This window comes from Ferroplasma acidiphilum, assembly GCF_002078355.1.
In the GTDB taxonomy this organism is placed as follows: domain Archaea; phylum Thermoplasmatota; class Thermoplasmata; order Thermoplasmatales; family Thermoplasmataceae; genus Ferroplasma; species Ferroplasma acidiphilum.
On record NZ_CP015363.1, the window covers coordinates 806365 to 921707 of the forward strand.

A 115343-nucleotide genomic window follows, 5' to 3' on the forward strand; every position below is an offset into this window, starting at 1 on the left:
ACATCTTATTCGCATCTATTGTTATTTCATCAATATCTTTCTCCCTTACATTTGATTTTAATCCTCTTGCATAGTGTATTGTACACAATTGAAACTCTGATCGGGGATATATTTCCATTACTTCCTCATCCAGATTCTTTATTCCATCTGCTACAATTAACAATGGCTCTTTTAATCCTCTATTATACAGGTCTTCCAGTACATCCTTATATGTATTATGTGATTCTTTAACTGTTAAATAGAATCCCAGTAACTCATATTCTCCTGTTTCTTTAATTCCTAATGCAAATATAACAGGCTCTTTATCCACATTTCCCCTTCTTAAATAGAAGAATAATCCATCTAAAAATACTGCTATATACCTTTTATCCAGTGGCCTGTTAATAAACTTATAAACCTCTTCTATGGTTAAATCTGTTATTCTTGATACTGTGGATTTAGAATATTTATTTCCTAATATATCCTCCATTATACCTGCTATTCTCCTTGTAGATATGCCATTGGAATACATTGATACTATTAGGTCCTCCATTCCTATTGATCTGTTATAGGGTTCTATTACCTGTGTATGGAAATTGCTTTCCCTGTCTCTTGGTATGTTTAACTGTTTTATTTCACCATACTTTGTCTTTAGATCTCTCTTATATTTTCCATTCTTTATTCCTGGATTATTTTCTAAATATGCATTTAACTCTATTTCCATTAATTTCTCTATTCTTTCCTTTATTGCATTTCTCAATAATTTATCTATGTCTATGTTCTCAATATCCGATATGTTTATATCTGTATTTTCCATATTTTATTACCTCCCTGAACAAAAGAGGTATCCTTCTCTGTTATTTAATGATTGAATTCATTGATAACAGAGGGGTTTATATTTACACATAATTACATACACAACCATCAACTATTGCTTTCTCCGGATCTGAAATAGAAATATATGTATTTTTATCTATATGGTAACCGTAGATTTTTGTATTCTTTAATGTTATAAATTTTATTTTATACCCTTCAATTTCTATATCCTTGTGCCTTTTTGATGAAATAACATATATTGTATCGTATATCTGAGTTACAAGGTTATAATAAGAAAAAGCAGACGATATCCCTATATAGGATGGTTCCAGAATATTAGAGGCTATTGCAAATATATCTGTTCCTGGCAGATAGAACTTATTCCTGCCTGCTCTTTTTGCATAGCCGTGTTCTACTAAACGGTTCGCCACCAGTGATGAATACTTTATATTGCTATTTTCTATTATTTCTATATCATATGTTCTGAACACGCCTTTATAGTCATTTTTAATTGTATCAAGTAAGTTTATTGTATTCATATTTCAATATTTTAATTAAGTATATAGCACTATTGTTTATCATAATTGATAAACTATATGTTATAATATTTTTTTAAAATATGTTGTCTATTGAATATAGAAACACTGCAATTCAGGGTAAAAACATCCGGAAGTAATGTATATCCATGGTTTTCAAATTATGATTTGTTACAATAATAAAAATAAATTTAACTTTTAACAGTGATATCACTGCTTCTCCTTTCCTCTTTCCCCCGCGAGAATGATAGAAAAGCACCTAACAGTAGTATTGCCATAGAAACATATAACGAATAATGTATTCCTGACATAAATGATGTAGATACACCACCCACAAGTTTGCCAACGCCTGCAAAAACTTCAAACGCAACGCTTCTGGGTACGCCCAGGCTGGCAATGGAGACCGAGATAACAAAACTTCCCAGCATGCCTATATTTGCCAGCGTGCGAAGGAAACCGGAAGACATCCCGTAAAGTTCTTTTGGGGAATTTGCCATAACCGCACTGTTGTTAGCAGGGAAGAACATTGATGATCCAGTACCTGAAATCCCTGAGGCAATTAAAACTATGTAAAGCGTGGAATTCACAGTAATTAATGAATAAACGATAATAGCACCAGCCATCATTAAAAGCCCCACAGTTGCCGGTATACGGGAACCTATCCTGTCTGCAAGCCTCCCAAAATATGGGCCAAGCATGCTGCCTATTACATATCCTGGCAATAACAGCAATGCACTGTCGAATGGGGATAATCCCCTCACACCCTGCAAATACATTATAATAATAAACACAACTGCTAAAAATCCCAGGCTCTGAAAAAAGGATGCAAATAATGAATAAGACAATATCTTAATCCTGAACACTTTTAATGGCAATAACGGCTTTGCAACTTTTGTTTCTATGTATATGAACAGTAAAATCAAAAGCGCTCCAAAACCCATTAATGCGAGGTTAAATGTTGTAATGCCGGAAGTTGAAATATTTACACCCGCATATGATATGGATATTAGAGCAGCTCCAAGTGTTGACATACCTGGCAAATCAAGTTTGTTCCTTACCGGTGTGCTCCTGTTAATGAATTTAATCGCGTAATAGATAGCAAATATGCCTATGGGAACATTTATGTAAAATATATATCTCCACCCAATAAATGTGGTAATTACTCCGCCTAGAACTATTCCCAGCATCGCACCTGCATTGTAACCTACCGCTGTATACCCGTACACTCTTCCCCTTTTATTGGGAAGAAAATTATCAGCTATTATTGCGCCACTGTTTGACTGGACCATAGCTGTTCCGATACCCTGTATAACCCTGAAAGATATGAGTTCTATTATATCTGCTGATGCACCGCATAGTGCAGATCCAATCGTAAATATGGCAATGCCGGAAATAAAGATATTTTTTCTTGCCAGTATGTCACCAAGCCTCCCCAGCTGTGTTGTACCCACAGCTATAACCAGAAGATAAATCAGGATAATCCATATTGATAGGGAAAGCTGGGTTTTTAAACTATCTGTTATGGTGGGCAGTGCAAGCAGGACTATGGTGGAATCCACAGCACCCATTAAAACGGCAAGCAAAAGTGATATAATCAACTTGAAAGAAGCATCCATTGAGATAAAATTATAATAAGGTATTAAAATATTTAGCAATAAACCGGATGAGGATGGATCGATAAGGTCTCAAGAACCGGGTTATAAACCCCTCATGAAATTTTTATCATCCTTTTTTCGTATTCTAGAAGTTTTACTTTATCAATCTTTTTTCTGATCGACTCCAGTGTTTCTTCGCTCAGTTTTATATGATAATAGTTAAAATCAATCAGTGTCTTTTCTACATCTGAAACAGGAACAAAAACTCCTCCGTAATTAACATACTCGAAACCAAAAAAACGGGCTCTATCTATTCTGTGCAGGATTACCCTTGTACCCATGATTTCCCTGACTCCGCGATGGCTCTTCCTATTACCATAATGACAGGGACATATTCCCGCCCCAAGATTTTCCTCACAGTCAGTATGTATTGAACTTTGTACCATCTATAAAATCAGACACACTTATATCGAGATTTATATAATTATTTTAAAATTTTGTTATTTTATCCGTTAGCTGAAACACTATATACTGTTTAACATATTTTTATCTATGGCAATATGCCCTGTATGCAACTTAAAATTCGGCAATAATGATTTTCTGGCACTATCGGAACATTTCACAGGGAAAGCTAAAGACAGCGACGCTCTTCATGTTATGTGGCTGAACCGGAATATTACAAAAACAAAGGCAGATAAAAACAGTTTAGAACTATTATTTAGAAACCTTTACGATCTCAATGGCGAAGGAATAAAATCATGGATAGTTAATAGGTTCGTTTCAGAATACAGGGGAAATAATCCGCATCCATTTATAATAAAAATGCAGGATTATAATAAATATATCATGGAGGGCTATGCTGTAGAACATTATTTTTTCCTGAAGCAATGGGTAAGGTCATGTTCCGCTGTAATATCCAAAACTGACTATAAGGATGTCCAGACATATGAAATGGAGAATATGACAACAGAATACTTTGGAAACGGCAAAAAGTCACACATTGAACTTTTGCTCGACATGGCTGAAGGCTTCGGAATCAGCAGAAAGAAGATAATGGAAACAAAACCACTAAAAAACACCGAAAAAGCAATTAGCAGATGGCGTGAAATAGCACAGAAGAATGAGTGGATAGAAATTATGGCTGCAATGCATTCCCTTGAACTTATAGCTAATAGTGCATTAAGGCCATACGGAGCTAGATATAATTACTTCAATCTTGATGCCTTTGACAACAATAATGTGCCGGAAACTGTAAAGGCATTCCTTATGGAAGGTTACCATAGTGATAATGCACATTCCATGGGGGCATTAAATATTATAGAAAAATACAGCAGGGATTACAATATTGAAAATATACAGGACGCCTATCTGGCTTCCACCTATGTGTTTTATAACTATCTGGAGGCAAGGATTGAAAGGGGTGAGATGATTGAAAACAAACAATACTGAGGGATGCGCATTATGCAATGCAACCTGGGGAGAATACTACAGGGAAATAGAAGGAGAAAACATGTTTTTCTGCTGCAATATATGTGCAGATATACTGGAAGGCATGGTAAACAAGGTTAAGGATGAAACAGGGTGGAACAAAATAGATTACCTGGAATTACATGGAAATTATAGCAGTGGAAGGACATGTACAGCGAAATCCGGAAATGAAGAATTCAAATATTATTACAGGACATATGGTGATGGAAGAGTAATGGAATATAAAAAATTATGAATCTATAAGGTTTAAGGATGAATTAAAATATCTACATTTAACAATATATCTTTATTTCTTTGCTTACAAAGGTATTGCTGATTTATGTTAGAAATGAATAGCACCAAATTAAAAGAATATGTATTGTGTGATAAGGTACATTATTTTTGTAAATTATGAATATCTTTGTTGCCTGTTCATAGAATTTAAATTATTATATACGTGATTCAATCAATGGCGCTATACCATTGATTTAATAAAAAAATATTTAAATATAATCATTATATGAAAATTATGGATGCAGAAAAAGCCTACAGTATTAGACTTGCCGGAGAGATTGTAACAGAGGGTGATAAAACATTTTTCACTGAAAAATACATAAAGGGCACTAAATATTCATCGAATATTTATTCCATTGTTTCTAAAAATATAATGCAGGTTACAAATGGTGGCGCTGAAAAAATGCCATTTTATAAAGACGGCGTTCTATATTATATCAAATACAGTGAGGAAACTGAAACTTTAATGAAATTAAAATCCCTGTCAGAGCCTGAAATAATATGCACTTTTTACAAAATTAAAAAATATTTAATCTCAGAACATGGAATTTTTGTTATAGCATTGGAAAAAACGGATGATAGTAAACCTTTTGCAACTACAAGAATTAAGTACAGGTTTAACGGGAGAGGGTTGCTCAGATCAAAGTACAGCCTTTATGCTGTAGATAAAGCTCCCCATAAAATATATTCTGGAGATTTTGATGTTGAAGATATACAGTGCAATAATTCAAGATTTATTATTCAAACGACTGAAGAAAGTGATGATGATGGGATGTCTAACCTGTATGAAATAAATAAAGATGGCAATAAAATCAAAAAAATTACCGGAAAGCCCGGTGTAATACATGGGTATTCAATTTCAGATAAGGGGCGTATAGCCGTTTCTATGCACGAAAATTTGAATCCGTGGGAAGTAAACAGGATAGCATACCCTGAAGAGGGAAAATATCTACTGGTAGGAAAAGATAGCAATGATTCAATTTTGACTGACCTATTTTTTACGCCTTCTTATAAAATGAAATATAACGGTGATGTATTATATGCCATAGCTCAGGAAGGTTCTTCATCCAGCATATACGCTATAGAAGGAGAGAAGGTAACAAAGAGAACTGAGGTAAGGGGCAAACTGATAGATTTTGATGTTGCTGGCGTTTCAGGGAAGGAAAAGATATCATATATCTATTCAACCCCGGAGCATCCTTCAATGGTGGTTAATGGCGATAGCTACAACATAAATGAAGAAGTTGCAGGGATTGCACCGTATGTAGAGGGAATGGATAATGGAGAATACTTCTTTATGCTGAAAGACCCTGCTGCACCAACGCTGGTTTTCATTCACGGCGGTCCTCAAACTGCATATGGTTACCTGTATTATATAGAATTCCAATACTTTTACCAGAATGGGTATAATATACTTTATACAAATCCTCCTGGAAGTACCGGATACGGCCAGCCATATGAAGAAGAATGTGTGGGTGACTGGGGAAACAAAGATTTTGAATATATTAAAAAAGCCATGAAAAGCGTTATGGAAAAATATAAAGTTGTAGACAATTTCGCCGTTACAGGTGGTTCATATGGTGGATTCATGACTAACTGGATAGTGACACACAGCAATATATTCAAGTGCGGGATTTCTGAAAGGAGCATTTCCAATATGTTAAGCATGGTAGGAACCAGTGACATAGGTTACTGGTTCAATACTTTGCAGTTAAAGATAACAGATCCTTACAGCGCTGAGGGAATTAAAAAGCTAATGGAATATTCTCCGATCAGCTATATTAAAAATGTAAAAACGCCAGTTATGCTAATAACCGGAGAAGAGGATTACAGGTGCCCGATTGAACAGGCAGAGCAGTTTTATGTTGCCCTGAAGCTTAACAATGTAGATGCAGAACTGGTAAGGTATCCTGGAGACAACCATGAACATGCCAGATCAGGAGTTCCAGAAAATATGAAGGACAGGCTTACAAGAAAACTTGCCTGGTTTGATAAATATTTAAAAAATTAATTTTAAAGTTATAAAATTTATAAACCCTCTTTAATCTGTTCCTTTGCAACCTCTTTCGTTGATTTCGGGAATTTCATGAACAGGGTTATTATAAGTGCTATTGCTGCCGGTATGATCATAAAATAAAGCATTCCAGATCTGAATGTGGTTACAGTAATGTATGAAGCAAGCAGCAGTGGGCCTATTATTCCGCCTATGTTGAAAAACATAAGGATTGCTCCACTTGCGCTCCCAACTGCCTCATCTTTTACCATATCCTGTCCGGAGGCTGGAGTTAGCACTGAAAATATTGACCATCCGGTTCCAAACATAATAGTAAGGAAAATAAATGCTATATAATTCTTAGGGGCATAAGTTATGGTCACAATCGCAATAAATACAAGCAGAATTCCAATTACCAGTATTGGTTTTCTTCCTATCTTATCGCTTGCAAATCCAGCCGGAAGCCCGAAAATTATTCCACCAACACCCAGCATTGATATTAAAACTGCTCCCTCGGCACTGGAAAATTTGATAATAGTCAACAGGAATTCTGAATAATAGCCGAGCATATTTAGAAGAGTAAAGCCGAAGAAAAACATAGCCAGTATGGGAAATATAGTATATTTATTAAGGGCAAGTTTCAATGGATTCTTCGCTTTTGTTTCTTTTTTGAAAACAGATGGTATAATCATGAAGAATATGATTGCTACTATAAAGCCAAGAACTCCAGATATCAGGAATGGTAGATGATAATCAGGCAGGAATGGCAGGAAAATATAGGGAGCCGCTGTAGTTCCTACTCCGGCAAGTACGCCCCATAGCATCGTTCCGCTTCCCCTAAATTCCGGATTTGCATCGCCCAGGACACCAATTGAAGATGCTTGAAACATCCCGACACCAAAACCTACTATTAATCTGGATAGCAAGACTTCAATAGCCGTAGTAGAGTAACCGGTAGCTATAGTAAAGATAGAGAATATTAATATGGAAACTGTAACCGTGATTTTTGGTGAAAAACGATCGAACAGAAATCCCCCTATTAAACTAAATATGGCTATTCCAGCAGCGTATCCACTTATTAATATTCCTAAAAAATACAGAGGCAGGTGTACATTACTAATTATATATGGTGCAGCATATGTGTAGGCTGACCCATCAAAATCCACAATCAAAGCAGGCAACGCTCCTGCTACAAAAATAACAAACAGGCCTAATCTACTTTTAATTCCTATTTCTCTGGCTGTTAATGACACTTTCTAGCATGGTTCTATACTATTTAAGTGTTTTTAAGGTTTTTATATTCCTATCTTTCCATAACTATTTCCTATATGCACTATTAAAAAATATATAATAGAGCGATTTCAAGATATTATATATTTATCTCAATATTAAGGTTATTTCGCTGCCTGAGGGTTAACTGTATAATGTAGTTATAACCTATCTTCTCTGATTTTTTAGGGTTTCATTAATTCCCTTAAGATATGGTTTAAACATCCTTGTCTAAAGATTTTCACCACAGTTCTATTATGGCATTATTCATGATCCCCTCGCAAGGAAGCCTATGACTTCAGTCATAGGAGGGATTGCGACAATTTCATATATTGAATTTATATTTGAATAATGTGCTTAAAACCCTTCAAATTAAATTGCTTCCAGACGATAATCAGAAAAACATACTCCTTAGCACATTCAAAAAATCCAATGAAGCATGTAATTTTGTCTCTAAAATAGCTGGGATAATAAAATATATAATAAAATACCCCTCCAGAAATTAGTATATTATGATATTAGAAACAAATTCGGATTATCAGCACAGTTAACCATAAGAGTTATTGCAAAGGTTGTGGACACTTATTTAACTGATAGATCAGTATTCCATGAGTTCCGTGAATACGGTTCAATAGTATATGACCAGAGAGTTATGAGCTTTAAAGGCATGGATGAAGTAAGCCTTAACACTATCAATGGAAGAATAAAAATACTCATAACCATTGGAAAATACGGTGAAATACCATTCAATAGAATGAGGGGCCAATGTGACCTTGTAAGGAGGCATAAGCTCTTCTATCTAATGGTAAGTGTTGATGTACCCGAACAACCATCTATAAAACCTAAGAATATCATAGGGGTAGATATGGGTATAGTAAACATCTCCGTTGATTCCACCGGAAAATACTATTCCGGAGAAAAAGTAAAGGAAGTAAGGGGACACAATTTAGATCTACGCTCCAGATTGCAATCAGTAAATACCAGATCAGCGAAAAGGCATCTTAAGAAGCTTTCAGGAAAGGAGCATAGGTTTGCTACAAATACCAACCATATAATATCTAAAAATATTGTAAAGAAAGCTAAGGGCACCTCTTCCGCTATTGCCATTGAAGATCTCAGTGGTATAAGAATGAGGGAAACTGTTAAGAAAGGAAATAGATATATCCATAATTCATGGGCTTTCTACCAGCTCAGGCTGTTTATTGAGTACAAAGCTATGGAAGCAGGCATTCCCGTTATTGTTAGAGATCCACACAACACAAGCAGGGAATGCCCCAACTGCCATACTATTTCTAAAAAGAACCGGCCTGAGAGGTCTATATTTAAATGCATTTCCTGTGGAGTAAAGGGAGAAGCAGATTATATTGCTTCTCTTAATATCAGGAACAGGGCTGTTGCCAACCAGCCTATTGTAGCGGGTGATTTTTTTGTCCATTGTGACAGCCCAGTTGCAAGCTCACTGCTTTAGCTGTGGGTAGTTGACCGAACACAAGTTTTTTTCTGGCGTCATTTCTTTCCTGGTGTGTGGAGTCGCTTGTTAATGCGATGGATTGTATTCCAGATTCCTGGAAATAGTGGGCCATAAACTTTGCATGGGCTTTTGTAACGCAAAATCCTAGGGCTTTCATGCTGTCAATATCTGTGCTATATTCCCGTACAGCGTCTATGATTAATTTAGCTCTTTCTCTGGCTCCACTATTCTTAACGTATAAGTTCTCCAGTTCAGATACATCATATGAGCCCTTTTTCCATGCTATGTTTTCAAGGTCAACAGAGTCTGTTATTCCGAAATACTGGAATGGGCAGAGAAGATGCTGATCTATAGCCTCGGGAAGCCTTATTTCTGATGTAATATGATTATTGAAATATTTCAGGATATCCCTTCCATCCATCCTTTCTGGAGTGGCAGTAAGTCCAAGCATAATTTCTGGATTGAAATGATTCAGGAGATTTGCATAGGATTTAGCTGCGGCATGGTGGAATTCATCAATAATAATAAAATCATAATAATGCTTATCCAGTTGTAGATCTGGTCTTATAGATTCAAATGTCTGAATTGACATGAAGAGATGTTCATCTGATAATGGTTTGTAGTTCCCAACATATAAATTTCCAAATTCAGGATCTTTCAGCACATTTCTGAAGCAGGCAATGCTTTGCTTGAGGATTTCCTCCCGATGGGCTATGAAGAGAAGGCGATTGGAGCTATCAGGATGTTCTCTAACAAATTGTTTATAATCAAATGCTGAAATGATGGTTTTTCCAGTACCTGTAGCTGAAACAACAAGATTGTGGTAATTTCCCCGTAATTGCCTGTCTGCCCTCAATTCTTCCAGGATTTTTGATTGATATGGGTAGGGATGAAAATCAAAAGAATATTCATTGCCGCTATTGTTAATTGAAGATTCATTTTTCAGGGCTTTGTTTAATCGAGCCAGTTGATCCGGCGAGAAACTTTCAAACGCTTCAGAACTCCAGTATGAATCAAAAGTTGCATCTATTTTATCAAAAACATCCTGCATGTCAATCTTTGTTATCTTCAAGTTCCATTCAAGTCCACTGGATATCGCTGCACCTGAGAGATTCGAAGAGCCAACATAAGCTGTTGAATATCCTGTGTTTCTTAGGAATATATATGTTTTCGCATGCATCCTTGTATTTTTTGTATCGTATGATATCTTTATCTCTGTATTGGTCAATTTGGCTAATTCTTCAATAGCTTTAATATCCGTTACTCCCATGTAAGTGGTTGTTATGACCCTTAATTTCCCACCATTATCTGTAAATTCCTTCAACTTTTTTATTATTAACCTTAATCCAGTCCACTTTATGAATGATACCAGCATATCTACCTGATCAGATGTTTGTATCTCTTTCTGCAACTCATAATAAAATTGTGGCTCATTTGATGAACCGGTGAAAAGGGAACTGTATGCAACAGATGTGTCCGGCCTGATTGTTAAATCGATTTTTTTATTTTCATTATTTTTAGGATATGCGGAAAGCAAAATCTTTGGGGGTGATTCTATATTATCACAATTTTGTTCTGTCTTGCTGCTTATTTTGTCCAGAGGATTATTGATATGAATTTTCTCTTTGGATGTACTTTCTCTCCCATCGCTGTTTATTTTATCTAAAAGATTATTGACGAAATCCAGACGGTCTGAAACAGGTAGACGTTTATCTTCCATAATGTCCAGCCTATGTTTCGTTCTTTCACCAACATATGCAGCTAATATCCGTGATAGTTGATCATTAACAAGTGCCTTTTCCAGTGATTCAATTTCTGTGTTATTGTTTAGCTCATTTCTCAGGCAAAAATTTATCAGTTTTTCATACAATCCCTTTTCAAGCATAACTTTATTGCATTTTTCCAATTGATAATAATATTTCTATTTCCGAAGTTTTAATTTACCTTATAAGCAGTCTGAACAGACAAAATTGAATATTACCATGGAAATCGCATTATAATTCAACTTAACCGGTATATTTTAAATTGCCTGATATGCGGAAAAGTGTAAATTAATAAGTTTATTGAATGCTCAAGATACTTTGCCTGGATTTGCTATATAATTCCATAGCTTTGATAATGGCTATATTATATTGATAGGGAAAATACCATTTGATTTGCATGAAATTTATAATATCCAATAATTATTATATATAGATTCTGAATATATGCATATATGCAGCAATCCGGTAAAAAACCAAAAGTAACAAAAAGGGGAAACATTAAAAATGACGTAATTAACATTCTAAATGAAAATAAAGCCTTTAAATGGATGCTCAATACAGGTGTTGTTAATTATAATTCATTATCACGTATAATCCAGAATCAAATAAAAGAGAAATATAATTATACCCCCAAAATTAATACAATTTCAACAATTTTAAGGAAAGATTATGATGCTACCAGGCAAAAAACTACAAACAACCCTTTTTCTGACATGAAAATTAATATTATTACAGGACTTTCACTTTTATACTGTGATTATGACGATGAGGCTATGAGAGCATATTATCCTTATTCACGTGCAATACGTATAACGCCAGAGAGCCATACTATGTGGGTTATGATTTCAGGGGAAACACCGGAAAATATAAAAAAAACATATCCTGAAAAGTTATATGGTGATTTTATAGAAATTAACATAACAATAGACAGGGAGAAAATAAATGAGGAATCAATACAGACCTTTATGGAAACTTTGTCATTCAATTACATAAATGTTTCACAGCTTATGATATCAAATGACGGCTTTGAATTATTTATCAGCGCAAGGTATCTTCCCATGGTGCTGAGATTAATAGAAGCAATAAAATCAAACAGATACCTTTAACCTTATCCTGAAATTTTTATATTAGGGCGTTGCATCGGGGTTAATCTCATTTAAGATTATTATAAATAGTAAATCACAATTAAGAATTATTAAATAGTAAATTAAAATATATATTTATGTTCTATCTCTTCTATTTAGAATTCATCATACTGGGAATAATTGTGGGGGCATTAACCGGTGTACTTGGTTCCAGTGGAGTTGTTGCTGTTGTTCCTGCTTTGATAATTATAAATTCTGAATTACCCCAGGAGGCCATTGGCACAAGCCTGTTAATCGATGTAATTACATCAGTTATGGTTGCGTATGTATATTTTAAACGTGGCAGGGTAAATATCAAAAAGGGAATACCTATGATCCTGGGAGCTATCATAGGTTCACAGATTGGTGTAAGAATAGCATTTCTTATTCCAGCTGAATCTGTAAAAATTGGTTTTGCCGTTTTTATAATTGCTATGGGTATTTATTCACTCATAAGAAGAAAAGAAATGCAAAATACCAAAGATACTCAAAGATTATTAAATATCAAGCCCTGGGAAATTGTATTGATTACAATACCGGTAGGGCTTGCAACCGGGATACTTGGAGCAAGTGGTGGAATAATGTTTTTGATAATATCAATTTTAATATTAAAACTTGATATAAAAACAGCTGTGGGAACATCTACCTTCTCTATGATTATATCTGCTTCTTCCGGAACTGTCGGGTATCTAATTGCCGGCCATATCATGATAATAGCGGCTCTCATTATAGGCAGTATATCAATATTATCTGGACTTATCTTTTCCAGAATTGGAAATAACATAAATCCCTTATCAACATATAAAATCCTGGGAACTGTGTTTATAATTATAGGAATTGTGCAGATAGTTTTATAGTGGTGGTTGTATGGAGGCTAAAAAATATAAATGGTTTGTTCTCATAATAATGAGCGTTTCTGAATTGATGGTGATGAGTTTATGGTTTAGTGCATCCACCATAGCACCCGAACTGGAACCTGTATGGGGTATTTCCGGATTAGGTACCCTTATTGTAACTTTAATGGTACAGATAGGCTTTGTTCTGGGTGCATTGATAAGTGCTACTCTGGGGCTGGCTGATAAAGTTAACCCAAGAAAATTATTCACCTTTTCTTCAATTATGAGTGCGATATTTACGCTGTTATTTGTTCTATTATATCGCCATTTTTTAATTGAAATGGTTTTAATGCTATCAACCGGAATTATGATGGCAGGGGTTTACCCTGTGGCAGTTTTAATTGTATCAAGCTGGTTTCCCACGAGAAGAGGTTTAGCACTTGGTATAGTAATAGCCGGGCTAACGCTTGGAACTGCATTGCCACATATAATACTGGATTTGCCATTTATTACGGAATGGAGGGCATTGATGGAATTTTCATCGTTGTTATCCATTCTGGGTGGGGCTATGGTTTTATTTGCTTTGCACGATGATAAAAATCAGATAAAAGCACCTAAATTTAAATGGGATACAATAAAACAGATAATAAAAAATAAACCGGTGATGCTTGCAAATTTCGGTTATTTTGGACACATGTGGGAACTGTATGCTATGTGGACGTGGATTCCAATATTTCTCCTATCAAGTTTTGCCTTTTATTATACGGGAAGCAGGTTATTGTTTATAACGGGAATTGCTTCATTTTCAATTATAGGATTATCCGGTGTAACAGGGTCTGTCCTTGGTGGGGTTATATCTGACCGGATAGGGAGAACCTTATCTACGTCCATATACCTCAGTATAAGCGGAACAGCCGCCATATTAATAGGATTAACATATAGAGCTGTCCCGTATATTACAATAATTGTAGGTATTGTCTGGGGAATAACCGCCATAGCAGATTCAGCACAATTTTCTACCGCTGTCACAGAATTAAGTAACGATGCAATAAGGGGGAGTGCATTAACGTTTCAAATGGCTGTAGGTTTTTTAATAACCGTTGGATCAATTTATGCTATAGATATATTGAGAAATATTGTAGGCTGGCACTGGGCATTTTCATTTCTTTCAATCGGCGCATTCGCCGGTATGATTTCAATGATAAGACTAAGATATAAAAAAGAATCTTTATTAATGTGCCATGGAAAAAGGTAGTGCATTACGGAAACAATGCAAGGACAGGAAGAATTTAAACATAAATAGTCATATAAACAATAGAAGATAATTTAACATTGTTAACCGGAAATCCCCGGTCATTTTATCCAGAACAGCATTTAAAGAGCCTATCTATGTCTGGATTCATAGAGAGTCAGCTAACTATATTAATGAGCCTATTCAATTTCTATATTGTCTTATCCCCTGATATTAGTAAATAACTTTTTATATTAACCTGTAATCAAATTATGATAATTATGATACAGCAATTTATAAACAGGAAATATGAATTAAATTTTCTTAATAAAAAATATGATGAGGATAAACCACAATTAATAATAATATATGGCCGGAGAAGAATAGGAAAAACTGAACTTATCAAAGAGTTTATTTCCGGAAAAAAGACGGTATATCATTTATGCACAGCAGACAGTATAGAGGAGAATATAACATATTTAAAATCAGAATTTTCCAGTATTACAGGCAAGTCGTATTTTTTGAATCTTGAAGTGGACCTGTTTACCCTGTTTAAATACCTAATAGATGAAATTAAAGATGAAAAAATCATAATAGCATTAGATGAAATTACCTATCTAGTTTCATTAAATAAAGGTATTCTATCCATATTCCAGAAAATATATGATGAATTAATGGTAAATTCCAGACTGTTTATTATCTTTTCAGGTTCAAGCATAAGCATGATGGAGGATGAGATTTTAAATTTCAAGTCGCCGGTATATGGCAGGAGAACCGGTAGTTTAGAAATATCTGGCTTCGATCCGAATTTAATAGAATATTTTTATCCTGGAGATTTCGAAGATATTGTGAAAATACATTCAATTTTTGGAAATGTCCCATTCTACCTTTCCCTGATAGATAAAAATCAGAATATTGAATGGAATATCAAAAATATAATACTCTCAAAGGGGGAGATATTATATGAAGAACCAAAAATACTGTTGAAAGAAGAATTCCGGGAACCCAGGATATATGAAATGATTTTAAAAAGAATATCGGAGGGTAAAAATACATATGGAGAGCTGCAGAATGCACTCCATCTAGATTCCGGAAATATCTCCAGGTATCTGGAAACCCTTATTTCCAGTAGATTCATCAAATATATTATCCCTCTTAATCAAAAAAGGCGTGGAATCTATGAAATTAATGATTATTTTTTAAATTTTTATTATAAGTTTGTAGATCCAAATAGGTCTGACCTGGAGCTGGGGAATATTGAGAGCGTTTTTAAAAAAATCAATAATAATTTAAATACATTCTACGGGCATACCTTTGAAAGAATTGCACTTGAAATGGTTTCCAGGGGAATAATACCTATCCCGATTCACAATTTCCAGGTTAACAAATTCTGGCATAAAGATGTTGAAATAGATGGAGTTGCTACTAACGACAAAAATGATGTTGTCTTTATAGAAATTAAATTTGTACCAGATGTTGACGGAATAAAAATATACAACGAATTAAAATATAAATCATTAAGTGTTAATATTAAAAGGAATAAAGAGTATTATATGATTATTGCAAAATCTTTTAAAACAAAGAGTAACGAAGCAATCAATGTGGATTTTGCCGATATAAATAAGATAATAAAAAAATTGAATAAATAGAGATAATCCGGTCAAGCGTGCAGAACGAATATCATATTTAATTTTAAAATAAGAAATTATATATTCAATCAAATTATATATTTACATGTGTAGGATGTTTGCCTATAAAGGCAATTCACAGGAAGAATTAAATAATTTATATAATGCCTTGAAAGAATCTGCAAGAAATGATACAATAGGAAGCAAATTCGGGTATGCAAATCATCCCGACGGTTTCGGGTACGTAATATACAACGGGCAAAATATTTACTATTATAGATCTGAAAACCCCATATATGAAGAAAATGTGAAATTGCCCGAGGTCACTGGAGATATGTATGCCATTTTCCTTGCAAGAAAGGCTTCGGGGAAAAAACACATGGGAGTTATGTATTCACACCCTTTTATGGATGACTATAGCAATAATCTGATCTATCTTGCACATAATGGTTCTGTATCTGAAGATGAATTAAAAAAGGAATTAAATTACAGGTATGACGCTTCTGATTCAGAACTGGCATTAAAGTATATTTCGAAATATGGAATTAATTCAGATACAATAAATAATCTTATGAAAAATTACACAACATCATCCTTAAACCTTCTGATGTTATCTATTTCGAAAACTGATAAAAAAAGGTCATTATATTATTTAAATTACTATATAAATAAAGATAAACATGAATATAGTGATATGTATAAAGTGCACCTAACTCATGGTGATGCCGTAATTTCCTCAACATTGAGGTTGCATGGTATAAACACAGATGAAAAAGTTCCCTTTGGGAAACTTATGGAATTATAATTTGTTCTTCTAATAATTTATATGATTGTTAAATGTTGCAAACCTGAGTTTTCTCTTATTTTTTTATAAAATACCATTTTTGCGGGCAATATTATGATATGGATTTCACTTAGTCTGAGTAAGATGAATACAGACTTCCTAAATTGGGCCTCTTTGACGGTAACTCATAATTATTATATTATGAAACCTTATATATTCTATATGTGCAGAATGTTTGGTTATGTGGGGTATTCCAATGAGGAGCTGGATGAGCTTTACTCTGCCTTGATAGAAGCCTCACGTAAGGATAAAATAGGGGAGAAATATGGTTACTCGAGCCATGATGATGGATTTGGAATTGCCGTTTATACGGAAGATAACCTATTTCATTTCAGGTCTACAAAGCCGATATATAAAGAAAAATTAAATTTGCCTGAATTTAATGGAAAGATATATGCTATATTCCATGCATTGAATGCACATGACAAGGATTTAATCTCTCCAATTTTTGAACATCCATTCATAGCTTCCAATGGAAATCAGGTTATGTATATGGCGCATAATGGAGTTGTAGATAAGCAACAATTAATGGAGAATCTGGGGATTAAGGGCGTATATAATGATACTGAGGCTGCACTTGAATACCTTAATAAGAATGGCCTGAATAGCATATCTGATCTTGAGGATTATACTAAAAGCTCTCTAAATGTGATAATTCTTAATCTGGATAAGAAGAGTAGAAGCGGTACAATATATTTTAAAAATTTTTACCATTATAAAAGCAAAAGTGATTACCTCGACATGTATACTGCAGTATTGCCCCATGGTAAGGCAGTCGTTTCATCAACATTAACCCTGTACGGGATAGATAGATATGCCAGGGTTAACACACAATCTATGACGAATCTTGAAGAAATACATTAACTGTTACAATAATATCTACTTTTTTTTAAATAGATTTAACACTTGTATTAGTAGATCATTTATTTAATTGCGGGACATTATTGAAAGGTGGCAACGCATCTTATATCCAATGTAAAATACTGTTGCTGATACTGTATAAATAACGCATATAGAAGCAAAACCGTTCCGTGTGTGAGAATGTTACATAAATTATTAAAATGCTTGGACCTTTATATTCCACAAAAAGTTCAATTATCCGGATTAAGAATCAATTTATTCGTTAAATGTTTAGAAATATATTTATAGTATAAGAAGTTATATTTTTATGGTCAAAAAAAATATTAAAATAATAATTGCAGTGGTAATAGCTGTAATTATGGTAGGTGCAGCCTTTGCAGTTTTATACCATGCCCCTAAGGCACCGTTTACTGATGTCTCACAAACAGCAGCTACAGGTTCTTTAGATCCGGCAACCGCATTCTTCACAACGGATGGCCCATTGTTCACAGCATTATTTCAGGGATTAACAGAATTCAATGGCAGCAGTACTACCCAGGTCGTTCCTGTTCTTGCCAGTTCCTATACGATCCACAATGACCAGAATTATACATTTAGTTTAAGGACTGATGCCAAATTTAGCAATAATCAATCAATAAACGCGACGTCTGTGTGGTTCTCGTTCTACCGTGGCCTTGTTATGGGCGGAGGCCCATACGTTTCGGATTATTCAGGTATATTATACAATGGAACAGCATACGCAAATACACAGATAGTACTTCCCTGGGGGATCATTGGTGCACTTAAATCTGCTGGCTACGGAGGAATGAACACAAATAATATGTCACAGAATTATAAAACGGCAGCCACAGACCTTGACAGTATTTTGTCGAACTTTAATTACAATTCTACGGAGATGAAAGTAATGTCTTTCGCTGACCAGGCAATTGTTGTTAATTCGAATTATAATGTATCTATTAATACACTGAATCCCTATTCATATCTGCTTCAGGACGTAGCAGGATGGTGGGGTGACATAGTAGAACCTTCATATGTAGATGCGCACGGAGGAGTTACAAACAACACACAGAATTCATACATAAATTTAAACGGGGTTATAGGGTCAGGGCCATATGTGTTATCAAGTGTTGGAAAAGGCTTCTCTACAATAGTCCTTAAGGCAAATCCGAACTACTGGGTAACAAATGCAATGATTGCCAACGGCAGTGTGCCTTCAATTGCACAACCGGCACACATAAAAACTATTGTTATCAAGTATGGCCTGGATCATACAAGCCGTGTAGAAACATTCGATAAAAATCAATCTGCAATATCAACAGTATCACCGGGGTCCTTTAAAAGCATAATAAATGGGTTTTATGACAAATCAGAAGCCACCGGTTCACTCGTAAAAACATTTCCTGTTATTGGAACGTTCTATATCTCAATGAACGTTAAGAGATCATATACAAACAATACTTATTTCAGTAGTGTGTTGTATAATTAATAGGCATGTGTCATCCCTCTCATAATATTGTAATTGACTACCTTAAGAGCCAGTTCCTGTATAATATACTCTATTTTCTTAGCTTTTATTACCTCTGTCATTACTCTTTTTAATCCTGAAAAATATATTTCTACAATCCACCTTTTGCTATAGCTATTATTCTCTTTCCACTGTTCCATGGAGTTCTTTTTTATAAATCTCACAATCTTAGCCCTTGCATATGAACCTCTGGATTTGGTAGAAGCATTTTTCCTGGGTGGTATTACTGCATTATATCCAAACATATTGTAGATATATTTTGAATCATATCCCCTATCTCCAAATATTCTTAGAATATTATTTTTCATCTTACTCAATAGTTTTCTGGCAGCCTTAGAATCATGTGTATGCTCATCTGTAATTGTGAATGATAATACAGTAACATCTTTTAATGATATTATTACATGCAGTTTTATCCATCCCTTCCTTTTCCTATGCCATTTATGGCCTAAGTAATCTCCCCTTATTGTTATCTTATATCCAGTAGAATCTATAATGCAATCCAGCTTACTGTTAATATTATTCAATTCAGGCTTGATTCTCCTTATCCTCCTGAATATTTCACTGTATGATATTGATTTTATATTAGCTATAATTGCTAAGGATCTTAACATGCCTTCAAGAGTTCTAAATGGTATATTGAATATAGATCGCAATCTGGCTAAATACATTATTAATGCATCAGGAACTTTGTATGGATGGCCTATTTTTCCACTATTCTTTTCCTCTAATAGAGTATCATAATCCTTTATAAATGATAAATCTGTAAGGTATTCTATTCTATCTACAAGTGATTCATTATACTTTTCCCATCTCCTGTTTGAGCCAATCCAGTACCTTTTTATACTTCTATTTATTTTATTATCCTTAACTCGGCACATTTTTAGGGAACAGCTCCGGTTTAAGTTCCAGGATTTCAGCAAGTTCCCTGACTTTCTTTGGTATCTCTGCCATTATTATTCTATCTCCAACATCAGTAAGGTATATCTTTGACAGCTGCAGAAGAGCATCCTTTACACTAATTTTATTATTGATTTTCTTTGCCTTTAACAACTTCAAGAGCCTGTAATATGCAATGAGGGATATGAAAGAAACAAATACATACCCTTTTAATGTATCATCATCCCTCAGGTATGGTGTATCCACCTGCAAAAGATTCTTGAATACATCGAATGATTCCTCTATGTCATTCCTGAACTTGTATAATTCAAATATTGATTGCGGCTTTTCCCTTACATTGGTGATAAGTGCAATCTTTCCTGCCTTTTCAGGTGAATATACAGGTTTCTTCCCGGAGTCAACAAGCGAATAGTACTCATTCTCCTCCATGGCTCTGAGCAATATATCCTCGAATACATGAATATCATAGTTTTTTATAGTAGTGGAAGAGTATCTTATAGCCCTTTTTCTGAACATGAAGAAATTATCTCCATTTATGGAATAGTCAGGGAGCTTTGAATCCCTTTTCAATGGTGTTATAAAGTACAATCCATTCGTATCCATTTTGCTAAAATTATTGTCATCTATGAATCCACGGTCCATAACAAATAGAGTTCCCGGTGAGAGCTCTTCCTCCGTCTTTCTTAATGTATCAATATCTGCAATACTTCCAGGTACCAGGCGGATATAGCATGGCTCATTCCTCAACCTTGAAAATCCCATAATGATCCTTATCATTGGAAGATTGATGTCATTGTTGTTATGCCCGAACTCTGCCATCCTTATTCCAGGTGAATAGGAGAATAAGGCTGATGTATCATAGGCTATGACCTCATTCTTTTTCATCAGTTTCATATAGATACTCTTCTGCTTATCCTGATCCTGCCCTATGCGCTTTAACATAGATGACAATGATTTTGGTGATAGTTCATGTATTGTCCTGGAAAGCCATGTTTTCTCTATCCATGATTTTATGGACTTCAACGGCAAAGGGAATATTAGCCTGTTGAGGGAGAAAGCAACAATTTTCGTATAATCATCAGGATATTCTTCCCTTAATAATGACAATACATCCTTCATAAGGGAGAATATGAGCTCAAGGTGGCCAATCTCATATATTCCATGGATTGATACAACCTCCCTTACTTTTTTAGGATTCTCTATGTCACCATTAATTACCTTTCCAACATATTTGGAAACCTTGTGCCTTTTACTGTGTTCTGAATCCCATACCATGCTGCTCTCATAAACGTAATTATATTTTCCAACCTTTTTTATCTCCCTTGTCATGTTCTGTATATAGGGAACACATATAAGCAAATAAATCTTTCGCCAAATACTGGATAATAATTCAAATGTTCCCTAAATAAGCTCAGAGTTTAGGATGGAAGGATGCTTATAATACATTTGGATTGGATGGAATTAAACCACATAAAACAAGGATTGATTATGATATAAGGAAGTTAAAATCAGAGAATGAAAGATTAAAGAAACTGCTTGCAGAGAAAGAATTAGAAAATGCAATGTTAAGCGAATCTTTAAAAAAAAAGATGGGGAGATAATGGAAATGGCTTATGAATATATAAATAAAGGATTAAGAATAAGCAAAGTAGCTAATATGCTTAATATACCCAGATGCAGGTTCTACAGGAATAAAGTAACAGATAAAAACAATAATAAATCCATTAAAAAAGGAAGGAAAAACTCTGAATTCACATTAAGAAAGGATGGAGATAGCACGGTAGTAATGGATAATTCTACTGTTGTAAATAACATTAAGGAGCTATTATCAGGTGAATTCGTATGCTATGGCTATAAAAAAACAGCAAAATACCTTAACAGGCATGGTTATATAATAAATAAAAAGAAAGTAAGAAGATTAATGTCTGAGAATAATCTATTGAATTATCCTTACAATAATAGAAAGCCAGCAACAAGGGTAATAAATACAATAGTTAAAGTAAATAATACAAACCAGGTATGGGAATTTGATATAAAGTATGTATATATAAATGGAGAATCAAGAAATACCTACCTGCTTGCTATGATTGACTGCTATACCAGAGAAGTTGTAGGCCATTATTTGGGTTGCCACTGTACAGGAAATGATGTAAAAAATACCATGATAGAAGCATTTGATAAAAGAGGCATTAACAATATTTCCGGTATACGCATGAGAAGCGACAATGGAACACAGTTTATATCTAATATTGTAGAGGATTTTCTTTCAATGATGAACATATACCATGAGAGGATCCATCCTGCAACTCCAAAGGAGGATGGATACATTGAATCATTCAATTCAATTCTTGAAAGGGAAGTAATCAGGAGATTTGAATTCGATAATATTGAGGAAGCAAGATCTACAATAAAAAGGTATATAGATTTCTATAACAATGAGAGATTGCATTCTGCAATAGGTTATATAACTCCAAAGGAGATGAATATAAAATGTATGGAAATGAAACAAAAAGATTAAAATCTAATAAGAGGATATTGTTTATATTTAAGGGGTCTAACCAGTTAAAATCATTATACAAGATTAAATGAAGAAATAAGAAGGAGGATAAAAACTATATCATCATTCCCAGATGAGTATTCAGCAATGAAGGTATTCTATTATAAATCAATAGAATTTAATTCAAAGCATACATTCAGGAAGATAAACGGATACTATAAATGCAAGGACGAAATAAGGGAAATGTTTCAGAAGAGGTATCCTTTATAAATACACAAAATTCGGGACACAATCCATGCGGAGAGTCTGAGATAAACGGATACTATAAATGCAAAGACGAAATAAAGGAAATGTTCAATAAGAGATACCCTTTATAAATACACAAAATTCGGGACACAATCTGGGGTTATAAAATATGAAAGATAATAAAATGAAGCTCAATATTTATGATGTGGTTTTTGTTTTGCCAACAGTTAGTATTACTTATCCACCAGGTGGCTATGATATTGTTTACAGGCTTGCTCAAGCACTCAATAAAGAGAGTATAAGACCCTCTATCATTTTTTTAAAGAAGCCAAAAATTTATATAGAGAATTATATTGTTAGTGAAAATGTAAAGAATAAGAATAGATTGACTAGATTGATGTTATCTTTATTTAACTTATTACCTAACATTTACCCTTATTTTATACACCATGTTATAAACAGTTATTATCATTCTATTATTCCGTAAAGCTTATATTATACTGATGTATATATTATACATCATGGTATTTGTAAGGAAGATTAAAAAGAAATCCGGTACATATTTGGCAGAGGTTGAATCTGTATGGGAGAATGGGAAAACAAGGCAGAAGGTAATAAAATACTTAGGAAAAGAGGTAGATGGAAAGCCTGTAAAAAGGGTAAAAACATCATCTATTAAAGTAACAGCAGCAAAGAAGCATTTGGATATAGAGATAATAAATCATATTGCATCTGAACTGGGAATAACAGATATTAGCAAGGAAATACTTATAATGGTGTATTCACAGCTCATTGAAAGGCCATCAATAAATAAAATGGAGGAGTGGCTAAGCTATACAGACATGCTTGATATATTAAAGATTAAGAATATATCAACATCAAAGCTATATGATGCACTGGATGGATTGAACAATATGGATTTTTCTAAAATAGAGAATAAACTATCCAGCATATTCTCGAGTATATCAGATATAGATGGAAACAATGCAGTGATAATAGATATAACAGATACATACTTTGAGGGCAATAGCATTGATGGAGTACCGAGAAGGGGAAAGGAAGAGAAAGTAAAGAAGCTAATGCAGATAGCTCTGGCTGTAACATCGGGCAATGGATTCCCATTGTTCCATAGGATATACAAAGGCAATATATCAGGGAAAAGGATATTTTTAGAAATGGTTTCATTGTTGAAGGAGAATGGATACAGTTCAACAATAATGGATCGGGGTGCATATTCTGCTAAAAATATTGAAAGTATCAATAAATTGAATATAAAAGCAATATGTGGTGTTGTAAAGGATAAATATTTCAGGAATATGCTTTTAAAAATAGATAAAAATAGAATATACAGGAAAGAGAACAGGGTAGAATTGAAGAATACGCATGTATATTGCAGTTCAATGGAATTTATGGATGGGAAAATAATAATAGTATACAATCCATTTCTTGAATCATTAAGGCGTGAGTACTATTATGAACATTCTGAAGATGAAGATATTGCATCTTTGTTAGGCTATTCCCTGATATACCATAACACCAGTATTCCTGATGATGAGGTTGTAAGGAAGTATTACAATAAGGATACAGTAGAAAGGGCATTCAGGAAGATGAAGGGTGTAATATCATTAAGGCCTGTAAGGGTATGGCTAATGTCACATGTATATGCACATATAAAAATATGCTATTTATCATATGCAATACTGTCAATGCTGGAATATAAAATAAAGAGTACAGGAATATCAGGAACAGATGCATTGAACATATTAAGCACCGGGTATAATGTTTATTTAAAGGATACAGAATCCAATATTGAATGGAGTGAGAATATAGAATTGTCAAAGAAGCAGGAGGTTATCAGAAACCTGGTGTATAAAAACAGGTGAAAAGTTAGGTTATTATTTAATGGTAAGAGAATTAATTTGTTCTATAAATTACGTCTATATAAACTCCTAGGAGTTGATTATAATTATTCTATTTTAGATAATATTGATTTATATTATTATGAAACTATTGAGGATGTTAAAATTAAAACAAATATCGTTATAGCCACTTCATGGGAAACTGCATATTTCGTTAGGGAATATGTTAAAAAGCATAAAATCGAAACGTTATACCTTGTCCAGGGTAGCCCAGATGATGTCTCTGTTAGCGGAAAGAATTCCGACAATGCAAAACTTACATATACTTTTCCATTTAAAAAAATTGCCATAAACCAAAAAGTGTATAACAGATTTAAGGCAGAAAAACCACTATTTTTCCATGTCGGTATTGCTACTCAATTCTTTAAAAAGTTAACAAAAACTAATGATAGAGAATGCATTATGTTTCCATTAAGAAAAAATGAATCAAAAGGTTCAAAATATGCTATTGAATGCATCAGAAAATTATTGCAGAATAATAAAAATACAAAAATTATGGCATTTGGAGATTATAAATTGGATGAAATACCAGTAGATATAAGGAACTCAATAATTTATCATTACTGGCCACCTAGAAAAGTTTTGCTTGGCCTGTATAACAAAAGTATGATTTTTGTCTTGCCTTCTATAGTCGAGGGAATGTCATTACCACCTTTGGAAGCAATGGCATGTGGTTGTGCTGTAGTTGTAACTGATAACGGAGGAGTAAATGAATATATTAAAGATGGTTTAAATGGCATTATGTGTCCTATAAGAGATTCTAATTGTTTGTATCAAAAGGTTATATTATTAATCAATAACAAAGCTTTAAGGGAGCAAATAATTCAAAACGGATTGAAAACAGCTAAAGAATTTAGCTATGATAACATGAATAAAAATTTTATTAGGTTAATTAAAGAAATTCGATAGTGTAGGTAATTGTCTGTAAATTATAAATGGCCTTGCACAATTTGGAATAAAGTGATAAAAATGCAAGACCACTTGAAAGTAATAAAAGAATTGATAAAAACTTATGGATTGAACAGGGAGAATATGCGGGATTTAAAGAAGTGGATACTTAACGATGTTATGAATGAGGAAGCAGAAGGGCATCAATGCATCCAAGTATGAGAGGAATAGCAATAGAAAGGATTACAGGAATGAATATAAACTGAGGTCACTGTTAACAACAGATGGAAAGGTCCTATTAAATAAGCCACAGTTCAGGAATAAACCATTCCATACAGCTGTATTTGACAATTATTCCAGGGTAGAGAATGCTGTGGAATCTGTAATACTGGAATCATATTTAACTGGAGTTTCCACAAGGAGTGTGAATAGGGTAGTACAATCCTTAGTGATCTGTTCCCCCAAAATTTGGACAGTTTTTTAGTGTAATATTGAGACACTTTCATTCCTCCTGCTTATATTAATTTTCCTGTTTTTCAATCCCCTTTCTTTCTTTTTCTTTCTCTCTTCCAGAAACTTATTCCTGAATTCCTCACTGCTGTTCCATTGCTTTTCAAATTCTACAGGTGTTAAATAGCCTATAGAAGAATGTGGCCTGTAATTATTGTAATCATTGAATGCGTATTCTATTAATTCCTTAGCATCTTCATAGCTTTCAAGGTCATTCAGCCATATATAATCAGTTTTCAATGAATTGTGGAATGATTCTATATCCCCATTGTCCTCAGGTGTCTGTTTCTCTATATACTCATGTGGTATATTCAATAGCCTTGCAGTATCTTTAAAGCTTTTAGCTATATACTGGATCATTGTCTGTCCTAAGTACCAGATTGTTTAAGTTTGAATTAGTGTACCTTATGGCATATGCATCTTCTATAGGCTTTACACAGTCTTTAGCTGTGCATGCCCTTGAGAAATTATATGATAGCCACCTTTTAGAGAAACAATTCTTTACAGCCATTAAGTAATATATTCCATTATATGTCCTGACATAATGGATATCGGTTTCCCATAGCTGGTTTATGTCTGAGGGCTTTGTCAGGTTTCTCTTATTTGTCCTGTTCTTATGCTTAGCATATGGGAGCTGTAAATTCCTTGATTTTATTATTCTCCGTACTGTTTTTATGTTTATTTTAACCCCCTCATTCCTTAATACAGCCCATATTCTCCTGTGCCCGTATGTTACCCTTTTTCCTGATATTTCCAGTACCTTATTTATTATATTTTCAGGTATCCTTGATTTCCTATGCCTTGCTGTACTTTTCCTGTTATAGTAGATGTATGATCTCTGTATTCCTGTTATTTTAGAGAACCTTGATACAGGCAGTTTATCCCTGAGGTTATTCACTGTTTCCATTATCTCCTCCCTCTGTAATTTTTTTTTAATTCATCTATAACCAAAGCCTGGTCCCCTACTAATCTCTTCAGTTTTTCAATCTCCTTCTCATACCCATTGTTTACTCCAGAACCATAGAATCCCTGTTTTCCTGATTCTATAAACTTATCCCTCCATTTATAGAAGTTTGATACAGATACTCCACGCCTTCTGCATAGCTCTGCTATATTGTTTGCTGTAAATGATTCCATTACTATTGCTGCCTTTTCATCTGCTGTAAATTTCTCCATCATATCACCCCATTATATTCTAATTTATATTTATCCATTTCTATATATTCCACTTTATAACTGTCTAAATAATAAATGGTACGCACCAATGGCCATAGTTCTAATAACAAAATTTATGTATATACAATTTATAACTAATTTAATGGAAAATGATAAATTACCATATATTAGCGTTATCATTACTGCATATAATAGGAAGGAATTTTTATTGAATGCTATAAAAAGCGTATTAAATCAAACATTAAGCAAAAAATATTACGAAATAATAGTTATCAAAAATTTTCAGGATGATATGATAGATAATTATATATTAGAAAATAATATTAAGGGCATAATTAGCAAAGATCCGTCACTAGCTGGAAAACTGGTTGAGGCATTAAATGTTGCAACCGGAGACGTAATATCATTTTTAGAAGATGATGATTTATTTTTTGAAAATAAATTGGAGGTTGTTTATAAAGAATTTAGAAAAGACATAAATATTGTTTATTATCATAATTTATGCATACCTATAAACAAGCAAGGAAAAATTATAAATATTAAGAGGATGAAAACTCCATTAGACTTTAATATGTCATCTATCTCAATTAAAAAATCTATAATAAAAATCAGTAAAGTAGATACAATTAATATATCAACCGTATTGGATATAATAATGTATTTATATGCATTAGAATCCAATAAAAAAATAGTTAAAGGAAAAGAAAAATTAAGTTATTATATGGTTCATGACAGCGCCTCAAATATTCTATCCATGAATTTTGAAGAATATAAAAATTTTGTCATTGCTCAAGTAGATTTAAATTTAAAAAACTACATACTTTTCAAGAACTTAGTACATTCGAGACAAGGCATTAAATATCTAAATTGGCGAATAACACATAGTCAGATAGATAAATATATATTTGGTTCAGATGAATTCCCCAGCAAATTGTTAAATTATGTTATAAATAGTTTTGATAGTTTAACACGTCGAGTTGTATTATTTTTGTCATGTATTTTAATTAAAGTATATTCAAATTCTCGTAAATATGTCAGTTATAAAATGTGGAATATCCATAATAAATGGACTAATGAGATAATTTAAAATCTTCATATTTCTTTCATCTGCATAAGCGGAAAAAGTTTCACCCCAAGTTTGGGTCTTATATAAATTTAGACAACATTTTTCCTATTATCAGATCGGTTCAAGATACTAACACAAAAGCACGGGTACTCTTTTACGGTTGTGTATGTAATTATGTGTAAATATAAATTGTCACTTTATATATAAATGTAAGAGTTCGTAGTTTGAAGTTTATATAAAGCAATATTCCCAATTATATTTTCCCTTATGTCTATCTTCCTTTCCTGTTACCCATTCTCTATACCCCATCTCTTCCTGTACAGCTCTGCAAGTTCAATTACATTGTTTTCATTTACATCTATACTGGTATAGAATGAGAAATCATGCTTTTTAAGCGAATAGTATATATCTAGAGTTTTGCGTTAATTATATAGCAATAACTTGATTTAATTTATCTCTGAATTCCAGGACATTCCTCGTTGATTTGTACGGTTTCAGCATGGACTGCTTCACAGCCACAACGAACTGATCACCGTACTTATTGTATCCATCAAACAGTGTTTCAAGGAATTCAAAGCCCGTCCATCTCTTCCGTTTCTCTATCCTGTCAGGAATGCCGGGATATTTCTGCAGGGGCATTATGCTTGCAATTTCGAGGATCACCCTTCCTGTTACCATGAGACGGAGGTACAACTCTGTCTTGCACAGCTTCCTCAGGAAGATGTGGCCTAGCCCGCCCTGCTTAACATCCCTGTGCATAACCTCGATATCCCAGCGCCTGAGATATGCCTCCATGATTCGCTTCATGTTCCATTCTGTTCTGTTTGTTGCGTAGTAGCTTACCATTGACGCCTTCTGATATGACTACTTTCACTTCTCCCATGCCTTTTATCTTTCCCTGAACCCCCCAGACAGAATAGGTATTGCCTGATAATCTTATGGCCTGAGATTCCCTGTATGGCAGGGGCAGGGAATCAAGGGCGGTCCATCTCCCCCTGATCCTAATGTTCCTGTTTCCCTTGCTCTGGAATACCCAGTTCAGTCTCTTTTCATTGAGGAACGGCATGAGGCCTTTTGTGAAGTACCATGCGTCACCGGTTACTGTTGAGAAATGAAGCTTTGCCATGAGACATTTCCCAATGACTCCTTTCTGCATCCCAATCTTTGAACGGTATTTATCTCTCCTTTCATTATGGAGTCTCTCCTTTCTCCTGTATATTTCAGCAGATATGGGATATATGCCATATCTGCCTGACAGGACAGATGTTGCGAACTGTATGCCCCAGGCAGTCTTTCCAATGGAATGGTCAAATATCCATCCTGCAGCCTCAATGTTCTTTCCCGATTTCTCGGCAATGGTGTCGTCTATTGCAAGTATTCCATCATCTTCAACAGAATTGATGGTTTCAACAGTTTTCATGAATATCAGACCAGTGTCAATATTTGAAGAGAGGAATCTGTTCATGCTTGACTGGTTCACATGGCCTATGATGGTGGAGTTAAGGTGTGCCACACTTCTCCTTTGAGATGCCTGGAAGGATGAGATAAGATCCCCAAAGTGCCTGAACTGTCTTATCTCACCGAAACATGATCGGAAGGGGTCAGCCAGTTCACTGAGAATGTCAGGATTGGAATATACAGGTATTTCCATATGACTGACAAATGTTTGACACATTCATAACCATTATGGTTGAAATAATTATTTGTTAGTGTTAGAATAAAATTAATGCAAAACTCTAGTTCTATAATATGTACAAAATTGGCATTAGCTTTCTTTATAGAACCTATACTATCCCTTATAACTATAAATGAGAATTCATTTCCATATTTATCTTTACAGTATTTCAAATCCATTTTCTTGAACTTTTTAACCTTTTCATTGTCCTTTGCAGGTATAATATATTTCAACTTCATTGAATCCACTGCATTCATTACATCGGAATCTAAATATCCCCTGTCCATCAATACTGTATTTATCTTTATACCTGATGGCAATGCATGCCCTATAAGCATTCTAACTTCCTTAGCATTGCCAATCCCATCCAGCTGGTGTTTAACCATAGCTGCTAATGTAAATCTATTATTGCCAGCACAATCTAATGTAGCAAACCTGTATGCCATGTCTGTGCCCCTGAACTTATGGAATGGTGCATCTATTAAATATGGATTGCCCTTCCCTGTATATGGCTCATCATGCTCATCTATTGGAACATTTACTGGATTGTTGAATGCACCCAATCCTATCCCCATTTTAACAGTATTATCAATAAGCATTGTTAACATGGATATTCCATTGTTAATAGCAGCCTCATACAACCTTTTAAACATTATATCTGATCTGTTCCACTTAATTTAGGACAGTTATGTTTGAGAATATATAAAAATATTACTATATGTCAAGAGAGCGCTATATTCGTGATTATGACTATATATAAGAACATGCAGGTTAACTATCCAGGAAACTTAACATATCTGGCAATCCAGTAAAAATCATGAGGGCATACTGCAAAAGTATGATAATAAGGTTTGTCCGTCGAGATATAGAAAAATAAAGGATTTTATTAATCTAACCATATCATCAAAAGTGTCCAAATTTAGAGGGGACACACCAGTATCCATTGATGGCGTATGTATTGTAATTCCTTACATCCTTAACTCAGCACATTTTTAGGAAACAGTTCTGGTTTAAGTTCCAGGATTTCAGCAAGTTCCCTGACTTTCTTAGGTATTTCTGCCATTATTATTCTATCTCCAACATCAGTAAGGTATATCTTTGACAGCTGCAGCAGTGCATCCTTTACACTAATTTTATTATTGATTTTCTTTTCCTTTAATAGCTTCAAGAGCCTGTAATATGCAATGAGCGATATGAAAGAAACAAATACATATCCTTTTAAAGTATCATCATCCCTTATGTATGGTGTATCCACCTGTAAAAGATTCTTGAATACATCGAACGATTCCTCTATGTCATTCCTGAATTTATATAATTCAAATATTGATTGCGGCTTTTCCCTTACATTGGTGATAAGTGCAATCTTTCCTGCCTTTTCAGGCGAATATAATGGTTTCTTTCCTGAGTCAATAAGGGAATAGTACTCATTCTCCTCCATGGCCCTCAGCAATATATCCTCGAATACGTGTATGTCATAGTTTTTAACCGTCATGGATGTATATTTTATGGCTCTCTTACGGAACATGAAGAAATTATTGCTATTTATGGAATAATCAGGAAGCTTTGAATCCCTCTTCAATGGCGTTATAAAGTATAATCCATTAAGATCCATTTTTCCGAAATTATTGTCATCTATGAATCCACGGTCCATGACGAATAATGTTCCAGGGGAGAGTTCTTCCTCTGTCTTTCTTAATGTATCAATGTCTGCAACACTTCCCAGCACCAGGCGGATATAGCATGGCTCATTCCTTAACCTTGAAAATCCCATAATGGTCCTTATCATCGGGAGATTAAGATCGTTGTTGTTATGCCCGAACCCAGCCATCCTTATTCCAGGTGAATAGGAGAATAAGGCTGATGTATCATAGGCTATGATTTCATTCCTTTTCATCAGTTTCATATAGATACTCTTCTGCTTATCCTGGTTCTGGCCTATACGCTTTAACATAGATGACAATGATTCTGGTGATAGTTCATGTATTGTCCTGGAAAGCCATGTTTTCTCTATCCATGATTTTATGTACTTCAACGGCAAAGGGAATATTAGCCTGTTAAGGGAGAAAGCAACAATTTTCATATAATCATCAGGATATTCTTCCCTTAATAATGACAATACATCCTTCATAAGGGAGAATATGAGCTCAAGGTGGCCAATCTCATATATTCCATGGATTGATACAACCTCCCTTACTTTTTTAGGATTCTCTATGTCACCATTAATTACCTTTCCAACATATTTGGAAACCTTGTGCCTTTTACTGTGTTCTGAATCCCATACCATGCTGCTCTCATAAACGTAATTATATTTTCCAACCTTTTTTATCTCCCTTGTCATGTTCTGTATATAGGGGCACATATAAGCACATAAATATTTCGCTAAATACTGTATAATCATTCAAATGTTCCCTAAATAAGCTCAGAGTTTAGGCTACATATGTTCCAATATACATCTTAAGTGCTGTAGGATTCCATAAAGTATTTACAATATCCCCCGAACTGTATTTTGACTTTGTATGTATATTATTTGAAAAGATATCACAGATCTGGCATGAGAAAAACTTTTTAACCATATTGCCATTTAAATCCGGAGGGACTGTTTGTATTATCATAATTCAAAATTGTCCCCTCCAATTTTAATTTTGTCATCCATTTAATTTGCCTTTTAACACATAAAACTACGTAGATTTACAAAGAAATTAAATTGTATGGCAAGACATGCGGAGAGTCTGAAGGATCTTCTTTTGCACAAAATTTTACGTATAACCTTAAGACCATTCAAATATATTTCTCTATTATACTCTTATACTCCATCGCTACATTATTCCAATTATGTTCATTAATAAAATCATTCAGATTATTATCAAACAATCTATTTATATCCTTCATTTTTAATATTCTTACAGCTTCGTTTGCCATAGCCTTATAATCAAATTCATTAACAAGTCTAACGGCTTTTAAATTTTCATAAATTTTTACACCAGCTATATTATATGCTATAACCGGCGTATGTAATGCAAGCGCTTGTGAAATAGCCAATGAAAACGAATCACTATGGCTAGGATAAATCATAAGTTTCGATTTTGATATTTCATCGTACAATTGTTCATTAGTTAAATATCCTTTTAATATAATATTATCTTCAAGTTTATACTTTTTTACTATTTGTATGAATTGATATTTTTCGGTTTCTCTTGTAAAGTTACCTACAATTACCAATTTTGTATTACAACATTTTAGAATATTTTTTAATACTATAGGTATTTCGAATATTCCTTTAGTGTAATTCAACCTTGCAAAGTATATTATATAATTTTTTTTAACATTTTGTGTATACTTAATCAAATGTATATTTGAATTCCATATACCATTTCCAATTTTTAAAACATTAACATTATCAAATTGTATTGTAAAATTTTCCTGATAATTTCTATTAATAATAACAACAGCAACTAGATTTTTTTGTTTGGCTATATTTCTTTTTAATGCTTGTCTATTAAAATACTGATAAATCCTAAACAATAATATACGGTAATTCTTACTCAATTTAATCGTGTCATACACATACTTGCCAATATTACCAAAACTCAAATCGCCAAGTCCCTGCAAAACGTTTATGTATTTTACCCCACTCCTTTCACTTAATATCTTGGTATAGTTTTTTGAAAATATAGCATTATACATGTAATCAAAATCAATTAAAATATCAAGCTTTTCTTTGGAATAAGCATCAATAATTTCATCATAATTGTATCTATTACCATTCACTTCATGAAAATACTTTGTAATTTTAATCCCTTGATTCTCCAATTCATGAGCCTTTCGAATCAAAACTTCTTTTTTTGATTTATTATATATCTCGGGACTAGGCAAGTATACAATATTAAAATAATTATTTAATATTTTTATAATATTTATTGTATGAGTTTGTGCCCCTCCGTAACTTGAAAAAATGTCAGGACCGGTTACACCAATATTCACGATACTTGTATCAATTTCGTATTAATAATATTTCTCAAAATAATGTTTGAGATGATGTTTATAATCTAGACAATTTAAATGAACAGTAATTCAAAAATTTATTTGATAATCAAGAAAATAATAACGGTATAAAATACTTTTATCTGAGATTGCTAGAATCCATAATATAACACCATAATCAAATTATACAGATTAAGTCATTCAGGTAATGGAAAACTATGTTTTACTGAGAAGCTTTATATTATAATATTATATGCTATTAAAATGGAAATTCAGGATATCGATTTAACTATTGTTTTAGCAACTCTTAACGAAATAGATAATCTTCCACGGCTCTGTTCTGATATCGATTCAATATTAAAAAATACGAAAATAAAGTATCAGTTATTATTTGTCGATGATAACAGTAGCGATGGAACCAGAGAGTTTATTATAGAGTATTGCAATAAAAATAAATTATCAAAATATATTTTTAATGAATACAAGAAATCAACCCTTATAGCCAGATACCAGGGAATAAACAATGCAGATGGGAAATATATTATACTTATGGATTCAGATTTGCAACATCCCCCAAAATATCTCTTAAATATATATAACAGTTTATTGAAACATAATGATATCGTAATTGCCAGCAGATACGTTAAAGGTGGCAGTACCGGAAATCGCAAACCTATACGTGGCATTATATCACGTGGGGCATCTTTGATGGCACAACTACTATTGAAAAGCAGCAGGCAGATAAAGGACCCCATATCGTGTTATATTGGCTTTAGAAAAGGGCTGAAATTGGATATAGACGAAGGCTGGAGAGGCTATGAGATAGGTATTTTCTTAAGGGCTAGCAATAATAATGTTAAGGTAAAGGAAATACCTTATCGATTTGCGGAAAGGGAAAATGGAAAATCAAAAGTAACGTCCAGTGTAAAATTTTTAAGAGTTTATATAATAGAATTATTATTGGCAAAAAGAGTTGAGATAAGAAATTATAAACCAATTTTGTGATGTATATAATATAAAATTAAATTGTAGTAATGGCATTGTATTCATTTGAGATTATTGTTTGTTCTTATTGAACCTTAATATAAATAAAAAGAACGATATAGCAATGGCTATCCCTATTATTTTAAAGTATATTAAATCTATACTGATTAATCTATAATAATATAATGTAAATACTGAGTAGAACACAATAATAGATATTATTAAAGAGATCTCAATCAATTTTAGATTTAACCCATTTGTATTTCTATTCACCAGGGAACTCACAGGATAAACAAAAACAGATACGATAAAAATAAATGCGAGAATTATGTAAGGGTGCTGTAAAAGGGGATTTACTACTTCTCTACCGTTACTGGCAGAAACTGTGTATGAAATTCCCAGTGTCCCGTTCAATACGGTGGAATTAACGTATATATCTTTTCCATCAGTAGAGAAATGGTACACAGAATTACCTGTTACATTTAATTCAGTTGTCTTGCCGCCAATAGACACATATATGTTTGAAGCTTTATGAATCTTATCTGAGTTAAAAACAAAGGTTAATCTGGGTGCTAATTTTTTTTCTGTAGAGCTGTATATTTTACTGATAGAATATCCGTAGGAATCTGTGCCGGTTCCATTATATATTTTTGCTACATAGGAATGTGAATTTGTTGTATTTTCAACGGGAAATGTCAATCCTCCCGGGTCCCCTGAAGACCATAACCATAGATAGTAGGTTTTATTAGAATTTAGCTGTACATTTTTATAATTAAAATTCTCGTCAATCATATTATACTGGTTCTGGCCGTAACTATCTGTTGAAATTATTGATGATTTGTTTAATTGCGTTCCATGAAATGATGTGGTAATCATGGACTGCAGGATATAGTAACCATACGTCATATGTGAATCTAGGACAATATTGCTCAGCTGTTCAGAATTGTTCAATTTAAATGGATATACCATTGCATAGCTGTCATTTAAGAACAATGATTTATTAGCATTTGAATTTATGGTATGGACATCATTGCCGGAATACCTCAGGTGTAAAGATATATTGTTATTTCCGGGCGGTACGTAGCTGTTTAATAAATTTATATTTAATCGCTCTTCTGGGTAATACGTCGCCTCTGCCTTAGTGTAATTCAAATTATTTAATTCCGGCTTTCCTGTGTAACCTTTTTCATAAAGTGCATATGACCCTGAAGCTGCCAAAAATCCATAGTTATTCAGGTTCGGTGGATTTGTGATATTGAAAAGAACATAATTATTTTCAGGGCCATAAAACCATGTATTATATGCATGAGAACTAACTATAGGCAATTCATTTACTCCTGTGGTAACTTTCGCATTTGCCGGTATCAAGGAGGCAAGCTGGTCAACTCCATACTCGTTTGAGTTTACAGGTGAAACAGGATTGGTTACCATAGGTGCTATTACGTTTGATACCAATAATATCAAGGTCACTACAAGAGCAAGATAGGCGATCCTGTTTACTACTTTCTTCCTCTCGCCTTCTCCAAGCATACTGTGTATTTTATAAAGGCCTAATATGGCAGAAATAGCGGCGAATGGTATGATATATGAATCATAATAAACACCTATATTCCAGTATGGTGAAAATGTTGATATGGAGTATGTTAAAAACCAGGGCAATTCAAGGAATGCAAGTGGGCTGAGGAAGGACAGGAAGAGGAATGGGGCATTTAAATACATTAAATTATCTATTTTTGATGAAATATCTGTTTTAAAATCATTAAGTATAGCCGAAAAAGAAGAAATATTGGAACCAGCTATATTGCTTGTTATGGCATGTGAACCGTGTGAAAAGTATAGTATTAAATATTTATCTCCGTAAAAGAATGCTACAGAGATTATCAGCAATATTATTCCAATAGAAAAATAGGATTGTAAATTTTTAAGTTCTGACAAATGAGATTTTATTGTTTTAAACTGCTCTACAGGTTCTTTAATTAAATTTTTGATGCTGGAAATTTTGATTTTATCATATAAAAATAATAATATGAGATAAAGACCAAAAAATCCGCCTATTACGGGATTAAACTCCATTGTAGATAGGGCAATTACAAATGTTATTGCAAATGCTATGTATCTCTTTGCATCGAAGAAATAATATGAATAGATTATAAACCCCATGAATAAAGTCAATGTTTCAAACGGATTGTCATGTATGTATGGATTTAACAAGAGAACCATTGCCATTAAAAAAGAAGCTTTATCATTGTGCAATTTCTTCTGCGCCAACAAAAATAGGGGTATGCTGGAAGAATAAATCAATACACTCTGGATAATATATAAATTTATGAAACTATGCCAGACAGCAAAGAATGGTAACAACAATATTAATATTTCGGAAGCATGGACACTGAAATATGATCCACCAGGAACAGTATTGACAAAAGGCTGATGATAAAACGCAGATAATAGTGATTGCAATGACGTTGTTGTATCCACTATTCCTCCATTGTTTAAATTATATACATTGAAGATTATATACCATAAATTTATCAATATCCATAAAACCGTGAACGAAATTAATAAATAAAAATAATTTATTCTGTATCTCACTATCTGCATTAATAATGATTACTATTTAACTATTTTGAACTTCTTCTACAAAATTATCCATATTATAATAAAAATTTTTAAATGAAAACCTATACATCAAATCCATTATAGTTTTTACAATGTCAAAATCGATATTTTTTATCTGGTCCACCGCTTCATCAATGCTATTAAATCCATATCCATACTTTCCGTGTTCTATTATATCCTCCCATGGCCCGCCACTTTCAGGAACAACAGGAATTATTCCATATGACATCGCTTCCAATATTGATATGCCGTAATGCTCTTTCCTGTTCAAATGTATATATATTGAGGCTTTTTTTAATAATTCAAGTTTATCATGTTCATTTATATTTACCTTGATTTCCACATTATCTGGTTTATTTTGTATCAGATTTTTGTAATATTCTTCGTCTCCCCTGTTAAGTGCACCTGCTATTATAAATCTATAATTTTTTAACTTAACAGCGATTTTAAACAATTCTCCATAATTTTTGCGTATATCTATCCTGCCGATACTTATAACTAAATTTTTGACTTTAAAAGCTAAATCAGGTTTTTCTTTATAGCCAACGGGAATGTATATGACTTTCATAATGCCGGGTTTTATATTCAACAGAGGAAACAGTTTATTAGATATCTTCAGAGTGTAATTGCTATTAACGTAAAAATTAGCATTGTTATATAAATTATACATTCCACTTTTTTTAATAAAATTAAAAATTATTTTATTCTTGATATTTCCATATTCATCAATTATCTGGTCAAGAAAAGAAAATCCATGCAAAGCATTAATATCTGCTTTATACAGGAACATATTAGGGTGGTTATTGAATACTAAATCGAACTGGTTATCTATATAGTGTTTTAAGAATTTTTTTGTTTTCGCTACATAATAATATAAAGAGGGTAATTTCATGTTTTCCCTGAAATAATAAGGAGTTTGTATTATATTTTCATATTCTATATGCGTATGCTCCCTGTCAACAGCCAGATATGTCTGTCCATAATTTTTATTAAAATAGTCCAGCAGGAGTTTGGATAAAATCTGGCCACCGCCAATTCTAGAAAATTCGTCTATCAATAAGACTTTCATTAAAAGTTAATGCCGTTTAGATATAAATCAATTTAGCTCTGTTTATTGATTAACAGGATAAGGCGAATGAATTGATTTGATTCCTATAATATATATAATGTTGGAAGGATGTAAACATTTTCACAGCGAAGTTATAGTTGCATAATTTTCTGTGATACTCTTTTCTTCAGGATCAAATTAATAATGTTTTCATGTCGATTCATGTATTGTTATTTATATTTACATTAAACAGAAAAAAAGTTTTCTCTAAGCATCAATTATTTCTGTAAATAAATTGAATTGTGTATTTATTGGATGCTGTTGTAATATGAAACTAATTGTTTCTTTACAGCTGAAGAACTGTAATATTTTGCCCTTTCATAGCCTTTTTTTGTATAATATTCATGATTATCCATTATACTGTATACACCTTCTACATTTTCCTTTAATTCCTCGGGATTTATAAGCAATGCAGCCCCGTTTGTCACCTCCTTAAGCACATCTATGTTTGATGAAAGTACAGGCAAACCGGTACTAAAAGCCTCAACTACTGGATATCCAAACCCTTCCTCTTTTGTTGGGAGGAATAGCATGTCTGAGGCGTTATATATTTTATTGAGTTTTACAATATCTACATTATTAAAAGTAATGCTATCCCCTATCGGAGTGCCTACACGTACAAGTTTGAACGAGTCATCAAGATTAGCCATTACACGTTTAACCATTTGAAGATTCTTTCTCGGCTGGTCGGATGATATAGATAAGATAAGTCTTTTATCAAGTGGAAGTCCTAGCTCTTTCCGTAATTGCTCTTTGCCGGATAATGGAAAAAATGAGTCTGGAATGTAAGGTGGGATAACAGTAATATTTTTTTCGTTTACATTAAATTCCGATATTATTTGATTTTTGATGTGCGATGTCAGTGTGACAATATTATCATATTTCATATATTCTCTAATATATTTTTTTATAAAATGTTGCTTTATATTTTCCATCATGTTGTCATTTTCTACATTCCTGTGAAATGGAATGATATCATGGATTGTAATTACCATATTTTTATTTTTAAAAATAGGCTTTATAGTCTGGGATGTGATATGTATTATATCACTGGAATAATCTATAAGGTTAATTCCTGATTTGAATGCCAGCCCCTATATGGCATAATTCAATAAGGGCGATTTAAACCCGGTATACGGTTGCTTATAAAAACTATCTAAAAATTTGTGGTTAAAAAGAAACTGGTATATTTTGCTTTCCGGGGCTAGCAAAAGATAAAGGTCCTGTGCATATTTGCCTACCCCGGTTAATGTTGAATCAGTTGTGACATATGTAACCACTCTTCCTTATGAAAGAAATATATAAAAAACATTCCGATGATTATATGCGGTTGTTCCATTATATATGACATAATTTAGAATGATATAACCACACACATGTTAGCTTTTCTATTCGCAATTAAGGCTTTAAAGTATTGTCCTACATTTATTTTTTAATTTAAGCTGGCATATTATGTGTGTTCTCAAGAATCATTATATTTGCGGGACTATACCTGTTTATTATTGTATAATTGCCATTCATTAAACCGTTGTTAACAATAATTTGCAAAGAGTGGTTTTCTCCCTGGGTAGCCCAGAAAGAATTGTTCTGTATAACAACGTATCTAAATTCTGGGAGAATATTATAATATCCCGGAGACCAGGGAGTGGAATAGGCGTTTATGTCATTGCTAAAATATGGCATCAGTGAGTTTTGCGTTAGTATGTATGAATTGGGAGGAAGATTACTGGAAACATTGATAAGAAAAGAAGCAGCCCCACCAGAATTTTGCTCAAATATATCATTCATTGTACTGTGATCTGTGTGTTGCATGCCAGGGGGTGATAATAACCCGAATGGTATAGATATAACCAGCACCACGATTATCAATATACTTATAACAGGTATCCATATATTGTTATTATGTATTTTTGCAGATACTTTCTTAGCACGTAACCTTATAGATTTATTGTGCCTATAAATATACTTTCCAAATGATATTACATTATATGTACCTATGATTGCAGATATATATATCGCCCCTGATACCATAGCAGAATACTGGTAACCGAGCTGGTAATATGCTGCGTATGAGGAGGGCACAGCATACATAATATATGGTAATAAAAGAATTAATGATAATGGTGAAAACAGTGGAAGGTAAATATTTGATTTGAATAAAAGATTAAGATAAAATATTTTTACACCAGCATTTGTTCCTATAATTGAAGAAAATTCTCCAGGATTATGGAATAGCAATAATAACAATGCAAATGGTGAACTCACAGGTGTTCCCACTTCACCGGTTGTTGGCAATGCTGAGAATGCTGATACTCCAGATATATCCGCTTTCATAAAATCTGCAAATATCAGATATACATACAAAATTGCAATGAAAATAATAAAGTAGCTAAAATTCTTTATCCCGGTTGGTTTGGATTTTGCTGATAGCCAGGTACCAATTTTCTTTCCCCTTGATGTGTGGAGGAATAGAAATTCGTACAATAATAATATGGCAACAATATAAATGAAATTGGCATGCAGGCTTATGATGAACGCCAGGGAAATTATTTGAAGTACTCTCCTTTCTGTTAAAAAAGCGTAAAATGCAAGTAAAAAGAAGAACGGGAGAAATGCCATATTGTGGAATGAAAATGATATGAGGCTTTCTGTAAATGGAGAAAATTCATAAGCTAATAAAAAGCCGATTGATACCAGATAAAGCAACTTCATGGACTTTATATGGTCTTTTAATAGTTCCATTGAAAGTAGATATACTATGTATCCCCCCATTACAATAAAGAAGTCTTCATATATCATTAGAGAAAGTGGAGATGGGAATATGTAATATATAGGCACCTGGGTAAATTTAAAAATTGTGAAATGCTGTGCCAGTGTATTTTCACCTAGCAATGGTGAGTAAAACATCCCTTCGTGAATAAAAGTATAGAGGCTCTGTGCATTAATTCCTAAATCAAGGGCTGATGTTCCCAGCGAATAATACTGAAGGATAGAAAATATGGAAAATACTATGAAGAACGCAAGGGCTATTGAAAAGGCCAGAAAATCTTTTTTATGATCACGAATGTATTGAGGTATTCTTTCTCGCAGGTTCGAAAACATCTAAATCTATAAGTAAATATTATTAATTAATATATTCTTTTACTGCCGGCAACTGCATCAGAATTCTTATAACTGAGTTTTATGTCATACTGAATGGAGAAATACATTGGGGAGAAGCACTGAATAATGCTTCAATAAATTTATTAAATACAGATTAATAACAACTAATGCCATTTGAAATTACATCCGATCCTCTAATTAAAGATGTAAAAATAGTAAATAGTAAAAAGTTCGAAGATAACAGGGGATTCTTTGAAGAAGTATACAGGGAGAAAATTTTAAAAGATTTAAATATACAGAATAAGTTTGCACAGGTAAACCTATCGTTCTCCAAAAAGAATGTTTTTCGTGGATTCCACTTCCAGTTAAATCCTGCACCGCAGGGAAAGTTAATTACGGTAGTATCAGGCAAAATAATTGATTACGGAATAAATTTAAGGAAAAGCTCAAAATCGTTTAAAAGCCATGTAGAATATGAAATAACCACTGGTAAAATGATATATATCCCTGAAGGCTTTGCACATGGCTTTCTGGCCCTGGAAGATTCGTATGTGCTGTATTTAACCACAAACGAGTTTAACCAGTCCCTTGATTCTGGAATAAGGTATGATGATAAAGAATTAAACATAAGCCTGCCTGATAACATAATAATATCAGAAAAGGATAAAAAATTAAAATATTTAAATGAGCTAGCCCTGGATTTTTAATCCCATTTTAATTTCCATGGCTCCTCAGACAATGTATTGTTGCCAATCAATGGTTTCCACCATTTTTCATTGTTGATGTACCATTCGACAGTTAATTTTAAGGCATCCATAAAACTATATTCCGGTTTCCATCCAAGATTTTTTAATTTATCTGATCTTATGGAATATCTCACATCATGCCCTGGCCTGTCGGAAACATACTTTATATTTCCTTTCTTCCCCATTAGATCAAATATTTTCTCCACTATATCGATATTTTCCAGCTCATTATTTGAAGAAATATTATAAATTTCACCATATTTTCCCTTGAATAGCACAGTCAGTATAGCCCTGACATTATCTTCTGTATAAATCCAGTCCCTTATATTCCTGCCATTGCCATATAAAGGTATATCGAGGTTTAATAGATTTCTTATAATTGTTTTTGGAATTAATTTTTCAGGGAACTGGTATTTCCCGAAGTTATTAGATGTCCTTGTTACCATAGTTTTTATTCCATATGTCCTGAAATATGATAATGCAAGGAGCGAGGAAGCAGCCTTGGATGCAGAATAGGGCGATGAAGGCTTAAGCATATCCTGTTCCGTGAAAGATCCATTTATTGTATCGCCATATTCCTCGTCTGTGCCTATATTAATCAATACAGGGTCATTCTTTGATTTTCTTATGCATTCCAGCAAATTAAGAACGCCATTTATATTTTCTGAAACGAAGCTCTCCGGACTGGCTATGCTTCTATCCACATGTGATTCTGCTGCGAAATTTATTATGTAATCTGTATTATCAATTATTTCAGTTATATCATCACCTATGGATTTTTTAATAAATTTATAGCGTGAATCAATTTTTATATTGTTTAAATTTGAACCATATGATAGTTTATCCAGATTTATTATATAATCTTCATAATTATTATGCAGATAGTTAATAAAATTAGATCCAATAAATCCAGCACCACCGGTTACCAGGAATGTTTTCATAAGGGTTAATCAATAGGTTTTAAATTAAATTATCCATATTTTTTTTAAACTCATTTAAATTATAATCAAGGTCATCAAAGTTGAATTTCAGTATACCCTTTGCCTTTTCATTATTTAATGATGAATCATATGGCCTCTTTGCAATAGATTTTACAGAATTATAATCTGTTTTATTTATTAGAGCTTCATTTAACCCGAATTTATCGGCTATTTTTAATGCAAATTCATACCTTGAGAATCTATCACCGGAAATATTCAGAATTCCGGTTAACTTTAAATTTATTATTTTTAAGATTGAATATGCAAGCACGTTCGCATTTACCGGTGAATAATAATTGTCAAAGGCATTTACTTTTTGATTATTTCTTAACCTGTCTATTACATACAATGGAAAATTATTTTTTGAACCATATACGCCTGAAGTCCTTATTATCAACGAATCCTTATAAGAATTAACATAAGTATCGCCTATTAATTTTGACAAGCCGTAATAATTAACGGGATAGGGTATGTCATCCTCAGTATAATTTCCCTTATTACCGGTAAAAACATAATCCGTTGAAACGTGAATGAAGTATTTATTGTTCTCCCTGCAATAATTTGCAATATATTTCATAGACAAACCGTTTATGTAATATGCACTTTCAATATCAGTTTCACATTTATCCACACTGGTCATTGCTGCACAGTTAATTATTGTATCAAAGTCATATTTATCAAGAATATTTTCTATATTGTTTACATTCCTTAAATCTATGTCATCATGTGAAAGCGGTATGCTATTTTCCAAAATAGATGATAATGCCTTTCCCAGCTGGCCACCTGAACCAATTATTAAAGTTTTCATTAATAACATTATAATATTATTTTATTTATGTTTATATTCCTGGTAACTTTAAGAACTTTATTGTAACAAATAGTTAAATATATCAGACATATAGCCAATTTATGAAAGGGATTATATTGCATGGCGGTGCTGGCACGAGATTGAGGCCATTAACACATACAGGACCAAAACAGTTGATACCCATAGCAAACAAGCCGATGTCTCAGTATGTACTGGAGTATTTAACAGATGCTGGAATAAATGATATCTGTATGATACTCGGTGATATATCACCTGAAAAGGTAAAGGATTACTATGGGGATGGATCTGAATTTAACTGCAATATTCAATACATAGATCAGGGTGCGCCCCTCGGTATCGCCAACGCAATATCTTTAACCAGTAATTTTGTGGGGAATGATAAATTTGTAGTTATTTTAGGGGATAATTTAATAGAGGGCAAAATTAAAACGTTTATGGATAAATTTGAAAAATATAATTATGATGCTTTTATTGTCCTGACAAAGTCAATGCACCCGAAGGATTTTGGCGTTGCCGAGTTCCGTAATAATAAGCTTGTAAATCTTGTAGAGAAGCCAGAAAACCCACCATCCAATTACGTGCTTACAGGCATATACTTTTTCACCCCACTTATATTTGATTATATAAAAAAGTTGAAACCATCATGGAGGAATGAATACGAAATTACGGAAGCGATCCAGCTGCTCTTAAAGGATAATAAGAATATCGGATACGATATAATAGATGGATGGTGGAAAGATACAGGCACCGTTGATGATATACTTGCTGCTAATATGCTCATACTGGATAGAGGAAGAAACATTGAGGAAAGAGCCAATGTAAAAGGAAAAGTTGCAATTGGGAAAAACGTTGTACTGTCAGATGATTCACTTATCAGGGGTCCAGCTATCATTGGAGATAATACTGTTATACAGGATAAAACATTTATAGGCCCGTATACCAGCATAGGTGATAACTGCACAATAAAAAAAGCGTCTATTGAGAACTCCATAATAATGGACAATTCAAATATAGATACGGAAAATACAATAGTGGATTCCATAATTGGAGAGAATTCTGTTATCATGAATGCAAATTTATTAAAACCCGCTGGAAAACGCTTATTGCTTGGTGAGAATTCAAGGATATATATTTAAAACAAATTTTTCATATTTATAATACAATACTTTCATTCAAGAGAGGAGTGTAAAATGTTGCAGTATGAATAAAAGGATAGGAGCTCTTTGCATTAATATCAAAGTCATAGACTGATATTCCAAGTGAACAATATTACAGGATAGAAAAATATGTGAAATGCTATTATTAAGTTTCCTGTTTAACTGGCGCACACCATAAACAAACTTTGACACTTTCTGTTCATATATAGATAGAGTTTAGAACTATAAATCCCAATATAAAAGAAAACTTTTATATATAGTTAATATTACAATATAAAAATAGGAGGATAATAATATGGAGAGAGAAGAAAAGAAATTTGAAATTATAGTGAATGGGAAACCTAAACCCTGGCAAGAAATCACTATTAACTACGCACAGATAGTTAGTTTGGCATTTCCACAGACAACTAATCCTACTGATGTATTTACAGTACAATACAGTCATGGTACAAAGGAGCAATCTCGGGGAACTATGGTTGAAGGTCAGTCAGTAACAATTAAAAGTGGTATGATTTTTGATGTCACCAGAACTTTTAAGTCATAGCGCTGACCTGAAGCAACTTAGAGACGAGGGCTATGAAATAAGTATTGTAAATGCTTATCTTTTAGTCAAGCACGTACCGTATGTAGACAGTACGAAGAACATTGCATATGGAACACTTATTTCGACTCTTGATATAGCTGGCGATAAAACTGTAAAACCAAAAAGTCATGTTGCCCTCTGGGCAGGGTCTTATCCTTGCAATTCAGAGGGGATACAACTTTCAATGCTAGTAAACGACCCCAACAAGAATGAGAAGATATGTGACGGTCTTTATGCAACTCTTTCATTCTCACAGAAACTGCGCCCTGAGGGCTATAATGACTACTATGAAAAAGTTACAACCTATATTAAAATACTTGAGGGTTATGCTCACGTTATTGATCCAAAAGCGACAGCCAGGACTTTTCCAGTAATTCCATCTGATAAAGATACCTCAGTTTTCTGCTATATAGATACTGCAACTAGCCGTGCTGGTATTTCTGCAGCAAATGAAAAGTTGAAAACTGGTAAAATAGCTATCGTAGGATTAGGTGGTACCGGTTCTTACGTTCTGGATTTTATAGCCAAAACCCCTGTAGAGGAGATTCACCTCTTCGATGGAGATGAGTTCCTTCAACATAACGCCTTCCGATCTCCGGGTGCGCCCGCTATTGATGACCTCAAACAAAGGCAACATAAAGTTGACCGGTTTGCTGAAGTATATTCTAAGATGCGTCGTAATATATTTCCACATCCACAATACCTCGATGAAAATAATGTAAGTGAGCTAAAAGATATGAATTTTGTATTTCTTTGTATGGATGGACAAAATAAGAAAGCTATAATTGATTTTTTACTTGAAAATAAAATACCTTTCATAGACACGGGTATTGATATATATAATACCGATGGCGTTCTGGGTGGTAATGCACGGGTTACAACGTGTACCCCTGATTTTAATGGGCACATAACAAAGCGAATCGACTTCAAGGGAGATGGAAACAATGAATATGAAAGCAACATACAAATAGCGGAGATTAATGCTCTGAACGCAGCCTTTGCAGTTATTAAATGGAAGAAATTGTCAGGATTTTATTTTGATAGGGAAAATGAGTACAACACAACATATGGTATTATTACGAATAGTATAGATAACGATGAGCATAATGAAAAAAATTAGGATAATCAGGCCTGAATTTGTTGAATTTATTCCAGATGATATAAAAGAGGGTGTATTGTATATATCCATTCGCTATAACACCGCTACACATAGGTGCCCTTCTGGCTGCGGTGAAATTGTAGTAACTCCTATTACACCAACAGACTGGACTCTTATTTGGAATGGTGAATCTGTCTCGCTTTACCCATCGATAGGCAATTGGAGCCTACCGTGCGAATCACATTACTGGATACGTGAGAACAGAATAGTATGGGCCAGGAAATGGAATATACAAGAAATCGAATTTGCAAAAGATATTGATGATAGCAACAAGGCGTATTATTTTAAACATAAGAAGAAAAATTTAGATAAGGTTGATAAAAATAGATTAAAGTAATGCTGAACCGTAGAAACATCCAGTAGAACTAAATTTCCAGTTTGTCACGCCAAGCTTACGGACTTGCTTTATGCCATAATCCTATAAAATATTGTTATACAGACTATAATCGTTGTGTAAATAATGGATTGACTTTTAGAACATCTCAGGGTTTTGTAAATAATCATTTAATGCGCAAATTTGGTAATTTATTTATTTTTTAATCGGCAGCTCCAAAGACTATACAAACAATAAGGCCAATAGTAATATACCGCAAGATATTATGCAATTCAAGTTGACAGACTGAAGCATATCATTTTACAGAGATATACAGTGTACTGAAGTATTACAGGAGGAAAGGGGAACTTAAAGGTATATTAAATACTGGTTAACTCAAATGGCTAAACTTTTAAAGAAATACATATAATTATTAACTCGAGTTTTGCGTTTTGGTAAATTTTATCTATATTTTCACTATTTAATATTATGATCGATATACCTGTTGTAGATTCACCTGATGTATTGAATAGACTCCTTTTAGAATTCAGGCCATTATTTGGCAGGAGGCAGTTCAGGCAATTCTGCAGGTACATAGTCTCTGGAATAGCATCTTCAACAAGGTCATCAGCACATTTAAATGGAATATTTGTAGAACATACAAACCAGTCAAACCTTAACAGGTTTTTAAGGAATATACCTGCTGATGGCATATTCAATATATCATGTTCCTTAATCAACAGGAATTGTTCTGGTCCTGTTCTCTCCCTGGATGACACAATACTCCAGAGGAATGGAAAGCATATAGATGGAGCACAGTGGATCTACGACCATTCACAGGGAAAAACTGTATATGGTATGCAATACACTACCTCTGTAATATCAGGCAATGAAGGGATATTCCCATTATCCATGGAACTTAAAACAGATGATTCGAAGATAGACCTGCAGATAAATACAATAAAAAAAGCTATGGGTGCAGGATTGAGGTTTAGTACAGTTGTATTTGATTCCTGGTACTTTTCATCAAAACTGGTAAAATTCCTTGAAAGTATGGGAAAAGATTACGTAAGTGAAGCAAAGTCAAACAGGACAGTATGCATTGATGGGAAATGGATCAGGCTGAGGGATTATGCAAATACACTTGATCTGAAATCTATGAAATCATACACAGTAAATGGAAAAACATATTTCATGAAGGCAATAACCACCAGAATGAAAAATGCAGGTATTGTAAAAGTAATAGTATCAAGGAGAATAAACTCTTTAAAGTTCTTTGTTACGAACAGGACAGACTGGAAAGTTAAAACAATAATAGGGAAATACCTGAGAAGATGGGACATAGAAGTATTCCATGAGGAATTAAAGCAGGACGGGCTAAAGCATCTCTATCAGAGGAAACATGCCACTTTGCTTGGTACGGCGAAGATGAGCCTTCTGGGTGAGCTGCTTCTCGAAATCTCTGCAATCAATTCCATGGGGAACCATTTAAAAATCAGGAAAGGAACACCTGAACCCAGGCATAAGCAAGTGGCTATAAGCATTTTAACAGATCTGTTCAAAGCAATAGAGAATAAAGGGAGATCATTCCTGGATGCTATACTGAAGTCAATTGAAGAGCCATACAGGTCAACAAGAAATATTTATGGAGGTGCAATTAATAGTTAAATCGCAAAACTCGAGTTATTAAGCTAAAATTCATGCTATACAGATTGTAGTGGCGCTTTTACCGTATGCATTTTTTTCTTCACTTGGATATATAGGCATATTCGTTTTAAGCCTGTTATCCAGCCTTATAATTTTTATACCGGTACCTTATCTTTTTGTTATACTATTTGCTGCTTTAAGCGGAAGATTTGATCCAGGACTATTGATATTATCAAGCACCGGTGGTGCAACAATTGGAAAAATGGCCCTTTTCCAGTCATTTTACAGTGGAGCTGCGATTACAAAGACTAAAACCAGGGAAAACCTTACTGCCTTTCAAACGCTTGTTTCCAGATACGCCTGGATTGCAGTGTTTATAGTGGCAAGTACTCCATCTCCAGACGATATTGTTTACGTTCCACTTGGAATTGCAAGATACAGTAGAATACATTTTTTCACTGCACTGCTTGCTGGAAAAACTGTAATTACTGCCCTAACAGTTCTTGGTGCAGGCATATTATCTCATTCTGTGTTTGGCTCCCTGATCCTTGGAGAAGATAAATATAGCACAATAGAAATTATTATAATAGGAATAATATTTGCAATCCTGGCTGTGCTTATAACCTATATTATAAATCGCATAGATTGGAAAAAATATATTGACAAACATGCTTCCGTGAAATCCAGAAAACAGAAATTGCAGTAAGGAAAATGTAAATTATAATTATTTGCCACTTTACATTATAATATCACGAATCGAGTTCCTGTATAAACACCACAATATAGAAAAAGAGTTATATTGGTATAGAAATACCAATTTTTCTTACAAAGGTTTAGATAAAAAAGAGAACATACGGAAAAATATCTAAAAGTATATCAATTTCCAATATCTATATACATAGTTTATATGCCATATTTTATATATAACTATGCGATGTTTTGTTGCAGATGCATTATAAAGTATTGGAGTACGCATACTGTATAATTTTAAAAGGGGGGAAAATGGGAATACTGAAGAATATAAAGGAACATACCAAAAAAGAAGCTGTTAATAATTATTCTGTTTCCGATGTAAATAAGATTGTAACTTTATTGCTTAATGCTAATAGTGTTAAAATAAGAAATAAGCCTAAAATGGGTGAGCAGTGTGTGCCATCTGTAGATTTAATAACAGGCAAATTGGTATACCAGTGTACTGTAGATAAGAAATAAGTCTTTATAGTGATAATATTTGCTTTTTTATTCTCCGGGAAATTTACAAATACTAACTAGGAGGTTTTATTATGACCATCCTGCCCGAGAAGACAGAAAATATATAACAGAAGAACTAACTTTTCAAAACACAGACAATAAAGAAATTAAGGAAATCATCCTGGAAATTGATGAGTTTAGAGATAATCTAAGAATCTCGGATAAACACAATATAAACATCGGATATCTGCCGAAATATGAGGTAATAAAAAGATGAGAATCCAAAGGCGAGATTAGTCAAGATCTAATTAATAAGGTAAAAGATAATAAAATTTACCTATTGTGGATTATTTTAAATGAACCCTTGTCGCCAGGCGACCAACAGATACTATCTATGAAATATGTTAAACAACAGGGAAGACAGGGTAAAGGAAGAAAATTGGGCATCTTTTTGAATGAAAACATAAAGGATAAAATCATTTTTTACGATATGGAAACTATAACTATTGGTGCAAACTGGGCGGAGGGATTATCTGTTGAAAATTTTCCTATATTTGCTATAACCAAAAATAAAAAGATTTTGTTTTTTCTTCCACCACCTAAATCAAGTACCTATAAAAAGTCAGATAACATTATATTATTGCCAGATTATACAATCCATTTCCGTATAAATAAGGAATCCCATTTTTTTCAATATTCTATATCTCAAAATTTAAAAATAAATTACGATATCGATTATATTTATCATACTTATTTTATAGCGCCAGAGAAGGATGAGAAATATCTAATAATGTCATTACTGATGTTTATGTTATTATTCCCATTTACAGAACTATTATTTCTAATATTACATTTAAATAGTTTCTCATATTTATTTGATATACTGGAAGTAGAGGTAGTTCTTATTTTAACAACTAGCTTTGCGCAGCTAAGAACAAAATTCATCAACTATAGAATATGGACTGCAATATCAATAATATTGATGGGTATCTTATTTGTAACTGGCTTAGTATATTTATTATAATGTATCCATAATCCTTAACTCTGTAAATTTATAGGGATTATGGTTTAAGTTCCATGATTTAAGCAAATTCAACATCCTTTCCAGGTATTTTATCAAGTAGATGGTAAGAAAATAAGGATTTAACACTTATCTATTTGCGTTTCAAATTCAGTTCCCCAGAGGTTTATATTTCATCCATATCTTTTTTATATCATTTCAGTGTACACTATCCTCATTTTTTAGGGTCTTGTCCAATGAAGGTTATTGTGCATGTGACAATGTCGTAATTGGTATACTTCAGGAAATTATTTTATAGAATTTTAAATAATTATTCTGTAATGTTGTTATTATCTCAAAAGCCCGTAACAGGCTACTTTGATTATCTTTCTCTGTTGTAAATTGTCTAGGCAAATCTTCCGGTAATTCGTGTTTCGTTCCATATATTTTTATAATATCATTAAAATGTTCCTTATTAATCTTAAAATAATGAGCTGAAAAATTTCCTTCGTCTCTAATCTTAAAGAGTTCATCGGTTTCATTATTGGTTAAGAATCCTTTATCAATTATTTCTTTAATTCTTCTGTCCACTTTATTATATTTTTTATAACTAGTAATACCATCAATAGGATTTATTGAAATTAATCTGTTTAAATTATGATCATATACCGGTTCCATAGTTATAGAAGCATAAGTTGCTGCATCTATAGCACTTCTAACCATTACCATAGAAGAATCAAATTGGCCATATCTATATGATTCTATGGCCTGAATTAACGTTGTGGTTGTATCCTCGAATACAGTTAAAATAATGTCCGATTCAATGCTGGCAAAGTCGCAATTGTTAAAATATTTTATTAGCAATTCATCAGCTTCGAAATCTCTTTCCTTTCTGCCTATTTCTCCGCGAGTATTATTCAGGTATATTCCACTTTTTATTTGTTCTAAACAATTATAATATTTTGGCTTATCTTTCATATATGTGTATCGAGCGTAGATATTTATTAATATTTTAAATAGCGTAGGTTGCAATACAGAGGACTAATATAGAACGCACCAATAATATAGCATATTTATCAAGTATGTCTTTTTTCAATTTCTCTCATTTAATTGTTGCTGTTTGGTATATGTTCATTTCTCTGAATGTATTATAAAAGGTTATATCCTAACTCTTTTATCAATATCTCTGATTTCTATATTGTGTATGTTTGTATCCTCACATTACATATATTGTTATCCCGGTACTCAGAAGAAGCACACGTTCTTGTTATTTAATGATTGGATTCATTGATAACGCTAGAGTGTATATTTAGACAAAACGCTGTGGTGATTGTTAAAATAGAATATTATCGAATCAACAAGGGAAAGATTAAAAAAGGAAAAACATTTAATGTTTATAATAAGACAAGGGTGAATATGAAATGACAGAAAATAAAATTGAATCCGATTATCTATTGTCCAGGATTAATGAAATGTTTAAGATAGTAGATATCTCCAATAAAATAGTTAGCGCCAAGAATGAGGAAAAAGCAAAGCAGGTTCATGTGCTATGGGATTTTGATAGAGTTCCAATTGAAGATAAAGATGGCAATATTAAAGAGTATTATGACTCAAATGAGGATAAAATAGTACAAATTATACCGGCTGACCTGGTCTCAGAGTCTACTGGAATATTGAAAACTTTGAGCAGTCTTTATCCGAATAAGTTCTATTTTGTTTTAACAGGCAATAAAATAACACACATTGTTCATTATTCTGACCTTAATAACCCAATAGTTTTACCAGGAATTTATACTCTAATAGCTTACTGCGAAATAAAAATACGTGAGTATGCCAGAGAAAAGAATACATATGGCAATGCCGATAGCGATATTGAGAAACTCTTAACAGACATTAATACCAGAAGCTCTATTAAAATAAATATCAGCCGGGCGAAAAGCTATCTTATAAAGAAAATGCGCGCAAAAATTGAGACAAATTTACTCGATGAACTAGATTTTGATGATGAACTCATATTGTTTAGAGAACTTAGTTTAATGCTTAATGATGAACGGTTCAAAGAATTCAAAAAATGTGTGGTTCTTAGTGATAATACAATAAAGTCATATTATGCCCTCAGGAATGATATAATGCATTCCAACTATCAGATGATAGAAAAGCAAAGTCATGACATTGAAGAATTGGGTGCATTCATAAACGCTTGCCAGAAGCTCATATCTTACATAGAAAGTATATCTGACTGAAACAATATATACTCACAAAAATTATGATATGCCAAATAATTTATGGCTGGACATGACAAGGGCAAATAATTTAAAAGTTCCTTGCTGTTATTTTTAAACCGACATAGTAGTAATTATTCTGCAAGTGCAGGGAAAAATGGTAGAATAAGTGGTATAATTACTTATTCAGTAGAAGCAGAATATTAAAATTTGTTTAAATCAAGATTTTGGCATAAGGTAATAAATAGACAAATCACGTGTACTCTTTCCCTTCTAAATTGTATATATATGAATAGATGAGTTTTGCTCAACAAAATAAAAATTACAGTACAGATTACATAATTTGTGAATACTATATACAATTTTTTTTCTCGCAGTAGATTGGGGTATCCATCTCCAATTTTAAATAAAGGAGTCTATTAAATGGCCGACAACAAAGCCAGCAATCATGCCAGGTAGTACACCCTCTTCTTTGCCTATAGCATGACCAATGAGGCCACCAACGAATATTCCAACTATCTTTAAATTACTGTTACTCATAAAGTTGTATTTCATAGTAATATTTAAATATTTCTAATTATATAATTATTTTTTGAACAGATACAGATATAATTTATCCTTTACCCTTCTTTTTTCTATTGGATTTCTTTACTCCAATCCAAATCCTAAAGCTTATTAATTTGAGGATTGCTACTGGTGATGATAATTTATCTTGCTATTTTTTATGGTTTCTCTATCGTATGTTCTGAATGCGACTTTATAGCCATTTTTAATTGTTTAAAGTAGGTTTATAGTATCCATGTTTTATTGTTTTCATTAAGTATTTGTGATAGCTATTTATCATAATTGATAAACTATATGTTATAATATTTTTGGGCGTTTAACATATGTTATTAATTGCTTTCTAGAAACTTAAACTGCCAAACTCTAATGAAACTTAAAAAAATATTAAATAGCTTACTGGTATGATTTTATGATTATGATAAAGCGTGTGACGATAAAAAACTTTTAAGGGATAAGTTCTCTGAAATTTACACCTAAAAAATTTAATGTTCTCGTCGGTAGAAATAACACTGGAAAAACTTCTATTCTTGAAGCTATTTCTATCTGCATGAACCCATATTTAATATATAATTTATCCCGGAATAAATATCAAAATTCAATTATTAATTATTTAAGTGACAACTCTTCGATTAAGATTGATATTGAAAATAATAAGGTAAAGAAACTTAGTTTTCGAAAAGCAACTCCTGATCAAATTCTTAATCTGCTTAAAAACGATTTGAGCGAGTTATTCAATAAAAAAGATGAAGTATACATGGGTATTAATAAATATATTGCTATTGAAAAAATTATTAGAAATATTGATAAAAATAAAATTTATCAGGCCTCTCTTGATTCGATAATAGTTTTAGTTAACTATTCAGATCATCAAATAATTTTAGCCGGGGAATCATATGGGGATTTGCTTACATATTCCCTATCTAACTTATATGATAACTATATTTCTCAAAATGCAAAAGACCCAACAACGCATACCTCAAATGGAGATATACCAGAAAACGAATATATGATGAAACATGAATATATGATAACTATGCTAAGTTATCATCATGAATTATCCAGGAAGAATTCACTTATAAAATACAAAAAAGATAATGTAACATTTATTAAAAACGCATTAAACTCCACGGAACATATTAACTCAAATCAAAAACTTGCACCACAACTTGAGAATACAATTAAACATGATAATATTATATCAAATCTGAAAAGATTTAATTTTGACTCGCTCGTATTAGATACTGAAGATGGTGATAAGGAAATACCTATGGAATCTATGGGTGACGGATTTAAATCTCTTATCTATATTCTTGCAAAGTTATATGAAAATGAAAGTAACATAATTTTAATTGAAGAACCTGAAAACTACATGCATCCCGGGTATATAAGAGAACTAATTCATTATATTATTTCTCTGGCAAATAACAGTGAAATTCAACTATTTATTATCACACACAGCCAGGACTTTCTTTATATGTTAACATCCGATAGCGATTTATCTGAAAATGATATAGAATTTTTAAAAAAGGAGCTTTTAATTTTACAACTTTCCAGGTTTAAAGATAACATAATATTATCCAATTTAGATTACAATGATGCTATTTCTGATATGGAAGACCTGTTACTGGATTTACGGGGAATATAATTGAAGAAGCTTATAATGCTAGAAGGTGGCCATGATTATCAATTTATAAAATTTATAGTGAAAAATAAATACGGTGAAGGAGATATATCAACTTATAACCGTAAAGATGAAGATAAAAATCCAAATAAAACAGAGACTAATTTTTAAGAAACTTCATCCAAGATAATCAATATAATATTAGGAATCTTGCAATAAAAATTGAAGGTGGAAAGCAAAATCTGAAAAACTAATGGCAAAATCCCTACCGCTAATTGTTCCGGGAATAGAGCAATTACAGTTAATTTATTTAACTGACTTAGATCATAAAGAAGCATTTGATACGATTAATAAAATTAATGATGATTTTAAGCGCTTACTTTTAGGTATTATACAATATTTTTCCGAGACTTCAGTTTATGTTTTCATCAAATAAGAGACAATAACTTTTTGATTGATGCTCTGCCTTCCTTATGAGAAATACGATCAAAGGTTGAATTGTCTGCTATAATTCCTTGCTCCAGAAAGACAAGTAAGAAAGCTAATCTAGATATAATTGAAGACAACCAGTCAAATCTGGCAAACCGGCATGCGTCACTCTTAAGTAGAGCAATGACATCTCCGCAATCCTTGCTGAATTACTCCATTAAGTGTTCTCTATTCGGAGTAGTGTCATATGATAGGTCATAGAGTCTGTCCCATGCCACTTTTAATTTTAACAGAAGGAGCATTGAAATCTCCGGGACTATAACTTGAAACTCTGATTCAAAGGTATAGGAAATATTTTTTGTAATAGTCTCGTATTTTATTTCAGACAAATTTAGTAATTTATCAGTTCCATGGAATTGATCTTTATTTGGTAAAAAGTCAAGATAAATATCTCCAGAATCTAAACTCTTTAGATATAAAGTATTGCCGGCAGAATCTTTTCCTTTACTGTAATTCCGCTTTGAGTAAAGATGTTCTTTTAAATGATACTTGAAACAACCAGTAGCAATAAAATCTATATCGAGTGAATATTTCCATGGATTAAATGAGTGAACCGCCCATCCACCTATAAGAATGATACCGCCCGGCCTAAAAGTTTCGTAAGCAGTGCTCCAGCTGAATATATGCCTGAGTTCTTCGAATGAATCCCGGGCAAGAGTCGTATCTACACCTTCTTTATTTTCCATTTTTATTCACCAAATCTTTTGCAGCAATCCGACCATCCGTACCCAATCCTGCAAGATTCAGTGTGTTCTGACATACGTCAACACTTCTAATGCTTTTAAACGTAGTGGAAGATTTCATGATATGCCTATCTGGTACATACACATTCAAGTGACATCCATTAGCTTCCCTTTCTGAAAATGGTCTAATACCTTCTCTGTCCGATGGATTTCGCAGGTACATATATGCTGTATCCTTCCTCATTATGGATGAACCGTATGAAAATGCAGATGAATGTGCAGTGAAAGCATAATTAATTCCAAGCCTGTTTAAATTGAGAGCAAGCTCATTTATACACCGCGATGCTGTACTGAAATTAGTGGTTACAGTCTCCAGCAGCAGGCCTTCCATGGCCCTTTCCCACGAGACCAGATTGAAAAGCTTGTCCATGTCTTTAATTCTTAGACCGTGATCTGCAGTCACGATTCCAGAGTCTATAAGTTTATGAATTATATTATTTGTCCATCCATAGGAAACACCAGTTTTCTTAGAAACAGAAAGGATATTATCTAGCTTGTCCAACAATACTGAACAGACAATTTTCCATGTATTTTTTGAAGTGAGTGTTGACGGGTTTGGTTTTGAGTGTATATAATGAGCATTTATGACGTATTCGATTTTCACCGGAGAGAGGAATTCATACAGTTTTCGAGGAATAAGCAAAGTCTCTACACCAAGTCTGATGGCAAGTTCCTGGATGCTATACTTCAATGATTTCCCAGCGCAAACCAATCTTATTGTTTTCTTACCCACTAGTTGTTTATCTATTAAATGTGAAATGGCGTATATTTGGTAAATCGTGTTTTCATCTATTCTAGGCTTGAATTCAATAAGGGTCATAGTATCTCTGGACTCAATTGCTAAATCTATCCGGAATTCCCTTTCTCCAACACGTATTTGGTATTCCAATTCTATTTTTGCATCAGGCTGGATTCTAAGTTTCACAAGTATAAATTTATTGATCAGTTCGATATTTTTTCCGTCCTATTATCTGGATTTAGTGATAATTTATTAATGTCTCACTGATAACTATCAGTAAATAGTGATATCTTAAATAATTATCAGTGATAAAAATCCGGTGGCCCGCCTCATTAATTTAAGAAATTGTGAGTAAGAATATGTAAAGCTATTAAAATATTTCAAAAGTACACTATACTAGAGATTATTGTCAATTGAATTGACCTACAGATTAACCGTTTCGGGAATTTAATTCGCCGGGTTATAGATGAAAAATGTAAGGCCACTTATAATTTATATTTATTAAATGTTGTATATATCATTATTATGTAAAATTATAAATATGCATTATTATTAAGATATTATGAATAATTATATGTTACTGGATTCAACTACATACATCTCAAATGAAATCATGTCAAACAATTACTACGATATTAAAATAAATAACAAAGGTAATTTACTTACATTTGATTTTAAAAAGGAGAGCAGTAAATGGTTATATGGCGAATCGGATGTAGAAATGGGTATAACTGATAATAATTCATTAGCATATATATCAATTGAAATAAAGAACGGATTAACAACACAAGAATTAAAATTATTAAAAAAGGTAATAAAAAATGAAGATAATAAATATAATGTTCAGGATAGCGGCAGTATAAATACGATAAATTCTTTTTTAACTGTAGCATATGATTACCCTAATTTTAATGATAAACGTGATTACTATGCTATTAAAATAAATAACAAAGGTAATTTACTTACATTTGATTTTAAAAAGGAGAGCAGTAAATGGTTATATGGCGAATCGGATGTAGAAATGGGTATAACTGATAATAATTCATTAGCATATATATCAATTGAAATAAAGAACGGATTAACAACACAAGAATTAAAATTATTAAAAAAGGTAATAAAAAATGAAGAGATTAAATTTATCTATTAAAAAATATGAATCTTCTCTGTTAACTATTCCTGAAATAGATTTAGATGTGGAATATAAGATAGCTTCTGCGGATGTTGTATTGATCGGTGAAGGGTTAAATCTATCAAAACTATTTCTAAGCATTATAAACACAAAATCAAAACGGGACAAGCCTTATAACGGTATTATTTCAAATTCTATTAAAAATGAAGATTACAAATCCTCAAAATTTACTTTTAATAAACCGGCGTTTGCATTATTTAAAGATGATACTAATCTGGAAATAGAAGTATACGCAGAACCTGTGTATGTAAGATTTTCGGATAAACATTTAAATAGCTTTGGAGTCCCATTATTCAATATAACCGGTATTGGCGGTGTTAAATTTACTGAAATTAAGTGAACATGCAAAAAACCATAAAAATGATATAAATAATTATATTAAGAGTAAAAAATTTGATAAAAGGATAGAAACGAAAATATTAGATATGGTAAATAATGAAAATTTCAACTTCCTTTTGCAATATTTTAATGAAGACGAATTTATAAATCAATGTATAACAGAGAACCCGGACAATTATTATAATGAGATAAGCAGATACCATGCAATTTTAAAAATTAATGTAAACAATAAGACATTATACTTTAGCGTCGTTTTTGCCTTAATATCTGCAAAATCCGGATACTTTGAGATTATTACCATGTTTCCGGATAGAACTGGAGATAATAAGAAATATATAGAAATAAATGGTAATGATATATGCAAGTTTTTATAACGCTTTAAGGGCTTATAACAGAGAGTCTATGGACTATAGTCCTTGTTACGTTCAGGGATTTTTTAACATTTCCTTTAATTTATGTATAATGTTTATATATACTTATAATTAGTTTTCAATGAAATCCTTTAAGGTAAAAGTTAATCCAGAGGTCTTAAAATGGTCAATACAAACAATGAATATACCTGAAGATAAAATTATAGAAAGCGTACACATAAACAAAAATACACTTAATGAATGGCTTTATAAGTATGGTAGACCAATATATGTCCAATTACAGAAATTTTCTAAACTTTATATGTGTTCATAGTAGTGGTATTTACAGGCCAATATATCAGGATAGAATTTACAAATTTGCGTAGAAATTTATCGAAGAGAGTTCTAGATAAATTGATATAAAAGATCCAATGATATGGGGTGCATTTACGATGTTGTCTGTGAATTTTGACATATTCTGTTCTTTCCAGAGACAAATCAAAATCTAAAAAATGTTGATTATATGAAAATATAGATCTCTAAACTGGAACGTACGCAAATTACACAATACTAGTTTATAAATATATAAATCACTGTAACAGAAATACCCATAAGGGCATTACATTAATATCATCATGTTCTTCCTTATCGTATGTTACCATCAACGGTTCAACATTCTCGTATTTTTTTGTAAATAATTTTAATTGTTTCATTTCTCTATCTGTTTTTTTAATCTCAATAGCTTTTATTTTTTCCTCATGAACTTCAATAAAATCAACTTCATAATTATTCCTGTAGAAATAATCTGTTTTTATTTTCATCAACACCAGATTTTCCATAATATATGGGTAAAGATCGTTGAATTTATCTGATAATGCAAACACAATATTGGGTGTTATAGGATAGCATTTTTTTAATTTCCTCATAGTTATTGATATATTTTCCCTGTAATTGTAAATTATTCTTATTAAGAAACTGTACTCCAGATATTCAAAATAATTTGAAATTGTCCTCTGGTCCTTCCCAAGATTTTCTGAAATACTCCTGAAATTTAACATCATTCCCGGCTTATTTGCTATAACATTTATTAATGACCTTAACAGAGTTAAATCATTTACTTTGAACTCCTCTACAATATCCTTGTAAATTATCCTCTCTACCACAGTTTCTTTAATATATTTCCTTGCGTAGTCATCATCCCTGTTTAAAGCAAGCTCTGGAAAGGAACCGTATTTTGAATATATATCGAGCATTGGCATGATTTCATTTTTATACAGAATATAATTATGTTTTATTTCTTCTATATTGAAATTATTCATTTCCAGAAATTCTGGGAAACTTAACGGTTCTATATAGAAACTCATGATTCTCCCTGCCAGGCTTTCATTCGATCTTTTCCTGATTGAGATAGAAGCCGATCCTGATAATATAAATTTTATATCCGGGTATAGATCATAATATACTTTTATTTTATTCTCAAAATCTTTTAACTTCTGTACCTCATCCAGGAAGATGTATATTTTCTCACCAGTATTATTAAACAATTTATTAATAATATTATTCTGGTACACTTCCATTATATCATCCAGGTCATAATTCGTATCATCAAATGAGAAATACAATATATTTTTAGAATCAGTTTTATTTAACAATTCATCAATTAACTGGTACATTATTGTTGTTTTCCCCATACGCCTTAATCCGTACAGTAAAATCATTAATCTGTTTTCCATATATTTATTAATTTCATTATATATTTCTCTTTTAAAGTTTTTTAACAGTGCGGGCCTTACCCTGCCCGTTATCCACCAGTCATTGAATTTTTCAATATCTGATACATCCATATTTACATATTTTAATATGTTATATAAATTTATTACATCATAATGTCATTAAATCATCAAAATAATAACATTATTAAGTAATAAATAATGTACTAAAATGCCTTAATATTTTCGATCTATTGCAATATATAGAGACTGGAGTTGCCAAATATAACAGCTTGTGTGCAATAGCGAAAAACGCGATAATTTATTTATATGCATTCAGAGTCTACAAAAAATGGTTAATAAGACCTGAAGACATACAATAACTATTGAGATGGGGCGCTCGAATAATTTTATACGGACTATTCAATATACTTCACCGCGGAGGGTATAGAGGTGACAAAAAAATATATTTACATTGGCGAAAGCAGTGACTTAGGGTTATCAGAGGGGAGTCCCAGAGTTGTAATAATATCATTACTTATTACTGATAAATTCAATAATAGTGATACACATTATATAGAATTAATCGACAATAATAAATTCCCACAATACTGTATAGATTTATGAAAGAAAAAAGAATGGACCAGTGCAGGCTGGTACTTTCTCTGTGCACCTCAAGGTACACTTGACCAGTCTGTCTTACCTGTTAATAAACATTAATGAACCTGATATAAACTTAGCTGCAATTTTTAAGGTAATTTTTCAATTCATTATCTAACATATATCTATCACTATTGTCTAAACAATAAACCTCAATTTATATTTTAGAGTGCCTAAGTTCATAAACATTTTAGTATACTTTCAAGTAATATACTTTCAAGTATATGATATTCATTGATAGAATAAATGAATTAAAAGCGTTAAATGACAGGTATGACAGCGGCAAAGCAGAATTTATAGTAATTTATGGTAGGCGACGTGTTGGCAAAACTGAACTATTGAAACAATTTATGAACAATCATGATTGGATAATATTAACCATGTGGAATAATCGACAAAGATATAATTTAATAGGTTCTTTAAACTATTAAGTAATTTTGACGACTACGTTTTAAGCAAAAATTCACTGAATAATTTGTTCCTCTATTTAAATATTTATGTAATAAATCACTAAAAGAATAATTAGTATTTGTAATTGATGAATTTCAATATCTGGTAAAAACTGATAGTTCATTATTATCAAAATTGCAGGGTTACTGAAAAAATGCAAAAGTATTACCATTATTTTCTGGCACTGATTGTTTCAATAAAAATTAATACAATCAATCGATAACAATAGGAAAGCCATGGCAAAACACATTATGAAGGGATTTGACAGTTTATTACCCTATAAGTCCGCGCTTTCCATATTCAAGGGAGAAAAGTGGACCTACCCTGATTCTATCCAGCTCACTCTTGATAGTGCAGGTGGAAAAATTTCATCCGGGGAAATAATATCCACTGTAAATATCCCTGATAAAAATAAATCCGCAATGGATGGATATGCATTAAAATCAATAGATACTTTAAATGCTACACCGGCAAATCCTGTTAAACTGGCACTGAAAGGAACTATTGCAGCGGGGGATACTCCAGAAGAAATCGTAAAAGATGGGACATGCATGGAAATCTATACCGGTTCAATAATGCCTGAAGGCAGTGATGCTGTAGCAAGGGCAGAAAATTGTGAAGTAATTGGAAATTGTATCTATGTTTATTCTTCAGTAAATAAAGGAGAAAATGTTGCACCTGCTGGTGAGGATTTAAAAACAGGTGATACAATACTGGGTAAAAATAGTTTGATATATCCGCAGAACCTTGCGGCCCTGAAATCTATCGGAATTTCTAAGGTAAATGTCTATGGCAATATCTCAATTGGCGTTATAAATACAGGAAAGGAACTTATAAATAAACAGATAGAAAACTCAACCGGCATGCTTCTAAGGACATTTTATACCAGCAGCTTTACAGAAACAATAGATGGGGGCATAGTGGATGATGATGAAAAATCCATAGCTTTAGCTGTGCGTTCCATGATAGAAAAATGCAATATACTCATAGTCACAGGAGGGAGTAGCCTGGGAAGGAGGGATATGACCACCGATGCACTCTCTGGCGAAGGAAAAATGCTATTCTCGGGCGTATCCATAAAACCAGGAAGGACAATAGGATTATTTAACATAAAAAATAGGCCTGTATTATCAGTTTCCGGGCTTCCAGTTGCTGCCCTTCTATCCTCCATGATATTTGTAGATAGCTATATAAAAAATATATACAGGGTAGACTATATACATAGAGCCAGTTCGATACTGGATGAAAGCATACATAACAGGGCAGGGTTTACCACATTTCAGATTGCAAGAACATACGCAATAGATGGAGAATTGCATTCAATACCATTGAACACTAAAGTTTCAGGTAACCTTTCCGCCATTATTAAAGGCAATTCAATAATAAAAATAGATGAGAATCTGGAAGGTATTCCACAGGGTTCAAGGGTTAATATTTACATAATAGGTGATATAAAATGGGATTGATATTTCATGATCTGACAAAATTCCAGGATGCACTGGAGATAATAAAAAAGAATATGGTAGAATTAAAGGACGCAGAGGAAGTATCGCTTTACAATGCTACAGGAAGAATTTCGGCCGAAACCATATTCAGCAATAATAACCTTCCATTGTTTTCCAGATCGCAGGTTGATGGCTATGCTATTATAGCAAGTGACATAAAAGGAGCATCATACGACTCTCCTGTAAGCTTAAAACTTGCCGGTGAAACAAATATAGGTGAAAAGGCAGTGAAATTTCCAGGGAGTGGAAAATGCATCAAGGTTCCAACCGGTGGCGTAATACCGGTAGGTGCCGATGCCATGGTGCCCTTTGAAGATACAAAGCAGGAAGGGAATTCTATACAATTTTTCCATGAAGTGAACCGGTTCAACGAGCTTTCCAATGCTGGCATAGATGTGATTAAGGGAGAGAAGCTATTAGACAGCAATGTCATAATTGACCCCAGAAACATTGCAGTTCTTGCTTCCACTGGAATTGGCAAAATAAAAGTAAAAAGGAAACTAACTATTGGAATTGTGTCCACAGGAAATGAGCTGCTTTATCCAGGAACTCCATATAAAGAAGGAAAAATATTCGAGTCGAACAGCCTCTCCATTAAAGCTGAACTTTCTAAATACCCTGCTTTCAATGTAAATGATTATGGAATTATTGAAGATAATTATGATAAAATCAAAAATGCAATAGACGGGTCCATAGAGGAAAACGACGTTACACTTACCATTGGTAGCACTTCGGCAGGGGACCACGATATGGTATACAAGATACTGGGTGAGAAAACGCCTGGAATTATATTCCATGGAATAAGGGTAAAGCCTGGAAAACCTGCTATTTTTGCTATGTCCGGTGAAAAAATAATTTTTGGCCTTCCAGGATTTCCCGTTTCGTCTATGATGATACTTTATTCGCTGGTTATGCCGAACCTGTTCAGGAAAACAGGCTATGAATTTTCAGAGGTTGCAGTTGATGCAATAACAGGGCAGCGCTTTGAATTGCATCAGGGAAATACCGACCTATTACTCATAAAACTTGTAAAGCATGGTGAAACGTATAAAGCCTACCAGGTACCGGGAAACTCCGGCTCAATATCAAGAATAAGCAAGGCTACCGGCTATTCCATTATAGATTCAAGGACCTCTTTTATGGATATTAATTCAAAAATCAATGTTAAGCTATTTACAGGAAATATTCCATCCATATTGATATACGGGCAGTATCTCCCTGCAATGGAAAAACTTCCATCTTCGGTCTCTGGGCTCTCAACCTTTGTGGAGTCTGGATTCAATGAAATAAAGCGTTCCATGGAAAATGCAGATGCTGATGTTTACCTCTGGAACTATGAAGAGTTGCCAGATGATAAGAACTACGACTCATCAATAACCATAGAAATACCATATGGTATTGCATACACTGAAGAGAATTATAGTACAATGGCTATACCATACCGTGGATCGGGGCTTTATGAGAAATCTCTTGCCATTGCTGAAGGCGTGGACCTTACATATCTTGACAAGCCTGAAATAATATGTGATTACGTGAAGAACAGGCGCTGTGGTGCAGGAATTACCTATAGAGAATATGCGGAGCTCTACTCATTAAAATTCATTGAAAAGGGAAAAATAACGTTCCATGTCTATATCAATAAAAACAGCACTAAGTTTAATGAATTGAAAGAGGCCTTTAATTCAATTGCCGGTAAAACTAGATGATTGCCATAATATTTGCTAAAAACAGCCAGAGGCTTCAAAACAAGCACAATATGGAAATATGCGGCGAGAAAATGATAGATCGTATTTCCCGGATACTCTCTGAAACAGGGCGTTTTAGCAGTATAATACTATTCACAAAAAATTTTTCACTTAAATCAAAATTTGCAGTAACAGAAGAAGACAATACTGATGGCATACTATTTGATTCAATTCTCTATTGCATTGAAAGGTATCATGAATTCCTTGCAATAGGCGGGGATATGCCATATATAGATAAGGGAAGCATAGAGAACATCCTTGATAATTATAAAGGAAATAGTGTGGCGTATATGTCAGATAATTTTTATCAGCCCCTTTTTGCAATATACTCCACGGATGTGGAGCAGCCCATGTTAAAATATCGGAAGAACGGTAAGGGAAGCATAAGAAAATTCATGGATGAATACAGTGTGTCATATATAGAAGGTGATCAAGAAAAACTAAAGAGCATAAATACAGAGAAAGACCTTATAGAAGCGAGAAAAAATCTAAGGTGCCTTTAAGATAGAAATAATTTTATGAAACTCTTCCGGATATTTTATGGCTCTCCCTTCATAGGTTCTGTTTGTAGCTGTTATCGTATAATCATGCTTTATTGCAAGGTAATCTTCACTGCCCAGGACAAGAAATTTAATGGATTTGTCGAATGCCCTGAAACCCTCTATAATGAAAATATCAACATCATTTTCTTTTTCTATAATTTCATCAGGGCTGGTTTCTTTCTCAACCATGCTGTATGTTCTTGACGGTGCTAACCCGTAAATTCTGTAGGCTCCAGCATTCTCCATTTTCCATGTATCTTTATATTCAGTATCCAGTGAAATATTATCATGTGGAATGTTTTTGATATACCCTATTTTCATGCTTCCCGATAGTTCAGATATTATGTTAGAGATAATGGTAGTCTTTCCAGAAGATGATGATCCAAAAAAAGAGAAAATTTTCATATTTCCTTATTAATTAAAAATATAAAATTTTATCACAGGAATAAGTGGTATCCCAGTGCAAAATTAAGTGCCGCGGCAAATGTAAGGTACATTAACCAGGTTCCTGTTATAAGCTGGAACAATGCCTTTCCCCTTCCCCATGCTGGAGAATGGAAGAGGCTTGCGGGTATATCGTTCAGATATATTATTGCCAGCAATATAAACAGTATCATCACAGGGATATCATGGCCAAGGCCGAAAACCACTGCTCCAATTATGGAAATCCAGAGGAACCCAACTGCCATAAACCCATCCACTGTTGTATCTGCACCCTTATATTTATTATATCCCAGCGCAAACCAGTGTACACCATAAGATGTAAACGCAAGTCCAGCCATATACAGAATCGGTGTAGATCTGAACGCCGGAAATATTGTCAATCCCAGGAATATATATGTTCCCGCAATAAACTGCATAAATCCGGGCATAAATATTCCCCAGAGTCCCATTGCATGGTTTATATTGTCATTGTTCTCCTTTGGGAATCTGAAAAATCCAGCACCGCCAAACACGTAATAGCCTATTCCTAGGCCAAAGAATCCTATTGCCAGAGGTGGCAAAGCAGCATCCACTACCATACATCAAAACGCTTTCATTTAATATAAATATATTGATAACCACCTGACTACATTACGAACAAATACCAATTTATAATGTTTTATACATGTCTTCAGGAAAAATTTTTATTGATGGCATTCCTTTGAATATTAAGGGTGACGAAACAATATTGCGGGCAATGATGGATAACAATATAGATATACCACATGTCTGCTACAATCCTGCCCTGGGAGCCATAGAATCCTGCGATACTTGCATAGTCAATGCCGATGGCAAATATGTCCGTGCATGTACCACTCAAGCTAAAAACAATATGAATGTTCTTTTCAACTCTCCGGATGTAAAGGCCAGGGAAACAGAGGCTGTGAATAGAATATTACACAACCATGACCTTTACTGCACCGTGTGTGAAAATAACAATGGCGACTGTGCATTGCATAGCGCTGTTGATACCTTACAGGTAACAAGGCAGAAGTATCCCTTTACCAGCAAGGGATACGAAGCAGATTATTCCAATCCTTTTTACAGGTATGACCCGGACCAGTGCATTCTCTGCGGAAGGTGCGTGGAGGCATGCCAGGATGTGGAAGTCAATGAAACACTGCATATCGACTGGTCTCTGGAACGGCCAAGGGTTGTCTGGGATGACAACAAAGCCATAAACGATTCTTCGTGTGTATCATGCGGTCACTGTGTTACAGTATGCCCTGTAAATGCACTTATGGAAAAATCCATGCTTGAGGAAGCAGGGTATTTCACTTCCCTCACCAGGAAAGCAAAGTATAACCTCATAGAGTTTGGAAAAGACCTTGAAAAGCCTGTTGGAAATGGCATGATAATGAAAATTAGCAACATAGAGGCGAAAATGAGGGAGGAACAGATAAAGAAGACAAAAACAGTATGTACCTACTGTGGTGTTGGCTGTTCTTTCACCATGTGGACCAAGGGGAGAAAAATATTAAAAGTACAGCCAGAGGTTGAATCACCTGCAAACGGAATATCCACCTGTATTAAAGGCAAATTCGGATGGGGCTTTGTAAACAGCGAAGAAAGGCTTAAATATCCCTTAATCAGGAAGAATGGAAAATTTGTCCAGGCATCATGGGATGAAGCCATTGACTTTGCCGCTAAAGGCCTGAAAAAGGTAGGTGAAAAGTATGGCAATGAGTCATTGATGTTCATAGCGTCATCCAAAGGAACCAACGAAGAATCATACCTTCTCCAGAAAATGGCGAGGCAGATATTCCACAATAACAATGTGGACAACTCATCAAGATTCTGCCAGGCTCCAGCAACAACCGGTCTGTGGAGAACTGTTGGTTATGGTGGCGATGCAGGTTCGATACAGGATATATACAAATCAGAACTGGTTATGATAGTGGGTGCAAACACAGCAGAATCACATCCGGTACTTGCAACAAGGGTAAAGAGGGCACATAAATTAAACCACCAGAAACTCATAGTATCCGATTTAAGGAAAAATGAAATGGCTGAACGTGCGGATATATACCTTCACCCTTCACCGGGAACAGATATAGTACTCCTATCTGCACTCTCAAAATATATAATAGACCAGGGATGGCATGACAGAGAATTTATTGAGAAGAGGGTAAATGGCTTTGATGAGTATTATAAGAGTTTAGAGCCATTCACACTGGAAAATGCATCCAGCATAACAGGAATTCCTGAGAAGCAGATTATCCAAACTGCCGAAATGATACACAGTGTAAAGAGCATGTGCATACTGTGGGCAATGGGAATAACCCAGCATTCTGCAGGATCAGATGAATCAACAGCAATATCAAACCTTCTTGTTCTAACAGGAAATTACGGAAGGCCTGGCACCGGTGCGTATCCATTAAGAGGACACAACAACGTCCAGGGAGCAAGTGATTTTGGAGCAATGCCCACATACCTTCCGGGATACCAGCCAATAAAGGACAAAGAAGTAATAAAGAAGTTTGAAAAGGCATGGCATACTGAGTTGCCAACTAAACCCGGAATAGACAACGTATCATGCATTGAGAATATAGACAACGATAAAATCAAGGGAATGTATGTAGTAGGGCAGGAAATTGCATCAACAGGGCCCGATTCCAACAAGACCAGGGATTCCCTTGAAAGGCTTGATTTCCTGATAGTAGAGGATGTATTCTTCTCAGAAACCGCAAAATATGCTGATGTAGTATTGCCTGCATCTGTAAGTCTGGAAAAGGAAGGAACCTTCACCAACACAGAAAGGCGTATACAGAGAATATACCAGGTTATGGAACCCTATGAAGAAACAAGGCCTGACTGGGAAATCATCCAGGGAATTGCAAAATCCCTGGGTTATGACTGGAACTATAAACACCCATCCGAAATAATGGATGAGGCAGCATCATTGTCTCCTATGTTCCATGGAGTATCATACGAGAGGCTTGAGGGATTCAAGAGCCTGCAGTGGCCAATGAAAGAAAACGGCGAAGGGTCAGAGTACCTCTATGAAGACAGATTCAATTTCCCTGATGGAAAAGCCAGGCTTTATCCATTATCATACAGGCCGCCACTTAAAGTTTCAGAGGAATACCCGCTGCATCTTAACAATGGCAGGATGCTGGAGCATTTCCATGAGGGTAATGAAACATTCAAAACAGAAGGGATAAAGGAGAAGGTTCCTGACACATTCCTGGAAATATCTGAAAAACTTGCCGCTGAGTATAAAATACAAACCGGAGATTTCGTAAGGGTCACATCAAAGTGGGGCAGCATAAAGGTCAGAGCATTGATTACAGAAAGAGTGAGTGGCAATGAGCTTTACATGCCAATGAATGCTGCATCTGATGACGCAACTGTAAACCTGCTCACATCATACACAAGGGATCCAGATTCAGATACACCTGCCTATAAGGAACTGCCTGTGAAAATTGAAAAATTGAAGAAAAATGGCGGGAGCCCGCTTCCTGCAAACAATTCCAGGTACGGAAAGCCGGAACCACAGATTGGAATACTTGTCAGTGAGAAATGGAAGAGGAAAGATTACTCAAAGTTAACGGATGATTAAAATGTCGAAGCCTATAGAATATGTTGAAACGGAAGAAGATAAATTGCCTGCGATGATACCGGATGAGTACAAGGAAAGCTTCAATAATTTACTGAAAACTATTAAAAGTCTCAATGATTCTGGATTTTTAACCCTGGTAAATGCTATGTCTGTAAACTATAAGTACATAATAGACACATTTTCAGAACAGTTCAATTCTGACACGACCAAGAAATCACTAACCAATGTAATGAGTGTCTTTGACCTTCTTTCTAAGCTCGATCCGGATATGATGGTAAGCCTTATGAACAGGCTTGGAGATTCCATAAACAATGCAGGAAAGCCCGAATCCGGCGGTCTAATGTCTATTGTCAGAATGATGAATAGCAGTGATGTTGCAGGTCCAATATCTGTATTATTAAAAATCCTGGCAGGCATGTCTGAAAAGAAATGAGCGGATATATAAAGCGCAAGATTATTCATTCCGTGTCCGGTAGCCGGGAGCAAACATACGATAACGTTACCGTTGAGGAGCCACTGGAGATCAGAATATACCATGAAAATGAAACATACAATGTATCTGTAATTATGAGGACGCCAGTGGATGATTTTGCACTTGCTGCCGGGTTCCTATTCACAGAGGGAATAATAAAGCCAGAGAATATAATAGATATTAAATATTCCACGGATGCTGGCATATCTGAGAAGGATAATATAGTAATAGTCTCTGTTAATTCATTTCAAAAGCAGTTAATCGGAAACAGGAATTTTTATGTTAACTCCAGTTGCGGCGTCTGCGGAAAAACCAACATAAATGATATTTTCCTGAAAACCGGTCATCTGATTAGCCAGAGGAATAAATTACATTATAATCAGCTGTTGGAACTTCCTCAAATTATGAAAAATAATCAGGAAATATTTAAAAATACAGGTGGTGTGCATGCCGCTGCTATAATTGATTACTCCGGGAATATTTTATCAATGGGTGAGGATGTAGGCAGGCATAATGCAGTGGACAAAGCAATAGGGAAAATGGTCTTAAAAGGGATACACAGAAGCCCGGAAGCAGTATTGCAGGTAAGTGGCAGGGCGGGCTTTGAAATTGTCCAGAAGGCTGCTATGTATGGAATTCCTGTGGTCAGTTCAGTATCTGCACCATCTTCGCTCGCAGTAGAACTTGCAGATGAATTCAATATGACTCTAGTATCATTTGTAAGGGGAAGGAGTTTCAATATTTACACCCATCCTGAAAGGATAAGCATGAAATAAAAAATACAAGGTTGCGCGGTAAATGCATAGAATTATTATTATATAAAAATATTTTAGTTACTTTTGGATAATCTATTTGCATATTTGCCATTAATAGTTTTAAGTTACACAATTCGTATGAGGTTAAAACAGCTCTGACTTATTGCATGGAGCACATGAAATTAAAAAATGCATAACGCAGCCAGTGTGTAATAAACTTGTTATGCAGAACCGTTTTCTATACTTTTTTTATATGCATCCCAAAGTTGCCCTAAAATGATATTCCTAGATTTACTGTATAACCTAACAAGGATATACGCTGTAAATAGTCTAAATAGCTGTGAAAATGATTCAGGAGTATTTTTGAAAATTCTGAATATGTGCCCTGCCTTTTGTTTTACTCCGAAAATGTACATATCCATTTCAAGATACGTAATTGTTGAGTCAATTAAAGATAAAGTTTCTTCTGATGTAAACATATTCCTGAAGGATTTGAATTGATTTAATTTTGTATCTAAAAATTCCAGTTTGAGTTGTATAAATTTTTTAATATCGTCTGTTATAATTACACTTGTGCTATGGTGAAATCTATATTGTGTCAATCTTTCCTTTCCTTTTAAAGCAATTTTATGTGATTCTAATGCAGACAAGTACATAAAATCATCAGTATTAGAGGTAATTCTAATTAAGTTTTCAGTATTTATCACATTTTTCATTACAGATATTGAAGAAAGATTGAAAATTATATTATCGATTTTATTATCCCTAATAGGTTCACCATTTTCATTAATAGTAATGTGGTCATTGTGATAATACGCAATATTTTGTCCCTTAAATTTTTTATATATAAATTCTAATTTATTGTCAAAGAACATGTCATCATCATCTAAAAATGATATCACTTGACCCAATGAATTGGTAACTCCAGAGTACAGAAATTCGCCTATTGTGCCATTCATAAATATGCTTTTGATATGGTTTTTATTAATGAAATCATCTACTAAATCATCATTAAAATTTTTAACAACAATTATCTCATAATATTCCTTATCCAGAGTTTGGTTTACTGCACTTTTTATTGCGTTTAATAAATATTTCCTCCGACTATGTGCAGTAATTATTACACTAATATATGGTAATCCAGCCATTAAACTCGAATAACTTTTGGATATAAAAATATATTTCGATTGTGCCCAGAATTTTGTGTAAATATAAACATCCATATTCTTAATAATTAGTATACATATTATCTATACTCATTATCGTTATGTAATAAATACTTGCAAATTTCCTTGGTAATTCTCCATATTCTATCTGTTTAACAATATATTTCACTTTTTATTGTCTAACCAAGCCTTTTCTTTAATTCGGTTTTCCATATCATAGTATTTACATAGATACTCAATTTAACATACGATATAAAACTTTACAACTTTTATATTTCATAACATTTTTTATAATAATCAAGCATTTTTTCTTTAAAAAGTTGAAAAGAAAATTGAGGTACAATTTTATCGGCTTTTGAGATCATTTTATCTTTGTTTTCTAAAGCATTATTAATTCCACTGATTAAAGATTGCATTTCAAGAGGATTTATATATTCTACTGCATCTTTACCAATTTCATGAAAAACCTCTATGTCTGAGGCCACAATTGGGATTCCCGTCGCAAATCCCTCAACAATAGGAAGCCCTAATCCTTCTTCTATAGACGGCATCAATAAGACGTCACAGGCATTATAAATTTTGTTGAGGTTCTCATTTGAGACATTTTGAAATGTTATGCTATTACCAATAGGTGTACCAACCCTAACAAGTGAAAATCTGTCAGGAAGAATTTTCATTGCTTTTTCTATTAAAGCAAGATTTTTTCTCGTGGCATTGTTAGACACCGATAACAATAATATCCTATTATCAGGTAATCCCAGTTCCTTTCTAATTTCATGTTTATGTTGCAGTTTTTCGAAATAGGGTGATACAGGAAGATATATAGTTTTAATATTCCCTGTAAAGCCATACTCTCGCAAGGATTTTCCGACATAATTTGAGTTTGTGAGGACATTTTCAAATTCCTTATATCTATCCATATTCCTTTTCAGAAATCTATTTTTAATTAAAACTATATTATACTTTATCAACTTTTTAAAATTTTTTTCAGTTGATGTGTAACTGGAGTAAATACCCGATTGCAAAAACGTATACGGGTTATCATGTACTGTCACAATCTGAACTTTTTTAGTTTTAACAGGTGATATTGTTTGATTTGCATAGTGTAAAATATCATAATCTTTATCATCAAGTTCCTGTCTGAGGAATAATCCTCCTAAACAACTATCTACTCCTATCTGAAATTCGCGTTTCATTAAATTAATTCCATTAAATTCATTATATGCATCAAGTACTGAAACATTTTTATTATCAACTTTGCAAAGATTTCTAGAATAGAGCCAGATGGAGCTGAATTTTTGTGATGAATTTATGACCTTAACTTTCATTATCAGCTCACAATTAACGTAATAAAAATTAATTTAATAAGTTTTTTCTAAAACCTATGTAAAATATAAATCGATAGTCGTACCGACACGTTCGATAGTCGCAGGATGCTACTATGACACAATATTTATTTTTGCAAAGTTTTGCTATATGTAATTTTGAATGAAGTCACATTTCCCTCATTTTTTCTCAATATGATTTATTAAATGACGAATGTGCAATATTTAAATAGTTCAACTAGATAATAACTCTTTGAATGTACTTTCAATTTCTAGCAAAATTTTTGAGCAGTAAAAGTCTTCCGCTCTTCTACTTACATTTTTCTTCATTATCTCCATTTTATCGGTATTTTGGACTAAATATTTTATTTTGTCCTCGAATTTTGAGGCATCATGTAATAGAAAACCATCAACAGAATCGGTAATTAATTCTTCGGTAGCCGGAATTTTAAAAGATAACGGTATAGCTCCATAGGACATCGCTTCCAGTAATGCAATGCTAAATCCTTCATACATGGATGGAAAAATGAATATATCGCTTATCTGGTAAAGATATAAAAGCAGATCTTTGTCAACATATCCCAGGTTAATTACATTTTTTGCCCTGTTCTCATCCTTATAACCTGCAGTAAATAGGATTACATCATCAAAATTAGAAACGGCATTCTTTGCTATTCCCAGTCCTTTTCTCTCGGGATCTATACCTGTCCATAAACAGACAGTTTTATACTCACTCTTCATTTCTGCAATTCTTAGTTTATCAGTTTCTGATATATTTATTGTATCCATTTTATTAATGCACGTAGGGATATAATTAATGCTATTTCTACCTGTGTATTCGGAAAAGTATGTCTTAATATGCTTTGAAACTGCTATAATCTTATTTGCCCTTTTACATGCAAATATTTCCATATAGCCCAGGAACACTCCTGTAATATAAGAAATAATTGATCTAAATTTAAAATTTTTTATATTCACCATAGTATTTTCTAACATGCTTCCGTGGAGGGTCATTACCGTTTTCATATTATTTATCAAAGGAATCAAAAATCCATTGTCGCCATTAATGTGTATCAAGTCAAATTCATTTCTATGCTTTTTAACATAGAAGTACAATCTAATATTATAAATAGATTTCCTCAGAAATTTACCGGTGTATAATTCAATAATATTATCATGTTTCATAGTTTTATTAGTTGAACTGCATATAATAGTAATCTTGTTGTTTTCCCTTAAAAAATTTGTAATTTTGACAATATAAGATTCAACACCTCCCGAATTTGATTGATATGGATTTAAAAAACTAACTTCCAGAATCCTCATTAACGTTCACATCCACATATACAGGACTAATAATAATATTACTATTTATGTATCAGTTATTTCATGATATTTCCAATCCCTGTTTATTGTTATATAGATATCGCGGACGTCATTTTAGCTATAATCACTGTAATATCCCAAAAATTTAGATGAATGCTAAAATGTGTTTCTTCCAGATTATGCTCAGGTTAAACCTATAAGAATACAGATAAATAATGTAATTGGCAATATTTATAATTATACTACAGATACCCTTGTCATGGTAGATGCCTCTGTTGTAATATTTGATTATGATAGAAAGGAGTTCATTAAAGATACTATTAAGTCCATAGTCTCTAATATAGGCAATCATAATATTGAAATTTTAGTAATTAAAAGTTACGAAGATGGAGAAATAGATGAATTTTTAAAAAATAATAACGTTAAATTTGTTACACTTTTAGATAACAAAAGCCAGAGCGATTACATTAAGTGTGCTGTTAAAGAATCGCTAGGAGAAATATTGATGTTTCACGATGATGACGACCAATTTGCCAACGACAAAATAGGTTATGTATGTAATTTATTCAATCAACATGAAGACCTCGGGTATTACCATAATAATTTTAATACCATAGACCAGGAAGGAAATGCTGTTTATAATAGAAATTATAAAACACCTGAGTTTGCATCTTTATACATTAAAAATTCTGAAAAAACACTGTATTTTAATAAAAAAATTAAATTAATAAACTACATTAGACCAGATTTTAATGCTACCTCTATCTGCATTAGAAAGTCTATCATAACAGATTTTCACAAAAACTTTGAATTTAATGTAAGGCCAGACACATTTCTATTGATCATGGCACTGCTCTCTGATTTATCACTTTTTTTCGATAATAAAGTGCTTACACATTACAGGTTATATGGAGATAATGTGAGTACTTCATACAATGCACCTGTAACTAAAATGCGTAAAACGTTCATGAAGGCGTTTTTGGAAGGAACTAAAATTTTTTCCTATTACTTGAATTTTTTAGAAGATACGCCATATTCCTATTACCTGCAATTGCGCATAATTAATCTGAAACTGGCTTACAATTTCTGGGCGCTGAAGAGAAAATATAAAATTACCCATTCGGAATTAAAAATTATTTTCCAGGCAGATTTGCTACATGAATCTGAATACTATATAATATCAATATTGCCCGCTAGATTGAAATTATTAGTGATGAGGTTAGCTTATAATGCTATTAAGGATTGAATTTTGAAACAAACTGTTTTTATTATTTTCGTTCTATTACAATATTAATACCTGTAAATCTATAATAAAAGTAAAATTTTTATTACTTATTATTTTTATAGAAGTATGTAATAATATCTTATGACAAAAACAATCGAACTGAGGGTATACGGTATGACATGCGACGATTGTGTGGAGCATGTTTCCAGCGGTTTAAAGAATGCAAACGGTGTAAATGACGCCTCCGTTTCACTTAAGGATGGTATGGCAGTTGTCAGAACTATAGATAAAACGAATCCCTATGATCTCATAAAACTGGATGTCTTTAAGGGCCAGTACAGGGCACAGGTAAGGAGTGTTAAAAATGACTGAATATGATCTGGCAATCATAGGCTGGGGAGCGGCGGGTTTTGCAGCGGCTATAAAGGCAAGTGAGCTAACATCTAACCAGATGAAAATAGCTTTGATCGGTACTGGTGAGTTGGGTGGTACCTGTGTAAACGTTGGTTGTGTTCCCTCAAAGTTTTTAATAGAGGCGTCCAAGAATTATAAGGAGGCGAAAAGTCCAGCATATGCCGGTATTACATCTTCTGCAACGATTGATTTTTCAGAATTTATGGAATCTTTAAATAAATTTGTCTCCGGAGAAAGGGAAACAAAATATACAAATGTAATGAAAAATTTCGAGAATATTGAGCTGATAGATGGTCTTGCAAAGTTCGTGGATAATAATACCATCTCGGTAAACAACACGGAGATCAAGGCAACCAATTTTATTATAGCTACAGGCTCCAGGACATTTATACCTGAGATCAGGGGGTTAACAGATTATTATACCAGTGATACAGTGTGGGAGATGAGAAAACTTCCGGGAAAGTTAGCTGTCATAGGTTCCGGAGAAGTGGCACTTGAACTGGCATACGCCTTTTCAAATTTCGGATCAGAAGTTCATATATTTAACAGGTCTAACAGGATACTGAAAGGGTTTGATGATGATGTTAATAGCCAGTTGACGGCTGCCTTAAAATCCAACGGAATAGTGTTCCATCTTGGAGTCAACTTCTATGAAATTAAGAATGAGGATGGCAAGAAAGATATAGTTACATGGACAGGGACATTTGGCGATTTCGATGAAATCATAGTCGCAACCGGAAGAATGCCCAACATCGATGGACTGGACCTCAGGGCAGGGGGAATTACAGCAGACAATGGCATTGTTGTTAACCCTGATTTCAGAACAACAAATCCGAAGATATATGCAGCAGGAGACTGTGTAAGGCAATCACTTAAGCTTGAAACACTTGCAGGAAAAGAGGGCGTAATAGCTGTAGAGAATATTCTTGGAGGCAATAGAAAGATCAATATGCAGGAAGTCCCGTGGGTAGTTTTCACAGAACCAAATGTTGCATCAGTTGGATACACTGAAGCTGAACTGAAAAAGAAACATATAGAATATGATGTACGTATAGTAGAATTGAAGAATGTGGTAAAAGCAAATATTCTCAACAGTTATACTGGTATTGCCAAAATAATATCAGGAAAGGACAAAAAAATTCTGGGCATTCATGTGATAGCACCCATGGCAGCGGAATTTATAACAGAAGGTGTATACCTCATTAAGAACGGTTTAACCTACGATGACCTTATAGATACAATACACGTATTTCCGACTGTGGCAGAATCAATTAAAATCACAGGCCAGGCATTTATAAGGGATATATCAAAGATGAGCTGCTGTATGGATTGATATACTAACTTTTTTTGTTATGGGAAATCTTATATTAACATTTTTAATAACTAACAATAAATGTCACATTTAAAAGTAATTACAAATATTGCCAGTAAGTTAAAAAATGATCCGTACTTTCTATGGATTTTCATTGTGTCACTAGTATTTTCAATATTGTTCACAGTTTATTCTTCAATGGCATTTAACCTTGTAGAGATGACCGGCTGGGACATGGGTATTTATATGCAGGCGTTGTCATCTGGTATTTCCGGGCATCTTTTCTATTCTGCACTTGTTCCAGGGAGTTATCTAGCCGAGCATTTCTCACCTATTCTCTTCATCTTATTGATTCCGTACTATTTATTTCCATCGGCATATACCCTTATTGTACTACAGTCATTTGCCATAGGATTTTCAACACTTGTTCTTTATCTGCTTTCAAAGGAAATACTTCAAAGAATAGGGATTATCAAAGCAGGGAAATGGCTTAATGCTTCAACAATCTCATTTATAATATCGATGGCATATATCATGTCTCCATTAACCGAAAGCCCGGTTTTTTTTGATTTTCATCTAATGGTTTTTTTGCCGCTTTTCTTCTTTCTGGCTATCTATTCATTTATCAAGAAGAAATATATACTTAACATCATATTCCTGGCTTTAATAGTATCAATCCATTCAACCTTTGTATCTATCGCGTTGATGGCAATATTATTTGAAATATTTCTAAACAGGACATTTATGATAACCAGCAATCATTCAGTGGTCAGGGGGTCCATTTATTTTTTTATTTCCCTTGCGATTTTAGTGCCTTATTTTATATTTGCGGGAATATTGAAAGGGGATATTGCAGGAGTACCTGTCTCAGTATTGAGCATACACGTTAGCGGGTCAGTAGGCCCGACAACTCTGGTTATTGATACATTTACCAATCCTGTGCTTGTCCTGCATCTCCTTGTACAGAATTATATTTTAAAACTTACACTATTATTTTTCGCATTCGGTGGATTCGCATTTTTATTCATAAGATATCCAGCGTCCATATTAACATTTGTACCTTATATTATCTATTCCATGTTCTCTACTTACCCCTCATATTATACCATTGGGTATCAATACACTATGATATTTATTCCTATGGTCGCTGTCAGTGGGGTAGTCGGTATGTATATATTGGTAAAGAGTCAGATGCACAGACCTTCATTTAAATTACAACTCCGTATGGCTCTTAGTGTTATAATAATCATAGCAATACTGGGATTTTCAATTGCAACACCAATAGTATCTGGTGATGCTAATTCTAATAGCATATACACCTCAGCTACCCATTATGGAAACGACACATATATGAATCAGGTCATATTCGAACACGAAATTGCAAATTCAATTCCAAAAAACGCAACCCTGGTTACAGGCAATGGTTTATTCCCATTATTTGGGAATGACCTCAATGCCACAGCCTTTCCCTACACAACAGATGTAATAATAAAGGGAGATTACTATCAATATCTCGTTGAGAACCAGAATAGTATATGGTCGAGTGAACCAACCCATATCTCAGGAACAAACATATCGTTAAATATGCTGGAGCATGAATATATGGCCTCTGGTAATTATACAGTATACGCACATAATTATGGCATAATTGTACTGAAGAGAAATTAAAATAATAACAATATTGTACTTGTAGATTCTAGTATGTCTGGATAACCCACTCATAATATTAATTTTTCCCGAATTCTTCAGAAAAATAATTATAACAAATTTGCCTTTGCTAATTTATTGGAAGTGAGTATAAAATATATTTGACTGTTAAAGAAAAATTATATATAAACATTCTATCGGTTTCTATTGAGAATAGCAATATTTGCAAATGGAAAATTATTTAACCGTGTAGGTGGTGCTCAGAAGCATATGCGTGGGGTTATTGAAAGGCTTGCTACACATTATTAAGTATATTATTTCCCTGAACCACAGGCATATATTGATAGCTCCAGCCACAACTCTGAGTATATAGAACACCTGGCGAAACTTAAAGTTGTGATAAGCCCATATTTTATGGAATATAAAGGAGATAAGATAAATATTAATGATATTATTGAAAAATACTCTAAAGACATAAGTACATGTGAATTAATATATGATCTTGATTTTCAGTATTATTTTGAGAATATAAAATATGGAGGGGAGCTTTCATTATTAATGAGCAATAAAACAGGTAAAAAGCTTGGTGTGTGTCTGCAGGATCTTGATGATGTGAATATGCATTTTGTGCCAGAAATTTACTCCGGGTATAAATTTGCTAGGATTGCCCCTAAATTGTCTGGCCTTGTAGCTGGAATTGCCCTTTATGACTATACAAATAGAAAATTAACCATGTTAAAACTTACCGGTGCAAGGAACCTTGGATTTATTACTATGGTTAACCACTCATATACAACAAATATGAAAATTAATTTTAAAAATATATACCTGCTTGAACCGTCAAATGCCCTTGATACCGGAATAAAAAACTTCAGAGGGAAAGAAAAGGAAAATAAAATTATATTTTTTGCAAGGCTTGTGTATAGGAAGGGAATATTTGATTTCATTTTAATCGTAAAGGAAATAGTAAAAAGTTTAAGAGTAGAAGTAGTAGTAGCTGGCCAGTTCCAGCATTCCTATGAGGAACGTTATTTTTTTGCACTATTGTCAAAATACCATCTGGAGAAATTTGTCAAATATAAAGGAAAATTAACAGATGATGAACTTTACAGTGAACTTTCCACAGCTAAGGCAATGGTATACCCATCACATAGCGATTCATTTTCCATATCTATACTTCAGGCTATATACCTTAATACTCCTGTTGTAGCATATGATATAGCTGGCATTTCTGTTTATAAAAAATTCAACTGCGTAAAACTTGTAAAGGAATTTGATACAACAGCCATGGCAAAAGCAACAATAGATATCCTGAATGGGAAAGAGATAGAGTTCAGCGATCCTGCACTTGGTAGTTTTATTGAAGAACACAACAGCTGGGACAGAGTTGCCAGTGCGCATATGGAAATTATTGATAAATACACAAACTGATAGTGCGAATATTAACGCTTGATTCGATCTTTAGCTTCTATAAGTTTTTGGCATTCAATATTATCACTTTTAATGTATTAACCTACATCCTCTTACTCAAGTAATCATTCCATATATTCGCCTTTAGCTTAGTGGATTTCTAATACTCAAAGTTTTACATGTTATCAAACAACGTTCAAAGGATTTCTATAAAACTATAGCTCTCTACGACATATAAAGAAAACAAATGCAATTTAAGTGATTAAGAATAATAAATTTATAAATGAATTAATTACGGGATATCACACACTGAACTCAGCATAATTAACCTGAATCATTGCTGTGTGCGCCGTGCCTTTCTCTCACTATCTTCCTGTTCGATAGTATCCATCTGCACTTTATTTTTCCTGCTATAGGTTATGATAATAGCAAGTATTATCAATCCGGGAAGGAATATATACGCCGCTGATAATGACCATACCAGGTCGATTAATGAATAATATATTGCTATACCGATCATTACCGATGCAGCTGTAGGTGCTATTATATGTGTCACTGGATTTAATTGTTTTAGCCTGTGCATTAAAACAGGGAGAGTTTCGTTTACTATTATGTGATAGGACAGGGTGAATACAGAACCAATAATTGAATTGATAACCAGTAAATCAAATAATCCATTATTTTCTCCATAGTAGTATACCAGCGGAACCAGCCCCAGGCTTATGCCTACTACAGCTACAACAAATACGGCTATGACAGCCATATACGGGCTGCGGTATTCTTTATGTATTTTTGTAAAGGTTTTTGGCAATATGCCATCTCTTGCCAGGGAATATAGGTCTCTAGCCGCACTGTTTCCGAATATCACCGTTGAAATAAGTGCAGAAACCAGGAATACACTGAATGCCAGTAAAGTTATATATATGCCATAATAACTATCGGTTACGTATAATCCTGGAGCAAAATATGCCAGGCCTGCTGGAAGGTTGGGACCCAATCCTCCAACATTAGCGTATATAATAAATGTATCATAGGCTATCATTATAAGGAGCGATGTAACAATAGCCTTTTTTATAGTTTTACCTGGCGTTTTTGTTTCCTCGGCAAGTACAACTATAGAGCCATAACCTGAGAATGCAACAAAACCACCAGTGACCATCCCAAGGAAAAACCCATGGAATCCGTTTGTAGAATTAAAGATATTAAAGTACTGGATTCCATTATATGGTGATTTGATTACTATGGCTGCTGATAATGTTAAAAAGAAAGCAAGATCAAATAATCCTACTACTATGGCTATTTTCTGGCTGTAATTTAATGCTAATATTCCCACTACCAGATAAATTACCGAAGTTATGAATGAAACAAGGACAACGAATACGAATGGTAGGGTATAGCCAACCATTACCTCCAATCCTATATAGAGAAACCATCCAAGAAGAATGCTGGAACCTATAATGCTGCTTAAAACCATAAACAGGTAATAAAATCCAACGCTTTTGCTTAAGTATTTATTATGTGTTGCAACTTCCACATATTTGTAATAACCTCCGGCATTGCTAACTTTTTCGGAATAAATATAAACTGCTATAACCGCAAGGAAAAGAATTGCACCGCCAATTAAAAATGTAAGTGGGGCTGTCTTACCGGCATATTCCATAGCACTGGCACCGGTGAATGCAAATGGCCCTGCAGGTGCAATAACCATTATGGCATAGAATACAAGGCCCCAGAAAGTCATGCTATTTCTGTTAAGAGCATTATCCATAATTCAATCAGACAGAATTAATATTTAAATAATTTATAAAGCGTGAATATATGCAGCATTATCAGCATTCGTTTATACCTATTTGGTTAATAATGAATTATATATAATAGATACTATTTATATGTATTTAATTTCATTGGATAAAGTATCAGTTCTACATTGCGGGACTTATACAGTAAAGATATGTTATTTAAACAGTTCCTCTTTAATTACCTTATCCCTTTTAAGTTCAATGAAGAAATAGTACAGCATAAACAGCAATAGTATTATTACAACCCCGATATCCAGTGCTTCCCTGGGCATGCCGAGTATGAATACAATCAGCAGGATTATTCCGGCAATAATAGTAAATGGATACAGTGGAGTTTTGAAGGTTCCGAATTTCTTAATCCTCCTGAAATGTATTATTGCAAAGCTTGCTACTAAATAAGATAAAAGCAATCCAAAATTGCTTATTGCGGCTATAATATAAATATTCCCGGAGAATAGCATAACTATCCCGATTAATGATGAAATAATTACACCATTAACTGAAACATCCTTTTTATAGTTGAAATTACGGAAAAATTTTGGCAAAAGCTTGTTGTCACCAATCTGGTATAATATTCTGGAAGATGTCATAATCATGGCAAGGGTGGCGGAAGTTGTTGCAATAAGGGCACCTATGGTCACAAGCAAATAGATTGAATAGGGTGCATGGACATATTTTAATGCAAATGCAAGCGGATCAGCCGATATGGTATATTTAGAAGCAGGTACCATGAGGATAAGCGCCAGTACCACTAAAATATAAAATACCATACTGATTACTACAGATAGAATTATGGCCTTTGCTGCTTTATTGGCTCCACCCTTTACATCTGATGTGAATGTTGAAATGGACTGGAAACCTGAGTATGCAAAAAACACTGCAATGCTGGCAGCAAATATAGCAGATATATTGTCTTTAGCAACCGGTGTAACAAAATTTGAAGTGTTCAGTGATTTAGTTGTGTATGCAAGAATAACTGCAGCAATCACAAATATTGACAGTATCGCCAATTTTACCATAACAAGGTAAAAATCAGCCTTTGCAGCCTTCTTTATTCCTACTATATTTACAATTGCAAGCACAAATATCAGAATAATGGCAAATATTATGGGATAATAACCTGTGTGCAACCCTACCAGGGAGCCAAGATATGACCCGAAGCCCAATGCAATTGCCGCTATGGCTGTGGAGAAGCTGAAATATAGCAATATGCCAGTAATAAAACCCATTTCACTGCCAAAAGCCTCATAAATATAGGAAAAAGAAGCACCTTTTGCGTGGGGCATTATTGAACCCAGTTCACCTAATTCCATTGCAATAATAATTGCAAGTACTCCAACAAGAACAAAAGCTATAAGTGCATTAGCCCCTGCCAGTGCTATGGTAGTGCCACTTAAAACAAATATGCCTGCGCCTATAATAGCTCCCAGCCCCACTGCCGTTGCCACAGGAACACTGATAAATTTCTTATCTTTCATTTAAGTATAAAAGATTATCCCGGTACAGTAAATAAATATTGTTGTTTATTAATTTTCTGAACTGGCCAATTCAGTATAATATTGGCCGCATGCACATACCCTTAAACATTTACATTCAATATAACATGATTGAATACAAAAAATAATATACACATGATACATATTTTTTTATGGCAAAAATATTAATTCTAGCACGGAAAGGAATCCTACATGACTAATATTCAGGATGTAATTACGGTCACCACACCAGAGGTATCGGGCATGATTGTCGTGCGCACGATTGGCACAGTATTTGGGATCGTGGTAAGGAGCCGCGGATTGGGAGGCAATGTAGTAGCGGGGCTCCGGTCTCTTGCAGGTGGAGAGATCAAGGAATATACTGCTATGTTGACTGAGGCCCGTACCCATGCGGTCGGACGGATGAAGGCCAATGCCAGTGAACTGGGGGCTAATGGAGTTGTTGCTATGCGATTTGACTCCTCAGAGATCGGCCAAACCATGAGCGAAATTGTAGCATATGGGACAGCAGTGGTGCTGGAGCCAGTCTCCGGGAATCATTAAGAACTCCACTGTTACCCGGGCGATAACCATACGGGAATTTATAGCCTATATGCAATGCTATTCAGATATTCTATATTAATGGTTTAAAAGAACTTATTTGATTTCTTCAATATTATCTGAAAATCTTTTATACCAGTCGAGTCCATTATTATCTACTATATGTAATTCAACAGGCGCATCGATATACTTTAACACTTTAATATTTATTTCATCTTTTAAGTCCTTATTACTTTCCAGCACCAGTATATCTATATCACTTGAAGCGGTTGTATTTCCTGTTAAAACAGATCCAAAAACGAAAACCCTTGCATTATTATCTATGTTTTTGACTAATCTATAAACTTCTTTGCACGCTTCCCGATAATTTTTTAGATAATTTAATTTTTTTAACTCATATTCTATTGACATATTTATTAAATACCTCAACTATAAATTTATATACATTTTTTGTTTCTTTTTCGTCAAATTCAAACGGCATATACCTCGCAGAAATATAAGCATCTGTTAACCTGCCTATATAAAGTAAATCCTTCTCATTATTAACAAGGTCTTTTATATTATCATCTAACTCGGATAATTTATTTATTAATTCTTTCAATGAATGTGTTCTTGGATAGTAACCTAATTTTATTAGCATCTTATACTTTAAAATTAACTCACAATATTGCTCAAGATTAAAAATAGCAAGGTCATATTTTTTAATATCTATTAAGTGTCCTCCTTCTTCAAGAAAATCACTGGCTCTTTTCCTTAAAATTTCAGCTTCACTAAATGACAATTATATCCTTTTAATATTTTATAGCCTTATTTAAATATTATGTATAATTCTGTGCCCATCCCATGTTGGGTTGTGACAATAGTTATTTGTACTGATATAGCGTATTTTTTTGAATATTTGCTTTATTTTCCCTGTACGTTTTAGTATGTGATCATCTTCCTAGATAAATGCTTTGATTTAAGCTCTTCTCTTTTATATCGCTATTTCCCTCTTCAAAATCTAGGAAGTTTTTATCTTAATACTCATATCATTTATTCTGCTCATTCAAAGAGACAACATTCTCTGTTGTTAACGATTAAATTTATTGGTAACAGAGGGGTTTATATTTACACATAATTACATACACAACCTCTATATATAAAATTGTCGTAATTTCTCCTATGACTGAAGTCATAGCTTCCTTGCGAGGGGATCGTGAATTACAGTACATTGATTTGTTATGCGCAGGAGCCGGGAAGTATAATAACCAGTATCTGGTGTCTGAAACGTAATTTATTTGAATAAAAGCCAAATCAAATATTTGTTATATAATTAAAGTAAAAAATATCTTAAAATTAAAATTTAATAATTAAAATAATTTTATTCCGGCCATAAACATCGAGGTTATTGACGCATACATAGAAAGGTCTGAGGCTGTGGATGTACCTCCTCCTTTGTATGAAATATACATCACATTATAGAAATATTCTACAAATGGATTCCATACAAAATTGTGTACGTAAGGCTGTACGAAGTATATATCATCAGGAACCGGCAGCCACATATATGCATACTGGTCGTATGTAAGGTTCTGTACATGGTACATAGCCTTCTCCTGGGCAGATACATTTTCGAAATCCAGGGTAGAGAATATAGATTGCAGCGATGAATTGTCTACCCATGCCTTATTCCCTATCCCACCGTTGGACACGTCCATGACCGGTATAAGTTGCTGTCCGACTGCATCAGAGTAATCAGGCTCCCATGCCAGATCCACGAAATGTGGGGTCACATTAGCTGTTGACCATCCACCGACTATAGATTCTGTTACAAGTTTGGTATTAAACGTCAATCCAATCTGTGCAAACGAATCTATTGCTGCTGTGAGCTGGGCGTTCTCTATACTCGTTGCAGGCGATAAGCCTGTCAGTGTAAATGTGTGAGAAGCTAAATTTTTCCCGCTCAGGTTTCCAACTCTAGTTCCATTTGCCAGTTTTACGTAGAAGCCCATTTGCTGGCCAGCTAGTGATATATTCTGAGCTGCACCTTTCAGATCCTGGGTAGGCAGTGAATAGTTATTTGGATTGTAGAATGCATTTCCATAACTTGGCGAGAGCGGTCCGAGTTCCTGGTAAGCTACGGATGTACCGTTATAATTATTATCATACACTTCAGCTTCAGCAGTATAATTCAATGCGTCGTATAAAGCTTGTCTGAAATAATAGTGTGTTGCATAATTCATTCTAATTTAATAATTATCCCATAATAAATTTAAAACTTAAAAGGAAAACCCCCTATATAGTGAAATATAGGGGTGATTTGCTTTGACCCCACAAATCAATAATAACCTAAACTCTGAGCTTATTTAGGGAACATTTGAATTATTATCCAGTATTTGGCGAAAGATTTATTTGCTTATATGTGTTCCCTATATACAGAACATGACAAGGGAGATAAAAAAGGTTGGAAAATATAATTACGTTTATGAGAGCAGCATGGTATGGGATTCAGAACACAGTAAAAGGCACAAGGTTTCCAAATATGTTGGAAAGGTAATTAATGGTGACATAGAGAATCCTAAAAAAGTAAGGGAGGTTGTATCAATCCATGGAATATATGAGATTGGCCACCTTGAGCTCATATTCTCCCTTATGAAGGATGTATTGTCATTATTAAGGGAAGAATATCCTGATGATTATACGAAAATTGTTGCTTTCTCCCTCAACAGGCTAATATTCCCTTTGCCGTTGAAGTCCATAAAATCATGGATAGAGAAAACATGGCTTTCCAGGACAATACATGAACTATCACCAAAATCATTGTCATCTATGTTAAAGCGCATAGGGCAGGATCAGGATAAGCAGAAGAGTATCTATATGAAACTGATGAAAAAGAATGAGGTCATAGCCTATGATACATCAGCCTTATTCTCCTATTCACCTGGAATAAGGATGGCAGAGTTCGGGCATAACAACAATGACATCAATCTTCCAATGATAAGGATCATTATGGGATTTTCAAGGTTGAGGAATGAGCCATGCTATATCCGCCTGGTACCTGGAAGTATTGCAGATATTGATACATTAAGAAAGACGGAGGAAGAGCTCTCACCGGGAACTCTATTTGTTATGGACCGTGGATTCATAGATGACAATAATTTTAGCAAAATGGATACGAATGGATTGTACTTTATAACACCATTGAAAAGGGATTCAAAGCTCCCTGACTATTCCATAAATGGAGATAATTTCTTCATGTTCAGAAAAAGGGCTATAAGATACTCTTCCACTACTATAAAAAACTATGATATTCATGTATTCGAGGATATATTGCTCAGAGCCATGGAGGAGAATGAGTACTATTCGCTTGTTGACTCCGGGAAGAAACCTGTATATTCACCTGAAAAGGCAGGAAAGATTGCACTTATCACCAATGTAAGGGAAAAGCCGCAATCAATATTTGAATTATACAAGTTCAGGAATGACATAGAGGAATCATTCGATGTATTCAAGAATCTTTTGCAGGTGGATACACCATACCTGAGGGATGATGATACATTAAAAGGGTATGTATTTGTTTCTTTCATATCCCTCATTGCATATTACAGGCTCTTGAAGTTGTTAAAGGCAAAGAAAATCAATAATAAAATTAGTGTAAAGGATGCTCTTCTGCAGCTGTCAAAGATATACCTTACTGATGTTGGAGATAGAATAATAATGGCAGAGATACCAAAGAAAGTCAGGGAACTTGCTGAAATCCTGGAACTTAAACCGGAGCTGTTCCCTAAAAATGTGCCGAGTTAAGGTTCCATTTATAATACATCCCACTGCTTATTGAATATTTCCTGCATGTTTCAATAACCTTTCCAGTATCTTCTATTTCTTTTATTATTGCAAGTTTTTCCTCTGCTTTCCATTTTCTTCTTTCACCCATCATATACCATTCCCCCTTATGTTATATATTTTACTTAATATATAATTGCCTCTATAAGAAGACTTTGTATCGTCATTTAAGGGGGCAGACCAATAACAGGGGGTTTATATTTACACAAAATTCGGGACACAACCCGCATGTCTCTAATAATAATGCAGAATATCATTAATTTTTGAATAAATAGCATGATTTTATTTTCTATTCAACCACAATTATATACCAATGTTGCTTTATGAGATACAAAACTTATGAATTTTTCAGTATTATCAGAACATTAAAAATATAATGTTTATAGCTTAGGCTAATGATGCAATAATTATGAATATATTTTCATGCGATTATTATTCATTCATCCATTGTTATTCATTATTCTCTTCCATTTTCTATTTCCCATGGCTATTAAAAAGTCCATGAGTATGATATGTGATAAACCACAGATTCTCCTTATAAGATTAATAAGGATCCATAGATTATATACCAGTATAGAAAAGAAATATAAACAATACCTTATAACCATTCTATTTGAATGTGTTTTTTCCCTTATATCTATTTTCCTTGATTGGTAACCATTCTCTATGCCCCATCTTTTTCTATATAATTCTGCAAGTTCCATAACATTATTTTCATTAACATTAATATTTGTATAAAAAGAGAAATCATGCTTTTTGTCTGAATAATATATAATATGGACAAAATTAGAATAAGTTTTGTTTAATGACCCTATATTATCCCTTATTACAGTGAATAGAAATTCATTGCCATATATGTCTTTACAGTATTTCAGATCCATATTCTTAAACTTTTTAACCTTATTGTTATCCTTTGTAGGTATAATATATTTCAATTTCATTGAATTTACTGTATTCATAACATTGGAATCTAAGTAGCCTCTATCCATTAATACTGTATTTATTTTAATCCCAGGTGACAATGCATGCCCTATAAGCATTCTAACTTCCTTTGCATTGCCAATTCCATCCAGTGGATGCTTTATTATTCCTGATAATGCAAATCTGTTATTGCCTACACAATCCAATGTTGCAAACCTGTATGCCATGTCTGTGCCTCTAAATTTATGGAATGGTGCATCTATTAAATATTTATTATCATTGCCTGTATATGGCTCATCATGCTCATCTATTGCTACATTAACAGGCTTATTGAATATATTTAATTCTATAGCCATTTTAACAGTATTGCCAATAAGCATTGTTAATACTGAATATTTGTTCGCTTAATTCATATACTATTATATCTCATCCATTTTATACTTCCATCTGAAGATTACCGGGGACCTGTTAATTTCTTCAAAGTACTTATCAATCCTTTCCTTCAATTCATCAATGGTATTTACCCTGATCTCACGTAGCATGGTTCTGGCAAGCTTGCTGAACAGCATTTCAACAATGTTCAGCCATGAACCATGCTTAGGGGTAAAGACAAACTCAAACCTGTTCGGGACTGTTAATAAATATTCCCTTGTTTTATCTGATGTATGAACCTTCAGGTTATCCAGTATTATCCTTATTTTTTTATTTTTTGTATATGATGAATCCAGTTTCTTAAGGAATGCTATGAAATCATCGCTGTTGTGTGTTCTGCTGACTATCTCGGTAACAATGCCTGTATGCAGGTCTATCCCTGCTAAAAGCGATAGGGTGCCTAATCTCCTATACTCATAATCCCTTGTTACAGAAGGGTGTTTTCCGGGAACAGGAGGAAGCTCTTTAGATGTCAGGGATATTGCCTGTATTCCTGGTTTTTTGTCAAATGATAATGTTACTGTATCCCTTAGCTCGGGTATTATAACACCATTGTTTACCATATCAATTTCCTTATATACATGGAGCACAGTAGCCATCTTTTCCTCAAAATTATTGTCCCTCTTTTCCACATAGTACCTTACCTTATGTGGCTTTATCTCTGCATTGTTTAATATTTCATATACAGTTGACCTGCTTATATTCTTAAGTGAAGGATTATTCTTCCTTATATAGTCTACCATTATCGTATATGACCATAGCTCATCAGGATAACCATGATCTGATGGCTTTGTGCATGCAAGGTTAATGATCCATGCCTTATCATCATCTGTTATTATTCTGGGCTTTCCAGGCCTTGGAAGGTCATTCAATGCAGCATCCAGCCCAAATTCCCTTAACTTTGAAAGGCATTTCTTTACTGTATTTTTGTTAATATTGTTTCTTGCTGCAATTCTGTCATCGCTGTAATCCTCGAGGTAATCAAGTATAATTGATAATCTTATTACCTTTCTCTTCTCCTCCTTCATTGATGATTTAATTCTCCTGAGTTTATCAAGATCTTCATCTGAAACGTCAGGCTTCGGGTATTTTCTTTTAAAAACCATTTCTATCATAAATATAATACAAACAGATATATAAATATAGACTATTAATTAAGCGAATGATAATCTAGCTTCATATAACCTTTTAAATAATGTGTCTCCTGATGGAGTATGTATGGTATTGTAATTCCTTACATATGTTTCTATATACATTTTATTTGCTATAGCATTCCTTATTGTATTTACAATATCTCCTGAACTGTATTTTGACTGTGCATGTATATTATTTGAAAAGATACTGGCCATCCGGGAAGAGTAAAACTTTTTAACCTTATTGGCATTTAAATCCGGAGGGATGATGTTGTTGATCATAATTCAAAATTATTCCCTCCAATTTTAATTTTGTCATAAACTTAATTTACCTTGTAATAGATAAAACTACATAGATTTACAAAGAAATTAAATTAAATGGTAAGACATGCGGAGAGACTGAGTTATTCATAATATTCATATATTATAAACCGATATGCATTATAATGGATTATGAATACAAAAAAAGGGAAGAAAAATATCTATCACTTGATGCAAAAGTAAATATATCTAAAGTTGTAATTGATGACGCTATGGATGACTTTATCCGTCCAGCAGTCTTATGGTCTGCTGGAAAAGATTCTACAGTTGTGCTGGATCTTGTAAAGACGGTAGCCAGAGATCGAAAAATGGCTATTCCACCGGCAATATTAATAGACCATGGCCAGCATTATGATGAAACCTACAAAATGGTTAAAGATATATCAAAAGAATGGGGCTTTAAGGTTATTTATGCCAGAAACGATAATTTTTTATCCAAAGTTGATAACAATAGAGTAAACGTTGATGACTTGAATGAAGATAACCATGAAGAATTAAGGAAAATTAATTTTGATTTCAGCAAAAAATATATAGATTATGGTTTGGAAACACTGGAAGGGAACCACCTCCTCAAAACGGCTCCGTTTAACGATGTTATACGTAGGTACAGATTTGACAGCCTTTATACAGGGGTAAGGTGGGATGAAAATGAAGCCAGGTCAAATGAAGTTTTTATCTCTGAGAGAACTGACCCTGACCATGTGAGGGTGCAGCCTGTTATAACTTTCAGGGAGAAAGACATATGGAAATATATGTTTGATAATAAATTGCCAATACATCCATTATACTACAAGGGCTACAGGTCAATAGATGGCAAATATGATTCCACCAAAACCAGCGACAGTCCTGCATGGGAACAGGATCTGGAAAATACGGCTGAAAGGGCTGGAAGGGCACAGGACAAAGAAAATATGATGGATCAACTTAGAAAGTTCGGGTATATGTAATGAAACCACATATAATAATAATTTTAATGGATACTTTGCGGAAAGATGCCTTTGATAAATGGTTAAAGGAATACAATGGAAAATACAAATCAATAGTTGAAAATTCATTTATATTTGAGAATGCAAGGTCTCCCTCTTCGTGGACTTTGCCTTCACACATTTCTTTATTTACAGGTTTGTACCCATCCGAACATGGAATACATGAATTATATAATAAGTACAGGGTACTGGATGTTATAAAGATGTCCACAGAATATAAGGGAAAGCTTTTAATGGATTTGGCTAAGGAAAATGGATATTATACATCTGGATTTTCATCAAATTCCATTCTTTCATATTCAGGTGTTCCTGACCATTTTAACAATTTTGTCCATATTCAATCGAAATTCTTTGAGCCAACAGGAAAGTTTAATCTAAAAGCGTTTTTATCCAGAGAGGATATGGATAAATATTTACAGATTAAACCTTAACTCTTCATTTTTTACGTAATATGTCCAGGTCTACCCCTAATTTTGATATGAGTTCCTTTGCCTTCTTCGGTATTTCGCTTACCATCTCAGTTTTCCCTGTACTGTATATTTTTATCCTGGAAAGAATGAGTAGAATATCCCTCACACTGTATTTTCCATCTATCGTGTTAAGTACCTGGAAATGCAGGTAAAGTGAGAGTAAATTCAAAAACATGTAGGATGAAAGCATGTGATCATCTCGGATATATGATCTATCTGCTTCAAGGTCATTCTTGTATACATTGAAAGCGTATTCAACATATTCACGTTCTTTGTACAATCTGTATATCCGTTCCGGTTCATCAATAATATCGGATAAAAGGTAAAGCTTTCCAAAATCACCGGAATGATCGTAGTATGATGATTTTGACCTGATATTGTCATGGATTCTTATGAGGTAGTCCCTCTCCTCCTCTGATTTCAGGACAGGGTCTTCGAATACATATACACCATTCTCAGGCTTCCAGTACTTCACAGGCTTTCCATTGTACATGAAAACATTAAGGAAATCACCGCTTTCCGGTATAATGGAAGAATTCCTCCTCAATGGTATGATGTAGCTAAGATGCCTCCTCTTCAGCTTTTTAATATTGTCTGCGGAGAAGAAGCCCTTATCTGCTACTATAACGCATCTTTCCACGCCTGCTATGTCTATTGTATTTGCCATAGCTGATACATCCCTTATTGAGCCTGGAAGTATCCTTATGAATGTGGGTACAGTCCTTGTTGATGAGAACAGCATCATTACATTGATCTGTGGAAGGTGTATCTCCTTTGAATTATGGCCAGGCTCAAGGAATGATATGTTCTCTGACCTGGAGAATATTGCTGTTGAATCCATTAAAACATACTCGCCCTTTTCTGTGAGCTTTCTCATTACTGCTACCATGCCTTCCTGTGGCAGTGATGACAGCATTCCTGAAATGGACCCGGGAGACATGGATTCATTATACATTCTTGAAAGGTATGTTTTCTCATATAGATACCTTAAGGACTTCATTGGTAGCGGCTGTATATCCCTGAGTATTACATATATTATTATCCTCTCATACATATATGGAAATACCTGCTTCAGTACCGGGAGTATTGTCTTCCCTGCTATTCCATACAACAATGCAATATTTCCATATTCATAGTCCCCACTTATGCCTGAAACATCGCTTTTCTTTATTATTCCAGCAGGTGTTACAACCCCAAGGTATTTCCCTGTCACTTTCTTTGCCCTTTTTAGATCCTTATCATACCTGCTTGATGATTCATATGCATAATACCTGTCACCGAACCTCCTTATCTCTATCCCCTTCCCCTTATGTTTCAATACCCAATCTGGCATATTATTCATATAACGTATATATACGTAATATGTATATAAATATTTCTCTAATCAAATGTGGTAATAAACCCGGTAAAACACTAACTTACTATTACATAGATGGAGAGAGAAAATGTGACATATAACGTAAAAAACTAAGAGTTAAGGGTTAAATCAAAAGTAAAGGCGGCACAATTTCTCATCAAAAAACACCCTTTAAAAGCGGCTGTATACATTTCCATGATACTGTTCAGGCACGGCGATCCAACATATAAAGGTTATAAAGAGATCCTGAAGAGCTTTGCAGATTCAACACATTTTATCTCTCCACAGTTTTTTTTCTTCAACTTTATGGAAATGCATGACCCATATATTAAGCATGTTGGTGATGTAAATACAAAAATCGAATACGCATTTGGCTATAAAAAATTAAACAATAGAACATTAAATAAAATGAAAGAGATATATTTTACCCAGGCAGGTAAAATAACATCCATATTTGATGCAATAATATCAAAATTAATTGATGAAAAACAGCTGGATAATTCAATTGTTATAATAACATCAGATCATGGGCAGGGTTTTAACGAAAAGGGATATGTAGGACATGGAATATATAATTATGACGAAATATCAAGAATACCTCTATTTATACATATCCCTTCAAGTCTAATAAAAGTAAACCAATATGATAAATATACAAACACAGGTTTGGTAAATTTATTTGATTTTATAAAAGATATAATAGCAAATGAGAATGTTTCACTAAGGAAGTTAAAATCTGAGATAGTGTTATGCGAATCATATGGTATTCAGGGTGATATACATCTATCCCCAAAGTATGAGAATAGACCGGATTTTAATAAAATTAAAAAAAAGATAGATATTCCACGCAAAACTCTGTTTAAAGGCAATATAAAATTAACTTTAAATGCAGATGGAACTGTGGAAGAATTCAACGGAAATAGATATGATTACAGAGAATTGACAGATTATTTATCAATTTTTAATGTGGATAAATACTTCAAAATCCCTGAAAATGAAGAGACAAGCCAGAAATATAATAATAAAAATATTAATGGAATGAAATATTTATAAGCTAAATATAAAACAGGATACAACCCTATAAGATTATTGCGTTAATGTTCTGCTTTTCCCATTCTATAGCAATTTTCCATAGTAACGGGTGTACATCCATAGCATATATCAATCAATCAATTTTTTCTGTATTTTATTAAATTCATATTCATTTTCATTAATTTCATTGGTATATTCTACATTGATAGTCTACATTATTTTCTGTAAATTGTAAATAACCTTACTGTCTGTTAATTTCCCCCATAAATGCTATATGAGAAATAACCTATACTAAAAATCAATCTGGATTTATCCAGATGTATAGGGAGGGGGAGTTAATAATAACTGTACTTACGTACTGTTCTGTGAATCTCCCCTGATTCATCATTGCTAATAAGCATTCTCTTTCCAATGGGAAAGTAATAGGTGTATGCTTAATGAATCTTTAATCCCTGTATATGTATGGGTGGAGGAAATATAAATGTTGTCCGTAGGTATAGATACGCATGAAAGAATACATTATGCAGAAATACAGGATGAAAAAGAAAACAGGCTATGGCATGGTAAAATAAGGAATATAAAAGAAGATTTTGAATTTCTAATAGATAAAATAAAGAAAATAGAGAATAATAATAATGGTAAGGTTCAATTTATATTTATGAACCCCACAGGGAATTACCATATTCCATTGAAATATTTCTTAGAGAATAATAATTTTACTGTATATATGGTAGATGCAAGGAAAACATTGCATTTAAGAAATATGATGAACCTTAATACTATTAAATCTGACAGTGAAGATGCACATGTATTAGCAGCAACACCATGGCATGATCCAAGATACAGGGAATATACAGGCCATAACAGATCTTCATTGTCCAGTATTTCAAGGGAAAGGAATGTTGTTGTTAAAAGTATTACTGCAATTAAAAATTATATACATAGTGACCTCGCAGCTGTATTCCCTGAATTTACAGATTTGTACAGTATTGATTCTTCAACAGGATTAGCAATACTATATGAATATGCAACACCGTATAATATTGTAAATGCTGGTATTGACAATATTATAAAATTAATAAAAAAAGCCAGTAAAGGCCATTATAATATGGAAGATATCAATAAACTAATGGAAATATCTGAAAACAGCATAGGAATACCTGATGAAGATGATGCATGATCTGTTCCCCCAAAATTTGGACAGTTTTTTAGTGTAATATTGAGACACTTTCATTCCTCCTGCTTATATTAATTTTCCTGTTTTTCAATCCCCTTTCTTTCTTTTTCTTTCTCTCTTCCAGAAACTTATTCCTGAATTCCTCACTGCTGTTCCATTGCTTTTCAAATTCTACAGGTGTTAAATAGCCTATAGAAGAATGTGGCCTGTAATTATTGTAATCATTGAATGCGTATTCTATTAATTCCTTAGCATCTTCATAGCTTTCAAGGTCATTCTCCATATATAATCAGTTTTCAATGAATTGTGGAATGATTTGATATCCCCATTGTCCTCAGGTGTCTGCTTTTTAATGTATTCACGTTTAATATTCAGTAACCTTACAGTATCTTTAAAGCTTTTAGCTATATACTGTGTTCCATTGTCTGTCCTCAGTACCAGATTGCTAAGATTGGAATTACTGTACCTTATTGCATATGCCTCTTCTATTGGCCTTATACAGTCATTAGCTGTGCATGTCCTTGAGAAATTATATGAGATCCATCTTTTGGAGAAGCAATCCTTTACAACCATTAAATAGTACATCCCATTATATGTGCTTACATAGTGTATATCTGTTTCCCATAGCTGGTTTAGAGCTGAAGGCTTTGTTAAATTCCTTTTGTTTGTCCTGTTCTTATGCTTTGCATATGGTAATTGTAAATTCCTAGATTTTATAATTCTCCTTACTGTTTTTATGTTTATATTTATTCCTTCATTCCTTAATACAGCCCATATTCTCCTGTGCCCGTATGTCACCCTATTTCCTGATATATCCAGTACCTTATTTATTGTATTTTCAGGTATCCTGGATTTCCTATGCTTTGCTGTAATTTTCCTGTTATAGTAGATGTATGATCTCTGTATTTTAGCAATTTTAGAGAGCCTTGATACTGATAGCTTATTCCTAAGGTTATTTACTGCTTCCATTATCTCTTCCCTCTGTAATTTTTTTTTAATTCGTCTATAACTAAAGCCTGGTCACCTACCAGCCTCTTTAATTTCTCAATCTCCTTCTCATACCCGTTATTTCCTCCAGAACCATAGAATCCCTGTTTTCCCGATTCTATAAATTTATCCCTCCATTTATAGAAGCTGGCTATAGATACTCCATGCCTCCTGCATAGCTCTGCTATATTATTTGATGTAAATGATTCCATTACTATTGCTACCTTTTCATCTGCTGTAAATTTCTCCATTATATCACCTCATTATATTCCAATTTATATTTATCAATTTCTATATATTCCGCTTGATAACTGTCCAAATAATAAAGGGTACGCACCATCTATATTCTCAAGAGCCGATATGTTTATATCTGTATTTTCCATATTTTATTACCTCCCTGATCAAAAGAGGTATCCTTCTCTGTTATTTAATGATTAAATTCATTGATAACAGAGGGGTTTATATTTACACATAATTACATGCACAACCTTATTAACTGCTTATTCAGTAATTCCAGTGTTTCAATGTTTATATCTATGTCGTATTTTACTGCATTATTTGTATTGCTGTTTATTAAGATATTTCTTATTTCACTGTGTTTACTATTACTGATATATTTTATTTTATAATTGTTTTCAATGATTTTTTCTATATTATTTATTATACCAATAAAATACTTAGAATCTGTATTTACTATATCAGTTAATCCGGGGTATAATAAATCTAAATCCCTTATTAGCTGGTTCTTTATCATTGCTATTTTCCTGTTTATTCTTACATATGTGTATACCTATTCCTTAAGATTTGTGTAAGTATTTTCAGTATTTTTTTCCATAGTAATTATATTGTTTTTACGTATTATAATATATTTTGCTATTGCTTCTGCATCTATCTTGTCTGTCTTATTCTTCCTTATCCTTGAACTCTTCAACAGCTTTGTTTCCATTGGATTCAATAGTATTATATTGCAATTATTGTTTATTAGATACGTATACAGGTTAACATGGTATATCCCTGTGGATTCTATACCTATTTTTATATTTTTATATTTCTTTATTATTCTTAGAAATTCACTGAAACCATTGTTGTTATTTATTAATATTCCCCTTTTTATTACACTCAATTCACTATCTATAATGCAGTAATCAAACTTTTTCTTGGCCAGAGCTATTCCAACATATATCATATAACCTCCAGACCAGTTCATACTATTCCTTCCCATATTCCAACAGTCTTGCTTATTATCGGTGCATTTGCACAATATACATTATTTTTATACCTGAATATGAAAAGGGAAATACATACTATCTAAGGTGGATTAAACCACAAGGAGAATTCAGTATTCCCTGATCATTGCCATAATGGAGTTATGGTTAAAATCATTATACAAGCATTTGTATAAGAGGTTATATATTCGCTTGTTATATAATATTACCCTAATAGAAGTAGAATGAATCAGAAGATTAAAGAATGAAAATAGATTAAGGTTTAATATAAGATAAAGGTGAAAATGAGATGAATTTTTATATAGAGTCCTTCAAGAGATATAGAAAGAATTATGTAAACTATTTCAGTGTTATGTATAACTTAAGAAAAAATAAATCAATCATTAAGGTAAAATTAAGAGATGGGCAAATACATAACTGGAGTAACTGGAAAGTAAAAATGTACAACGCTATTACCTTAAAAGCACATTCTAATGTTAATATCGACGTCAATTCTAATGACGACTTGATTGCCGGAACCATTAAATTCACATATAAAAAAAGGCCATTGGTCTTCTCGGTAGATGAATGGACTGATATAATAGAAGTATTCATCGAAGAAGGTTATAAATTTTTGGATGTAGAAAATGAAAATGTTATTGATATTGGCACCAATATAGGTGATTCAACTATATATTTCGCGGTGAGTAATGCTAAGAGAGTTTTAGGACTGGAACCATATCCTCACTCTTATTCGATAGCATTAAAAAATCTTGAACAAAACGATATCGGAAAAGAAAAAGTTATTTTGTTGAACGCAGGGTATGGGGAAGATGGTTTGATTAAGGTTAAAATGGACGTAACCAATACTCACGGCACTAATTTAAAATCTTCCAATGAGGGAACGGAAATCAGGACAATATCTCTAAAGACACTATTAAAGGAGTATGATTATGAGAGTCCAGTTTTAAAGATGGATTGTGAAGGCTGTGAGTATAATTTACTTAAAGAGGATAATGATACATTAAAAAAATTTAAAAGAATGCAAATAGAGTATCACTATGGTTATGAAAAATTAAAGGAAAAACTTGAAAATTGTGGGTTTGATGTAACGTTCACAAAACCAGTACAGATTTATAACAAAGATGCAAGCAATCCAAATATGGTTATTGGTCAGATCTACGCAAAATTACCTAACGATTCCTAATATCAATGTTAACATGATTAATTGAATATCCCTGGGCTAATTCTTCTCGAGGAAGTTGGATTAGATACAAGAAAATAGACACTTATATTAGATTATTGAATTAAATTTTACCTATTATTTTCTCCTTGTATGTTATGTTGAAATTCGCTTTTCTCACAATTAAAAATATAATATAAAATTAGGTTTTGTTAATTTGTTATTATGCATTCTTACTTTCACCGGACTCGTTGATGTCATTGTGTTTATTAATAAGTTCTTTAATTTTTTCAAAACCTATATTTATTTTTTTTAGTTTCTACTATTCAAGCACGTTTCTACATATGATATGATATTTTGGCAAGTTTTTAAGAAGTCTACCCATTTTGTAATGTCATAAATTTTCTTTTTTATTATTTGCTTTTTTGAATGCATTATATAATTTCTCAGATTTTTGTATAATGTTATTTTATTACCATCAAGGTTAACATTCTCTTTAAATTTTATTATTTGATCATCGCTGAGCATTGAAATAAGCTCTCTAAATAAAATTAATTCGTCATAAAAATGGAGTTCATCGAGTACATTTGTTTCAATATTGTTTTTCTTGTTACAATCAAACCGTTTTATTGCATCTCTTATATGTTTCTCTATACAGGGTACCTTAATTTTCATACTTTCTAGGAAATTTTTAAGTTCTTCTTCGTTATTGCCATACTTGTTTTTACATTTTAAATATTCACGTATTGCGATTTCGCAGTAAGCTATTTGTGTGTAAATTGCGCTTAAAACTAATGGCTTATTAAGATCTGAATAGTGAATCATATTTGTTATTTTGTTACCGGTCAAAACGAAATAGAAGTCTTTATTTAAAACCTTAACTCCCCAACTTTTTAGGGAATATATTTGTACCTAATTGTTCATCTATCCTTTCGGATGATGCAGGAACCTCTGAAATAATTTCCTTACTGTTGTGTACAATCCTGTAAACCCTTGAATATTTTAATAATGCATCCTTTACAGATAATTTATCAGTCAATCCTGCGGCCCTTATTAACACAAATATTGAGTAATATATGTATAATGATACAAATGAAATAAAGAAATATCCCCTTATGGAATCATCATTGCTCAAGTATGACTTGTCATTTTCCAATTCATTCTTCATAGCATCAAATGACTGTTCTATCTCTTCCCTCTGCTTATACATTAGGTATATATTTTCAGGTTTGTCATCTATATTTGACAATATTGCAATCTTGCCGAATACTTTAGATGCACTATTATAATCATCCTGGCTCTTCTTATTGTCAGCTATCAATGATATGAATGTATTTGCCTCCTCTGACATCAACAGCTGGTCCTGAAATATGTATACATAATATTTTCCATATTTATATGATGTACAAAGTATTCCCCTGTCCCTGTACATGAAGCTTGACTTGAATATAGCATTATAATCAATAATCTTATTATTCCTCCTCAATGGCATTATGAATTTATTATTTATTTCATCCGCTAAGGAATATGATGCAAACCCCCTGTCCATTACTAATACTCCATTAAAATTAATCTCTTCCAGTACCTTCCTTAAAGATTTTATATCCCTTACAGAACCATCCAATGATTTAAGGAAAACAGGCTTATAGTAATCTAAGTCAAATACCATTGCAATATTTATCTGTGGTATATACTCATGCTCATGGTTATGCCCCTTCTCTGCCATATTTATATTCTCTGACCTTGAGAATATTGATGATAGATCAAATGCAAGCTTCATGGAATCGTGCATTAAATCATTGAATAGATCATACTGGCTGCTGATATCTGAACCTGTTTCAATAAGAAGGTCTGTCAATGTATTGGGCGATACATGCGCATTGATATATCTGGACATGTACAGTTTATCCCATCTTTCCTTAATGCTTTTCATCGGTGTATAGCTTATTAGCCTTACCACTGACATTGCATATATTGATTCCCATGTATCCGGGAAGTATTTCTTCAATAGTTTTATTATATCCTTTGATACAGAGTATATTAATTCTGAATTTCCATATTCATACACAGACCTGGAATTGTCATTGCTTACTATGCCATTCTCTGTAATTCTTCCAATGTAATCAGATACTTTCCTTGCACCATGCTTTTCCTTATCATATTTAGTTGTTGAATGGTATAAATAATAATTGCCGTTTAGCCTCTTCACCTCAAGTGGAATCTTCCTTTTCCTTTTTTCTTCTTGCAGTACATCCTTTACCCATTCTTCCATATACCCTATATAGGGAATATATAATATTAATGTTTGCATTGCTATATAACTGTAAAAACATAATGACTAAAAATAATAATGGATGTATTCCCTATAAATTTGTGGAGTTAAGGTTTAAAAAATAATTAAAAGTTTCTAATATTCCATACGATTCTGAGAGGTTGTGTATGTAATTATGTGTAAATATAAACTCTCCTGTTACTAATGAATTTAATCATTAAATAACAGGAAAGTATACCTCTTTTGAACACAAGGAGGTAATAAAATATGGAAAATACAGATATAAACATATCGGCTCTTGAGAATGTAGATATAGATAGAATATTAAAGGAAGCAATAAAAGAGAAAATAGAGAAATTAATGGAAACAGAATTAAATGCATATCTAGAGGAAAATCCAGGAATAAAGAATGGAAAATATAAAAGAGATTTAAAGACAAAGTATGGTGAAATAAAACAGTTAAATATCCCCAGAGACAGGGATAGCAATTTCCATACAAAGGTAATAGAGCCCTATAACAGATCAATAGGAATAGAGGATCTTATAGTATCAATGTATTCCAATGGAATATCTACAAGGAGAATAGCAGGTATAATGGAGGATATTTTAGGAAATAAATATTCTAAATCTACTATATCAAGAATAACAGATTTAACCATAGAAGAGGTTTATAAGTTTGTTAACAGGCCTTTAGATAAACGGTATATAGCAATATTCCTGGATGGATTATTCTTCTATTTAAGAAGGGGAAATGTGGATAAAGAGCCAGTTATATTTGCTTTAGGAATTAAAGAAACTGGAGAATACGAAGTACTGGGATTCTATTTAACAGTTAAAGAATCACATAATAGTTATAAGGAAGTATTAGAAGACCTTTATAGCAGGGGATTAAAGGAGCCATTATTGATTGTAGCAGATGGAATAAAGAACTTAGATGAGGAAGTAATGGAAATATATCCCAGATCAGAATTCCAGCTATGTACAATACACTATACCAGGGGATTAAAATCCAATGTAAGGGAGAGAGATATTGAGGAAATATCTATAGACGCAAATAAAATGTTTAAATGTGACAGTAAAGAAGAGGGTATAATAAAATTCAATGACTTTAAATATAAATGGGAGAGTAAGTATCCTAAGGTAATATACAATACTGAAAAGAATCTGGGAAAGCTATTAAGGTTCTATAATTATCCTTCCAGTATATGGAGATCATTGAAATCTACCAATGCTATAGAACGGTTAAATGGAGAGGTAAGGAGAAGGGTAAAAACAATATCATCATTCCCTGATGAGGATTCAGCAATGAAGGTATTCTATTATAAGTCAATAGAATACAATTCAAAGCATGCATTCAGGAAGATGAACGGATACTATAAATGCAAGGATGAAATAAAGGAAATGTTCAATAAGCGGTATCCTTTATAAATACACAAAATTATGGACACAATCTCTGAGATCAAGTCATTTGGTTTAATTTTTATAATTTTATTGCGATTTTGGGCATTTGAGTCATAATACTCTTCAATATTATCATTCTCACCTTTTATTGGAACTCTATCATAATTCTGAGTCTTATTGATTTGTATTGCATTTTTTTCACTTTGGGCTATTATTATAGGATTAGAAATATCTACTATCTTAAACATTTCATTAATTCTGGACAATAGATAATCAGATTCAATTTTATTTTTTGTCATTTCATATTCGCCTTTGTCTTATTATAAACATTAAACGTTTTTACTTTTTTAATTTTTCCGTTGTTGATCAGATAATATTCTATTTTAACATTCATCACAGCGTTTTATGTTACCATAAACTCTCGTGTTATCAACGAATTCAATAATTAAATAACAGGAAAGTGTGCCACTTCTGAGTATCAGGACAATAATATATGTGATATGAGGATAGAGATATACAGAATATAGAAATCGGAGATATTGATAAAAGAGTTAGGAACTATACTCTTATCATGCATTCAGTGTGATGAACGTATACCAAACAGCACCGATTAAATGAGTGAAATTGAAAAAAGACATACTTAATAAAGATATTATATTATTGAAGCGAACTATATGGATCCTTTGAATTGCAACCTATGTTATTTAAAACATTAATAAATATCTAAACTTGATACACATATATGAAAGATAAGCCCAAAAATTATAATTGTCTAAAACAAATAAAAAGTGCAATTTACCTAAGTAACACTCGTGGAGAAATAGGTAGAAAAGAAAGAGATTTGGAAGCCGATAAATTGCTAATAAAATATTTTAATAATTGTGACTTTGCTAGCATTGAATCGGACATTATCTCAATTGTATTTATTGATACAACTACAACGTTAACTCAGGCCATAGAATCATATAGGTATGGTCAATTTGATTCTTCTATGGTGATGATTAGAAGTGCAATAGATGCAGCAACTTATGCTTCTATAACTATGGAACCAGTATATGATCATAATTTAAAAAAATTAATTTCAATAAATCCTATTGATGGTATTAACGGTTATAAAAAATATAAGAAATTGGACAGAAGAATGAAAAAAATAACTGATAAAAAATTCTTAACCCATAATGAAACCGATGAACTTTTAAAGATTAGAAACGAAGGAAACTTTTCAGCTCATTATTTCAAGATTAAAAACGATCATTTTAATGATATTATAAAAATATATGAAACAAAACACGAATTACCCGAAGACTTACCTAGACAATTTACAACGGAAAAGGATAATCAAAGTAACCTGTTACGGGCTTTTGAGATAATAACAACACTACAGAATAATTATTTAAAATTTTATAAAATTGCATCATCTTGACTCGCTGATCTGGCATAATTTATTTTAGTTATTAATACATCATCCAGAATTGCACATATAATTTAAAAGTACAAACACAACTTTGGAGATAAACTGAGTCAATATTTGTATTAAATTGTTTCTAAAATTCAGCGCACTTGTTAGCTCTCTTTGTTTAGAATATCTACCATGTCATATATAGATGATATCATAGCATTTCCGGCATTAATAAAATAAGGACCGAGATCCTCTTTAAGCATGGTGGAGAGGTCTACTGTTCCTTTAATAAGACTTATCAGCGCATCTTTAGCATATATAGAGTGCGTTTTAATCCATTCAGATAAATCATCTACTATATTAACAGCTTGATTTCGTAGATTTTTGGAAAATGAAAAGGCAATTATAGTTCCGATTATGGAACCTATTGCTATGTACCCTACCCAGGCAGGTAGTTTCCCTAATAAACTAATAAACCCACTTATTCCAAATGTTGTAATAGAAATAATAAATAACAATAGCTCCGTAAAAACTTTATACAATATTGAGAGAAGGAAATAGATAGCTTCCGTACCGACATATGCCGCCCCTGTTACTATTGAGAGTGACAAAGATCCTGCTTCCACTGATACTATTAATTCAACCGCAGTACCTAATTCATACCTTTTCATTGTGCTAATTCCATTAAATGCTTTTTTATCTCGCGTTATAATCTTATCAATTCCTAATCCAATTCCTACCTTTAAAAAATGTACGTCATTATTATATTTATCTCTAAATTCGGATAACTCTAAATTTTCAATATTTAATTCATTATCATCTACTATTTCTATTTTTGAAAGTAGTTTTTTAGCCTGCTGAAGGGCAAGATCCATTGAACATTTCTCAGGAAGGCCTCTTGTAATCTGTTCATATACTTCGTCTTCAATTTTTCTGGGTGCGTACAATTTAACAAATGGTGAAGAAAAAATTCTTTCAGTAGACGAAAATTTACCCGAACCGACTCTGAAAGCATCTTTAACTATTATATTTGAGTCTACAACAAATTTTAATTTGGGAGCTGGTTGTTTATTTTCATTAAAAAAAAGTTGGTCGATCATATGCTCTCTAATAAATTCATATGCATCAGGTGGTAGTTCCCGAGAGACATTGGAGATAACCTTTTTTGTTTGATCATAATCCTTAAAAAGAATTTTCCAGTCATCAGGAAAATATGTATATAAATCTTCTATAAATTGATTTTTTTCATTCATTTATGGTAATTTAATTAGTGCGCATATAAAAATGTTTTCTATTGGATTATTCTCTGTGATAATGCAAATTGGCACATATTATTACATCTTTGTGGATATAAGTAATCTGGTAACAAATTTTGGTCAATGCATCGTGATAAAAATAAGAAGAATTTCATTATTATTATTATTATTATTATCATTTCCTTAAGATTCTAAAAATAGTTAGAATACAAATAATATATATGTTCTGCCTTATTCAAAATTTAACTCTTACTTAGTTTATAACAAATTAATACATTCATCCTAAAAAGAGTTGATACTTATAAACTCTCATTTCTATCGACTAAACACAGGATTACTCTGACATATTCTGTATAATAATGGCCGCTCTAATCTCTTTTCTCGTTCCGAGATAGGTCAATTATATAGAGCGAACTGTTGCTCATTCGTGGTTTGTACCACATATCACCTTCTCGGCTCTCCCTAGAAAATATTTAAGAATTTAATAATTCGTTTCTCCATTGAAATATGGCTTAATTTATCAAAGAGTGCGAAAAGCTGCTTAATGATAATTTTGTACATTTTCATCCATTAAAAAACACTTTACAAAAATATTGTAATATTATACATTTAATATATAACTATATAAATTATTATGTTATTATTATAATTATTTTATATTAATAGAAATATATTCTATAAAAATATTATTTAGCTTTAATTTTAATACTAAATATATCTACTAATTAATTATAATAGTGCAGATAAAATTAATAAATCGGTTTAAATCGATGCATTAAATTTAATCTATCGTTGGTATATTTGCCTATAAAACGAGAACATTAGCCTTAAATTGTTTGTAAATTTGCAAAATATAATAATCAATTACACTAAATTATAGGCAATAAAATCAAGCCAGACCATATCATCCTAATAGGCCTTGAAGGTTTTATTAGGCCATGGCGAGTACCATAATCATCATAAACTTCCAACAAATCCACTGTAAACCACGCATTTTCAATCCTCTTCACCAAATTCCCCAAATCCCCAAATAATGCCGTATAACAAACGTTATACAGCGTTTTTATTGCGATTATTTAGATATTACAGAGAATACGTAATTTACAGGGTTTACAGTGAGTAATAATATTTACCAGGGGGCCTGGAACTATGAAGGCTGGAATATGTGCCAGGAATATTATTGTTTATAGTGTTTATCCTGAGTATTTTAGGCTATGGAATGTTCCGGGCAGTAAAGTCTGTTATGAAATTTATTAAGATCAATGGAGAAATATAGACATAATTGATTATTATATATGAAGCGTTTATAAACAATTTAAGAGCATTATTTCTCAATCCCCGGTAAAATATGCAGGGCAGGAGCGAAATTTGTTTAACGAATTACGTAATATATTTGATTTTATCTTGCATATTATAATTTATTAATATATATATTTGTATATTAAATAATGTCTATTAAAATTATATATAAATAATAATTATAGATACATATTTATAATAATATAATAAATTAATAATTATAATGTATTAATTGATACAATTATATATTAAATAGTAAATAACTTTCTATTTTTTTAATGTGTTTTACAAAATGTAAAATGGTAGAAAAATATCGCTACATAGAAAGCTCACTCATTCGATAAACTGATAGTGTTGTTTAGTGAGACTCAATACTTCGGAGTTTTAAGATATTATATGGGAAAACTAGGGACAGGAACTCCCGGATAAGTTCATTTTCTATATTGTCCGATATCGGTGATTATGTCTAGTACTACATATGTAAGATTTTTATATTTCAGTTATTTTGGTTCTCATGAATGTGGGCGATTTATTTTTAGGGTTGTTTATTCTGTCCATTACCTTCTTCCACTGAAATTTTCTTTGATTCATCAGATTGAGCTGTGCCTATTAATTTAGGGCTGTTACAATTAGGAATATATAAATATATAAAAAGTGCCTTATATTCGAGATTTTCGACAGATATACCGAGATAGAGGTATTTATAAATTAACTTGATTTATTCGGCAACATAGCCAAGCTTATATCGATATAATGTTAAAATATAATAATGAGGGTGCCTCTGAAGATATAGTGAAATAAAAGTTTCATTAACGCGACTATATAATTCTAGACGCCCAAATTTATATGAGGTGTACCAGAAAAGGCCATCTGCTTCTTAATCCTAATAAGGTTCTATTTTATCATTATTTTTCTTTTTCTCCCCGGATATATCAATACCATTTCAATCCTATTAAGGTTCGATTTTATCTTCATTAGTTTTTATGGAAATGGTAGAAACCTTTGTCTTTCAATCCTAATAAGGTTCTATTATATCTATCCATAAAATGCCGTTCGGGTTTACATTTCCCTGCTTTCAATCCTATTAAGGTTCGATTTTAATTTTTAGCGGTGTTAGTTTTCCTTTATATCTAATATTCTTTCAATCCTATTAAGGTTCGATTTTAATATTGCTACCCCCAACTTTATCATCCCCTGCATAAAACTTTCAATCCTATTAAGGTTCGATTTTAATATTCTTGGCATGCCCCAATTTTGAGAGCATTGTCATCTTTCAATCCTATTAAGGTTCGATTTTAATGAGTATCCTTACTATACCTGCCACTGTGCCACTACATTCTTTCAATCCTATTAAGGTTCGATTTTAATCAGGGTAGCACAACCGCCTTAAGGCAGCTTGAATGGGCTTTCAATCCTATTAAGGTTCGATTTTAATGCATTAGGGGGAGCAGCTGCCTTAGTAATTGGTAGCACTTTCAATCCTATTAAGGTTCGATTTTAATAAAATTCACAAAGTTTATATAAGTCTCAAAAATTACTTTCAATCCTATTAAGGTTCGATTTTAATGCTGCTACTGCTATAATGCCTAAGGCAAAAGCAACTTACTTTCAATCCTATTAAGGTTCGATTTTAATCAATTATTTTCCAAGCCCTCAAGATCCCTTTGACCGCTTTCAATCCTATTAAGGTTCGATTTTAATTTTTTTACCACCACTTTTTTATTTTTTTGTTTTATCTTTCAATCCTATTAAGGTTCGATTTTAATGTATTACCTTGAAATTGCATAAGCTATTCCGATTATCTTTCAATCCTATTAAGGTTCGATTTTAATCACTGGACAGCGAGGAGGAGGACCTGCGATGGGATGACTTTCAATCCTATTAAGGTTCGATTTTAATCATACCCTCTTAGAAATAACAGGGTAGTACAGAAGGCTTTCAATCCTATTAAGGTTCGATTTTAATTACGAAGGGGAAGAATGTTCTGGGGTGTGCATGTTATCTTTCAATCCTATTAAGGTTCGATTTTAATTATATCAGGTAAAATACCGTCCATTATTTTCTCAAATCTTTCAATCCTATTAAGGTTCGATTTTAATTTGATAAAAAAATATTGCATTAAAGATGCGGATTTAACTTTCAATCCTATTAAGGTTCGATTTTAATTGGAAAAAATCAGAAAGAATGCCAGGGTCTTTAAACTTTCAATCCTATTAAGGTTCGATTTTAATTCGGTGATAAAAAATGAAGTCTGAATTTGAAATAAGGCTTTCAATCCTATTAAGGTTCGATTTTAATGATGTATCTGATGACTGTTATGATGCGCAGAGCGATCTTTCAATCCTATTAAGGTTCGATTTTAATTTTTTATCATGAGGAGACAATGCAGTAATAAAGAATCTTTCAATCCTATTAAGGTTCGATTTTAATAAAAAGTGTTGACAATCCACGACCTTTAGGAATGACTTTCAATCCTATTAAGGTTCGATTTTAATCATTTTCAACACGTGTTGTTACATCATGACCAAAACCTTTCAATCCTATTAAGGTTCGATTTTAATTCATATCGATAACTCAATCATTAAGTACCTATGATCTTTCAATCCTATTAAGGTTCGATTTTAATTCCACTGTGAAGTAATGGTTTACCCATCCTAATGTCTTTCAATCCTATTAAGGTTCGATTTTAATTAATGAGATAAACACAGTAATTGCAACATTCAGCTATCTTTCAATCCTATTAAGGTTCGATTTTAATTTCCTGTTTCATTGACTGCCAATATTCGTCTTTAAGCTTTCAATCCTATTAAGGTTCGATTTTAATTTCCAGTCATACGTAAATGCAGAAGAATCAGGATCTGACTTTCAATCCTATTAAGGTTCGATTTTAATTAGATACTGCTTTTGTCCAGGATATGATGATACTACTTTCAATCCTATTAAGGTTCGATTTTAATGAAGAATTGGAATATATAAGCGAACATATTAAGCAGCCTTTCAATCCTATTAAGGTTCGATTTTAATGAGAATATGGATAATACTGAATTTATAAATTGTGTACTTTCAATCCTATTAAGGTTCGATTTTAATATTTAGTGCTGTGTTAACCTGAAGTTGCTTAAAGCCACTTTCAATCCTATTAAGGTTCGATTTTAATGCTATTTTTCCTATCTGTTCCTTTATGTCTGCAGTCTTTCAATCCTATTAAGGTTCGATTTTAATTCGATTGCAACGGTACAATTATCATATCATCATTCCCCTTTCAATCCTATTAAGGTTCGATTTTAATGACAAATAATATCGCCAATGCGACAAGTCCGGCTATCTTTCAATCCTATTAAGGTTCGATTTTAATCTTCATTATCAATAATTCCTTTAGATTTTCAGTGTACTTTCAATCCTATTAAGGTTCGATTTTAATAATTAAAAAAGTTAAAAGTGAGCCTAACATAGCACTCTTTCAATCCTATTAAGGTTCGATTTTAATTATATCCGTCACTACCTGATTATGTTCTACCGGTTTCTTTCAATCCTATTAAGGTTCGATTTTAATTAAATATTCTTTTCTATCTGACATTTTTGCCACCTTACTTTCAATCCTATTAAGGTTCGATTTTAATATATTATTTGTCGTGAAAAGAGTAAGTTTCTTATCACTTTCAATCCTATTAAGGTTCGATTTTAATTTTAATGAAGAATACAGACCATGCATTGTTTAAGGTCTTTCAATCCTATTAAGGTTCGATTTTAATCCAATGGAGGTGAGAAATTGAAATTTTGCTATATAACTTTCAATCCTATTAAGGTTCGATTTTAATTCGCCAACGGAACCGCAACATTCTCATCAATATCAACTTTCAATCCTATTAAGGTTCGATTTTAATTATTCTCAGAATCCATTTCTCCTCACCTTATTCTTACTTTCAATCCTATTAAGGTTCGATTTTAATATTTGTATGTAAAATCTATATGATGCCCATTATAATCTTTCAATCCTATTAAGGTTCGATTTTAATAGTTTTTGCACATTTCACTATCGCTTCTTAATTCCACTTTCAATCCTATTAAGGTTCGATTTTAATTTATATTCTGATGAGCTGGATTTCAATACTAATTTAGACTTTCAATCCTATTAAGGTTCGATTTTAATTTGCCATCCCCTTCATTTCCTGCGAATTTATCTATCTCTTTCAATCCTATTAAGGTTCGATTTTAATTTCTTCATCCGGTTCATACACTGTTGATTTGACGGCTTTCAATCCTATTAAGGTTCGATTTTAATGCAGATGTTACTTCCGGCTGGCCTGCTCTGGATAACTTTCAATCCTATTAAGGTTCGATTTTAATGTAATAGCTGCAGCAAATCCTATAAATTCAATATTTCTTTCAATCCTATTAAGGTTCGATTTTAATTTTATTAGGATTCGTATTTCTTTTCAAATTTAAAAACTTTCAATCCTATTAAGGTTCGATTTTAATCATTCTATATCCCCCGTAAAATTATAGTTTATATATGTCTTTCAATCCTATTAAGGTTCGATTTTAATAAAGACACAGCTTAGAAAAATACACATCCATGGCTTCTTTCAATCCTATTAAGGTTCGATTTTAATATTGCATGGTTGCCTAGTATTGCCCAGATAACATCACTTTCAATCCTATTAAGGTTCGATTTTAATTGGGTCGCCATCTTCATATATATCGTATAATATTTCTTTCAATCCTATTAAGGTTCGATTTTAATATGTATATGCGGGCAAGAAGGGCAAAAGAGAAAGCTCCTTTCAATCCTATTAAGGTTCGATTTTAATGTACAGAGGATACTCGATCGGCTTATATTCATAAGACTTTCAATCCTATTAAGGTTCGATTTTAATCCTGCATCTGTAGGATTGTGGCTTGCACTTATTGTCTTTCAATCCTATTAAGGTTCGATTTTAATGAAAATGCAGGCCTTATAACATAATCTCCGAAATCACTTTCAATCCTATTAAGGTTCGATTTTAATGAAACTATGATTGTAATATAGATAGATCCGGAACAGCCTTTCAATCCTATTAAGGTTCGATTTTAATTATAGACTGCCCGAACCCGCTGAATGACATTGATATCTTTCAATCCTATTAAGGTTCGATTTTAATGAAATACATAGCTTCCATCTTCGGATTTATAGATGACTTTCAATCCTATTAAGGTTCGATTTTAATGAGTTTGATAATGAAGTAATGGCCCTAATTATATCCCTTTCAATCCTATTAAGGTTCGATTTTAATTTCGTCTTTCCTTTCCTTCCTGGACTTTCTACAATCTTTCAATCCTATTAAGGTTCGATTTTAATTATATTCAATTTAACATATTGCATAAAGTTTATATGCCTTTCAATCCTATTAAGGTTCGATTTTAATACTGTAAACCCTAAACGTAAACCCGTTAACCCTATACACTTTCAATCCTATTAAGGTTCGATTTTAATGAGGATGTAGCACCTGATACTGCACTCCCGTTTAGGCTTTCAATCCTATTAAGGTTCGATTTTAATTTGTCAGCAAACGGTGCAACCGGATCTGCAAACATCTTTCAATCCTATTAAGGTTCGATTTTAATACATCAACGATTATGTAATACCATATGTCAACAAATACCTTTCAATCCTATTAAGGTTCGATTTTAATAAGATGTAGAACCTGATGCCAATTGCGAATTAGAAGCTTTCAATCCTATTAAGGTTCGATTTTAATTGGATATGTTGAAACATACCCTTAAAGCGTGTATCCTTTCAATCCTATTAAGGTTCGATTTTAATCATACCCTACTGGGTAGACATAGCCTGGGCGCATTATCTTTCAATCCTATTAAGGTTCGATTTTAATGGTCCTGTTCTCCTTGTGGTTGTCATCGGAGTATCATTCTTTCAATCCTATTAAGGTTCGATTTTAATCTATAAATAATCCTAATAAAGAAGCTACCGTTTTAACTTTCAATCCTATTAAGGTTCGATTTTAATGTGCAGTCGCAACAATGTTCCAGAGCTTCGGATTCTCCTTTCAATCCTATTAAGGTTCGATTTTAATGACTTGCTCTTTGTCTGATTCTCGGCTTTCTGAATACTTTCAATCCTATTAAGGTTCGATTTTAATTCAATAATTCCACAACAGATAATCGTGGACAGGATAATCTTTCAATCCTATTAAGGTTCGATTTTAATGGGTTATGGACTGCTGATATTGTAAGGGTATATCCTGCTTTCAATCCTATTAAGGTTCGATTTTAATTATAGTCACTGCCACCCAGCACTGATGAAGAAAATTGCTTTCAATCCTATTAAGGTTCGATTTTAATTGCAGTCGCAACAATGTTCCAGAGCTTCGGATTCTCCTTTCAATCCTATTAAGGTTCGATTTTAATTATTGAATAATTTGTTGAAGCAGAAAATGATGTTGTACTTTCAATCCTATTAAGGTTCGATTTTAATTAGTTAAAGATAAATTGATACAGGAAAATTAATATTACTTTCAATCCTATTAAGGTTCGATTTTAATCTACTATTGCAAAAAATATTACATCCGGTGTTAAAACTTTCAATCCTATTAAGGTTCGATTTTAATATCCAATGATTATTATAGATACTACTAATCAATTTACTTTCAATCCTATTAAGGTTCGATTTTAATAAGAGATCAAGAGGAAATATAAAGAGTCAAGGAAAACTTTCAATCCTATTAAGGTTCGATTTTAATATGTTTCATCTTATGATATCACACATAGCCATACTCTTTCAATCCTATTAAGGTTCGATTTTAATCTGTTATTTTCTCTCTCATTTTATCATCTTATTTTTGCTTTCAATCCTATTAAGGTTCGATTTTAATTCTCTCTCATCTCTGTTGTTTGTGTTTTGTTTTTCCACTTTCAATCCTATTAAGGTTCGATTTTAATCTGGATTTCATGAGTATAGACAGCTATATATTCAATATCTTTCAATCCTATTAAGGTTCGATTTTAATCAGAGATTATCGCCCTTGTGCTATGGATTATTGAGACTTTCAATCCTATTAAGGTTCGATTTTAATCCAATTTAGACCATACAACAAGAGATGTTGAATTTACTTTCAATCCTATTAAGGTTCGATTTTAATAAACTTCAGGAATCTCTGTTGCCAGGAAAGAGGCAGAACTTTCAATCCTATTAAGGTTCGATTTTAATATTATATCCAAAAGCAAATATAAAGGTGTATTATGCTTTCAATCCTATTAAGGTTCGATTTTAATGAATATTATTCGCTTGAGCTATTGAGAGCATATGGACTTTCAATCCTATTAAGGTTCGATTTTAATCTTCTTTTAAATCATCTTTTTCCTTTTTTAAATCATACTTTCAATCCTATT

The 115343-nt window shown here is 33.0% G+C and carries 101 protein-coding genes, 4 pseudogenes and 1 CRISPR repeat array (2 of these 106 only partly in view); of the genes and pseudogenes, 55 read left to right on the forward strand and 50 right to left on the reverse strand.

Going from position 1 to position 115343, the window contains the following annotated elements; all coding sequences use genetic code 11:
• The 4 genes from fad_RS04115 to fad_RS04130 form a co-directional block, all read right to left on the reverse strand.
• Window positions 1-796: the 5' portion of an IS256 family transposase gene (locus fad_RS04115; RefSeq protein ID WP_081142046.1), read on the reverse strand. 365 nt of this gene lie to the left of the window's left edge; 796 of the gene's 1161 nt are visible here — the first part of the coding sequence; the start codon lies at window positions 794-796; its stop codon lies beyond the left edge, outside the window.
• A gap of 82 nt (window positions 797-878) precedes the next feature.
• Window positions 879-1334, reverse strand: coding sequence for a type IV toxin-antitoxin system AbiEi family antitoxin domain-containing protein (locus fad_RS04120; protein WP_236940611.1), 456 nt, complete (start codon window positions 1332-1334; stop codon window positions 879-881).
• A 188-nt stretch (window positions 1335-1522) separates the two neighbouring features.
• Window positions 1523-2947, reverse strand: a complete 1425-nt coding sequence (locus fad_RS04125) for an MFS transporter (RefSeq protein ID WP_081142048.1) — start codon at window positions 2945-2947, stop codon at window positions 1523-1525.
• Window positions 2948-3039: 92 nt separating this feature from the next.
• Window positions 3040-3372, reverse strand: a complete 333-nt coding sequence (locus tag fad_RS04130) for a hypothetical protein (RefSeq protein WP_155951107.1) — start codon at window positions 3370-3372, stop codon at window positions 3040-3042.
• A gap of 106 nt (window positions 3373-3478) precedes the next feature.
• Between fad_RS04130 and fad_RS04135 the strand changes: the two genes are divergently transcribed.
• The 3 genes from fad_RS04135 to fad_RS04145 all read left to right on the forward strand — a co-directional run bounded on the left by fad_RS04135 (window position 3479) and on the right by fad_RS04145 (window position 6698).
• Complete coding sequence (locus tag fad_RS04135) at window positions 3479-4375, forward strand: thiaminase II/PqqC family protein (protein ID WP_155951108.1); 897 nt, start codon at window positions 3479-3481, stop codon at window positions 4373-4375.
• Window positions 4356-4649 carry a TA0938 family protein gene (locus fad_RS04140; protein ID WP_081142052.1) on the forward strand — a complete coding sequence of 98 codons (294 nt, stop codon included), beginning with the start codon at window positions 4356-4358 and terminating at the stop codon, window positions 4647-4649. The genes fad_RS04135 and fad_RS04140 overlap by 20 nt, the downstream gene beginning before the upstream one ends.
• 273 nt (window positions 4650-4922) lie before the next feature.
• On the forward strand, window positions 4923-6698 hold the full coding sequence (locus tag fad_RS04145; protein WP_196795620.1) for an alpha/beta hydrolase family protein: 1776 nt from the start codon (window positions 4923-4925) through the stop codon (window positions 6696-6698).
• Between the two features lie 17 nt (window positions 6699-6715).
• On the opposite strand, the gene fad_RS04150 is transcribed toward fad_RS04145, so the two are convergent.
• Window positions 6716-7933 carry an MFS transporter gene (locus tag fad_RS04150; RefSeq protein ID WP_081142056.1) on the reverse strand — a complete coding sequence of 406 codons (1218 nt, stop codon included), beginning with the start codon at window positions 7931-7933 and terminating at the stop codon, window positions 6716-6718.
• Window positions 7934-8302: 369 nt separating this feature from the next.
• Here fad_RS04150 and fad_RS04155 point away from each other — a divergent pair.
• Window positions 8303-9417 (forward strand): annotated as a pseudogene (locus fad_RS04155) (RNA-guided endonuclease InsQ/TnpB family protein).
• Here fad_RS04155 and fad_RS04160 read toward each other — a convergent pair.
• On the reverse strand, window positions 9356-11305 hold the full coding sequence (locus fad_RS04160; RefSeq protein ID WP_081142058.1) for a DEAD/DEAH box helicase family protein: 1950 nt from the start codon (window positions 11303-11305) through the stop codon (window positions 9356-9358). The pseudogene fad_RS04155 and the gene fad_RS04160 overlap by 62 nt on opposite strands.
• A gap of 330 nt (window positions 11306-11635) precedes the next feature.
• Between fad_RS04160 and fad_RS04165 the strand changes: the two genes are divergently transcribed.
• The 7 genes from fad_RS04165 to fad_RS04195 all read left to right on the forward strand — a co-directional run bounded on the left by fad_RS04165 (window position 11636) and on the right by fad_RS04195 (window position 19193).
• Complete coding sequence (locus fad_RS04165; RefSeq protein ID WP_009887967.1) at window positions 11636-12289, forward strand: hypothetical protein; 654 nt, start codon at window positions 11636-11638, stop codon at window positions 12287-12289.
• A gap of 116 nt (window positions 12290-12405) precedes the next feature.
• On the forward strand, window positions 12406-13164 hold the full coding sequence (locus fad_RS04170; RefSeq protein ID WP_009887969.1) for a sulfite exporter TauE/SafE family protein: 759 nt from the start codon (window positions 12406-12408) through the stop codon (window positions 13162-13164).
• A gap of 10 nt (window positions 13165-13174) precedes the next feature.
• Complete coding sequence (locus fad_RS04175) at window positions 13175-14398, forward strand: MFS transporter (RefSeq protein WP_081142060.1); 1224 nt, start codon at window positions 13175-13177, stop codon at window positions 14396-14398.
• Between the two features lie 257 nt (window positions 14399-14655).
• Window positions 14656-16023 carry an ATP-binding protein gene (locus tag fad_RS04180; RefSeq protein ID WP_155951109.1) on the forward strand — a complete coding sequence of 456 codons (1368 nt, stop codon included), beginning with the start codon at window positions 14656-14658 and terminating at the stop codon, window positions 16021-16023.
• 94 nt (window positions 16024-16117) lie between these two features.
• Window positions 16118-16807 carry a class II glutamine amidotransferase gene (locus fad_RS04185; RefSeq protein WP_081142064.1) on the forward strand — a complete coding sequence of 230 codons (690 nt, stop codon included), beginning with the start codon at window positions 16118-16120 and terminating at the stop codon, window positions 16805-16807.
• 210 nt (window positions 16808-17017) lie between these two features.
• Window positions 17018-17710, forward strand: coding sequence for a class II glutamine amidotransferase domain-containing protein (locus fad_RS04190; RefSeq protein WP_155951110.1), 693 nt, complete (start codon window positions 17018-17020; stop codon window positions 17708-17710).
• A 304-nt stretch (window positions 17711-18014) separates the two neighbouring features.
• Window positions 18015-19193 carry an ABC transporter substrate-binding protein gene (locus fad_RS04195; RefSeq protein ID WP_081142068.1) on the forward strand — a complete coding sequence of 393 codons (1179 nt, stop codon included), beginning with the start codon at window positions 18015-18017 and terminating at the stop codon, window positions 19191-19193.
• Here the strand turns inward: fad_RS04195 and fad_RS04200 are convergent.
• Together fad_RS04200 and fad_RS04205 are read right to left on the reverse strand one after the other, a co-directional pair.
• Window positions 19190-20113, reverse strand: a complete 924-nt coding sequence (locus fad_RS04200) for an IS5 family transposase (protein ID WP_081142070.1) — start codon at window positions 20111-20113, stop codon at window positions 19190-19192. The two genes, fad_RS04195 and fad_RS04200, sit on opposite strands and share 4 nt — an antisense overlap.
• Window positions 20100-21461 (reverse strand): transposase, encoded by a 1362-nt coding sequence (locus fad_RS04205; protein ID WP_081142072.1) that lies wholly within the window; start codon window positions 21459-21461, stop codon window positions 20100-20102. The genes fad_RS04200 and fad_RS04205 overlap by 14 nt, the downstream gene beginning before the upstream one ends.
• A 122-nt stretch (window positions 21462-21583) precedes the next feature.
• Between fad_RS04205 and fad_RS09250 the strand changes: the two genes are divergently transcribed.
• The 7 genes and pseudogenes from fad_RS09250 to fad_RS04230 all read left to right on the forward strand — a co-directional run.
• Window positions 21584-21733: a hypothetical protein gene (locus fad_RS09250; protein WP_155951111.1), complete on the forward strand. Its 150-nt coding sequence runs from the start codon at window positions 21584-21586 to the stop codon at window positions 21731-21733.
• A gap of 5 nt (window positions 21734-21738) precedes the next feature.
• A complete protein-coding gene (locus fad_RS04210; RefSeq protein ID WP_196795621.1) occupies window positions 21739-22650 on the forward strand; it encodes an IS3 family transposase in 912 nt (303 codons plus the stop codon).
• A 60-nt stretch (window positions 22651-22710) separates the two neighbouring features.
• A pseudogene (locus fad_RS09535) lies at window positions 22711-22899 on the forward strand (IS256-like element ISFac8 family transposase); the annotation flags it as partial.
• A 145-nt stretch (window positions 22900-23044) separates the two neighbouring features.
• A complete protein-coding gene (locus fad_RS04215; protein ID WP_081142076.1) occupies window positions 23045-23362 on the forward strand; it encodes a hypothetical protein in 318 nt (105 codons plus the stop codon).
• A 34-nt stretch (window positions 23363-23396) separates the two neighbouring features.
• Window positions 23397-24758 carry a transposase gene (locus fad_RS04220; protein ID WP_196795622.1) on the forward strand — a complete coding sequence of 454 codons (1362 nt, stop codon included), beginning with the start codon at window positions 23397-23399 and terminating at the stop codon, window positions 24756-24758.
• Window positions 24759-24794: 36 nt separating this feature from the next.
• Window positions 24795-25703, forward strand: a complete 909-nt coding sequence (locus tag fad_RS04225) for a glycosyltransferase family 4 protein (protein WP_081142080.1) — start codon at window positions 24795-24797, stop codon at window positions 25701-25703.
• Window positions 25704-25763: 60 nt separating this feature from the next.
• Window positions 25764-26136, forward strand: a pseudogene (locus tag fad_RS04230) (transposase); the annotation flags it as partial.
• A 26-nt stretch (window positions 26137-26162) separates the two neighbouring features.
• Here the strand turns inward: fad_RS04230 and fad_RS09470 are convergent.
• From fad_RS09470 to fad_RS04240, 3 genes are read right to left on the reverse strand one after another with little or no spacing between them, the layout of a single operon-like run.
• Window positions 26163-26552: an integrase core domain-containing protein gene (locus tag fad_RS09470; RefSeq protein ID WP_236940614.1), complete on the reverse strand. Its 390-nt coding sequence runs from the start codon at window positions 26550-26552 to the stop codon at window positions 26163-26165.
• Window positions 26533-27099, reverse strand: coding sequence for an IS3 family transposase (locus tag fad_RS09475; protein ID WP_236940615.1), 567 nt, complete (start codon window positions 27097-27099; stop codon window positions 26533-26535). The genes fad_RS09470 and fad_RS09475 overlap by 20 nt, the downstream gene beginning before the upstream one ends.
• Window positions 27099-27368, reverse strand: coding sequence for a transposase (locus fad_RS04240; protein WP_081143151.1), 270 nt, complete (start codon window positions 27366-27368; stop codon window positions 27099-27101). The genes fad_RS09475 and fad_RS04240 overlap by 1 nt, the downstream gene beginning before the upstream one ends.
• Window positions 27369-27510: 142 nt before the next feature.
• Between fad_RS04240 and fad_RS04245 the strand changes: the two genes are divergently transcribed.
• Entirely contained in the window at window positions 27511-28455 is a 945-nt protein-coding gene (locus fad_RS04245) for a glycosyltransferase family 2 protein (protein ID WP_081143152.1), read from the forward strand.
• A gap of 405 nt (window positions 28456-28860) precedes the next feature.
• Here fad_RS04245 and fad_RS04250 read toward each other — a convergent pair whose 3' ends face one another.
• From fad_RS04250 to fad_RS04280, 6 genes are all read right to left on the reverse strand, one after another.
• On the reverse strand, window positions 28861-29112 hold the full coding sequence (locus fad_RS04250) for a hypothetical protein (RefSeq protein WP_236940616.1): 252 nt from the start codon (window positions 29110-29112) through the stop codon (window positions 28861-28863).
• Window positions 29113-29176: 64 nt separating this feature from the next.
• Entirely contained in the window at window positions 29177-30085 is a 909-nt protein-coding gene (locus tag fad_RS04255) for a transposase (RefSeq protein WP_196795623.1), read from the reverse strand.
• Window positions 30007-30762, reverse strand: a complete 756-nt coding sequence (locus fad_RS09480; RefSeq protein WP_236940617.1) for a transposase — start codon at window positions 30760-30762, stop codon at window positions 30007-30009. The genes fad_RS04255 and fad_RS09480 overlap by 79 nt, the downstream gene beginning before the upstream one ends.
• A gap of 323 nt (window positions 30763-31085) precedes the next feature.
• A complete protein-coding gene (locus fad_RS04270; protein WP_081142088.1) occupies window positions 31086-32447 on the reverse strand; it encodes a transposase in 1362 nt (453 codons plus the stop codon).
• An 88-nt stretch (window positions 32448-32535) separates the two neighbouring features.
• Window positions 32536-32721: a hypothetical protein gene (locus tag fad_RS04275; RefSeq protein WP_081142090.1), complete on the reverse strand. Its 186-nt coding sequence runs from the start codon at window positions 32719-32721 to the stop codon at window positions 32536-32538.
• A 166-nt stretch (window positions 32722-32887) separates the two neighbouring features.
• Entirely contained in the window at window positions 32888-34090 is a 1203-nt protein-coding gene (locus fad_RS04280; protein ID WP_081142091.1) for a glycosyltransferase family 4 protein, read from the reverse strand.
• Between the two features lie 264 nt (window positions 34091-34354).
• Here fad_RS04280 and fad_RS04285 point away from each other — a divergent pair, with 264 nt between their 5' ends.
• Window positions 34355-35095, forward strand: a complete 741-nt coding sequence (locus tag fad_RS04285) for a glycosyltransferase (RefSeq protein WP_081142093.1) — start codon at window positions 34355-34357, stop codon at window positions 35093-35095.
• Between the two features lie 51 nt (window positions 35096-35146).
• Here fad_RS04285 and fad_RS04290 read toward each other — a convergent pair whose 3' ends face one another.
• The 4 genes from fad_RS04290 to fad_RS04310 all read right to left on the reverse strand — a co-directional run bounded on the left by fad_RS04290 (window position 35147) and on the right by fad_RS04310 (window position 41903).
• Window positions 35147-37609 (reverse strand): DUF2079 domain-containing protein, encoded by a 2463-nt coding sequence (locus fad_RS04290; RefSeq protein ID WP_196795624.1) that lies wholly within the window; start codon window positions 37607-37609, stop codon window positions 35147-35149.
• Between the two features lie 82 nt (window positions 37610-37691).
• Entirely contained in the window at window positions 37692-38762 is a 1071-nt protein-coding gene (locus fad_RS04295) for a glycosyltransferase (RefSeq protein WP_081142096.1), read from the reverse strand.
• Between the two features lie 287 nt (window positions 38763-39049).
• The gene (locus fad_RS04300; RefSeq protein ID WP_196795625.1) at window positions 39050-39688 is read right to left on the reverse strand and encodes a glycosyltransferase; all 639 of its coding nucleotides are present in this window, start codon (window positions 39686-39688) and stop codon (window positions 39050-39052) included.
• A 550-nt stretch (window positions 39689-40238) separates the two neighbouring features.
• Entirely contained in the window at window positions 40239-41903 is a 1665-nt protein-coding gene (locus fad_RS04310; RefSeq protein ID WP_081142102.1) for a DUF2079 domain-containing protein, read from the reverse strand.
• A 167-nt stretch (window positions 41904-42070) separates the two neighbouring features.
• Between fad_RS04310 and rfbC the strand changes: the two genes are divergently transcribed.
• Window positions 42071-42610, forward strand: coding sequence for a dTDP-4-dehydrorhamnose 3,5-epimerase (rfbC, locus tag fad_RS04315; protein ID WP_081142103.1), 540 nt, complete (start codon window positions 42071-42073; stop codon window positions 42608-42610).
• On the opposite strand, the gene rfbB is transcribed toward rfbC, so the two are convergent.
• Together rfbB and fad_RS04325 are read right to left on the reverse strand one after the other, a co-directional pair.
• The gene (rfbB, locus tag fad_RS04320; RefSeq protein ID WP_081142105.1) at window positions 42607-43590 is read right to left on the reverse strand and encodes a dTDP-glucose 4,6-dehydratase; all 984 of its coding nucleotides are present in this window, start codon (window positions 43588-43590) and stop codon (window positions 42607-42609) included. The two genes, rfbC and rfbB, sit on opposite strands and share 4 nt — an antisense overlap.
• A gap of 19 nt (window positions 43591-43609) precedes the next feature.
• Window positions 43610-44437 (reverse strand): SDR family oxidoreductase, encoded by an 828-nt coding sequence (locus fad_RS04325; protein WP_081142106.1) that lies wholly within the window; start codon window positions 44435-44437, stop codon window positions 43610-43612.
• Between the two features lie 101 nt (window positions 44438-44538).
• On the opposite strand from fad_RS04325, the gene fad_RS04330 reads away from it, so the two are divergent.
• The 8 genes from fad_RS04330 to fad_RS04370 all read left to right on the forward strand — a co-directional run bounded on the left by fad_RS04330 (window position 44539) and on the right by fad_RS04370 (window position 51532).
• Window positions 44539-45594, forward strand: coding sequence for a glucose-1-phosphate thymidylyltransferase (locus fad_RS04330; protein WP_081142108.1), 1056 nt, complete (start codon window positions 44539-44541; stop codon window positions 45592-45594).
• A 316-nt stretch (window positions 45595-45910) separates the two neighbouring features.
• Window positions 45911-46159, forward strand: a complete 249-nt coding sequence (locus fad_RS04335; protein ID WP_081142110.1) for a multiubiquitin domain-containing protein — start codon at window positions 45911-45913, stop codon at window positions 46157-46159.
• Window positions 46134-47318, forward strand: coding sequence for a ThiF family adenylyltransferase (locus tag fad_RS04340; protein ID WP_081142112.1), 1185 nt, complete (start codon window positions 46134-46136; stop codon window positions 47316-47318). Before fad_RS04335 ends, fad_RS04340 begins: the two co-directional genes overlap by 26 nt.
• Window positions 47305-47694, forward strand: a complete 390-nt coding sequence (locus tag fad_RS04345) for a DUF6527 family protein (RefSeq protein WP_196795627.1) — start codon at window positions 47305-47307, stop codon at window positions 47692-47694. The genes fad_RS04340 and fad_RS04345 overlap by 14 nt, the downstream gene beginning before the upstream one ends.
• 465 nt (window positions 47695-48159) lie before the next feature.
• Window positions 48160-49338: a transposase gene (locus fad_RS04350; RefSeq protein ID WP_009886499.1), complete on the forward strand. Its 1179-nt coding sequence runs from the start codon at window positions 48160-48162 to the stop codon at window positions 49336-49338.
• Between the two features lie 49 nt (window positions 49339-49387).
• The gene (locus tag fad_RS04355) at window positions 49388-50023 is read left to right on the forward strand and encodes a VTT domain-containing protein (RefSeq protein WP_081142114.1); all 636 of its coding nucleotides are present in this window, start codon (window positions 49388-49390) and stop codon (window positions 50021-50023) included.
• Window positions 50024-50319: 296 nt separating this feature from the next.
• The gene (locus fad_RS04360; protein ID WP_155951113.1) at window positions 50320-50529 is read left to right on the forward strand and encodes a hypothetical protein; all 210 of its coding nucleotides are present in this window, start codon (window positions 50320-50322) and stop codon (window positions 50527-50529) included.
• A 373-nt stretch (window positions 50530-50902) separates the two neighbouring features.
• The gene (locus fad_RS04370) at window positions 50903-51532 is read left to right on the forward strand and encodes a hypothetical protein (RefSeq protein WP_155951114.1); all 630 of its coding nucleotides are present in this window, start codon (window positions 50903-50905) and stop codon (window positions 51530-51532) included.
• A 276-nt stretch (window positions 51533-51808) separates the two neighbouring features.
• Here fad_RS04370 and fad_RS04375 read toward each other — a convergent pair whose 3' ends face one another.
• Window positions 51809-52486: a DUF4145 domain-containing protein gene (locus tag fad_RS04375; protein ID WP_081142121.1), complete on the reverse strand. Its 678-nt coding sequence runs from the start codon at window positions 52484-52486 to the stop codon at window positions 51809-51811.
• Window positions 52487-52929: 443 nt separating this feature from the next.
• Here fad_RS04375 and fad_RS04380 point away from each other — a divergent pair, with 443 nt between their 5' ends.
• Window positions 52930-53751 (forward strand): hypothetical protein, encoded by an 822-nt coding sequence (locus tag fad_RS04380; RefSeq protein WP_081142123.1) that lies wholly within the window; start codon window positions 52930-52932, stop codon window positions 53749-53751.
• Between the two features lie 381 nt (window positions 53752-54132).
• On the opposite strand, the gene fad_RS09265 is transcribed toward fad_RS04380, so the two are convergent.
• Window positions 54133-54270, reverse strand: coding sequence for a hypothetical protein (locus fad_RS09265; RefSeq protein ID WP_155951115.1), 138 nt, complete (start codon window positions 54268-54270; stop codon window positions 54133-54135).
• A gap of 484 nt (window positions 54271-54754) precedes the next feature.
• Between fad_RS09265 and fad_RS04385 the strand changes: the two genes are divergently transcribed.
• Window positions 54755-55939 carry an ATP-binding protein gene (locus tag fad_RS04385; protein WP_257788221.1) on the forward strand — a complete coding sequence of 395 codons (1185 nt, stop codon included), beginning with the start codon at window positions 54755-54757 and terminating at the stop codon, window positions 55937-55939.
• A gap of 614 nt (window positions 55940-56553) precedes the next feature.
• Here the strand turns inward: fad_RS04385 and fad_RS04395 are convergent.
• Window positions 56554-57090, reverse strand: coding sequence for a hypothetical protein (locus fad_RS04395; protein ID WP_081142129.1), 537 nt, complete (start codon window positions 57088-57090; stop codon window positions 56554-56556).
• Window positions 57080-58072, reverse strand: coding sequence for a hypothetical protein (locus fad_RS04400; RefSeq protein ID WP_081142131.1), 993 nt, complete (start codon window positions 58070-58072; stop codon window positions 57080-57082). The genes fad_RS04395 and fad_RS04400 overlap by 11 nt, the downstream gene beginning before the upstream one ends.
• Window positions 58073-58448: 376 nt before the next feature.
• Between fad_RS04400 and fad_RS04405 the strand changes: the two genes are divergently transcribed.
• From fad_RS04405 to fad_RS04415, 3 genes are all read left to right on the forward strand, one after another.
• Complete coding sequence (locus fad_RS04405; RefSeq protein WP_081142133.1) at window positions 58449-59033, forward strand: hypothetical protein; 585 nt, start codon at window positions 58449-58451, stop codon at window positions 59031-59033.
• Window positions 59008-59415, forward strand: coding sequence for a hypothetical protein (locus fad_RS04410; protein ID WP_081142135.1), 408 nt, complete (start codon window positions 59008-59010; stop codon window positions 59413-59415). Before fad_RS04405 ends, fad_RS04410 begins: the two co-directional genes overlap by 26 nt.
• 85 nt (window positions 59416-59500) lie before the next feature.
• Window positions 59501-59788, forward strand: a complete 288-nt coding sequence (locus tag fad_RS04415; protein WP_155951117.1) for a hypothetical protein — start codon at window positions 59501-59503, stop codon at window positions 59786-59788.
• A 566-nt stretch (window positions 59789-60354) separates the two neighbouring features.
• On the opposite strand, the gene fad_RS04425 is transcribed toward fad_RS04415, so the two are convergent.
• Entirely contained in the window at window positions 60355-61608 is a 1254-nt protein-coding gene (locus fad_RS04425; RefSeq protein ID WP_081142141.1) for an ATP-binding protein, read from the reverse strand.
• Window positions 61609-62357: 749 nt separating this feature from the next.
• On the opposite strand from fad_RS04425, the gene fad_RS04430 reads away from it, so the two are divergent.
• From fad_RS04430 to mobA, 4 genes are all read left to right on the forward strand, one after another.
• Window positions 62358-62564, forward strand: a complete 207-nt coding sequence (locus fad_RS04430; protein ID WP_081142143.1) for an ATP-binding protein — start codon at window positions 62358-62360, stop codon at window positions 62562-62564.
• A gap of 255 nt (window positions 62565-62819) precedes the next feature.
• A complete protein-coding gene (locus fad_RS04435) occupies window positions 62820-64049 on the forward strand; it encodes a molybdopterin molybdotransferase MoeA (RefSeq protein ID WP_081142145.1) in 1230 nt (409 codons plus the stop codon).
• Window positions 64040-65794 carry a molybdopterin molybdotransferase MoeA gene (locus fad_RS04440; protein ID WP_081142147.1) on the forward strand — a complete coding sequence of 585 codons (1755 nt, stop codon included), beginning with the start codon at window positions 64040-64042 and terminating at the stop codon, window positions 65792-65794. The genes fad_RS04435 and fad_RS04440 overlap by 10 nt, the downstream gene beginning before the upstream one ends.
• On the forward strand, window positions 65791-66336 hold the full coding sequence (mobA, locus tag fad_RS04445) for a molybdenum cofactor guanylyltransferase (protein WP_081142149.1): 546 nt from the start codon (window positions 65791-65793) through the stop codon (window positions 66334-66336). Before fad_RS04440 ends, mobA begins: the two co-directional genes overlap by 4 nt.
• Here mobA and fad_RS04450 read toward each other — a convergent pair.
• Complete coding sequence (locus fad_RS04450) at window positions 66322-66780, reverse strand: molybdopterin-guanine dinucleotide biosynthesis protein B (protein WP_081142151.1); 459 nt, start codon at window positions 66778-66780, stop codon at window positions 66322-66324. The genes mobA and fad_RS04450 overlap by 15 nt on opposite strands.
• A 32-nt stretch (window positions 66781-66812) precedes the next feature.
• Window positions 66813-67397, reverse strand: coding sequence for a hypothetical protein (locus fad_RS04455; protein ID WP_081142153.1), 585 nt, complete (start codon window positions 67395-67397; stop codon window positions 66813-66815).
• 86 nt (window positions 67398-67483) lie between these two features.
• On the opposite strand from fad_RS04455, the gene fdhF reads away from it, so the two are divergent.
• Genes fdhF through fdhD form a run of 3 tightly spaced genes read left to right on the forward strand, consistent with a single transcriptional unit; the run spans window position 67484 to window position 71668 of the window.
• Window positions 67484-70420 (forward strand): formate dehydrogenase subunit alpha, encoded by a 2937-nt coding sequence (gene fdhF, locus fad_RS04460; RefSeq protein ID WP_081142155.1) that lies wholly within the window; start codon window positions 67484-67486, stop codon window positions 70418-70420.
• Between the two features lies 1 nt (window position 70421).
• Window positions 70422-70853: a DUF1641 domain-containing protein gene (locus fad_RS04465; protein ID WP_155951118.1), complete on the forward strand. Its 432-nt coding sequence runs from the start codon at window positions 70422-70424 to the stop codon at window positions 70851-70853.
• Complete coding sequence (gene fdhD / locus fad_RS04470) at window positions 70850-71668, forward strand: formate dehydrogenase accessory sulfurtransferase FdhD (RefSeq protein ID WP_081142159.1); 819 nt, start codon at window positions 70850-70852, stop codon at window positions 71666-71668. The genes fad_RS04465 and fdhD overlap by 4 nt, the downstream gene beginning before the upstream one ends.
• Before the next feature lie 200 nt (window positions 71669-71868).
• On the opposite strand, the gene fad_RS04475 is transcribed toward fdhD, so the two are convergent.
• The 3 genes from fad_RS04475 to fad_RS04485 all read right to left on the reverse strand — a co-directional run bounded on the left by fad_RS04475 (window position 71869) and on the right by fad_RS04485 (window position 75461).
• Window positions 71869-72795, reverse strand: coding sequence for a glycosyltransferase (locus tag fad_RS04475; RefSeq protein ID WP_081142161.1), 927 nt, complete (start codon window positions 72793-72795; stop codon window positions 71869-71871).
• 287 nt (window positions 72796-73082) lie between these two features.
• Window positions 73083-74141 carry a glycosyltransferase gene (locus tag fad_RS04480; RefSeq protein ID WP_081142163.1) on the reverse strand — a complete coding sequence of 353 codons (1059 nt, stop codon included), beginning with the start codon at window positions 74139-74141 and terminating at the stop codon, window positions 73083-73085.
• A gap of 231 nt (window positions 74142-74372) precedes the next feature.
• A complete protein-coding gene (locus fad_RS04485) occupies window positions 74373-75461 on the reverse strand; it encodes a glycosyltransferase family 4 protein (protein WP_081142165.1) in 1089 nt (362 codons plus the stop codon).
• 259 nt (window positions 75462-75720) lie between these two features.
• Here fad_RS04485 and fad_RS04490 point away from each other — a divergent pair, with 259 nt between their 5' ends.
• The 5 genes from fad_RS04490 to fad_RS04510 all read left to right on the forward strand — a co-directional run bounded on the left by fad_RS04490 (window position 75721) and on the right by fad_RS04510 (window position 81490).
• Window positions 75721-76707: a glycosyltransferase family A protein gene (locus fad_RS04490; protein WP_155951119.1), complete on the forward strand. Its 987-nt coding sequence runs from the start codon at window positions 75721-75723 to the stop codon at window positions 76705-76707.
• Between the two features lie 120 nt (window positions 76708-76827).
• Entirely contained in the window at window positions 76828-77058 is a 231-nt protein-coding gene (locus fad_RS04495; protein ID WP_081142169.1) for a cation transporter, read from the forward strand.
• Window positions 77051-78433 carry a mercury(II) reductase gene (merA, locus tag fad_RS04500; RefSeq protein WP_081142171.1) on the forward strand — a complete coding sequence of 461 codons (1383 nt, stop codon included), beginning with the start codon at window positions 77051-77053 and terminating at the stop codon, window positions 78431-78433. Before fad_RS04495 ends, merA begins: the two co-directional genes overlap by 8 nt.
• A 60-nt stretch (window positions 78434-78493) precedes the next feature.
• Entirely contained in the window at window positions 78494-80080 is a 1587-nt protein-coding gene (locus tag fad_RS04505) for a DUF2079 domain-containing protein (RefSeq protein WP_081142173.1), read from the forward strand.
• Between the two features lie 393 nt (window positions 80081-80473).
• Window positions 80474-81490 (forward strand): glycosyltransferase family 4 protein, encoded by a 1017-nt coding sequence (locus tag fad_RS04510; RefSeq protein WP_155951120.1) that lies wholly within the window; start codon window positions 80474-80476, stop codon window positions 81488-81490.
• 313 nt (window positions 81491-81803) lie between these two features.
• Here fad_RS04510 and fad_RS04515 read toward each other — a convergent pair whose 3' ends face one another.
• Together fad_RS04515 and fad_RS04520 are read right to left on the reverse strand one after the other, a co-directional pair.
• Window positions 81804-83237, reverse strand: a complete 1434-nt coding sequence (locus fad_RS04515; protein WP_081142177.1) for an APC family permease — start codon at window positions 83235-83237, stop codon at window positions 81804-81806.
• A gap of 186 nt (window positions 83238-83423) precedes the next feature.
• Window positions 83424-84746 (reverse strand): APC family permease, encoded by a 1323-nt coding sequence (locus tag fad_RS04520; protein WP_081142178.1) that lies wholly within the window; start codon window positions 84744-84746, stop codon window positions 83424-83426.
• 210 nt (window positions 84747-84956) lie between these two features.
• Between fad_RS04520 and fad_RS04525 the strand changes: the two genes are divergently transcribed.
• The gene (locus fad_RS04525; protein ID WP_081142180.1) at window positions 84957-85307 is read left to right on the forward strand and encodes a heavy metal-binding domain-containing protein; all 351 of its coding nucleotides are present in this window, start codon (window positions 84957-84959) and stop codon (window positions 85305-85307) included.
• Window positions 85308-85400: 93 nt separating this feature from the next.
• On the opposite strand, the gene fad_RS04530 is transcribed toward fad_RS04525, so the two are convergent.
• From fad_RS04530 to fad_RS04540, 3 genes are all read right to left on the reverse strand, one after another.
• Window positions 85401-85715, reverse strand: a complete 315-nt coding sequence (locus tag fad_RS04530; RefSeq protein WP_081142182.1) for a nucleotidyltransferase domain-containing protein — start codon at window positions 85713-85715, stop codon at window positions 85401-85403.
• Window positions 85699-86085 carry a HEPN domain-containing protein gene (locus fad_RS04535; RefSeq protein WP_081142184.1) on the reverse strand — a complete coding sequence of 129 codons (387 nt, stop codon included), beginning with the start codon at window positions 86083-86085 and terminating at the stop codon, window positions 85699-85701. Before fad_RS04535 ends, fad_RS04530 begins: the two co-directional genes overlap by 17 nt.
• Before the next feature lie 568 nt (window positions 86086-86653).
• Window positions 86654-87526: a hypothetical protein gene (locus tag fad_RS04540; RefSeq protein ID WP_081142186.1), complete on the reverse strand. Its 873-nt coding sequence runs from the start codon at window positions 87524-87526 to the stop codon at window positions 86654-86656.
• Window positions 87527-87725: 199 nt separating this feature from the next.
• Between fad_RS04540 and fad_RS04545 the strand changes: the two genes are divergently transcribed.
• Window positions 87726-89087 (forward strand): transposase, encoded by a 1362-nt coding sequence (locus fad_RS04545; protein WP_081142072.1) that lies wholly within the window; start codon window positions 87726-87728, stop codon window positions 89085-89087.
• Here the strand turns inward: fad_RS04545 and fad_RS04550 are convergent.
• The 4 genes from fad_RS04550 to fad_RS04565 all read right to left on the reverse strand — a co-directional run bounded on the left by fad_RS04550 (window position 89068) and on the right by fad_RS04565 (window position 91894).
• The gene (locus tag fad_RS04550) at window positions 89068-89220 is read right to left on the reverse strand and encodes a transposase (RefSeq protein WP_081142188.1); all 153 of its coding nucleotides are present in this window, start codon (window positions 89218-89220) and stop codon (window positions 89068-89070) included. The genes fad_RS04545 and fad_RS04550 overlap by 20 nt on opposite strands.
• 346 nt (window positions 89221-89566) lie before the next feature.
• Window positions 89567-90427, reverse strand: coding sequence for a transposase (locus fad_RS04555; RefSeq protein ID WP_236940619.1), 861 nt, complete (start codon window positions 90425-90427; stop codon window positions 89567-89569).
• 39 nt (window positions 90428-90466) lie between these two features.
• On the reverse strand, window positions 90467-91594 hold the full coding sequence (locus fad_RS04560) for an IS630 family transposase (RefSeq protein WP_196795628.1): 1128 nt from the start codon (window positions 91592-91594) through the stop codon (window positions 90467-90469).
• A 39-nt stretch (window positions 91595-91633) separates the two neighbouring features.
• Entirely contained in the window at window positions 91634-91894 is a 261-nt protein-coding gene (locus fad_RS04565; RefSeq protein WP_236940620.1) for a hypothetical protein, read from the reverse strand.
• Between the two features lie 164 nt (window positions 91895-92058).
• Between fad_RS04565 and fad_RS04570 the strand changes: the two genes are divergently transcribed.
• Window positions 92059-92880: a phosphoadenosine phosphosulfate reductase family protein gene (locus fad_RS04570; protein ID WP_081142190.1), complete on the forward strand. Its 822-nt coding sequence runs from the start codon at window positions 92059-92061 to the stop codon at window positions 92878-92880.
• On the forward strand, window positions 92880-93350 hold the full coding sequence (locus fad_RS04575; protein WP_081142192.1) for an alkaline phosphatase family protein: 471 nt from the start codon (window positions 92880-92882) through the stop codon (window positions 93348-93350). The genes fad_RS04570 and fad_RS04575 overlap by 1 nt, the downstream gene beginning before the upstream one ends.
• A 4-nt stretch (window positions 93351-93354) precedes the next feature.
• On the opposite strand, the gene fad_RS04580 is transcribed toward fad_RS04575, so the two are convergent.
• Window positions 93355-94731, reverse strand: coding sequence for a transposase (locus tag fad_RS04580; RefSeq protein WP_081141818.1), 1377 nt, complete (start codon window positions 94729-94731; stop codon window positions 93355-93357).
• A 210-nt stretch (window positions 94732-94941) separates the two neighbouring features.
• Here fad_RS04580 and fad_RS04585 point away from each other — a divergent pair, with 210 nt between their 5' ends.
• On the forward strand, window positions 94942-95799 hold the full coding sequence (locus fad_RS04585) for a sulfatase-like hydrolase/transferase (protein ID WP_081142193.1): 858 nt from the start codon (window positions 94942-94944) through the stop codon (window positions 95797-95799).
• Between the two features lie 460 nt (window positions 95800-96259).
• Window positions 96260-96955, forward strand: a pseudogene (locus fad_RS04590) (IS110 family transposase); the annotation flags it as partial.
• A 31-nt stretch (window positions 96956-96986) separates the two neighbouring features.
• On the opposite strand, the gene fad_RS09485 reads toward fad_RS04590, so the two are convergent.
• The 4 genes from fad_RS09485 to fad_RS09490 all read right to left on the reverse strand — a co-directional run bounded on the left by fad_RS09485 (window position 96987) and on the right by fad_RS09490 (window position 99149).
• Window positions 96987-97238, reverse strand: coding sequence for an integrase core domain-containing protein (locus tag fad_RS09485; protein WP_236940621.1), 252 nt, complete (start codon window positions 97236-97238; stop codon window positions 96987-96989).
• Window positions 97196-97924: an IS3 family transposase gene (locus fad_RS04595; protein ID WP_236940622.1), complete on the reverse strand. Its 729-nt coding sequence runs from the start codon at window positions 97922-97924 to the stop codon at window positions 97196-97198. Before fad_RS04595 ends, fad_RS09485 begins: the two co-directional genes overlap by 43 nt.
• Window positions 97924-98193 (reverse strand): transposase, encoded by a 270-nt coding sequence (locus fad_RS04600; protein WP_081142195.1) that lies wholly within the window; start codon window positions 98191-98193, stop codon window positions 97924-97926. The genes fad_RS04595 and fad_RS04600 overlap by 1 nt, the downstream gene beginning before the upstream one ends.
• Before the next feature lie 539 nt (window positions 98194-98732).
• Window positions 98733-99149 (reverse strand): IS110 family transposase, encoded by a 417-nt coding sequence (locus tag fad_RS09490; protein ID WP_236940623.1) that lies wholly within the window; start codon window positions 99147-99149, stop codon window positions 98733-98735.
• Between the two features lie 308 nt (window positions 99150-99457).
• On the opposite strand from fad_RS09490, the gene fad_RS04610 reads away from it, so the two are divergent.
• A complete protein-coding gene (locus fad_RS04610) occupies window positions 99458-100354 on the forward strand; it encodes an FkbM family methyltransferase (RefSeq protein ID WP_081142196.1) in 897 nt (298 codons plus the stop codon).
• A gap of 288 nt (window positions 100355-100642) precedes the next feature.
• Here the strand turns inward: fad_RS04610 and fad_RS04615 are convergent, their stop codons facing one another.
• Together fad_RS04615 and fad_RS04620 are read right to left on the reverse strand one after the other, a co-directional pair.
• The gene (locus fad_RS04615; RefSeq protein WP_155951121.1) at window positions 100643-101179 is read right to left on the reverse strand and encodes a hypothetical protein; all 537 of its coding nucleotides are present in this window, start codon (window positions 101177-101179) and stop codon (window positions 100643-100645) included.
• Between the two features lie 28 nt (window positions 101180-101207).
• Entirely contained in the window at window positions 101208-102602 is a 1395-nt protein-coding gene (locus fad_RS04620; RefSeq protein WP_081143156.1) for a transposase, read from the reverse strand.
• A gap of 267 nt (window positions 102603-102869) precedes the next feature.
• Between fad_RS04620 and fad_RS04625 the strand changes: the two genes are divergently transcribed.
• Window positions 102870-104030, forward strand: a complete 1161-nt coding sequence (locus fad_RS04625; protein ID WP_009887601.1) for an IS256 family transposase — start codon at window positions 102870-102872, stop codon at window positions 104028-104030.
• Between the two features lie 715 nt (window positions 104031-104745).
• Window positions 104746-105426, forward strand: coding sequence for a DUF4145 domain-containing protein (locus fad_RS04630; protein ID WP_081142199.1), 681 nt, complete (start codon window positions 104746-104748; stop codon window positions 105424-105426).
• A 140-nt stretch (window positions 105427-105566) separates the two neighbouring features.
• Here fad_RS04630 and fad_RS04635 read toward each other — a convergent pair whose 3' ends face one another.
• A complete protein-coding gene (locus fad_RS04635) occupies window positions 105567-106655 on the reverse strand; it encodes a PIN domain-containing protein (protein WP_081142201.1) in 1089 nt (362 codons plus the stop codon).
• 2242 nt (window positions 106656-108897) lie between these two features.
• A CRISPR array of direct repeats spans window positions 108898-115343; the repeat unit is 30 nt; unit sequence CTTTCAATCCTATTAAGGTTCGATTTTAAT; it runs 2485 nt beyond the window's last position.

Bases quoted from the DNA above. Each gene is read 5' to 3' on its own strand.
- fad_RS04595 (WP_236940622.1), bottom strand. From the start codon at position 97,924: ATGGAAGCAGTAAATAACCTTAGGAATAAGCTATCAGTATCAAGGCTC.
- fad_RS04240 (WP_081143151.1), bottom strand. From the start codon at position 27,368: ATGGAGAAATTTACAGCAGATGAAAAGGCAGCAATAGTAATGGAATCA.
- fad_RS09265 (WP_155951115.1), bottom strand. From the start codon at position 54,270: ATGAGTAACAGTAATTTAAAGATAGTTGGAATATTCGTTGGTGGCCTC.
- fad_RS04220 (WP_196795622.1), top strand. From the start codon at position 23,397: ATGGTATTTGTAAGGAAGATTAAAAAGAAATCCGGTACATATTTGGCA.
- fad_RS04495 (WP_081142169.1), top strand. From the start codon at position 76,828: ATGACAAAAACAATCGAACTGAGGGTATACGGTATGACATGCGACGAT.
- fad_RS04610 (WP_081142196.1), top strand. From the start codon at position 99,458: ATGAATTTTTATATAGAGTCCTTCAAGAGATATAGAAAGAATTATGTA.
- fad_RS04410 (WP_081142135.1), top strand. From the start codon at position 59,008: ATGAAGAGATTAAATTTATCTATTAAAAAATATGAATCTTCTCTGTTA.
- fad_RS04125 (WP_081142048.1), bottom strand. From the start codon at position 2,947: ATGGATGCTTCTTTCAAGTTGATTATATCACTTTTGCTTGCCGTTTTA.
- fad_RS04275 (WP_081142090.1), bottom strand. From the start codon at position 32,721: ATGATAATACAAACAGTCCCTCCGGATTTAAATGGCAATATGGTTAAA.
- fad_RS04510 (WP_155951120.1), top strand. From the start codon at position 80,474: ATGGAATATAAAGGAGATAAGATAAATATTAATGATATTATTGAAAAA.
- fad_RS04330 (WP_081142108.1), top strand. From the start codon at position 44,539: ATGAAAGGGATTATATTGCATGGCGGTGCTGGCACGAGATTGAGGCCA.
- fad_RS04530 (WP_081142182.1), bottom strand. From the start codon at position 85,715: ATGTCAATAGAATATGAGTTAAAAAAATTAAATTATCTAAAAAATTAT.
- fad_RS04625 (WP_009887601.1), top strand. From the start codon at position 102,870: ATGGAAAATACAGATATAAACATATCGGCTCTTGAGAATGTAGATATA.
- fad_RS04250 (WP_236940616.1), bottom strand. From the start codon at position 29,112: ATGGTAACAGGAAGGGTGATCCTCGAAATTGCAAGCATAATGCCCCTG.
- fad_RS04130 (WP_155951107.1), bottom strand. From the start codon at position 3,372: ATGGTACAAAGTTCAATACATACTGACTGTGAGGAAAATCTTGGGGCG.
- fad_RS04200 (WP_081142070.1), bottom strand. From the start codon at position 20,113: ATGTGCCGAGTTAAGGATAATAAAATAAATAGAAGTATAAAAAGGTAC.
- fad_RS04630 (WP_081142199.1), top strand. From the start codon at position 104,746: ATGAAAGATAAGCCCAAAAATTATAATTGTCTAAAACAAATAAAAAGT.
- fad_RS04575 (WP_081142192.1), top strand. From the start codon at position 92,880: ATGAAACCACATATAATAATAATTTTAATGGATACTTTGCGGAAAGAT.
- fad_RS04585 (WP_081142193.1), top strand. From the start codon at position 94,942: ATGATACTGTTCAGGCACGGCGATCCAACATATAAAGGTTATAAAGAG.
- merA (WP_081142171.1), top strand. From the start codon at position 77,051: ATGACTGAATATGATCTGGCAATCATAGGCTGGGGAGCGGCGGGTTTT.
- fad_RS04295 (WP_081142096.1), bottom strand. From the start codon at position 38,762: ATGAAAGTCTTATTGATAGACGAATTTTCTAGAATTGGCGGTGGCCAG.
- fad_RS04560 (WP_196795628.1), bottom strand. From the start codon at position 91,594: ATGATAGAAATGGTTTTTAAAAGAAAATACCCGAAGCCTGACGTTTCA.
- fad_RS04215 (WP_081142076.1), top strand. From the start codon at position 23,045: ATGAAAGATAATAAAATGAAGCTCAATATTTATGATGTGGTTTTTGTT.
- fad_RS04395 (WP_081142129.1), bottom strand. From the start codon at position 57,090: ATGGAAAATAAAGAAGGTGTAGATACGACTCTTGCCCGGGATTCATTC.
- fad_RS04345 (WP_196795627.1), top strand. From the start codon at position 47,305: ATGAAAAAAATTAGGATAATCAGGCCTGAATTTGTTGAATTTATTCCA.
- fad_RS04180 (WP_155951109.1), top strand. From the start codon at position 14,656: ATGATACAGCAATTTATAAACAGGAAATATGAATTAAATTTTCTTAAT.
- fad_RS04375 (WP_081142121.1), bottom strand. From the start codon at position 52,486: ATGAAAGATAAGCCAAAATATTATAATTGTTTAGAACAAATAAAAAGT.
- fad_RS04380 (WP_081142123.1), top strand. From the start codon at position 52,930: ATGACAGAAAATAAAATTGAATCCGATTATCTATTGTCCAGGATTAAT.
- fad_RS04310 (WP_081142102.1), bottom strand. From the start codon at position 41,903: ATGTTTTCGAACCTGCGAGAAAGAATACCTCAATACATTCGTGATCAT.
- fad_RS04120 (WP_236940611.1), bottom strand. From the start codon at position 1,334: ATGAATACAATAAACTTACTTGATACAATTAAAAATGACTATAAAGGC.
- fad_RS04450 (WP_081142151.1), bottom strand. From the start codon at position 66,780: ATGAAAATTTTCTCTTTTTTTGGATCATCATCTTCTGGAAAGACTACC.
- fad_RS04600 (WP_081142195.1), bottom strand. From the start codon at position 98,193: ATGGAGAAATTTACAGCAGATGAAAAGGTAGCAATAGTAATGGAATCA.
- fad_RS04440 (WP_081142147.1), top strand. From the start codon at position 64,040: ATGGGATTGATATTTCATGATCTGACAAAATTCCAGGATGCACTGGAG.
- fad_RS04170 (WP_009887969.1), top strand. From the start codon at position 12,406: ATGTTCTATCTCTTCTATTTAGAATTCATCATACTGGGAATAATTGTG.
- fad_RS04145 (WP_196795620.1), top strand. From the start codon at position 4,923: ATGGATGCAGAAAAAGCCTACAGTATTAGACTTGCCGGAGAGATTGTA.
- fad_RS04435 (WP_081142145.1), top strand. From the start codon at position 62,820: ATGGCAAAACACATTATGAAGGGATTTGACAGTTTATTACCCTATAAG.
- fad_RS09485 (WP_236940621.1), bottom strand. From the start codon at position 97,238: ATGGAGAATGACCTTGAAAGCTATGAAGATGCTAAGGAATTAATAGAA.
- fad_RS04635 (WP_081142201.1), bottom strand. From the start codon at position 106,655: ATGAATGAAAAAAATCAATTTATAGAAGATTTATATACATATTTTCCT.
- fad_RS04415 (WP_155951117.1), top strand. From the start codon at position 59,501: ATGGTAAATAATGAAAATTTCAACTTCCTTTTGCAATATTTTAATGAA.
- fad_RS04135 (WP_155951108.1), top strand. From the start codon at position 3,479: ATGGCAATATGCCCTGTATGCAACTTAAAATTCGGCAATAATGATTTT.
- rfbB (WP_081142105.1), bottom strand. From the start codon at position 43,590: ATGAAAACATTCCTGGTAACCGGTGGTGCTGGATTTATTGGATCTAAT.
- fad_RS04545 (WP_081142072.1), top strand. From the start codon at position 87,726: ATGACAAGGGAGATAAAAAAGGTTGGAAAATATAATTACGTTTATGAG.
- fad_RS04190 (WP_155951110.1), top strand. From the start codon at position 17,018: ATGTTTGGTTATGTGGGGTATTCCAATGAGGAGCTGGATGAGCTTTAC.
- fad_RS04205 (WP_081142072.1), bottom strand. From the start codon at position 21,461: ATGACAAGGGAGATAAAAAAGGTTGGAAAATATAATTACGTTTATGAG.
- fad_RS09480 (WP_236940617.1), bottom strand. From the start codon at position 30,762: ATGTTTAAAAGGTTGTATGAGGCTGCTATTAACAATGGAATATCCATG.
- rfbC (WP_081142103.1), top strand. From the start codon at position 42,071: ATGCCATTTGAAATTACATCCGATCCTCTAATTAAAGATGTAAAAATA.
- fad_RS04350 (WP_009886499.1), top strand. From the start codon at position 48,160: ATGATCGATATACCTGTTGTAGATTCACCTGATGTATTGAATAGACTC.
- fad_RS04165 (WP_009887967.1), top strand. From the start codon at position 11,636: ATGCAGCAATCCGGTAAAAAACCAAAAGTAACAAAAAGGGGAAACATT.
- fad_RS04245 (WP_081143152.1), top strand. From the start codon at position 27,511: ATGGAAAATGATAAATTACCATATATTAGCGTTATCATTACTGCATAT.
- fad_RS04185 (WP_081142064.1), top strand. From the start codon at position 16,118: ATGTTTGCCTATAAAGGCAATTCACAGGAAGAATTAAATAATTTATAT.
- fad_RS04425 (WP_081142141.1), bottom strand. From the start codon at position 61,608: ATGGATGTATCAGATATTGAAAAATTCAATGACTGGTGGATAACGGGC.
- fad_RS04520 (WP_081142178.1), bottom strand. From the start codon at position 84,746: ATGAAAGATAAGAAATTTATCAGTGTTCCTGTGGCAACGGCAGTGGGG.
- fad_RS04300 (WP_196795625.1), bottom strand. From the start codon at position 39,688: ATGAAATATGATAATATTGTCACACTGACATCGCACATCAAAAATCAA.
- fad_RS04360 (WP_155951113.1), top strand. From the start codon at position 50,320: ATGGGAATACTGAAGAATATAAAGGAACATACCAAAAAAGAAGCTGTT.
- fad_RS04210 (WP_196795621.1), top strand. From the start codon at position 21,739: ATGGCTTATGAATATATAAATAAAGGATTAAGAATAAGCAAAGTAGCT.
- fad_RS04405 (WP_081142133.1), top strand. From the start codon at position 58,449: ATGAATAATTATATGTTACTGGATTCAACTACATACATCTCAAATGAA.
- fad_RS04340 (WP_081142112.1), top strand. From the start codon at position 46,134: ATGTCACCAGAACTTTTAAGTCATAGCGCTGACCTGAAGCAACTTAGA.
- fad_RS04515 (WP_081142177.1), bottom strand. From the start codon at position 83,237: ATGGATAATGCTCTTAACAGAAATAGCATGACTTTCTGGGGCCTTGTA.
- fad_RS04195 (WP_081142068.1), top strand. From the start codon at position 18,015: ATGGTCAAAAAAAATATTAAAATAATAATTGCAGTGGTAATAGCTGTA.
- fad_RS04455 (WP_081142153.1), bottom strand. From the start codon at position 67,397: ATGGTAGTGGATGCTGCTTTGCCACCTCTGGCAATAGGATTCTTTGGC.
- fad_RS04490 (WP_155951119.1), top strand. From the start codon at position 75,721: ATGGTAGATGCCTCTGTTGTAATATTTGATTATGATAGAAAGGAGTTC.
- fad_RS04485 (WP_081142165.1), bottom strand. From the start codon at position 75,461: ATGAGGATTCTGGAAGTTAGTTTTTTAAATCCATATCAATCAAATTCG.
- fad_RS04505 (WP_081142173.1), top strand. From the start codon at position 78,494: ATGTCACATTTAAAAGTAATTACAAATATTGCCAGTAAGTTAAAAAAT.
- fad_RS04555 (WP_236940619.1), bottom strand. From the start codon at position 90,427: ATGCTTATTGGCAATACTGTTAAAATGGCTATAGAATTAAATATATTC.
- fad_RS09470 (WP_236940614.1), bottom strand. From the start codon at position 26,552: ATGATCCAGTATATAGCTAAAAGCTTTAAAGATACTGCAAGGCTATTG.
- fad_RS04175 (WP_081142060.1), top strand. From the start codon at position 13,175: ATGGAGGCTAAAAAATATAAATGGTTTGTTCTCATAATAATGAGCGTT.
- fad_RS04475 (WP_081142161.1), bottom strand. From the start codon at position 72,795: ATGGCTGGATTACCATATATTAGTGTAATAATTACTGCACATAGTCGG.
- fad_RS09490 (WP_236940623.1), bottom strand. From the start codon at position 99,149: ATGAACTGGTCTGGAGGTTATATGATATATGTTGGAATAGCTCTGGCC.
- fad_RS04540 (WP_081142186.1), bottom strand. From the start codon at position 87,526: ATGAATTATGCAACACACTATTATTTCAGACAAGCTTTATACGACGCA.
- fad_RS04430 (WP_081142143.1), top strand. From the start codon at position 62,358: ATGATATTCATTGATAGAATAAATGAATTAAAAGCGTTAAATGACAGG.
- fad_RS04370 (WP_155951114.1), top strand. From the start codon at position 50,903: ATGAAATATGTTAAACAACAGGGAAGACAGGGTAAAGGAAGAAAATTG.
- fad_RS04565 (WP_236940620.1), bottom strand. From the start codon at position 91,894: ATGATCAACAACATCATCCCTCCGGATTTAAATGCCAATAAGGTTAAA.
- fad_RS04285 (WP_081142093.1), top strand. From the start codon at position 34,355: ATGGAAATTCAGGATATCGATTTAACTATTGTTTTAGCAACTCTTAAC.
- fdhD (WP_081142159.1), top strand. From the start codon at position 70,850: ATGAGCGGATATATAAAGCGCAAGATTATTCATTCCGTGTCCGGTAGC.
- fad_RS04325 (WP_081142106.1), bottom strand. From the start codon at position 44,437: ATGAAAACTTTAATAATTGGTTCAGGTGGCCAGCTGGGAAAGGCATTA.
- fad_RS04550 (WP_081142188.1), bottom strand. From the start codon at position 89,220: ATGATGGGTGAAAGAAGAAAATGGAAAGCAGAGGAAAAACTTGCAATA.
- fad_RS04335 (WP_081142110.1), top strand. From the start codon at position 45,911: ATGGAGAGAGAAGAAAAGAAATTTGAAATTATAGTGAATGGGAAACCT.
- mobA (WP_081142149.1), top strand. From the start codon at position 65,791: ATGATTGCCATAATATTTGCTAAAAACAGCCAGAGGCTTCAAAACAAG.
- fad_RS04255 (WP_196795623.1), bottom strand. From the start codon at position 30,085: ATGGAAATACCTGTATATTCCAATCCTGACATTCTCAGTGAACTGGCT.
- fad_RS04525 (WP_081142180.1), top strand. From the start codon at position 84,957: ATGACTAATATTCAGGATGTAATTACGGTCACCACACCAGAGGTATCG.
- fad_RS04580 (WP_081141818.1), bottom strand. From the start codon at position 94,731: ATGAATAATATGCCAGATTGGGTATTGAAACATAAGGGGAAGGGGATA.
- fad_RS04270 (WP_081142088.1), bottom strand. From the start codon at position 32,447: ATGACAAGGGAGATAAAAAAGGTTGGAAAATATAATTACGTTTATGAG.
- fdhF (WP_081142155.1), top strand. From the start codon at position 67,484: ATGTCTTCAGGAAAAATTTTTATTGATGGCATTCCTTTGAATATTAAG.
- fad_RS04480 (WP_081142163.1), bottom strand. From the start codon at position 74,141: ATGAAAGTTAAGGTCATAAATTCATCACAAAAATTCAGCTCCATCTGG.
- fad_RS04620 (WP_081143156.1), bottom strand. From the start codon at position 102,602: ATGGAAGAATGGGTAAAGGATGTACTGCAAGAAGAAAAAAGGAAAAGG.
- fad_RS04570 (WP_081142190.1), top strand. From the start codon at position 92,059: ATGGATTATGAATACAAAAAAAGGGAAGAAAAATATCTATCACTTGAT.
- fad_RS04465 (WP_155951118.1), top strand. From the start codon at position 70,422: ATGTCGAAGCCTATAGAATATGTTGAAACGGAAGAAGATAAATTGCCT.
- fad_RS09475 (WP_236940615.1), bottom strand. From the start codon at position 27,099: ATGGAAACAGTGAATAACCTCAGGGATAAACTGCCTGTATCAAGGTTC.
- fad_RS04160 (WP_081142058.1), bottom strand. From the start codon at position 11,305: ATGCTTGAAAAGGGATTGTATGAAAAACTGATAAATTTTTGCCTGAGA.